This is a genomic window from Photorhabdus akhurstii, from assembly GCF_018448925.1.
Taxonomy (GTDB): Bacteria; Pseudomonadota; Gammaproteobacteria; order Enterobacterales; family Enterobacteriaceae; genus Photorhabdus; species Photorhabdus akhurstii.
Genome location: NZ_RCWE01000011.1, coordinates 1 through 115,343 on the forward strand (window position 1 = coordinate 1; position 115,343 = coordinate 115,343).

At 41.2% G+C, this 115,343-nt stretch carries 116 protein-coding genes, 2 tRNA genes, 3 pseudogenes and 1 riboswitch; of the genes and pseudogenes, 78 read left to right on the plus strand and 43 right to left on the minus strand.

Annotation, left to right across the window (positions count from 1 at the left end; translation table 11 throughout):
• Both EAE93_RS13265 and EAE93_RS13270 read left to right on the plus strand, forming a co-directional pair.
• A partial coding sequence (locus tag EAE93_RS13265) for a zinc ribbon domain-containing protein (protein ID WP_214039904.1) occupies window positions 1-157 on the plus strand: 157 nt, incomplete at its 5' end.
• A 133-nt stretch (window positions 158-290) separates the two neighbouring features.
• Window positions 291-917, plus strand: coding sequence for a hypothetical protein (locus EAE93_RS13270; protein ID WP_052105947.1), 627 nt, complete (start codon window positions 291-293; stop codon window positions 915-917).
• Window positions 918-956: 39 nt separating this feature from the next.
• Here the strand turns inward: EAE93_RS13270 and EAE93_RS13275 are convergent, their stop codons facing one another.
• The 9 genes from EAE93_RS13275 to EAE93_RS13315 all read right to left on the minus strand — a co-directional run bounded on the left by EAE93_RS13275 (window position 957) and on the right by EAE93_RS13315 (window position 7,967).
• Window positions 957-1,625, minus strand: a complete 669-nt coding sequence (locus EAE93_RS13275) for an RES family NAD+ phosphorylase (protein ID WP_036814968.1) — start codon at window positions 1,623-1,625, stop codon at window positions 957-959.
• A gap of 258 nt (window positions 1,626-1,883) precedes the next feature.
• A complete protein-coding gene (locus EAE93_RS13280) occupies window positions 1,884-2,510 on the minus strand; it encodes a LysE family translocator (RefSeq protein WP_214039854.1) in 627 nt (208 codons plus the stop codon).
• A 150-nt stretch (window positions 2,511-2,660) separates the two neighbouring features.
• Window positions 2,661-3,608 carry an ornithine cyclodeaminase family protein gene (locus tag EAE93_RS13285; protein ID WP_250151024.1) on the minus strand — a complete coding sequence of 316 codons (948 nt, stop codon included), beginning with the start codon at window positions 3,606-3,608 and terminating at the stop codon, window positions 2,661-2,663.
• A 21-nt stretch (window positions 3,609-3,629) separates the two neighbouring features.
• Complete coding sequence (locus EAE93_RS13290) at window positions 3,630-4,172, minus strand: carboxymuconolactone decarboxylase family protein (RefSeq protein ID WP_036814960.1); 543 nt, start codon at window positions 4,170-4,172, stop codon at window positions 3,630-3,632.
• A gap of 56 nt (window positions 4,173-4,228) precedes the next feature.
• The gene (locus EAE93_RS13295; RefSeq protein WP_011147260.1) at window positions 4,229-4,807 is read right to left on the minus strand and encodes a prephenate decarboxylase; all 579 of its coding nucleotides are present in this window, start codon (window positions 4,805-4,807) and stop codon (window positions 4,229-4,231) included.
• 21 nt (window positions 4,808-4,828) lie between these two features.
• On the minus strand, window positions 4,829-5,776 hold the full coding sequence (locus EAE93_RS13300; RefSeq protein ID WP_214039855.1) for a branched-chain amino acid transaminase: 948 nt from the start codon (window positions 5,774-5,776) through the stop codon (window positions 4,829-4,831).
• Window positions 5,773-7,176, minus strand: a complete 1,404-nt coding sequence (locus EAE93_RS13305; RefSeq protein ID WP_214039856.1) for a phenylacetate--CoA ligase family protein — start codon at window positions 7,174-7,176, stop codon at window positions 5,773-5,775. The genes EAE93_RS13300 and EAE93_RS13305 overlap by 4 nt, the downstream gene beginning before the upstream one ends.
• A gap of 13 nt (window positions 7,177-7,189) precedes the next feature.
• Window positions 7,190-7,612: a DUF2000 domain-containing protein gene (locus EAE93_RS13310; protein ID WP_036814954.1), complete on the minus strand. Its 423-nt coding sequence runs from the start codon at window positions 7,610-7,612 to the stop codon at window positions 7,190-7,192.
• Window positions 7,602-7,967: a Dabb family protein gene (locus tag EAE93_RS13315; RefSeq protein ID WP_036814951.1), complete on the minus strand. Its 366-nt coding sequence runs from the start codon at window positions 7,965-7,967 to the stop codon at window positions 7,602-7,604. Before EAE93_RS13315 ends, EAE93_RS13310 begins: the two co-directional genes overlap by 11 nt.
• Window positions 7,968-8,559: 592 nt before the next feature.
• Here EAE93_RS13315 and EAE93_RS13320 point away from each other — a divergent pair.
• The 18 genes from EAE93_RS13320 to EAE93_RS13405 all read left to right on the plus strand — a co-directional run bounded on the left by EAE93_RS13320 (window position 8,560) and on the right by EAE93_RS13405 (window position 23,279).
• Window positions 8,560-8,635, plus strand: a tRNA-Thr gene (locus EAE93_RS13320).
• Window positions 8,636-9,875: 1,240 nt separating this feature from the next.
• On the plus strand, window positions 9,876-10,292 hold the full coding sequence (locus EAE93_RS13325; RefSeq protein WP_214039857.1) for an antiterminator Q family protein: 417 nt from the start codon (window positions 9,876-9,878) through the stop codon (window positions 10,290-10,292).
• A 398-nt stretch (window positions 10,293-10,690) separates the two neighbouring features.
• Entirely contained in the window at window positions 10,691-11,239 is a 549-nt protein-coding gene (locus EAE93_RS13330) for a phage neck terminator protein (protein ID WP_228998153.1), read from the plus strand.
• A gap of 3 nt (window positions 11,240-11,242) precedes the next feature.
• Window positions 11,243-12,712: a DUF3383 domain-containing protein gene (locus EAE93_RS13335; RefSeq protein WP_214039858.1), complete on the plus strand. Its 1,470-nt coding sequence runs from the start codon at window positions 11,243-11,245 to the stop codon at window positions 12,710-12,712.
• Window positions 12,713-12,721: 9 nt separating this feature from the next.
• On the plus strand, window positions 12,722-13,162 hold the full coding sequence (locus EAE93_RS13340; RefSeq protein ID WP_046395662.1) for a DUF3277 family protein: 441 nt from the start codon (window positions 12,722-12,724) through the stop codon (window positions 13,160-13,162).
• 114 nt (window positions 13,163-13,276) lie between these two features.
• A complete protein-coding gene (locus EAE93_RS13345) occupies window positions 13,277-13,687 on the plus strand; it encodes a phage tail assembly chaperone (RefSeq protein WP_214039859.1) in 411 nt (136 codons plus the stop codon).
• 53 nt (window positions 13,688-13,740) lie between these two features.
• The gene (locus EAE93_RS13350) at window positions 13,741-13,890 is read left to right on the plus strand and encodes a DUF6889 family protein (protein WP_181147794.1); all 150 of its coding nucleotides are present in this window, start codon (window positions 13,741-13,743) and stop codon (window positions 13,888-13,890) included.
• Window positions 13,880-15,931, plus strand: coding sequence for a lytic transglycosylase catalytic (locus EAE93_RS13355; protein ID WP_214039860.1), 2,052 nt, complete (start codon window positions 13,880-13,882; stop codon window positions 15,929-15,931). Before EAE93_RS13350 ends, EAE93_RS13355 begins: the two co-directional genes overlap by 11 nt.
• Window positions 15,932-15,933: 2 nt before the next feature.
• Complete coding sequence (locus tag EAE93_RS13360) at window positions 15,934-16,539, plus strand: phage baseplate protein (RefSeq protein ID WP_214039861.1); 606 nt, start codon at window positions 15,934-15,936, stop codon at window positions 16,537-16,539.
• Window positions 16,524-16,829, plus strand: coding sequence for a phage baseplate plug family protein (locus tag EAE93_RS13365; RefSeq protein WP_105398063.1), 306 nt, complete (start codon window positions 16,524-16,526; stop codon window positions 16,827-16,829). Before EAE93_RS13360 ends, EAE93_RS13365 begins: the two co-directional genes overlap by 16 nt.
• Window positions 16,830-17,232: 403 nt before the next feature.
• A complete protein-coding gene (locus EAE93_RS13370; RefSeq protein ID WP_105398062.1) occupies window positions 17,233-17,769 on the plus strand; it encodes a hypothetical protein in 537 nt (178 codons plus the stop codon).
• Between the two features lie 104 nt (window positions 17,770-17,873).
• Window positions 17,874-18,050: a hypothetical protein gene (locus EAE93_RS13375; RefSeq protein WP_181147788.1), complete on the plus strand. Its 177-nt coding sequence runs from the start codon at window positions 17,874-17,876 to the stop codon at window positions 18,048-18,050.
• 204 nt (window positions 18,051-18,254) lie between these two features.
• Complete coding sequence (locus EAE93_RS13380; protein ID WP_214039862.1) at window positions 18,255-19,211, plus strand: phage protein; 957 nt, start codon at window positions 18,255-18,257, stop codon at window positions 19,209-19,211.
• Window positions 19,208-19,960 carry a phage baseplate assembly protein V gene (locus tag EAE93_RS13385; protein ID WP_214039863.1) on the plus strand — a complete coding sequence of 251 codons (753 nt, stop codon included), beginning with the start codon at window positions 19,208-19,210 and terminating at the stop codon, window positions 19,958-19,960. The genes EAE93_RS13380 and EAE93_RS13385 overlap by 4 nt, the downstream gene beginning before the upstream one ends.
• Complete coding sequence (locus EAE93_RS13390) at window positions 19,957-20,304, plus strand: hypothetical protein (protein ID WP_036780989.1); 348 nt, start codon at window positions 19,957-19,959, stop codon at window positions 20,302-20,304. The genes EAE93_RS13385 and EAE93_RS13390 overlap by 4 nt, the downstream gene beginning before the upstream one ends.
• A complete protein-coding gene (locus EAE93_RS13395; RefSeq protein WP_214039864.1) occupies window positions 20,297-21,490 on the plus strand; it encodes a baseplate J/gp47 family protein in 1,194 nt (397 codons plus the stop codon). The genes EAE93_RS13390 and EAE93_RS13395 overlap by 8 nt, the downstream gene beginning before the upstream one ends.
• Entirely contained in the window at window positions 21,487-22,059 is a 573-nt protein-coding gene (locus tag EAE93_RS13400) for a DUF2612 domain-containing protein (RefSeq protein WP_214039865.1), read from the plus strand. Before EAE93_RS13395 ends, EAE93_RS13400 begins: the two co-directional genes overlap by 4 nt.
• 2 nt (window positions 22,060-22,061) lie before the next feature.
• The gene (locus EAE93_RS13405; RefSeq protein ID WP_332008988.1) at window positions 22,062-23,279 is read left to right on the plus strand and encodes a phage tail protein; all 1,218 of its coding nucleotides are present in this window, start codon (window positions 22,062-22,064) and stop codon (window positions 23,277-23,279) included.
• Window positions 23,280-23,350: 71 nt separating this feature from the next.
• Here the strand turns inward: EAE93_RS13405 and EAE93_RS13410 are convergent, their stop codons facing one another.
• The 6 genes from EAE93_RS13410 to dmsD form a co-directional block, all read right to left on the minus strand.
• Window positions 23,351-24,307 carry a glycosyltransferase gene (locus tag EAE93_RS13410; RefSeq protein WP_105396870.1) on the minus strand — a complete coding sequence of 319 codons (957 nt, stop codon included), beginning with the start codon at window positions 24,305-24,307 and terminating at the stop codon, window positions 23,351-23,353.
• Between the two features lie 329 nt (window positions 24,308-24,636).
• Entirely contained in the window at window positions 24,637-25,056 is a 420-nt protein-coding gene (locus tag EAE93_RS13415; RefSeq protein WP_105397047.1) for a tail fiber assembly protein, read from the minus strand.
• Between the two features lie 24 nt (window positions 25,057-25,080).
• Window positions 25,081-25,605 carry a gp53-like domain-containing protein gene (locus EAE93_RS13420; protein WP_214039866.1) on the minus strand — a complete coding sequence of 175 codons (525 nt, stop codon included), beginning with the start codon at window positions 25,603-25,605 and terminating at the stop codon, window positions 25,081-25,083.
• Window positions 25,606-26,050: 445 nt separating this feature from the next.
• Window positions 26,051-26,623 carry a hypothetical protein gene (locus tag EAE93_RS13425; RefSeq protein ID WP_214039867.1) on the minus strand — a complete coding sequence of 191 codons (573 nt, stop codon included), beginning with the start codon at window positions 26,621-26,623 and terminating at the stop codon, window positions 26,051-26,053.
• Between the two features lie 436 nt (window positions 26,624-27,059).
• A complete protein-coding gene (locus tag EAE93_RS13430) occupies window positions 27,060-28,574 on the minus strand; it encodes a trypsin-like serine peptidase (RefSeq protein ID WP_214039868.1) in 1,515 nt (504 codons plus the stop codon).
• A 421-nt stretch (window positions 28,575-28,995) separates the two neighbouring features.
• On the minus strand, window positions 28,996-29,592 hold the full coding sequence (gene dmsD, locus EAE93_RS13435) for a Tat proofreading chaperone DmsD (protein ID WP_214039869.1): 597 nt from the start codon (window positions 29,590-29,592) through the stop codon (window positions 28,996-28,998).
• A gap of 471 nt (window positions 29,593-30,063) precedes the next feature.
• A riboswitch (cobalamin riboswitch) is annotated at window positions 30,064-30,250 on the plus strand.
• A 101-nt stretch (window positions 30,251-30,351) separates the two neighbouring features.
• On the opposite strand from dmsD, the gene EAE93_RS13440 reads away from it, so the two are divergent.
• The 15 genes from EAE93_RS13440 to cobS all read left to right on the plus strand — a co-directional run bounded on the left by EAE93_RS13440 (window position 30,352) and on the right by cobS (window position 43,628).
• On the plus strand, window positions 30,352-31,734 hold the full coding sequence (locus EAE93_RS13440; protein ID WP_214039870.1) for a cobyrinate a,c-diamide synthase: 1,383 nt from the start codon (window positions 30,352-30,354) through the stop codon (window positions 31,732-31,734).
• Window positions 31,731-32,690, plus strand: a complete 960-nt coding sequence (gene cbiB / locus EAE93_RS13445; protein WP_214039871.1) for an adenosylcobinamide-phosphate synthase CbiB — start codon at window positions 31,731-31,733, stop codon at window positions 32,688-32,690. The genes EAE93_RS13440 and cbiB overlap by 4 nt, the downstream gene beginning before the upstream one ends.
• A 15-nt stretch (window positions 32,691-32,705) precedes the next feature.
• Window positions 32,706-33,338 (plus strand): cobalt-precorrin-8 methylmutase, encoded by a 633-nt coding sequence (locus EAE93_RS13450; RefSeq protein ID WP_214039872.1) that lies wholly within the window; start codon window positions 32,706-32,708, stop codon window positions 33,336-33,338.
• Entirely contained in the window at window positions 33,335-34,486 is a 1,152-nt protein-coding gene (gene cbiD, locus EAE93_RS13455) for a cobalt-precorrin-5B (C(1))-methyltransferase CbiD (protein ID WP_214039873.1), read from the plus strand. Before EAE93_RS13450 ends, cbiD begins: the two co-directional genes overlap by 4 nt.
• The gene (locus tag EAE93_RS13460; protein ID WP_214039874.1) at window positions 34,483-35,085 is read left to right on the plus strand and encodes a cobalt-precorrin-7 (C(5))-methyltransferase; all 603 of its coding nucleotides are present in this window, start codon (window positions 34,483-34,485) and stop codon (window positions 35,083-35,085) included. The genes cbiD and EAE93_RS13460 overlap by 4 nt, the downstream gene beginning before the upstream one ends.
• Window positions 35,075-35,644: a decarboxylating cobalt-precorrin-6B (C(15))-methyltransferase gene (locus tag EAE93_RS13465; protein ID WP_065388736.1), complete on the plus strand. Its 570-nt coding sequence runs from the start codon at window positions 35,075-35,077 to the stop codon at window positions 35,642-35,644. The genes EAE93_RS13460 and EAE93_RS13465 overlap by 11 nt, the downstream gene beginning before the upstream one ends.
• Window positions 35,637-36,410 carry a cobalt-precorrin-4 methyltransferase gene (locus tag EAE93_RS13470; RefSeq protein ID WP_214039875.1) on the plus strand — a complete coding sequence of 258 codons (774 nt, stop codon included), beginning with the start codon at window positions 35,637-35,639 and terminating at the stop codon, window positions 36,408-36,410. Before EAE93_RS13465 ends, EAE93_RS13470 begins: the two co-directional genes overlap by 8 nt.
• Window positions 36,391-37,467, plus strand: a complete 1,077-nt coding sequence (cbiG, locus tag EAE93_RS13475; protein ID WP_214039876.1) for a cobalt-precorrin 5A hydrolase — start codon at window positions 36,391-36,393, stop codon at window positions 37,465-37,467. Before EAE93_RS13470 ends, cbiG begins: the two co-directional genes overlap by 20 nt.
• Window positions 37,461-38,186 (plus strand): precorrin-3B C(17)-methyltransferase, encoded by a 726-nt coding sequence (locus EAE93_RS13480; RefSeq protein ID WP_036777387.1) that lies wholly within the window; start codon window positions 37,461-37,463, stop codon window positions 38,184-38,186. Before cbiG ends, EAE93_RS13480 begins: the two co-directional genes overlap by 7 nt.
• Complete coding sequence (locus EAE93_RS13485) at window positions 38,183-38,968, plus strand: cobalt-precorrin-6A reductase (RefSeq protein ID WP_036814887.1); 786 nt, start codon at window positions 38,183-38,185, stop codon at window positions 38,966-38,968. Before EAE93_RS13480 ends, EAE93_RS13485 begins: the two co-directional genes overlap by 4 nt.
• 13 nt (window positions 38,969-38,981) lie before the next feature.
• On the plus strand, window positions 38,982-39,776 hold the full coding sequence (gene cbiK, locus EAE93_RS13490) for a sirohydrochlorin cobaltochelatase (protein ID WP_113026387.1): 795 nt from the start codon (window positions 38,982-38,984) through the stop codon (window positions 39,774-39,776).
• Window positions 39,776-40,489, plus strand: a complete 714-nt coding sequence (locus tag EAE93_RS13495) for a cobalt-factor II C(20)-methyltransferase (RefSeq protein ID WP_214039877.1) — start codon at window positions 39,776-39,778, stop codon at window positions 40,487-40,489. Before cbiK ends, EAE93_RS13495 begins: the two co-directional genes overlap by 1 nt.
• 315 nt (window positions 40,490-40,804) lie before the next feature.
• Window positions 40,805-42,343 (plus strand): cobyric acid synthase, encoded by a 1,539-nt coding sequence (locus tag EAE93_RS13500; protein WP_214039907.1) that lies wholly within the window; start codon window positions 40,805-40,807, stop codon window positions 42,341-42,343.
• The gene (cobU, locus tag EAE93_RS13505; protein ID WP_036814883.1) at window positions 42,340-42,885 is read left to right on the plus strand and encodes a bifunctional adenosylcobinamide kinase/adenosylcobinamide-phosphate guanylyltransferase; all 546 of its coding nucleotides are present in this window, start codon (window positions 42,340-42,342) and stop codon (window positions 42,883-42,885) included. Before EAE93_RS13500 ends, cobU begins: the two co-directional genes overlap by 4 nt.
• Window positions 42,882-43,628 carry an adenosylcobinamide-GDP ribazoletransferase gene (cobS, locus tag EAE93_RS13510; RefSeq protein WP_036814882.1) on the plus strand — a complete coding sequence of 249 codons (747 nt, stop codon included), beginning with the start codon at window positions 42,882-42,884 and terminating at the stop codon, window positions 43,626-43,628. Before cobU ends, cobS begins: the two co-directional genes overlap by 4 nt.
• A gap of 46 nt (window positions 43,629-43,674) precedes the next feature.
• Here the strand turns inward: cobS and EAE93_RS13515 are convergent, their stop codons facing one another.
• The gene (locus EAE93_RS13515; protein ID WP_036814880.1) at window positions 43,675-43,980 is read right to left on the minus strand and encodes a HigA family addiction module antitoxin; all 306 of its coding nucleotides are present in this window, start codon (window positions 43,978-43,980) and stop codon (window positions 43,675-43,677) included.
• Between the two features lie 344 nt (window positions 43,981-44,324).
• Between EAE93_RS13515 and EAE93_RS13520 the strand changes: the two genes are divergently transcribed.
• The 5 genes from EAE93_RS13520 to cobT all read left to right on the plus strand — a co-directional run bounded on the left by EAE93_RS13520 (window position 44,325) and on the right by cobT (window position 47,298).
• Complete coding sequence (locus EAE93_RS13520) at window positions 44,325-44,516, plus strand: helix-turn-helix domain-containing protein (protein ID WP_229000625.1); 192 nt, start codon at window positions 44,325-44,327, stop codon at window positions 44,514-44,516.
• Window positions 44,517-44,668: 152 nt separating this feature from the next.
• Window positions 44,669-45,019, plus strand: coding sequence for a hypothetical protein (locus EAE93_RS13525; RefSeq protein WP_036814493.1), 351 nt, complete (start codon window positions 44,669-44,671; stop codon window positions 45,017-45,019).
• Window positions 45,012-45,302: a hypothetical protein gene (locus EAE93_RS13530; protein WP_052105928.1), complete on the plus strand. Its 291-nt coding sequence runs from the start codon at window positions 45,012-45,014 to the stop codon at window positions 45,300-45,302. The genes EAE93_RS13525 and EAE93_RS13530 overlap by 8 nt, the downstream gene beginning before the upstream one ends.
• A gap of 324 nt (window positions 45,303-45,626) precedes the next feature.
• On the plus strand, window positions 45,627-46,244 hold the full coding sequence (locus EAE93_RS13535; protein ID WP_036814490.1) for an adenosylcobalamin/alpha-ribazole phosphatase: 618 nt from the start codon (window positions 45,627-45,629) through the stop codon (window positions 46,242-46,244).
• A gap of 4 nt (window positions 46,245-46,248) precedes the next feature.
• The gene (gene cobT, locus EAE93_RS13540; RefSeq protein ID WP_036814488.1) at window positions 46,249-47,298 is read left to right on the plus strand and encodes a nicotinate-nucleotide--dimethylbenzimidazole phosphoribosyltransferase; all 1,050 of its coding nucleotides are present in this window, start codon (window positions 46,249-46,251) and stop codon (window positions 47,296-47,298) included.
• 111 nt (window positions 47,299-47,409) lie between these two features.
• Here cobT and EAE93_RS13545 read toward each other — a convergent pair whose 3' ends face one another.
• Entirely contained in the window at window positions 47,410-47,712 is a 303-nt protein-coding gene (locus EAE93_RS13545; protein ID WP_036814486.1) for an addiction module antidote protein, read from the minus strand.
• Window positions 47,713-48,296: 584 nt separating this feature from the next.
• On the opposite strand from EAE93_RS13545, the gene EAE93_RS13550 reads away from it, so the two are divergent.
• Both EAE93_RS13550 and EAE93_RS13555 read left to right on the plus strand, forming a co-directional pair.
• Window positions 48,297-48,776: an Hcp family type VI secretion system effector gene (locus EAE93_RS13550; RefSeq protein WP_040149078.1), complete on the plus strand. Its 480-nt coding sequence runs from the start codon at window positions 48,297-48,299 to the stop codon at window positions 48,774-48,776.
• A gap of 7 nt (window positions 48,777-48,783) precedes the next feature.
• Entirely contained in the window at window positions 48,784-49,602 is an 819-nt protein-coding gene (locus EAE93_RS13555; protein WP_040149079.1) for a DUF4225 domain-containing protein, read from the plus strand.
• On the opposite strand, the gene EAE93_RS24600 is transcribed toward EAE93_RS13555, so the two are convergent.
• Window positions 49,590-49,994: a hypothetical protein gene (locus EAE93_RS24600; protein WP_040149080.1), complete on the minus strand. Its 405-nt coding sequence runs from the start codon at window positions 49,992-49,994 to the stop codon at window positions 49,590-49,592. The genes EAE93_RS13555 and EAE93_RS24600 overlap by 13 nt on opposite strands.
• Before the next feature lie 64 nt (window positions 49,995-50,058).
• The gene (locus tag EAE93_RS13560) at window positions 50,059-50,460 is read right to left on the minus strand and encodes a hypothetical protein (protein ID WP_214039878.1); all 402 of its coding nucleotides are present in this window, start codon (window positions 50,458-50,460) and stop codon (window positions 50,059-50,061) included.
• 767 nt (window positions 50,461-51,227) lie between these two features.
• Here EAE93_RS13560 and EAE93_RS13565 point away from each other — a divergent pair.
• Window positions 51,228-51,872 carry a hypothetical protein gene (locus tag EAE93_RS13565; protein ID WP_036814481.1) on the plus strand — a complete coding sequence of 215 codons (645 nt, stop codon included), beginning with the start codon at window positions 51,228-51,230 and terminating at the stop codon, window positions 51,870-51,872.
• Window positions 51,854-52,081, plus strand: coding sequence for a hypothetical protein (locus EAE93_RS13570; RefSeq protein WP_036814479.1), 228 nt, complete (start codon window positions 51,854-51,856; stop codon window positions 52,079-52,081). Before EAE93_RS13565 ends, EAE93_RS13570 begins: the two co-directional genes overlap by 19 nt.
• Window positions 52,082-52,108: 27 nt before the next feature.
• On the opposite strand, the gene eutC is transcribed toward EAE93_RS13570, so the two are convergent.
• Genes eutC through eutA form a run of 3 tightly spaced genes read right to left on the minus strand, consistent with a single transcriptional unit; the run spans window position 52,109 to window position 55,772 of the window.
• Window positions 52,109-52,963: an ethanolamine ammonia-lyase subunit EutC gene (eutC, locus tag EAE93_RS13575; protein WP_036814477.1), complete on the minus strand. Its 855-nt coding sequence runs from the start codon at window positions 52,961-52,963 to the stop codon at window positions 52,109-52,111.
• A gap of 22 nt (window positions 52,964-52,985) precedes the next feature.
• Window positions 52,986-54,347 (minus strand): ethanolamine ammonia-lyase subunit EutB, encoded by a 1,362-nt coding sequence (locus tag EAE93_RS13580; protein ID WP_036814474.1) that lies wholly within the window; start codon window positions 54,345-54,347, stop codon window positions 52,986-52,988.
• A gap of 12 nt (window positions 54,348-54,359) precedes the next feature.
• Complete coding sequence (gene eutA, locus EAE93_RS13585; RefSeq protein ID WP_040149087.1) at window positions 54,360-55,772, minus strand: ethanolamine ammonia-lyase reactivating factor EutA; 1,413 nt, start codon at window positions 55,770-55,772, stop codon at window positions 54,360-54,362.
• 314 nt (window positions 55,773-56,086) lie between these two features.
• On the opposite strand from eutA, the gene cobA reads away from it, so the two are divergent.
• The 5 genes and pseudogenes from cobA (at window position 56,087) to cobO (ending at window position 60,087) form a co-directional block, all read left to right on the plus strand.
• Window positions 56,087-56,869: a uroporphyrinogen-III C-methyltransferase gene (gene cobA, locus EAE93_RS13590; protein ID WP_214039908.1), complete on the plus strand. Its 783-nt coding sequence runs from the start codon at window positions 56,087-56,089 to the stop codon at window positions 56,867-56,869.
• A 29-nt stretch (window positions 56,870-56,898) separates the two neighbouring features.
• Complete coding sequence (gene cobD / locus EAE93_RS13595) at window positions 56,899-57,972, plus strand: threonine-phosphate decarboxylase CobD (RefSeq protein WP_214039879.1); 1,074 nt, start codon at window positions 56,899-56,901, stop codon at window positions 57,970-57,972.
• Window positions 57,965-58,825 (plus strand): GHMP family kinase ATP-binding protein, encoded by an 861-nt coding sequence (locus EAE93_RS13600; protein WP_214039880.1) that lies wholly within the window; start codon window positions 57,965-57,967, stop codon window positions 58,823-58,825. The genes cobD and EAE93_RS13600 overlap by 8 nt, the downstream gene beginning before the upstream one ends.
• 19 nt (window positions 58,826-58,844) lie before the next feature.
• A pseudogene (locus EAE93_RS13605) lies at window positions 58,845-59,474 on the plus strand (NAD(P)-dependent oxidoreductase); the annotation flags it as partial.
• 55 nt (window positions 59,475-59,529) lie between these two features.
• Window positions 59,530-60,087, plus strand: a complete 558-nt coding sequence (gene cobO / locus EAE93_RS13610) for a cob(I)yrinic acid a,c-diamide adenosyltransferase (RefSeq protein WP_214039881.1) — start codon at window positions 59,530-59,532, stop codon at window positions 60,085-60,087.
• Here the strand turns inward: cobO and EAE93_RS13615 are convergent.
• Complete coding sequence (locus EAE93_RS13615) at window positions 60,080-60,247, minus strand: hypothetical protein (RefSeq protein WP_036777413.1); 168 nt, start codon at window positions 60,245-60,247, stop codon at window positions 60,080-60,082. The genes cobO and EAE93_RS13615 overlap by 8 nt on opposite strands.
• A 622-nt stretch (window positions 60,248-60,869) precedes the next feature.
• Here EAE93_RS13615 and EAE93_RS13620 point away from each other — a divergent pair.
• The 5 genes from EAE93_RS13620 to EAE93_RS13640 all read left to right on the plus strand — a co-directional run bounded on the left by EAE93_RS13620 (window position 60,870) and on the right by EAE93_RS13640 (window position 67,457).
• Window positions 60,870-61,508, plus strand: coding sequence for a hypothetical protein (locus EAE93_RS13620; RefSeq protein ID WP_040149092.1), 639 nt, complete (start codon window positions 60,870-60,872; stop codon window positions 61,506-61,508).
• A 550-nt stretch (window positions 61,509-62,058) separates the two neighbouring features.
• Window positions 62,059-63,081: a hypothetical protein gene (locus EAE93_RS24605; protein ID WP_250151025.1), complete on the plus strand. Its 1,023-nt coding sequence runs from the start codon at window positions 62,059-62,061 to the stop codon at window positions 63,079-63,081.
• Between the two features lie 655 nt (window positions 63,082-63,736).
• Entirely contained in the window at window positions 63,737-64,264 is a 528-nt protein-coding gene (locus EAE93_RS13630; protein WP_214039882.1) for a GNAT family N-acetyltransferase, read from the plus strand.
• 273 nt (window positions 64,265-64,537) lie between these two features.
• Window positions 64,538-65,371 carry a gp53-like domain-containing protein gene (locus EAE93_RS24610; RefSeq protein WP_250151026.1) on the plus strand — a complete coding sequence of 278 codons (834 nt, stop codon included), beginning with the start codon at window positions 64,538-64,540 and terminating at the stop codon, window positions 65,369-65,371.
• A gap of 601 nt (window positions 65,372-65,972) precedes the next feature.
• Window positions 65,973-67,457, plus strand: a complete 1,485-nt coding sequence (locus EAE93_RS13640) for a pyocin knob domain-containing protein (RefSeq protein ID WP_214039883.1) — start codon at window positions 65,973-65,975, stop codon at window positions 67,455-67,457.
• 70 nt (window positions 67,458-67,527) lie between these two features.
• Here the strand turns inward: EAE93_RS13640 and EAE93_RS25575 are convergent, their stop codons facing one another.
• Complete coding sequence (locus EAE93_RS25575) at window positions 67,528-67,650, minus strand: IS3 family transposase (RefSeq protein ID WP_082301058.1); 123 nt, start codon at window positions 67,648-67,650, stop codon at window positions 67,528-67,530.
• 405 nt (window positions 67,651-68,055) lie between these two features.
• Between EAE93_RS25575 and EAE93_RS13650 the strand changes: the two genes are divergently transcribed.
• The 8 genes and pseudogenes from EAE93_RS13650 (at window position 68,056) to EAE93_RS13685 (ending at window position 75,734) form a co-directional block, all read left to right on the plus strand.
• The gene (locus tag EAE93_RS13650) at window positions 68,056-69,471 is read left to right on the plus strand and encodes a tail fiber assembly protein (protein ID WP_214039884.1); all 1,416 of its coding nucleotides are present in this window, start codon (window positions 68,056-68,058) and stop codon (window positions 69,469-69,471) included.
• A gap of 189 nt (window positions 69,472-69,660) precedes the next feature.
• The gene (locus EAE93_RS13655) at window positions 69,661-70,647 is read left to right on the plus strand and encodes a phage tail protein (RefSeq protein WP_214039885.1); all 987 of its coding nucleotides are present in this window, start codon (window positions 69,661-69,663) and stop codon (window positions 70,645-70,647) included.
• 497 nt (window positions 70,648-71,144) lie between these two features.
• Complete coding sequence (locus EAE93_RS13660) at window positions 71,145-71,732, plus strand: gp53-like domain-containing protein (RefSeq protein WP_036814462.1); 588 nt, start codon at window positions 71,145-71,147, stop codon at window positions 71,730-71,732.
• A 2-nt stretch (window positions 71,733-71,734) separates the two neighbouring features.
• Complete coding sequence (locus EAE93_RS13665; RefSeq protein ID WP_110087150.1) at window positions 71,735-72,157, plus strand: tail fiber assembly protein; 423 nt, start codon at window positions 71,735-71,737, stop codon at window positions 72,155-72,157.
• Between the two features lie 401 nt (window positions 72,158-72,558).
• Complete coding sequence (locus tag EAE93_RS13670; RefSeq protein WP_110087151.1) at window positions 72,559-73,218, plus strand: DUF4431 domain-containing protein; 660 nt, start codon at window positions 72,559-72,561, stop codon at window positions 73,216-73,218.
• A 206-nt stretch (window positions 73,219-73,424) separates the two neighbouring features.
• A complete protein-coding gene (locus EAE93_RS13675) occupies window positions 73,425-73,721 on the plus strand; it encodes a type II toxin-antitoxin system HicB family antitoxin (RefSeq protein WP_040149098.1) in 297 nt (98 codons plus the stop codon).
• A gap of 504 nt (window positions 73,722-74,225) precedes the next feature.
• Window positions 74,226-74,882 (plus strand): annotated as a pseudogene (locus EAE93_RS13680) (tail fiber protein); the annotation flags it as partial.
• A gap of 228 nt (window positions 74,883-75,110) precedes the next feature.
• Complete coding sequence (locus EAE93_RS13685) at window positions 75,111-75,734, plus strand: tail fiber assembly protein (RefSeq protein ID WP_082301060.1); 624 nt, start codon at window positions 75,111-75,113, stop codon at window positions 75,732-75,734.
• Window positions 75,735-75,773: 39 nt separating this feature from the next.
• Here the strand turns inward: EAE93_RS13685 and EAE93_RS25580 are convergent.
• The 4 genes and pseudogenes from EAE93_RS25580 to EAE93_RS13700 form a co-directional block, all read right to left on the minus strand.
• Window positions 75,774-75,867 (minus strand): annotated as a pseudogene (locus tag EAE93_RS25580) (hypothetical protein); the annotation flags it as partial.
• Window positions 75,823-75,899 (minus strand) — tRNA-Pro (locus EAE93_RS13690). The gene EAE93_RS13690 and the pseudogene EAE93_RS25580, both read right to left, overlap by 45 nt.
• 75 nt (window positions 75,900-75,974) lie before the next feature.
• Window positions 75,975-77,714 carry an LPS biosynthesis-modulating metalloenzyme YejM gene (gene yejM, locus EAE93_RS13695; RefSeq protein WP_040153161.1) on the minus strand — a complete coding sequence of 580 codons (1,740 nt, stop codon included), beginning with the start codon at window positions 77,712-77,714 and terminating at the stop codon, window positions 75,975-75,977.
• 31 nt (window positions 77,715-77,745) lie between these two features.
• The gene (locus tag EAE93_RS13700) at window positions 77,746-77,973 is read right to left on the minus strand and encodes a YejL family protein (RefSeq protein ID WP_011147091.1); all 228 of its coding nucleotides are present in this window, start codon (window positions 77,971-77,973) and stop codon (window positions 77,746-77,748) included.
• A 271-nt stretch (window positions 77,974-78,244) separates the two neighbouring features.
• Here EAE93_RS13700 and yejK point away from each other — a divergent pair, with 271 nt between their 5' ends.
• Window positions 78,245-79,249 (plus strand): nucleoid-associated protein YejK, encoded by a 1,005-nt coding sequence (yejK, locus tag EAE93_RS13705; protein WP_214039886.1) that lies wholly within the window; start codon window positions 78,245-78,247, stop codon window positions 79,247-79,249.
• A gap of 88 nt (window positions 79,250-79,337) precedes the next feature.
• Here the strand turns inward: yejK and rplY are convergent, their stop codons facing one another.
• Both rplY and EAE93_RS13715 read right to left on the minus strand, forming a co-directional pair.
• The gene (rplY, locus tag EAE93_RS13710; RefSeq protein WP_105398219.1) at window positions 79,338-79,622 is read right to left on the minus strand and encodes a 50S ribosomal protein L25; all 285 of its coding nucleotides are present in this window, start codon (window positions 79,620-79,622) and stop codon (window positions 79,338-79,340) included.
• A 161-nt stretch (window positions 79,623-79,783) separates the two neighbouring features.
• Window positions 79,784-81,541 (minus strand): DEAD/DEAH box helicase, encoded by a 1,758-nt coding sequence (locus tag EAE93_RS13715; protein WP_040153155.1) that lies wholly within the window; start codon window positions 81,539-81,541, stop codon window positions 79,784-79,786.
• A gap of 315 nt (window positions 81,542-81,856) precedes the next feature.
• Between EAE93_RS13715 and rsuA the strand changes: the two genes are divergently transcribed.
• The 3 genes from rsuA to EAE93_RS13730 all read left to right on the plus strand — a co-directional run bounded on the left by rsuA (window position 81,857) and on the right by EAE93_RS13730 (window position 85,139).
• Complete coding sequence (gene rsuA / locus EAE93_RS13720; RefSeq protein ID WP_214039887.1) at window positions 81,857-82,558, plus strand: 16S rRNA pseudouridine(516) synthase RsuA; 702 nt, start codon at window positions 81,857-81,859, stop codon at window positions 82,556-82,558.
• Window positions 82,559-82,601: 43 nt separating this feature from the next.
• Window positions 82,602-83,786, plus strand: coding sequence for a Bcr/CflA family multidrug efflux MFS transporter (locus EAE93_RS13725; protein ID WP_046394933.1), 1,185 nt, complete (start codon window positions 82,602-82,604; stop codon window positions 83,784-83,786).
• A 1,008-nt stretch (window positions 83,787-84,794) separates the two neighbouring features.
• Window positions 84,795-85,139 carry a YejG family protein gene (locus EAE93_RS13730; RefSeq protein ID WP_036777304.1) on the plus strand — a complete coding sequence of 115 codons (345 nt, stop codon included), beginning with the start codon at window positions 84,795-84,797 and terminating at the stop codon, window positions 85,137-85,139.
• Between the two features lie 96 nt (window positions 85,140-85,235).
• On the opposite strand, the gene mepS is transcribed toward EAE93_RS13730, so the two are convergent.
• Window positions 85,236-85,826, minus strand: a complete 591-nt coding sequence (gene mepS / locus EAE93_RS13735) for a bifunctional murein DD-endopeptidase/murein LD-carboxypeptidase (RefSeq protein ID WP_214039888.1) — start codon at window positions 85,824-85,826, stop codon at window positions 85,236-85,238.
• A 357-nt stretch (window positions 85,827-86,183) separates the two neighbouring features.
• Window positions 86,184-86,888, minus strand: coding sequence for a phosphatase PAP2 family protein (locus EAE93_RS13740; protein ID WP_036777299.1), 705 nt, complete (start codon window positions 86,886-86,888; stop codon window positions 86,184-86,186).
• 403 nt (window positions 86,889-87,291) lie between these two features.
• Between EAE93_RS13740 and EAE93_RS13745 the strand changes: the two genes are divergently transcribed.
• Window positions 87,292-87,636: a hypothetical protein gene (locus tag EAE93_RS13745; RefSeq protein ID WP_250151027.1), complete on the plus strand. Its 345-nt coding sequence runs from the start codon at window positions 87,292-87,294 to the stop codon at window positions 87,634-87,636.
• A 204-nt stretch (window positions 87,637-87,840) separates the two neighbouring features.
• Here the strand turns inward: EAE93_RS13745 and yeiP are convergent, their stop codons facing one another.
• From yeiP to EAE93_RS13760, 3 genes are all read right to left on the minus strand, one after another.
• A complete protein-coding gene (yeiP, locus tag EAE93_RS13750) occupies window positions 87,841-88,413 on the minus strand; it encodes an elongation factor P-like protein YeiP (protein WP_036777297.1) in 573 nt (190 codons plus the stop codon).
• A gap of 130 nt (window positions 88,414-88,543) precedes the next feature.
• A complete protein-coding gene (gene mtr, locus EAE93_RS13755) occupies window positions 88,544-89,803 on the minus strand; it encodes a tryptophan permease (RefSeq protein ID WP_214039889.1) in 1,260 nt (419 codons plus the stop codon).
• Between the two features lie 116 nt (window positions 89,804-89,919).
• On the minus strand, window positions 89,920-90,339 hold the full coding sequence (locus EAE93_RS13760) for a nucleotide triphosphate diphosphatase NUDT15 (protein WP_036814444.1): 420 nt from the start codon (window positions 90,337-90,339) through the stop codon (window positions 89,920-89,922).
• 211 nt (window positions 90,340-90,550) lie between these two features.
• On the opposite strand from EAE93_RS13760, the gene fruK reads away from it, so the two are divergent.
• Window positions 90,551-91,489 carry a 1-phosphofructokinase gene (gene fruK / locus EAE93_RS13765; protein WP_036814442.1) on the plus strand — a complete coding sequence of 313 codons (939 nt, stop codon included), beginning with the start codon at window positions 90,551-90,553 and terminating at the stop codon, window positions 91,487-91,489.
• Between the two features lie 19 nt (window positions 91,490-91,508).
• Here fruK and nfo read toward each other — a convergent pair whose 3' ends face one another.
• A complete protein-coding gene (gene nfo, locus EAE93_RS13770) occupies window positions 91,509-92,351 on the minus strand; it encodes a deoxyribonuclease IV (protein ID WP_214039890.1) in 843 nt (280 codons plus the stop codon).
• Between the two features lie 107 nt (window positions 92,352-92,458).
• Window positions 92,459-93,541 carry a YeiH family protein gene (locus tag EAE93_RS13775; protein ID WP_214039891.1) on the minus strand — a complete coding sequence of 361 codons (1,083 nt, stop codon included), beginning with the start codon at window positions 93,539-93,541 and terminating at the stop codon, window positions 92,459-92,461.
• A 189-nt stretch (window positions 93,542-93,730) separates the two neighbouring features.
• Between EAE93_RS13775 and yieE the strand changes: the two genes are divergently transcribed.
• The 8 genes from yieE (at window position 93,731) to dld (ending at window position 106,317) form a co-directional block, all read left to right on the plus strand.
• Window positions 93,731-94,594: a DNA-binding transcriptional regulator YeiE gene (gene yieE, locus EAE93_RS13780; protein WP_036814436.1), complete on the plus strand. Its 864-nt coding sequence runs from the start codon at window positions 93,731-93,733 to the stop codon at window positions 94,592-94,594.
• A 154-nt stretch (window positions 94,595-94,748) separates the two neighbouring features.
• Complete coding sequence (locus EAE93_RS13785) at window positions 94,749-96,230, plus strand: amino acid permease (protein WP_214039892.1); 1,482 nt, start codon at window positions 94,749-94,751, stop codon at window positions 96,228-96,230.
• Window positions 96,231-96,557: 327 nt separating this feature from the next.
• The gene (locus EAE93_RS13790; protein ID WP_046394922.1) at window positions 96,558-97,691 is read left to right on the plus strand and encodes an ABC transporter substrate-binding protein; all 1,134 of its coding nucleotides are present in this window, start codon (window positions 96,558-96,560) and stop codon (window positions 97,689-97,691) included.
• Between the two features lie 24 nt (window positions 97,692-97,715).
• The gene (locus tag EAE93_RS13795; protein WP_214039893.1) at window positions 97,716-98,795 is read left to right on the plus strand and encodes a FecCD family ABC transporter permease; all 1,080 of its coding nucleotides are present in this window, start codon (window positions 97,716-97,718) and stop codon (window positions 98,793-98,795) included.
• Window positions 98,792-99,592 carry an ABC transporter ATP-binding protein gene (locus EAE93_RS13800; RefSeq protein ID WP_040153146.1) on the plus strand — a complete coding sequence of 267 codons (801 nt, stop codon included), beginning with the start codon at window positions 98,792-98,794 and terminating at the stop codon, window positions 99,590-99,592. Before EAE93_RS13795 ends, EAE93_RS13800 begins: the two co-directional genes overlap by 4 nt.
• A gap of 874 nt (window positions 99,593-100,466) precedes the next feature.
• Window positions 100,467-102,431 (plus strand): ligand-gated channel protein, encoded by a 1,965-nt coding sequence (locus EAE93_RS13805; RefSeq protein ID WP_214039894.1) that lies wholly within the window; start codon window positions 100,467-100,469, stop codon window positions 102,429-102,431.
• Between the two features lie 594 nt (window positions 102,432-103,025).
• The gene (locus tag EAE93_RS13810) at window positions 103,026-104,408 is read left to right on the plus strand and encodes an APC family permease (protein ID WP_036777273.1); all 1,383 of its coding nucleotides are present in this window, start codon (window positions 103,026-103,028) and stop codon (window positions 104,406-104,408) included.
• Window positions 104,409-104,601: 193 nt separating this feature from the next.
• Window positions 104,602-106,317, plus strand: a complete 1,716-nt coding sequence (gene dld / locus EAE93_RS13815) for a D-lactate dehydrogenase (RefSeq protein WP_214039895.1) — start codon at window positions 104,602-104,604, stop codon at window positions 106,315-106,317.
• 140 nt (window positions 106,318-106,457) lie between these two features.
• On the opposite strand, the gene sbcB is transcribed toward dld, so the two are convergent.
• The 4 genes from sbcB to EAE93_RS13835 form a co-directional block, all read right to left on the minus strand.
• A complete protein-coding gene (gene sbcB, locus EAE93_RS13820) occupies window positions 106,458-107,888 on the minus strand; it encodes an exodeoxyribonuclease I (RefSeq protein ID WP_110087393.1) in 1,431 nt (476 codons plus the stop codon).
• 160 nt (window positions 107,889-108,048) lie between these two features.
• Window positions 108,049-108,357: a helix-turn-helix domain-containing protein gene (locus EAE93_RS13825; protein WP_036815231.1), complete on the minus strand. Its 309-nt coding sequence runs from the start codon at window positions 108,355-108,357 to the stop codon at window positions 108,049-108,051.
• Window positions 108,347-108,520 (minus strand): type II toxin-antitoxin system RelE/ParE family toxin, encoded by a 174-nt coding sequence (locus EAE93_RS24615; RefSeq protein ID WP_236545730.1) that lies wholly within the window; start codon window positions 108,518-108,520, stop codon window positions 108,347-108,349. The genes EAE93_RS13825 and EAE93_RS24615 overlap by 11 nt, the downstream gene beginning before the upstream one ends.
• Before the next feature lie 1,035 nt (window positions 108,521-109,555).
• The gene (locus EAE93_RS13835) at window positions 109,556-109,786 is read right to left on the minus strand and encodes a hypothetical protein (RefSeq protein ID WP_040153134.1); all 231 of its coding nucleotides are present in this window, start codon (window positions 109,784-109,786) and stop codon (window positions 109,556-109,558) included.
• A 653-nt stretch (window positions 109,787-110,439) separates the two neighbouring features.
• On the opposite strand from EAE93_RS13835, the gene EAE93_RS25105 reads away from it, so the two are divergent.
• Window positions 110,440-110,562 (plus strand): hypothetical protein, encoded by a 123-nt coding sequence (locus EAE93_RS25105; protein WP_269468843.1) that lies wholly within the window; start codon window positions 110,440-110,442, stop codon window positions 110,560-110,562.
• A gap of 123 nt (window positions 110,563-110,685) precedes the next feature.
• Window positions 110,686-111,003: a PTS system regulator TmaR gene (tmaR, locus tag EAE93_RS13840; protein ID WP_036782152.1), complete on the plus strand. Its 318-nt coding sequence runs from the start codon at window positions 110,686-110,688 to the stop codon at window positions 111,001-111,003.
• 44 nt (window positions 111,004-111,047) lie between these two features.
• Here tmaR and EAE93_RS13845 read toward each other — a convergent pair whose 3' ends face one another.
• Window positions 111,048-111,680, minus strand: a complete 633-nt coding sequence (locus EAE93_RS13845) for an NAD(P)-binding oxidoreductase (RefSeq protein ID WP_036782153.1) — start codon at window positions 111,678-111,680, stop codon at window positions 111,048-111,050.
• A 184-nt stretch (window positions 111,681-111,864) separates the two neighbouring features.
• A complete protein-coding gene (gene rne, locus EAE93_RS13850) occupies window positions 111,865-114,927 on the minus strand; it encodes a ribonuclease E (RefSeq protein ID WP_214039896.1) in 3,063 nt (1,020 codons plus the stop codon).
• Between the last annotated feature and the right edge of the window lie 416 nt (window positions 114,928-115,343).

Genomic DNA, 115,343 nt, shown 5'->3' on the forward strand with positions numbered 1-115,343 from the left:
CTGGCAATGCCCTTTCTGTCGAGTCGAACATGACCGCGATATCAATGCGGCGCTCAACATCGAGCGCAAGGGCATAACAGAATTACAGGCGGCGGGACTCGTCGTCTCTGCCCACGGAGGCCAGCGTAAATCCGTCATAAAGACGGTGGCGGCCTGAGAAGTGGGAAGCCTCGCCGTTTTTACGGCGGGGAGTAGTCACAGCCTTTCCTTTACCCATCTGCCTCCAAGCATCAATTTGACGATTCCATAATGTGAGAATACAATAATCGTCAAGCAAGTAAGGAGGGGCTATGAACGCGATACTGACAAACCACAGCAAAAATGCTGATACCCTTAATGAGTACCAATCCCTTTTGCAACGGCGATTTGACAAATTGCTCACGTCATTGATGCCTGAGTTTAAAGAGAAAGCGCAGGCCGCAAATGCTCTTGTGCTAAGTGATAGCGAACTACTTGAACTATTATATACGACTCAACTTGAACACAAAGTCCGAACTCCAGCGCGTGAACTTCGTAAGCTTAAACGCCGTGCTGAAAACCTAGCTCTGTTCTATCAGGAACTTGATAAAATGGGCGGAACTATCAAAGCTGGAGACGTTGCAGAGATACTCTGCATAAGTCGTCAGGCTGTTAACATAAGAGTGAAAAGTGGAAAGTTGCTTGCTTTTAGAAAAAACAGTGATTACATTTTCCCTACATTCCAGTTCATTACCGGCGGAGTCTTGCCTTATTTTGAAGATGTTATGAAAGCGATGGGCGTGGACATTAACCCAGTATCTAAAATGTCTTTTTTAACAACACCATTGTCCTGCAATAGAACACCTCTTGACATTATGATGAAAAACAATGCTTCAGAAAACGAACTGGCTTTGATGCTGAGGGCCGCGTCACAAGTGGGTCATCAGATCGCAAGCTAAAATAAAAAAGAACCCCTGTTTCGAGGGGGCAACTTTATATCATTCAAGTCGGATAATTTTGAAGTTAAGCACTTCTTCCAATAATTCATCTGCTGATATGTCGGGTTCATTCCATGTACTCGGCATATATTCTGAATCCCTGTAATTAACCAGGCTTTGCATCCCTGCGTCTACAAACCGATCTTCCCGCTTTTCCCACACTGCATAACAGAAGTCTGTAGGCCAGTGGCGAGATATATAGCAAATACCATCCATTTCGTTATTTAAGAGTTCATAGAGGCAAGCCATAGCTCTTTTTGTCACTGAGTAATCTTCATCAACCATAACACTTAACGGGATATGTAACATCCCAATAAGTTTAGCAATATCGATAAAAATTAATTTCCTTAATGAACGAATGTTGCATATTCTCGCAGTACGGATCTCAGATTCATCAATAAATCGTAACCCTTCCTTATGCCATAGCCTTCCATAGCTTTCTGCCAGGGCTGTAACGGCTCGGTCGGCCATATAACATACTCGGAAAGAATTATCTGGGGAATTATATCGCCCATCGCCAAAATTGAAGTTTAGAGCAGACGGCCACTCTTTCCTTTGCCAACGTTTTAAATTCCAGTCGCCGGGAGTATAAGTCGGAATGGTATGGGTTTTATAGATTTCCCGAATTTGTTTTTCTAGATCGGGATACAGAATCTCCTTGGGTAGCATTTTATACCTACATCGAAAGCTTTTACCTATCCGGTGAAAAAAAGCAGAGCGCTTGCTCGTTGGCGCTGTAAATGTCATTGATAACAAAACAATTATACAACTTTTAACTGCATTTCCAATAATAAATATGTGCTGTGGTTTCTGGGGACGAGCTATGTCTGTAGTTTATTGTGTGTCCACGATTTATTGGTAAGAATGGTTTTCCAGGACGGATTCTTATTCAATAAAACCGTGGAAATAGTAAGAGATTAAACTTTTTTAATCGGCTTTGAACAGCATAGTTACAGCGGTTACGAACATGATGACAGCCGCACCTTTAAATAAAATCCGTTGTGCCCGTTGGCTTGATAACAAATGTCGAATACTGAGAGCGCCGAGAATAAATACCGCTCCTACGCTGAATAAGACAAGAACCGTCAGTGGTACTAACATGAACCCCCAGTTTTGCAACGAGATAGATTCCATGTTAATGACCAAAGGTAATAGTGCGAGATAGAAGGCAATGGTTTTAGGATTGCTTAACGTTAGAGTGAGACCAGATAACCAGGCCGCAGCCAACTCCTTTTTCTTAATAGGTTGGTCTTCGCCAATGGATTGATGATCGGCAAACCAGAACTGCCACGCCAAATAACTCAAATATAAGGCGGCACCCCATCTCACCACAGCAAATAAGGTGTCAAAACTGTGCGCGATAATAGACAAGCCAAAAACAGCAAAAGATAAATAAGTTAGATCGCCAATAATCAGGCCAAACAACACACAAAATCCCGCTAACGCGCCACTACTCACACTTCTGGCAACCAATGCTGCCATTCCTGGGCCGGGTATCGCCGCAGCAACAGTCAGTGCCGCTGTATAGGTTACTATTTGTGACACTTCTAGCATATCTTTCCTCTCAAAATAACACTTTGAAGTAACAGAACATAAAAATGTCACTTGCGAATGCAAGTGACAAATGGATTCTTTAATATAGACAATAACGACATTTTTCTAATGCTGAACGTCTTAAGTTTGGCATATTTTTATCCAAAATAGTTAAGACATTTTTATTAGTTGTCGAATGACTTCCCGAGAAAATACCATATCTTGAACGGCCAAACCAACGGATTGAAAGATAGTCACACCCTGATCGCACAAATTGGAATGAGATTGAGAAATGGCGCCAATTTCTATTCCAATGTCTGACCCGCTAAGAATACCTTTCTCTCTTGCTTTAATAACCGATTGAGAGGCGGCAAGTACTGATTCATTGGAATCAGTAAACAGGGTTGTATGGCTATACATATCTTCGCTAAGTTCCTGAAATCCCAGGGCCGAAGCGCCAATGGCATTGACATGACATTTAACCGGCAACTCTTTTCTACTGAGTATAGGGTCACGCGATGCTGTGGTTGTGCAAATGATGTCACTATTGAGTACCGCCTCGGCAGGTGAGGTTTTGATCGAAATGGGAAGATTGAGCGTTTTATCACACCATGTGACAAACTCACGGCATCTTTCTGCATTACGACCCCATAAAGTGACTTCTTTAATCGGGCGTACATATAACATGGCTTGCAAATGTGCTTTTGCTTGTAAGCCAGTGCCAAGTATCGCCAACCGGCTAGCATCCTTTGCGGCAAGAAGATGGGTTGCATAGGCAGAGGCGGCGGCGGTGCGAATTTCTGTGATAGCGCCGGCATCTACCGCTGCAATCCCTGAAACTCCCGGTTCGTCGTAAACCAACACACTACCGATGTGTGAAGGTTTATCGCTGTTGCTTTGAAACCTCACTACCACCGATTTTAGCCCAAACCCTTTGTATGGCCCTTCCTTAATATAAATCGGCATGGTGCCCATTAAGCCGTCTTCGCCTTTAACGATATTACGTAAAGGTTGCTCTACTTTTCTCTCCGATTGCAATTTAAATGCTATTTCACTTAGCTTAAGACTAAGTTCCATCGTCAAATAACGTGCAACGGTTTCTTTATCGACATAAAGCATATTGATGCCTTTCAATATCAGTTAAAGGTCGTCCAGCTTGAATTTATCATCAATTTCAGTTCCGGCAATACTATTGAGAATTGTCGACATATTCTTTTGAGAAACGCCTAACACAACGTCCAACATACTCTGTTTGCTGAAACCACGGCTTAAAAATAGATCAATAGCATCTCTTTTCAATTGTCCCCGGCAGTAAATAACCTCTGTGGTAAATTCACGCAGTGCCAATAATCGTGGGGAGAGATCGTCGGTTTTTTCAATCAATGCCTTAACCGTTTTTTTGTCTACACCATTATGAATTGCAATAAAAGCGTGGGCTTGAATTGTATAATTACAACCATTTTCTATGCCGGTTGTAATCCACACTACAGCTTTTTCCTCTTCATTCAATGAACTATCAATAAATAGGTCGTGTGCTCGTTGGTAAGCGGCTAATAATGAAGGAGATTCTGACATATAACCACTTTGGTTAGGTACCCAGCCGAAGTCATTAATAGAGCTTTGAAGTAATTTTTTACTTTTTTCAGGTGTGGTAGCAATAGTGTGTAGAGTAAGTAAAGACATAATAACCTCTGTATATTAGATCTATATATTGGCCTATTTTAAAGCAACGTTAGCTTTTATGCGGCTGTAAATACTGACCAAAGCATTTGAATTGGTCGAATATGAGAAATAAATTTTAAATTGTGTAATTTTGCTGCCACTTCTGTCGTGAGTGCGGCATCTACCTCTGAATTAGCGACTGCTTTTGCCGCTGAACTGGTTGAGTCTTTAAAAATGATATCCGCAATTCTTAGATTATCAGGCAACAATTCTGGGATTAAAGCCTTTGGTGCCGGATGGGTTGCAATGACGATATTATCTGTAGTTAATTCATCACGAATAGCGATACCATAATTAGGCGTGTAATTTAAAAATGCGGATGACAAGTTAAACCTGTTATCCATGTAAAACTCACTGATATTGTAATAAGCATTGGCTACCACCAATGCCTGACAGTTATTTAAAATAATTTGATTGCTTGCTTCTTCGTAAGTATTACATAAAACAACTTGGTAACTCTTGGCGACGTTATTTTTAATGGCAAATTCACCAAAACGAATAGCGGATTGTTCGCTACTTGTACCTGATGGACCTAAGGTAGCAATATTTAGAACATCAAATGTATCTTTGTAGAAACTAAAAAAAACACATTCCATGATGTCTCTCCTGGAATTACACTAATAAACTGGATTTAACCAATGTGAGAATTTATCTATTCTGCCTCTAATTATTTCTTGATAATCTTTGGTAATAACATTGGCTATAGAATCTTCTTTTTGTATATATGACACATCGTCTATTTGCGAAACAATTGATATTTCAAGGCCAGTACCTGTTAAAAAGCAGGCATCTGCTTCATAGAGATCCTTTTGCTGAATTTCTGACTCAATACAGGGAATATTGTGGAATTTACAAATATCGAAAACAGATTGTCTGGTTATTCCATTGAGTATGCCGGCGCTAAGCGATGGTGTAATAACACAATTATCCTTAACAATAAAAACATTTGATGTACTTGCTTCTGCACACATGCCTTGTTCATTCAGCATGATAGCGTCATCAAATCCATTCTCTTTGGCATCTTCATGAGCAAGTGCGGAATTAACATAAGTGCCGGTAATTTTGGCAGATGATGGAATTGCCGCATTTGATACACGTCGCCATTTTGAAATAAGGCATTTAAAATCTGTTTTTTTAGTGTAAGCGCCCATAGGTAAAGCGTTAATACAGAGGGTTGAATTGACACCGCTTAGCTTAACGCCAAATTTTTCACCCGGCATTAACGACTTTTTAAGTGCTAATGGCCTGATATAAATATCTTGTTTGAAACCGTTTTTAATGATGATATTTTTAGTAATGTCGGTTAGCTCCTGACTGGTATAGGGCAATTCGATTTTTAATGTTTTAGCTGATTGGATTAACCGTTCATAGTGCTCATACACTCTAAATAGATTCAGTTGGTTATTGTCTTGATCCCAATAAGCTCGAATCCCTTCAAATATACCGGTGCCATAATTTAAAGCTTGGGTATTGGCAAGAAAGGTCGCATTGCTAAAATTGAGATATTCCCCGTCTAGAAATACGATCCAATCTTTATTAACCGGGCTAACGATATTGTTTGTCATTTAGTTGCCCTCTTTTTCATGATTTCTAAAGCTGAATTTCGTTCAATATTGTTGGTATCATCTCTCAAATCATGGATACGTGCTGCTTTCCAGCTTACCATTGCCGCGGTTCCAATAAGTCCACCGACATCTCCTACATGGATGTCGACATTCATATTGAATTTGGATTCCATTTTTTGTTTTATCTTACTAATGAGTGACGCATCATGTAATTCGTCACACGGCTCTAAAGTGATCTTAAGCTCATCGGTACCGGCTGTATTGTTGATTTCAATAAAATATTCAAAACAATATTCGAGCTCTTCAAAGATGGCATTTTCAATATCAAAAGCATATACATTAGCATTGTTTAATACTAATACATCTTTTACTCTGCCGATGGGTTCTATTTCCCATTGATTTAAGCCTATTGCTTTACACCGAACCATATCCCCTGTTTTGTATCGAATCAGAGGCTTATTCCCTTTATATAAATGGGTAATCACTAACTCACCAGCAATGTGATTATCACCAACATTGAGTTTCTGCTGAGTAAAAGGGCAAATGAGTTCGTAATAATTATTGTACGGAATAGTAATAAGCTTATTGGTATCGTTACAAGCCGCCAGAATTGACGTTTCTTGTGAGGCATACATACAGTTGTAAATTTTAGCGCCCCAGTTCCGAGATAAATTCCTTAATCTATTTGGCGTAATAAGTTCGCCAAGGACTAAAATGATTTCGATACCTAATTCTTTTGCATCACATGCGTTGTCCCGGCAATATTTTAGCAACTCAGCGGCGACCGCAGGTGTGCAAACTAAAGCGGTTATTTTGAGGTCTTGTATCAACCTGAGTACTCTATGCATGCCAACAACAGGCGAACGAGGCCACATTTTAATAACGGTATGTCCTAAACTGCGAAATACATCTTCAAAGGTATCTCCAGTGGAGTGCAATTCCGTTGGACCCATCACGCCAATAATGTGTTGTTTGCCTTCCTGATTAAAAATAGACTCATATTGCAGAGTCAGGAAGCTATTATTGACTAAAGAATCTATTTCATTGCGAGGACAAGGCGTTGATGGCCCAGTTGTCCCTGTGGTTTCATAATATATCCAAGCGTGATTCAAGCTATCTGAAGATATCGTATTTCCTGCCTTACTTAAGTCTAATTTTGTGGTGAAGGGCAGTTTTTCAACAAATGAGGATAAATTGTCATCATCATTTGGGTTTATTGCGTTTAGACGATCTTGATAGAAAGTTGAACCATTCTTCGTATAGTTTATGATTTCTTTCAGTTTTTCATATTGTATTTTTTCCAATACGGGGATATCTATCTCGCCAGATAGATATCTTTTTAATTCGGTAAGGTACTTCAGCCCTAACTCATGAAGATCGGTTCTAAAAATGGAATACATATATGCTACCTGGTTATTTATAAAGTGGTAAGTTGCCAGTGAGTTTATTGATATCTTTCTTTGGTCCAACTATGCCAATACCGGATAACTTCAATTCATCCGAATGCTCAGCAGATAATTTTCCTTCGTATTCCTCATATGTTCTGCATGATTGCGCTAAACAGGAAAAAGGGCTTAATTTAAAATTATCGTTAGATTTTAATTCATTATGAATAGCATCCAGTACATCATGGCTTGCTTTCAAAATAGGCAAAGGCGTTTTAATGACACCGGGATAACAAATGCTATCTTTACTAAAGACATCATGCCCTACAATGCCGTTAATGTTTCTGCCAATTGAAACGCTAATGACGCTCAGTGCATTCATGGCTAACCCAAGTGGCAGACTATCAGCGATAACGACGACACTTTTATGTAGGTTTTCGTCAAACTCCATACGACTTTCCTATTAACTGAGTGAAATTCATCAACTTATTTACATCGATAATAATATCAGAAACTGTCCATGTACTTATTTCTTTCCATAGCACTACGCCTTTTATATGATCGGGATGATGCATATATATGTTTAGGTCTTCGTAACTTTCAAAGTAACCAATTAAACTAAAGTCAACTGATTGCTTTCTGTCTACTGTACTGCGGCCACAAAACCATCCTTTTATTTCACTTATCTCATTTATATGATTTAAAGTCACCTTCTCTGCTAATATGGCTTTTTCACTATCCCAGCTTATTCCATCCTTGAAGGTAAATAAGACTTGATGTGCAATCAAGTTATTTTTGCCCAGCATGATTTACCTCATAACTAATGATTTTGAGTTATAATAACCTATAGAAATAATTTAATTTACACTTAATATTAGCGCATACCTGATTTAGTTTTTTTGATTTGCGTCTAATTTAAATATCATATTGCATTTATAGCAGTCAACTATTTCCCTGTGGTAATAATTTAAAGGAAAGTGGAAAAATTGTGATTCTGACAATGATAAGAAAGCTGTTATTGCTTGCCTCTTAAATGTCTTAATCTTCCACTGCTACCGAACGATAAGGTTGCTTTATGACCGGTGGTTATTTTCTGATAGGCAGTAATGGTCATAAAACATTTTGTTGTTATTTCTGATTTGTCAGTAAATGAGCTGTTTTTTTGATGTTGAAAATAGCCAGATCGTCGGTCGCATCATAATAAGGAGTTAAAACAATTCTGAGGATTTGTGGCAGTAGCCTTGTGTTAGTGGGCTTGCAAGTCATGGTATGCCGTTGAATATGTCACTAATGATAGGTGTTTTGGTAATATTTTTAAATAATCTATTATTTATGCTTGATTGTTTGCATTGGGTTGTAATATACTGCGCTCGCTTTCAGGGGCTACCCCTGAAATACGCCGGCTTAGCTCAGTTGGTAGAGCAACTGACTTGTAATCAGTAGGTCACCAGTTCGACTCCGGTAGCCGGCACCAAATCAAATAAGAAGCCGTTACCTTTTCAGAAGGTAACGGCTTTTTTCTTGCTTCATTTTAGATGGTTCTGTTCATATATCCAGTGAATTTTACTATTTCCTGTTATAATTTCCCGCTTAAATGGGGTACCTGAATTTATCGTATAGTTAAACTCACTGTCAGGTCGCTCGGAATAAAACAGAGTGACTAAAAATAAAGGATAGCAGACGTTCAGATAATGCGGATTTATTTTCGCGGGTAAAAACTAACAGAGAAAAATATTGGCATTTGAGGTATCAGTTTTCCAGCATGAAAAAATGTTTGCTATCGACGTGTATCCATCTATTTGTCTGGTGAAAGCCGAAAATAAGATGGGATAGGATAGAAAATAGCGGAAGATATTGATGCTGCAAAAGAGTATCAGATAAAAGCAATTTCAGATCAGAAGAATATTTTTGCTAACTACTTGCTGGATAGCATGGGGTTAAAAATCTTATTGTTCAGAAGAGGATATATCTGACAGTGTTAAAACTTTTCACGTAGATATTTACCTGATAATCGGTAATTTATCGTTAGTAACATTAATCCTGTTGATGTCTTAAATGTCTGGTTTAATCTGGTGGAGATATTTAGAATAGGGTTGTTGAGATCTCACATTTACACTGGCTGGTTGTCTATCACCATGTAAACAAGCTGATTTCTGTACCTGCGGCATAGGTGTGGCAATCACTCTTAATCGCCACTTTATGACGGATTTCAAAGTCGATTCAAAATATTTTTTACACTTAAATATCCATGAGATAAAAAATCTGTGCTATTTTTTATTTAATGCATTTTTCATCTCATAATAAAAAGGGGGTGTTATGTTGCTTGAAAATTCTTGATCAATAATAAAGAACATGCGTGTTGCTTTAGGTGCTAAGCGTTTTAAAGGAAGGTACATTAGAGGATTAAATGAAGATTATAAATTTGTATAATAAATACGTAGATGAGGAAGAGAAACACTTTATGGCCATCCGTATTAATAACGATATTTATGTGTTTTCCTCTGAAACTGAGCTTGGTCCAGAATCGGGATTGTTTACGATTTTTATTTAATAGACTAAGTAAACAGATATATTTAAACGACATAGTTACGTAGCAGAGAAACACAAAAATAGAGAATGAGAAATTTGTTATAATGCCGAATGCATGGATGCATGAGACCATCATGAAAATAATTTTTACTACTATTTGTTACTAAAAGTTAAGGTCAAAATGTATGCGCAATATTCAACAAGTTTTAGAGTGTTGGGGCGGTTGGGTTGATGATGCCACAGGTGTTAATTGGCCGCCGATCGCTGCTGGATTTAAAGGTCTGATTGCGTCAACTCGTTCATTACGTCCTTCCTGCTGTGATAACGATGGCTTGATCATCGATGCTTGTATCGCAAAGTTGCAGACGGTAGGTAAATCTGAAGAAATTGAAATGTTATTTATGTACTACGCTTTAGGACTTTCCAAACGGTCCATCGCACGCTTAATTAAAGTGCCTGATATTGAAGTACGTTCCCGGTTGCAAAAGGGGGAAAGTTTTGTTCAGGGATGTTTGGCCATGCTTGATATTAAGTTAGAAATGGATGATGAAGTACAAAAACACAAAAAGCTTGTGCGTACGCAAAAAACTATGGTAGTGTAATAATTAGTTAAAGTTGCGAATAAGCCCTGATAGAAATATCAGGGCTTTTTTCATTTGGATATTGCAGGTAATGGGGAAAATAGGATTTAAGCCATTAAATTCGGTTTAAAAAATTCCTGTTATGCAATCAACTCTGTTTGGTATGAGTGAACCTTAAGTATCTTCTTATTGTACTCTGATAAATAAGTGAAAATTTAAATCATAATTGTCAAGGCCGCACTGTGTTGCGGCCTTTTTCGTATTTGCCGTCGCGAATTGCTTACGCATATTTTTTTACTTTTTTGCGGTCGGTATCCCTATTGAATCAATCATCACTTGGTGTTGGGAACTAAGCCCTCAATGCAGAGCTTGGTTTACCCAGGCACAGGGTGAGTTATTGCTGTTTGATGGAGGTATTTTTGATGAGCAACGGTAGTGATAAAGCGGGTTGGTTAACACCTGTCACGTCAGGGCCTGAGTACGATGATGAGTTGGAGCACATACTGAGTCGTTGGCTGGGAGGTGTTTCTGGTTTGTCTGACGATAAAGTGCGTTCTCGATGGACATCAGCACAACTGCCTCAGTTACCGGCAGATGATGACTGGTGTGATTTTGTTATCACGGATTTTATTTCGGATGCCTCGCCTGCTTTTGAAAACCAGACTGATGAAGGAACCAAGTTATGGCGTCATGAAGAAATTGTGTGCTTGATTTCCTTTTATGGCCCGAACAGCCAGCGGTACGGCGCTCGTTTTCGTGATGGGCTGGCAGTCAGCCAGAACAATGACGAGTTGGAGCGTTCCGGTCTTTCAGTAGACAAGCTCAGCCGGCTGACTTCTTTACCGGAACTTATCAATAACCAGAGGGTGCGTCGTTATGACATGACGATCACCTTGCGGCGAAAAGTGGTGCGTGAATACGGTGTTAAATCACTGGTGGAAGCGCCTGTCAAATTCTTTGGAGATTAAATTATGCAGGGTTTACCTGTTTCAAACATTATCAATGTCACGTTGAATATGGCTCCTCATGCGGCTCAGTCCAGGAACTTTGGTGCGTTACTGATTATCGGCGCAAGCAACGTGATCAATCCTCATGAGCGTTTACGCCGGTACTCGGATATCGAGGGTGTCGGTGCTGATTTTGGACTGACTTCACCAGAGTATCAGGCCGCGGCGCTTTATTATTCCCAGTCGCCACGCCCGGTTGATTTATATATTGGTCGATGGGCTAAGGACAATGTGGTTTCCTCTTTACAAGGGGCCGTGCTGACTAAACCGCAGCAAATTATTAGCAAATTTACTGCCGTCACCGAGGGTTCTTTTAAGTTGACGATTAACGGTAAAGAAGCGGTGTACAGTGGCATTGATTTGAGTAAAGAGAGCAATCTTAACGGCGTGGCTCAACGGATAGCGGATAAGTTAAAAGATTGTTTAGTTACATATGATAGTACCTCTTCACGTTTCGCTATTATGCCGAATTCTGTCGGTGCGGTTGGCTATGTTTCACCGGCGACAACGGGAACTTATATTGGTGATTTATTAAAGCTGGACGAAATATCGGGTGCTGCCGCTATCGAATCTACCAAAGCAGAAACTATTGCTGAGGCAGTAGCGGCGTTGGGTTCGGTATCCAGCGGCTGGTACGGGCTAGTCATTGCCGATGATACGTTGACGGATGGGGACATTCTCTCTGTTGCTGACTACATTGAATCCGCATCTGTTTCCCGTATCTATGGACATACAGTGCAAAAAGCAGATGTCTTGGATGCTAATGTTAAAACTGATATCGGCTCAAAATTAAAAGAGAGAAACTATCAACGCACACTTTGGCAATATTCAACTGGTAAATCCTACACTGTAGCTTCGCTGTTGGGCCGCATGTTTACCGTCAATTTCAACGGTAATAACACCACGATAACTTTGAAATTTAAACAGGAACCCGCAGTAACCGCAGAAAACCTCACTGCAACGCAATCCAATGTTTTGAAAGAGATAAACGGCAACGTTTTTGTTAAATACAACAACGATACGGCCATCATTCAGGAAGGCGTCATGGCGAATGGGGATTTCATCGATGAGCGCCACGGCTTGGATTGGTTGCAGAACTACGTTCAAAACAATCTTTATAACCTGCTTTACACCAGCACCAGCAAGATCCCACAGACTGATGAAGGTGTCACCCGGCTAATTACCAATGTTGAGCAGTCACTGGCTCAAGCGGCGACAAATGGATTAATCGCTCATGGTGTATGGGGCGGCGATCCGATTGGTGCGTTGGATACGGGGGCAACATTAACCAAAGGTTACTACGTTTACGCACCGCCAATTGCGACACAGGCACAGGCTGATCGGGAAGCACGAAAAGCACCGGTTATTCAGTGCGCTATCAAATTAGCAGGCGCTGTCCACTACGCTGATGTCATTATTAATGTAAACAGATAAGGGTTGAAAATGGCTACATATTCTTTTCTTGATGTTTCTGCTTCTATTACCGGAGTTGGCGGCTCTTTTGATCTTGGCAACGGCGCCGCGCTCTCTGATGAGGGAATTACAGTCACCATGTCGGAGAGTAAAAACACCATGACCACCGGAGCAGATGGGGAAGTCATGCATTCATTGCATGCAACCAAGTCAGGAACCATCACGGTTAATTTACTTAAGACCAGTTCAGTAAACGCCAAATTGAACGCGATGCTCAGTGCGCAATCACTTTCGTCGGCGGCATGGGGTAATAATGTGATTGTTATTCGCAATAAGCAAAGTAACGACATTGCTGTTGCCCGCTCTGTTGCCTTTCAGAAACAACCGGATTTGCAGAATGCTAAAGCAGGTAATACCGTTGCCTGGGTATTTGATTGCGGAAAAATCGACATCATGTTAGGCACATTCTAACCCGCTTCCTTTACAAACAGTTAAATCACCTTCAAATCTGCCGCAGCATTTGTCTCTATTTTTAACATAGGACTTATGCTGCGGCAGTTTGAGCGAGCTTGAGGATAAGTGATCATGGAATTTGAAATTGATGGTAAAAAATATCGCAGTGGTAAACTAAACGCTTTTCAACAACAGGATTTAGCAGTGGCTTTGGCGCCGGCTATTCCGGCACTTGGGCCGCTGATGAAAAAGATCGTGACAGCTAAAAGTGATGATGGGATAGCGGGTTTTGAAGAAGTGCTCCCTTATTTGGTGGAATCCATCAATGCGTTAGGAAAATCCAACCGACATGAAATTAATGATATTTGCTTATCAGTGGTTTCTCGTGAACAGAATGGAATATGGAGCAAGATTTATGAGCCTGATGGTCAGGTATTGATGTTCGATGACATTAACGGCTTCGAACTGCTGAAAATTGTCGGTTTTATTATTCGAGACTCATTGGGAAATTTTTTTCTCGCCCCATTAGAGAGCGCAGTGTAATCCCAGGACAACCCAATTTAAATTTTGAAACCCTCCCGAAAGGGCGTGATTATTTGTTACGCCCGGTCATTGCGGGCATGTGCCGTTATGAATCGTTGAAAAACAGCATTCTTGATCTGGCTGATATTGCATTGATGAATGATGCCCTTGATGTTAAATCGGAAAATGAGGCCATGATAGAGAGGTGGCGAAATGAGCAATGACGTTGAAACAACTAAAGATTTCTTGGGATCGCTTAAGTTTGATGTTGATGAAGCCGGACAGCGTAAATTTATGGCTGTTATTACCGAAGTCACGGCTAATGTTCTCAAAATGGGGGAGGAAATTAAAAACGCAGCACTAGAGGTTATTAATTTCACCACTCAAGTTGCTAACGGATTGGATAAACTTTACTGGCAGTCACAAAAAACAGGCGCAACGGCTGAAAAAATTAAAGCCATTGGTTATGCGGTCAGTCAAGCAGGCGGAAGTGTTGAAGGGTTTAATCAATCTCTTGAGGGCGTTGCCAATTTCCTACATAAAAATCCAGGTGGTGAAGGATTATTGCGGAACATTGGTGTTCAAACCCGAGATGTAAATGGCAACCTTCGGGATACAGCATCTTTGGTGGCGCAGGTGGGTGAACAGTTATCGAAAATGCCGATGGATCGTGCTAATCGATACGCCCGTAAACTGGGTATTGATGAAAGTACCTTGATGGCTATGCGTCGTGGGATTGGTCAATATGTCGCTGAATATCAGGATATGACGAAAACCATAGGTTATAACCCGACTAAAGCAACGCAGCAATCTCACCAATTTATAGCGCGCATGAATGCTTTAGATAATTTGTTTGGGATAATAAAAGAAAAAATAGGTGCGGATTTGGCGGGGGGATTGACTGGACGAGTCGAATCATTTCAACAAATTATCCTGCGTAATTTCCCTAGAATAGAAAAGGTTATTACTCGTGTATTGAATGTTATATTGAATCTGGCTGATGACATAACATTAGTGGTCAGTCGCGTCGGTGAAGCTATTAGTGATTTAATTGGCTGGTGGGACAAACTGGATGGCGGTACAAAAACGCTTATTAAAGCACTAGGCGGCTTACTATTTGCGTGGAAAATCTTAAATACAGCCTTTATGACTTCGCCGATAGGGATGATTACTGCACTGTCAGCGGCGTTGCTCTTGCTTTATGAAGACTATAAGGTTTGGAAAGAGGGCGGTAAGCATTTTATTGATTGGGATAAATGGAAACCCTCTATTAATGAATTTCTTAAAGCCATTGAAAAAATCTCTGGTTGGATAAACCAAGGGGCTAAGGCCGTTGGCGGTTGGAGAAATGTATTAAAGGGATTTGCGACCTTCATTGCAGTTGCATGGGCTGCGAAGATGATCAAAGGAATATCCAGTGTGACAAGTGCGATTCTTAATTTGGCTAAAGTGTCAAAATTTGTTTCCAGAGGTGGAATATTAGGTAAAGCGGGAGTTGCAGGGGCAGTTGCTGTTGCATCAGAGCCATATATCGATAAAGCACTTAATCGGACTTTTGGTGGATATGACTACTTTCAGCGAATTAGGACCGCGAAAACTTGGCATGATTTTTGTGCTGCTCTGATTGGGGAAGGTAATGCCTATTGGGATGAAAAAGGGAATTGGGTAGATAAACGTGAAGAAAACACCCTTCCGAAAGGACATTCTCAATTTGCAGCAGATACTCCTGGTAATGCTCCTATAGTCATGCAAAAGTCAGATAAAGCGGTAACAGATGGACAAAATAATCAGCCAGTTAATAAAGATAATCCTAAAGTCAGCATGATGAAATTGGCTAATTCTGATGTGATACAAAGATTGATTGATAACATGATGGTGGGGGCAAGTAGTAATAATCCTTATTTATCAGAGCATACCAAAACAGCGATTATCGGAGTGCCATCGTCAGCGAATAAACCAACAAAACTGGTTGGACATTTAAATCATGTCGCTCACTCTTTGCAGAATATTTCCATTGATCACCGAATGATCAACGGTGCGGTGACAAATATCAACAGTATGATGAATCATCAGAAACTTACACCCGCTTTATTACATTGTGCGCCAATATCTGCCAGCAATAATATGAAGGGAATAGGAGAAGTCAATTACTATATTGAAGTCAACGGTGTTGAATCCCCTAGAGAAGCAGCGAGACTAACCGGAGAAACGGTAGAACGTACTTACAGTATGCTGCTTAGAAATATGCAAACACAGGTGAAATAACAATGGATATATTATCAGTTATGTTTTCTCAGCAAAAGAGAAAGATAGGTGTTATTGTACCGAGTGTCGTTATTTCAGAAACCCATACCGATGTATCGAATATCACTGATCATCCGGTTCAGCAGGGGGTGACATTCAGTGATCATGCTTATGACAGTCCATCGGAAGTGAGAATGGATTTAGGTTTTGCGGGAGGTGGTTCGCTGCTTGATATTGTTGATACAACAAAGGTATTTGATATATCTACCGGACTGAGCCTTGGAAGCAGTCCGCGTGATATATATCAACAGCTACTTGACTTGAGAGCATCACATAAACCGTTTGATGTCGTAACGGGAAAGCGATTATATAAAAACATGTTGATTAAAGATATCAGTGTCACAACGGATAAAACCAGTGAAAATGTTTTATCGGTGGTTTTAAACCTGCGTGAAATTGTTATTGTTGAAACATCACCGAATAAGGCCGCGCCGGCGGAAAATATGAAAAATCCTGAAGATACAGCACCTGTCATTAATATGGGAGCTAAAGTCACGGTGAAGCCATCAATGCCAAAAATTATTCTTGATTTTATTATAGAGAGAGGTAAGAAATGGCTAGGGTTGTAGAAATTCCTTTATCACCCCAAAATCAGCAATTCGATATTCAGCTAAATGGCATTAACTATAAAATGAGATTAATGTGGCGTGATATCGCGGGTTGGATTTTGGATATTATGACGCCGGACAGTGAATTTATTGTCACAGGTTTGCCGTTGGTTTTTGGCGCTGACTTACTGGAACAATATCGGCATCTTGGTTTTAACGGCTCATTAATTTTTTATGGTGATATAAATCAGGAGAAACCTTTCAGGAATAATCTTGGTAAAGAGGACAGGTTATACTTTGTAATAAGTTAACTTGATGAGAGTAACACATAATTTCAAACTGGTTATGACAAAAATTGTGCCCAATAACGAGAATGGCTATATATTTTGGCGGTAATAAAATATATATTGAATGTCTTGAATGTTTTATTTTAGGAGTGATATGAATTGTAGATAATAAAACAGGTGTGATTTACGATATTATTTTACTTGTTAGGAAATGAGATTGATTTTGTAGGTTCTAGTAAATATTAAGGTTACAGAAATGTTAATATTGTAGATAAGACGGAATCTTACAAGAAATATTATCTCTTATCACCTGATGGGAAAGAATCTATACCTTTAAGTGAACGTTGGGATAATGTATAAATTTTCCTGAGAAAGGATAGATAATCATTGTATGTAACTATTAGATTATTATCTAAAGGATCTTGATATGCTTTCTCTGGAAGAGATTGGTCAATTAGTGAGGAACAATCTGCAATTAATCCTTGATTCTCAAGGGGTGCCATTAGTTGTAAGTTCTATCACTGATCAGGACTTTAAAATTCTCGCTGGTGGTTTTGGTGCATTGGAATGGGAGTTTGGTTTAACAGAATATGGAAATGATCCTGATAGGTTTGAATTTTGTGTGAAATTAGTGAATACAGCAATAGAAGTAGTGCCTTCTGGGGCGGCTCTTTGCTTGTATGGTGTCAATGATAAAATTTTCAGAATTCACATGATTGAAAGTTTTTCTAGAAATGATAAAAACCATCCTTTAACAGGGCGCATGGTTCTCCTTACCTTAATGTCTGCATATTTGTTTAGTGTGGCGGTAGAAGCTGAAGGTGTTTATATTATGGAACCTGTTTCAGAGTTGTGTGATTACTATGCGAGCTTTGGTTTTACAATGCATGAATGCGGATATATTATGGTTTCAGATGTTAATGGGCTACAGGCAACCTTTGATAAATTTGCAATGACGATATAAGATTTTGTTATAAAAATAATAGATGAGCCTGTTAGTGTGATATGACGATTATCCTTAAATTATCCTTAATAAAGAGTGCTAGAGCGACTCCCTGAGAGGTACATATGAAAGAGCAAAGCGTATCCAAGAAAGAAGTCAGGTTCGATACACGAGGTGTATTTACAAGAATGGGGGCGGCTGTTGATATTTTGAAGAAAGCAGCTCCAGAGGCTTTTGAATGCAAGGTTGCATGTTGTGAACAGCAGGGAAAGTTGCGCGGTAGTAAAAAAGCGGTAGCATAATTTTTTATAATATGTCTCTTTGGGGAGATAAGATTTTTGGCAGCAGGAAGTCAAGTACAGTAAAGAGGTGATGACAATCCTTATTAACGGGCATTAGTAATAGTGCCCTTTGTCGTTTATAAGCCAGAAATTTTTAGTTTCACATGATTTATTACATACGCCGCTTAATTGCGGTTTTTCTATTTCTATATAATTAGGTGAATTATGTCAAAACAATGGATAAGAGAATGCCACCTTATCGTTGTAGACAAAGATGGCGAAAAAGTAAATTTATCAGACCTGAAAATCACATTTAATATTAGCAGAACGGAATCTTCCAATCCTGCTACCGGTATTTTTACTATATATAACCTCAATAACGAAACTAGTAATAAATTACGTAAAAATGAATTTAAAAAGATTAAATTTGTGGCGGGTTACAAGGAGAACTCAGGACAAATATTCTCAGGCCAAATTCAGTACACGTATGTAAAAAGAGACAACGCAACGGATACTTGTGTTGTGATTCATGCAGCGGACGGGGATGAAGCACATAATTACGCGACCGTGAATACCACCATTGCGGCTGGGTATTCGCAAGCAGATTTAGATCATTTGCTAATGCGTGATATTGCCAAATATGGCATTACGGCAGGTCTACGTCCTGAATTCAGTAAATCAGCATCACCCAGGGGAAAAGTGCTTTTTGGCATGCACCGCAATGAAGTTTCTAATCTGGCAAAACAATGTGACGCTAATTGGCGCTATGAAGATAACCAATTACATATTGTACCCAAAAATAAATACTTAACTGAAGCCATTGTCCTTACATCAAAAACAGGTCTTATTGGTATGCCTGAACAAACTATTGGCTCAGGTATTAACGTTAAATGCTTAATTAATCCGAATATCCGCCCGGGTGCATTAATCCGACTGGATAATCGCTCAATCAAACCGGTTGATCCGGCGACTAAACAAGCTGCTCAGTCTGGCGATCATAAGGATGCAAAAACACAACCGGCAATGTTGGACGCTGACGGTGATTACATTGCCTTCAATGTGGAGTACTCCGGCGATACCCGCGAAACAGAGTGGTACATGACAATAATGTGTATCGCCAAGAGTGATCATACTTTGCTGAATCAATCAACTCACAAGAAGGATAAGGCAGAGAGCGAATGATAAACACTGACGAACGACTCAATAGACCCGAAGCGGTCTTTTTTGCTATGCAAGAAATGATTAGCGCCGGATTGTATGTCTCTTTGCCTTGCATTATTCAATCATTTGATGCTGATACGGTAACAGTTACCGCGCAACCGGCCATCAGATGGAAAATCAGGCAAAAAGATGGGGAGCTGGAATCGGTATCCTTGCCGCTATTAGTGGATGTGCCGGTTATATTCCCAAGGGGAGGTGGCGTAACGTTAACCTTCCCGATAAGAGCTGGTGATGAATGCTTAGTCGTATTTGCTGATCGTTGCATCGATTATTGGTGGCAATCTGGCGGAGTACAAGAGCCGGTGGACCCCAGGCAACATAACCTATCCGATGGATTTGCGATTGTTGGTCCACAATCTCAGCAACAAAAAATATCGAATATCAGCACTAATACTGCACAGCTAAGAAGTGATGATGGTGCTGCGTATATCGAACTCGATCCCAATAGTCATAACATCACGGTTATCACACCGGCAAAACTTATCGCTACAGCCGGCGGTACTGAAATCACTTCACCTGAAATCATCCTAAATGGCAACGTCACCATTAACGGCAACTTATCACAGGGCATGGGCGCTGGTGGTGGCTCCGCAACCATGCAAGGCCCAGTCACGGTGAGTAATGATGTGACAGCGGCAGGGATTAGCCTTAAAAACCATGTACATAGTGGTGTGCAATCAGGTGGCGGCAAGACGGGGAAACCTCAATGAGATATCGAAGAGAAATTGACAACGACTATGTATTTGGTCGTGGAGAGGCGGGTTTTCTTATCAATTCACCGGAAGCGGTCGCACAAGCGGTGAAAACTCGCCTGATGTTGCGTAGTGGAGAATGGTTTCTTGATAACCGAGAGGGGACAGATTACGACAGCGTATTGGGTAAAGGCACATCGGGTTTTTATGACCTGATTATTAGACAGCGAATACTGCAAACGCCGGGTGTAGAGCGCATTACCCAATACCGCAGTGCAAGAAACCCTGAAACAAGAAAAATCACCATTACAGTCACGATTGACACGATTTATGGCCAGACAGGAGTAACTGCTGATGTATGAAAGTATTATCAACACCATGTTACCTGCTATTGATAAAAATGGGATCAATGCTCCTGATTATCAAACCATCTTGAATAGCTGGAAGACGATATTCAGGGATATTTATGGGGACGATATTTACATTGAATCTGACAGTAAAGACGGTGTTTTTTTATCGTTGATAGCATACGTTATTCACGGTTGTAATAACGCAACCATTGCCTCCTATAACTCATTTAGCCCGACAACCGCGGTGGGAGAAGGGCTTTCCCGTAATGTCAAAATCAACGGCATCACCAGAAAAAGCTCTAGTAACTCAACGGTAGATGTTTTGGTTACAGGTCGAGCGGGTACGGTTATCCGCAACGCTTCCGTCCGGGATGATGCGGGAAACACTTGGTCGCTACCGGATGAAGTGATTATAGACACACACGGGCAGGCAATTGTGACGGCGGTTTGTCAAAAATCGGGCGCGATTGGCGCATTGCCTCACACGGTTAACCAAATTGCTACGCCGACATTGGGCTGGCAAACCGTGACGAACCCGGTTGCTGCTACACTTGGTCGGGGAATTGAAACCGATATAGAGCTGAGAATACGGCAAGCGGTTTCCGTTGCGCTGCCTTCGAGAACCATTATGGATGGACTGGTGGGGGCAATTGCCAATCTGCATGGGGTTTCACGTTACCGGGGATATGACAACGACTCGGACAAAACGGATGAGAACGGCATACCTGCTCATAGCATTGCACTTGTCATTGATGGTGGAGACTCGAAAGAGATTGCCCGGACCATCCTGATAAAGAAAACGCCGGGTATACCGACATTTGGCACCACCTCTGAAACGATTACCGATGATTATGGCAATAAAAAAACGATTAACTTCTATCGTCCTACACTGGTGCCAATTTACGTTGAAATACACATTAAACCCTTTATCGGATATACATCAGATATTGGCAATAATATTCGTAACGAAATATCTAACTATATAAAATCCCTTTATATCGGTGATGGAATATATGTTACTCGTTTATTTGTACCGGCAAACTTATGCAATAAAAACGGTGGACAGACATATGAAGTATTATCTGTGACAGTGGGAAAATCAGCATCGACAACCGGAACGGCGAACATTGACATCGCATTTAATCAAGCGCCGACGTGTTCACCTGAAAATATTAAAATAGTAACGGTGCTCGAATGAACAAATATATGAAATTGATTCCTGCATATCACATGGAAGGTAAAAAATATGTCAGGACGCTTGAAGCTGTGACTGATATTTTCAACCAGAATGCGCTGACCACAGATTTACTAATTAGCAGTTTTGACCTTGATAAAGCGGTGGGCAAACAGCTTGATATTATTGGAGAATGGGTAGGAAGAAATCGCATGATCCAAACCCCAATTGAATCCTATTACTTCTCCTTTGACATTGCTGACTTGGGGTTTGATAGTGGTCAATGGAAAGGGCGGTTTGACAGTGATAAAAGTTATATCAAACTGGATGATGATAATTATCGGATCGTCATCAAAGCCAAAATAGGCGCAAATAACTGGGATGGAACGGCTGGGTCACTTAATAACATCCTGAGTTTTATTCATTCAAATAATGGCCTATCGGTATCTTTCGAAGATAACTTGGATATGTCATTTACTGTGACTATTAAAGGTAAATCAATCAGTACGATAACGAAAGAAATCATCCATCAGGGTTATCTCTCGCTTAAACCTATGGGGATAACGGTTAATTACCATATAGTGGAGGGTTAGAAGTGGCTAAAAATGATTTTAAAGCGTTTGCCATTGGTGAAAACGCGAATACTTTGTCACAAGAAGAATATGAAAGCTCAGATTTTATTGAGGAGGGTTTTAAATCAGGAATAGCAAGGAGTGAGCGCTTAAATAAAGTTTGGCGCCAATCATCGGTTATTGCCGCGGTAATTGGGAAATATATTGCGGAAAAAACTGGTGAAGACGTTATGGATGATGGTGACTTGGAGAAACTCGTAACGCAGTTAGATTTAGCATTAAAACATAAAATTACCACGGAAATTCCTGATGCTTCACTGACGCAGAAAGGTATATCGCAACTCAACAGCGCGACAAATTCTGACAGAGAAGATCAAGCGGCGACTCCAAAAGCGGTTCATGACGTTAGAAAAATCGCTGAAAGCAAATTAAGTGGCGTTTCTGATGCCTCATTGACTCAGAAGGGGATTGTACAGCTAAGTAGTGCGACAAATAGCGCAAGCGAAACCCTAGCTGCGACGCCAAAGGCAATTAAGGAGGCATACGATTTTGCAAATACGGCAAATGTGGCAGCTAAAAATGCTCATGATGAAGCGAACAAGGCTACAGATAATGCCAACAGCAGATTGGCAAAAAACCAAAATGGCGCAGATATCCCTAATAAAAGTGAGTTTATAAAAAACCTTGGTTTGATGGAAACGGTGAGTTTGGCGAAAAGTGCAGCTAATATCAACACCATTTATCCTGTTGGAATTGTGGTTTGGTTTGCACAAAATAAAAACCCAAATGCGCTATTTCCTGGCACTACGTGGAAATATATTGGTGAAAATAAAACAATTCGTCTAGCCAGTATGAGTGGCTCAAACGTACTGAGTTCTGGAGGCTCTGATAGTATTACTCTCTCAGCAGCACAGTTACCTGTGCATAACCATTCATTTAGTGCAACAACTAGCTCATTTGATTATGGGACAAAAACAACAAACACAACAGGAAACCATTACCATACTGTAAATGGTATGGGAAGGCCCGGAGATATACGTCCAAAAGTATCTACAACCTCAGGAGGAAGTTATACTTTCGAAAATCCAGATACTAACTCAGCAGGCAATCATAACCACATTGTAGCGATTGGTGCCCATAACCATTTAGTAAGTGGGGCAACAGGAAACACTGGTAATAGTTCAGCGATAAATGTAGCTAACGCCTATGTGATGTTAATGGGTTGGTATCGTTCTGCGTGAGTTAATTGATGGTTTAATTTCCTCTTTGTCATTTTAAAACAAGGAGGAAACTAATACGAAACTGATAAGATTTAGTGAACCTTTGCTTTATAAAGAACAAACGCAATGAAACGGGAAAGTGTTTTTACTCTTCGAGTGTCATTTGTATTGTGGATTTTTTCTATTAAAGAAAACCACTTTTTTGCTGTGGATTCGCGATCATATTGTTCAAATCTTTTTTTCCCATTAAATACCATTGACGTATATAAATCTGGTTGTTTTCGTAATTGATCCACTGCTTCTATGAATTGCCCTGGCGTTTTAGCAATTAAATAATCTAATTCACTTATCCGTATAGCTCTCATAGAAGGTTCATCATCACAAATTAAAGGACAACCAGCATTCCATGCATTGATAAGTTTGCTAGCCGGTTTTCTCATAAGATCAGAATCATGCTCTTTCCTAAAACTTATAGCTATATCGATATCACTATAATTAGTCCAATCATTTGTTGATATTCTAAGTGTTATACCTCTTTTACTTAAATCGCTTATAAGATTTTTTCCTGCAAAAAAATCAGGTAAAGCATCAACGTGTCCAAAAAAACCAATGGTTTTTATTTCATTACTATCTTTGGATCTGCATTTTAAGTTTGGTTGTGGCCAGTGTGGTAAAAATATCTTTCCGGGTTCTGTTTGTAGTGGATTTTGTACAACGACATAATCAGCCCCATAAACAGGTGGGCGATCAGCTTGACAGACAACAGTGCATCCTGCCCACGGCTTAACTCTAAAGCTAAAATCATCGTAGTGTAATAGATTAACTGCATCAGCCCGGACTTGATTGGTTAGTGTAATATCAAGATAATCGCCGTAGTAATATTTGAGATTAATTAAAGTCTGAAAAACCCAGCAAGCTTTACCTTTACGATATAATCTATCTGGGATGGAATTAGGATTGATTCTTTGATTAACCATCTGTTCAAAATCATAAGCATAGTCGTTTATGAATTTTTGGTTAGAAACACCGTTAACGATAATCTTTTCCATTACTAACCTATTTCCTAATTTTTAAACAGTATCATTTTTAGTATTTAGGTTAACATAATTATAATATGTTATAAATTGTTTTTATAGGTTATTTGGAGCTGCACTATCCAATTATCCGGAACTCAATAGTCATATCTAACTAACTGAATCATCAATCAGTTTTCGTTTGGTACTAAGAAAAATTTTTACCTATTTACTGAGCGATTAAAGGAGACGTAGTTTTAGAAGCCCGATTAAATAATTCCCCTCAGAATGAATGACTTAAAGGATTATCCCAGAATGACAACAATAAGGGCTGCTTATGCAGCCCGATATCAAAATACATATAACTATGGCTTTTTAGGCCAGTTAATGTCTGGTGCTGATGTAACATCAATACGGCTCAGTGATATTTGGTATTTTTTCCAAGCTACTAACTGTGCTTTTTCCTCATCGTTTGCCATATTTAGATCCATAGCATCTTGTAATGGTGCGATTTGGTTTGTTGCTTCGGCTATTAATTGCTGCTTTTGAAGTTTAGCCTGTTGCTGCAATTCTTCTTTTGTGGGTGGAGGGATATCCGCCCATTCCGGTAAACCATTTTTGCCTGCTATACGGTATTTTCCTTCTGGCGCATTATTAGCAGCATATTCTTGATAAATATCATTACTGACTTCTATAACATCATCAGGAAAACTCCCGGCATCAATATAATCTTGCTTAAACTCTGCTGGATAAAAATTATCCCGCTTTGGACTGTAATAATACATATCTTATTTAATCCTTTTTGTAGATTATTCCCCAACAGCAAACCACGTAAAGAACCAGCCAGCTGATTTATACTGTGTTTGGAAGCTATCAGTAAATAGATTGAAAACGGGCCATTGATTATCACCACCCTTAACTGGACGGTCATAATAAATATTCGTCATAACAGAAAAACACTTATTTTTAAATGGAATAGGAAATTTAACTACACCACCCGTTACCGATATTCCCCACTGATAGATTAACCCTGTATTCCCGCATTTCCACCAGCCATTTGCAGATAGATTTGCAGTATTTTTTACACCATATCTGCCGTCTGATTCCCCTTTCGTGTAACTTTCTCCCCTGACTGTATAATTTCCAGCTGGCTGATAGTTTCCGAGGGGTTGGTATCTGTCATCTGATTCTGATTTGGTATAGATTTCCCCATGAACGGCATAATTGCCCACAGGTTGAGCCCCCACATCCCCGGCATTCAAACTGACATCCCCAGTCAACGCCTTGCCGTTAATTTTCCGACTACTCGGCACGGCACTTTTTGCCAACTCCACTGTTTCCATCAAACCAAGGTTTTACAGAAACCATAAGTTGACAACAAATCGTGTCGAAGCCGTATGCTAGGGCATTAAATGGGGATAGAAAGGGTAAAAACTGGCTATATCCATGTATTAATAAATGACCAGAATGACGATTATGGGGAACAATACTGTGATTGGTTTAATTACAATCTGCCTTTGTTTATAAAACAACCTAAAAATGGTCAAAATAGATCACACATATTGGCAAAACACATGTCTTCCCCAGTCATGATGGAAACGGATTAATTATGAACTGTATCAGTCACCGTCTTTTGCTGCTTTGCATATTCTAATTCTGGAGATTTGTTATAGCTAAATGAATTGGAGAGTTACCTGAAATTTTGTATAGGATTTGGTAACTACATCAAAACAGGCAACTCTCAATTTTTAGATTAAATTTCAACTAACACATCCAAATTTATTTAACGGAGAACTCTATATTCACACTTCGGTTTCTTACCCAAAAAGCTTGACTATTATAACAAATCTGTCCTCCGCAGATGGCATTTTCAACTATATCAGGACACCCTTTAATCAATGTATACCATTCTGGGCCAGATCCATCTGAATTTGCATGACCACGACCATGCCGAAATGTTAGTGTACAATTTTCTGTGTCTGTATTGGCAACATTAATATAACTGACACTCCAATCTACAGTTTTAGTTTCATTTGTACATCCATCTACCCAATTATTATTATCCTTTAGATTTCCCAGATAGGTTTGGCCTGCTTCTAAACGTATTTTTTCGTCCCCACTATCGTACATGCAATTGGATGATTGCGTAACAAGGGTAATACTCTTTGTCGCGGATGAGTTTTTAATTTGTAGTGCATATGTAGCTGATAGATTGGAAATTTTACCTTCTGAAACTGCTAATGTTGCCTCCTTATCGGTAATGTTCTCTTTTGTCTCAGCAGCTAAAGCTAATTGTGTTGACGAAGTTAGAATCACAATAGCTGTACCAATTAAAGTTTTCAAAGTGATCATATTAATAAACTCCTTATGATGAAATTATTCAACATTCCATCACATTAAACGTTATTTTATTTGCACTTAAGCAAGTGTTGTTAGACGTTATTGATATCGTAACGATAATTATAAGTATAATTCATATTTTTATATATTGAATTGTTTTTTTAAATTAAAATCCTGATGTATATAAGGATATAACCTAATGAAATATTTGTGAATATATCTTTTACGAATGTGGTTTATTATGTAAATAATAACAAACAGGTTTTGTCTAACTTTAAAATAATTTCATAAATTATAAAAAAAGTATCACCTATATGTTTGTTTTTTTAATATGATTAGAGGTGATGTTTATCACATTGGACTTGAGAGAAATCGAGAAGTTTTAATTGATTTTATATTTATAAGTGAGAATAAAAAAGGCCAGCAAATGCTGGCCAGTTTTAAAGATTTATTTTTTAACTTTGAAATCATTAAAAAATATTGGGCTTCTGTTACCCGCTTGATCTAAGCCATATACACAAAAGCGTACTGGGGAATCTTTCTTTTTAAGAGAAATAGGGATTCTTCTATAAATAGAGTAACCTGTGTCATCGTCGCATTTTGTGGATTTTAATGGTCCTGACTTTATACGTAAGTCAACAATTTCATAGGGGTTGAAAATAGGATCAACAATCCAACTATCCTCTGTTTCAAAAACTAATCTTGTTGTTGGTTTTATTGCCGGAGGCGTGTTATCAATTTCACGTAATTTTATTGATGCGTTAGACGTACTCTGCCAGTTTTTATTTGCAGAATGTTGTCCAATGACACACATTGCGTAAACTCCTTCTTTGGAAGGAACGGTAAGTTTATCCAGCGGTTGTGTCGTGACTGGAATAGGTTTGCTGTATCCTTTAGGATCTGAACAATCAGTATTACTCGCAAGTCCTCCTTTATAGCGAATATTATCAAAACCCTGTTCCTCAAGATGTAAATTCCAGGTGGCAGGTTTGTTATTAACTGTGCTCTTGGTAATCAGCGGGCCGCCGGCGTTAATAGTGATCCCTTTTCCATCATCAAATTTACTTAAATCCAGTTTTCCATCAGGGGTAAATGCACGTGCAATTTTATCAACAGGAATGTAATAACTGTCACCTTCACGTGAAAAACCTTTATCCTTAACCAACTCACAAGGTCGATTAACACCGCAACCCGTGTAATTTTGATCGACGGTGGTATTTAATACGCCAATTATCTGGGGTTTATCTTTCAATATAACCGGTGAACCAGAAGTTCCTCCCGAAACACCGGCGCAATCAACAGAAACGGCTGGAGACCAAGCCCATATACCTTCATACACAAGAGGGGTTTTTCCAGTAATGGAGCAAGCCGAATAGCGTAGATAGCGTTTATCACCCGCTATGCCATTGGCTGGAATGTGGGCAAGTTCAATCGGCTGATTTACCGATGGTTCATAATCTTTTTGTAAAGTCACCGGCAGTATTCCGCGATTTGCTAACTCACCATAAGTTGCTTTAAGTCTGAAAACTGCAAGGTCGCCGCCTTTCATTGTTGCGTATAAAACTCTGTCAACACTAACAGGTTGGTGTTTATTGATTAAGTCAATAAAGTAATTTGGTGTGTATGTCCAACCAGGGCCTACAGGTTGATCAATTATTACTTCATTGGTATCTAATGAAGAGTCAAAACAATGGCCTGCGGAGAGAATAAGGGCTTGTTGATTGGCATCAGGGGTTTCTGAACCGGCAATAAGCGTCGCGGTACACAGTCCACGACCGCTCAGTTTTCCCACATGCTTAAATCTCTCAGCGCCCGGATCGGTAGATTTTAATAATGGAGCTTCATTGCGGGTATTGTCTTGTAGATTAGCAATATTCTCGCTGTTATTTTCAGGAAGTGCTTGTACGTAACAGCTTGTTGACATAATCCCTGTAATAAGTGTAGCTAAAAAGGTTTTTCTCATGTTTTTACCTCATGTTGTTTACATTTTTAATCTTTCCATGTAATGGAAACAGACATTCAATGAAGAAAGAATTATCGCTAAGTGTTTTTAGAACTTTAATAAATCCTCTATATGAGTATTTAATGTTTATTAATTTATGAATTAATAGACAGTTTTTTTAGCGCATAAAATCATTCTATTGGATGCCAGTTATCCATAGCCAATAATAAATAACATAAAAATCAGCCAAATAGTTTTATATACTGCGATAGAGCTATAACGTTCAATGGAACGAGAACTGACGATAAAGATTTTTCTGGTATAAATTCGTTGTTATAAAGGATGAATTGATTCAATGAGAGTTAAACTCCGGGAGAATTTCTATTTATTCGTTGTTACTAAATTTATCACCCGGAGCGTTTGTTGTGGAATAATAAAAGTGTTAGAAAAATAATTTTGGTCTTGCTGGAATAAGTTTCAATTCAGTTTGCAATGTTTTTAAATAGTCAATAGTAATAGTTGCTAAGATGGAATAAAAATCATTTTCCAGTGTAGTTGTCTGAACTAATTCCAGATAACGGTAGGCCCACGGCAGTAAATGTTGTTCCAGTAGTGTGCGTACGGCAGGTTTATGTCCTTGTTCTAAGATATAAACTAAGGCCAGCAGCATCAGACCGAATTGATCTTCGGGTTCCCGTTGTTCACTGGACAGGACGATATTCTGTTTTGCCAGAAATTCCCGGTAAGCTAGAGTGCTTTCACCTGATAACGCGTTTTCTCTGTCCAGATAAACCGATCCCCAAGGTGGGGCCGGCATAACACCTTGTCCTTCGAACAGGATAGAGTAGTCATATTGTAGAGATTCGGCTGAGAAGGTCGCGATCTTTTTCGTCAGGTTTTCTATTTTACAGTTATTTAACCAGGGAAATAATTTATTAATATCGGCAAGTAATGGAATTAGCGGGCGCACTTGTTCTGATTTCGGTGAGTAATAAAAACAGGCGCCAAGAATGCGAGGTATGGAGGTATCTAATAACATAGGTAGTTCTCATTGTGATTTGTGGTTATATATATGATGTAAGCAGTGATTTTACGATAAGAAACATCATAAGCTTATGTGATATGAATAGATAGTTGATTATGATCAATGATTAATCTATTGCGGTGTTGTTACCATCTTTATCACCAGATTGATGGTGGTTTTTATTATAAAGCGCATAAGTTTATCGCCGAAAATAATAAAATCACCGGCTTTATTGGTATGGAAAAATATATTTAATCTACATTTTAATTCAACGAATTTAATAAGGTTATTATGGTAAAAGTGAATATATATCATTAGTTATCTAATGATTTAATAACTTGAAAAGTAGACCACGTTAAAAATAAACAAACCCTATGGATTTCAAGATGCGTCGCGGCGGCAAGGGAGCGAATCCCCGGGAGCATAGAGAACTATGTGACCGGGGTAAGTGAGTGCAGCCAACAAAGAGGTAACTTGAAAGATGACGGGTATAGACCGCCGTTGGGTTAATACCACACCTTAATGGTGTGGTTGGGAAGGAGGTGGAAATCCTCCGCAGCCCCCGCTGCTGTGATGCTGACAACTCCGCTGATGCCACTGGTCGGAAAGACTGGGAAGGTTGCGGGGAAGGGTGACGCTAAGCCAGAAGACCGACCTGACAGGCATGAGACATTAACTCCTTCGGTGGGAAGCGGGTTGTCATCCGAGTGGTGTGCGCAGTGTTGGCACGTCTTATTGGCGCTCATTCTCCGATCGATATATCGGGAATTTTCTATGCAATGGTCAGGCAGGAAGGCATTTGTTATCGCCGGTACCGGTAGTGGCTGTGGTAAGACTACGGTTACCCTTGGCATTTTGCGGGCATTGATGTTGAGAGGGTTGGCTGTCCAGCCGTTTAAAGTGGGGCCGGATTATCTGGACAGCGGCTGGCACAGCTCTGTATGTGGCGTAGCATCTCGTAATCTTGATGCATTTATGCTGCCGCCCGCGACCCTTAATGGTCTTTATAATGAGCATATGCGTCATGCTGATGTCGCGGTCATTGAGGGTGTGATGGGGTTGTATGATGGTTATGGTACTAACCCAAACTATTGTAGTAGCGCTGCAATGGCTAAACAGTTGGGATGTCCGGTGATTTTGTTGGTAGACGGTAAGGCTGTATCTACTTCTGTTGCCGCGACTGTACTGGGTTTTTGTCGTTTTGATCCCTCTTTAACGATTGCGGGCGTCATTGTTAACCGCGTCAATTCTGAAAATCATTTCGAACTTATTCGTCACGCGATTGAACATTATTGTGGTGTTCCGGTGTTAGGGCGTTTACCCGTGATGAAGGATGTGTCGTTACCGTCTCGTCATCTTGGCCTGATTCCTGCCCAAGAGCAGATTGACAATGATGCTCGCTGGCAGCGGTTGGCTCAACAGGTGGAGATGTATATCAATCTTGATCGTCTGTTGGCGCTTTGTGACTGTCCTGCTTTACCGGCAGGTGAGACGCCATTATTGCCTGATCCCGCATTGGCTGATGGCTTGACGTTAGCGTTGGCAGATGATGAAGCCTTTAATTTTTATTACCCAGATAATCTGGAGATGTTGGAGCGGGTGGGGGTACGTATTCAGCGTTTTAGTCCACTGCATGATCGCCGTTTACCCGATTGTCAGATGATTTATCTCGGTGGTGGTTATCCTGAAATCTATGCCGCTAAGTTGGCCGCCAATAGAGCCATGCGGGAAGCTTTACAGGATGCTCATTATCGTCAAGTTCCCATTTATGCTGAATGTGGTGGCCTGATGTACCTTGGCAAATCATTGACCGACGGGGAGGGGGCGAGCCACCAGATGGCCGGTATTCTGCCGGGGGAAAGCCATATGGGGACGCGATTGATGCGCTTTGGTTACTGTCAGGCTCAGGCCCGTTTTGACACTTTGCTGGCTGCGGAAGGTGAGATTTTACGGGGCCACGAGTTTCATTATTCTGATTTTATTAGCTCAGTGCCTTCCGTCTTTGACTGTACTAAATGGCGTGACGGGATGGCAATACAGCAATGGGCCGGAGGCTATCAGGTACAACAAACACTGGCCAGTTATCTTCATATCCATTTTGCTCAGCGTCCTAGTTTGCTTGATCGCTGGTTGAGGTCTGCAAGGAGGCTGTTGTGACACTTGCTGCCTGGTTTGCTGCTTTCTTGCTCGATAGCTGGTTAGGTGATCCGCCACATTGGCCTCATCCGGTGCGTTGGATTGGTAAGCTGATTTCACTGGTACAACGGGCGGTTCGGCGTTGCTGTCACAGTGAACGTGCATTGAAGGTTGGTGGAGCAGGGCTATGGATAGTGGTTGTTGGGCTGACCTTGTTGGTGAGTTGGGGATGCTTGTGGCTGATGTACTCCATTCATCCTTGGATCGGCTGGCTGGTCGAAGTGTGGGTGATTTATACCCTGTTGGCTGGCCGTTGTCTGAGTGACACCGCGCTAGAGGTGCATAGCGTATTGAGGCATGGCTCTTTGGATGAGAGTCGCCAGCAATTGTCACGGATTGTCGGGCGGGATACTTCTCAACTGGATGCACCGCAAATCACGCGCGCAGTAGTGGAAACGGTGGCGGAAAACAGCGTTGATGGGGTTATTGCTCCGCTGTTTTTTTTGATGATTGGTGGTGCGCCGTTGGCAATGGCTTATAAAGCGGTTAACACCCTTGATTCAATGGTGGGGTATAAAACCCAGGAATACCGCGCTATTGGGTATGTTTCTGCTCGCATGGATGATCTGGCGAATTGGTTACCGGCGCGGTTGAGTTGGCTGTTATTGAGTGCGGCAGCCTGGTTCATCCGGCTTGATTTTCGCCAGGCACTGCGTATTGGCTGGCGTGATCGTTATCAGCATGCCAGTCCTAACTGTGGCTGGCCGGAAGCGACGGTTGCGGGAGCGTTGGGTATCCGCCTTGGTGGTCCGAATTGTTATTTTGGTGAACGAGTAGATAAACCCTGGATTGGTGATGAGCGCCGTGAAATCTCGCTGATGGATATCCCGCGCAGTATCTATTTGATGATGATAGCTTCGCAACTGGCCTTACTATTGTTTGCGCTGTTGCGTTTACTGTTGGTCGGAATGGCTTAGAAAAGGGCAAACAATATGAACTACCTCCAGAAACCTCAGCAAATTGAACAGAATAGCTTTGCAATCATTGGCGATATTATTGCCAGCGAACGCCCCGATTATCGTTTTGTTGATGAGATGCAAGAAGCGGTAATTAAACGGGTGATCCATACCACCGCAGATTTTGACTGGTTGGATATTTTATGGTTCTCGCCGGGTGTGCTGGCCCGCATGACTGAGGCATTGCGTCGGGGATGCATCTTATATACCGATACTACGATGGCTCAGTCCGGTATTAATAAAGCACTGTTACATCAGATGGGGTGTGAATGCCGCTGCTATATCAGTGATCCGCGTGTAGTTGCGATGGCGAAAGCGCAGGGTATTACGCGTTCTATGGCCGCGATAGATGTCGCACTGGATGAAAAAGGCGACAAAATCTTCGTGTTCGGTAATGCTCCAACCGCGCTGTTCCGTTTGCTGGAAAGGCAGGCTTCGCCATTGGCGGTGGTTGGAGTGCCTGTCGGTTTTGTCGGTGCGGCGGAATCGAAAGCCGCGTTGATGCAAAGTGAACTGCCTTGTATCGCCGCCTCAGGCCGTAAAGGGGGAAGTAATATCGCGGCGGCGATTATCAACGCCATTCTGTACCGATTGCGGGAGGCGCCATGAGTGACACTGTTCAATTAAACACTATGCAACTAGACACTATCTGGCATAACGGTAAGCAGTATCGCAAAGGTTATACCACCGGTTCCTGTGCTACCGCTGCCGCCAAGGTTGCCGCATTAATGGTGCTGCGTCAGCAAGTTATTGATCATGTTTCTATTGTGACACCTTCTGGTGTGACACTACGTCTTAACGTTGAACAGCCGCTGATTGAAGGCCAACAGGCGACTGCCGCTATTCGTAAAGATGGTGGCGACGATGTAGATGCGACGCATGGCATGCTGATTTTTGCCCGTGTCACTCTATGCGATCACGGTGAGATCCATCTGCGTGGTGGGGAAGGTGTGGGTACGGTTACTCGCAAAGGCGTCGGATTACCGGTAGGCAGCTCTGCGATTAATCGTACACCACGTCAAACCATTGAGGCAGCAGTACGGGAGGCCATCGGCCCTTTACGGGGCGCGGAGGTGGAAATTTTCGCACCGGAAGGTGAAGAGCGGGCAAAGAAAACTTACAACGGGCGATTGGGAATACTGGGCGGCATTTCCATCATTGGCACCACCGGTATCGTCACGCCAATGTCGGAAGAGAGTTGGAAGCGTTCTTTGGCGATAGAACTGGAAATGAAGCGTTCGGCGGGGGCTGAAAAGGTCATTCTGGTGCCGGGCAATCACGGTGAGCGTTTTGTGCGTGAACAATTGGGGCTTGATGGTCAGCTAGTGGTGACTATGAGTAACTTCGTTGGTTACATGTTGCAGGAGGCGGTACGGCTTGGGTTCCGCCATATTATGTTGGTAGGGCATCCCGGCAAACTGGTGAAAGTGGCCGCAGGTATTTTCCATACTCACAGCCATATTGCTGATGGCCGCATGGAAACGTTGATTGCTTATCTGGCACTGATGGGAGCGTCGCAGGAATTGCTGTTAGAGGTGAGTCACTGCGATACCACGGAAGCTGCAATGGAACTGATCGCAGAACACGGCTTGCAAGCGGTTTATGACCGTATTGCCGAACGTATTTGTGAGCGAATGCGTGAGATGTTGCGTTTTGCGGTTAACCCACCGTGCTGTGATGCCATTATGTTCTCTTTTGATAATCAGATACTTGGCACTAGTCGTCCATTGAATGACATTTTGGAGGCAATGCGATGATCACCGTAGTGGGAATTGGTCCTGGCGATACTGCGTATCTGATACCGCAGGCACAGCGCTATATCACTGAGGCGGAGGTATTGGTTGGTGGAAGGCGTCACCTGGAGATATTTAGCGGTGTCACTCACGAAACACGTGTACTGGATGCTGATCTTGCCAGTTTGTTGGTTTGGCTCCAGAACAACAGTACACGCCAGATTGTGGTGTTAGCGTCTGGTGATCCGCTGTTATATGGCATTGGCAAATTATTGTCTGAATATTTTACCGCAGATGATCTGCGCATCATTCCGGGTATCAGTTCAATTCAGTATCTGTGTGCCAAAGCTGCGCTGGATATGAACGATATCTATCTAACCAGCAGTCACGGGCGAGCCCCGGATTTTGGTTGGCTTCTGCAACACGACAAAGTAGGCATGGTAACTGATGGGCGCGTCGGCCCGCGGGCAATTGCGGAGGCCATTATTGAGCGTGGCCTGAGCCGTACATTGATTATTGGTGAAAACCTCTCTTTGCCTAATGAGCGTATTCACCGTCTGCGGCCGGAAGCGGTGGCGACTGACTATGACATGAATGTGGTGGTGATCCTAAATGAGAGATGATGAATTTTTACGCGGACAGAAAGTGCCAATGACTAAAGAACCTGTACGTGCATTGGCGCTGGAGCGGCTGGAACTCAGCGATACCAGCCAATTGATTGATGTGGGAGCGGGTACAGGCAGTGTGGCATTGGAGGCGGCGTTACGCTTCCCGGCGCTGACTGTTACTGCTATTGAACGCAACCCGGCGGCACTAGCCTTGATTGGGGAGAATCGTCAGCGGCTAGGTTGTCATAATGTGGAGATCATTGCTGGAGAAGCCCCATTAGCATTGGATGTTATGGCCGATGCGGTGTTTATTGGCGGAAGTGGCGGGCAATTGACCGCTTTGATCGACTGGGCGCTGGATCACATGCACCCCGGTGGCCGTCTGGTACTGACTTTCATTTTGCTGAATAACCTGAATGATGCACTGGAACATTTGCGGACCTGTCAGATCAGTCAATTGGAGTGCATACAGCTACAAGCATCTACTCTAGCGACCTTGGGTACGGGTCACTATTTCAAACCGAATAATCCGACTTATCTAATTTCCTGTTACAAGGAGAAGATCGATGTCTGAATATTTTGATCCCAGAAAAGTGTGGTTTGTCGGGGCTGGGCCGGGTGATAAGGAGTTGATCACCTTAAAAGGCTACCGTTTGCTGCAACAGGCACAGGTGGTGATTTATGCCGGTTCATTGATTAATACCGAACTGTTGGATTATTGCCCGCCAGAGGCTGAGTGTCATGATAGCGCCGGTCTGACGCTGGAACAGATTGTTGCGCTGATGGTTGAGGGTGTACGTGCGGGTAAGCTGGTGGTGCGGCTGCAAACCGGCGATCTCTCGTTGTACGGTTCTATACGCGAACAAGGGGAAGCGTTGACCGATGCGGGCATTAGTTTTGTCTCGATACCGGGTGTCAGTGCTTTCCTTGGGGCGGCAGCGCAATTAGGGGTGGAGTACACCGTACCGGAAGTGGCGCAAAGCTTGATCATTACCCGGATTGAAGGGCGTACACCGGTGCCGCCGCTCGAACAACTGGAATCCTTCGCCGCTCATCAAACGTCAATGGCGATTTATCTTTCTGTACAGAAAATGAGACATGTGGCTGCGCGTCTTCAAGCTGGTGGCTATCCGGCAACGACGCCGGTCGCGGTGATATACAAAGCGACCTGGGCTGACACGCTTACTGTACGTGGTACGCTGGCTGATATTGCTGAAAAAGTACAGGCAGCGGGTATTCGTAAAACCGCTTTGATTCTGGTCGGTGCTTTTTTGGGAGAAGAGTACCACTATTCCAAGCTTTACGATGCGGGGTTTAGCCATGAATATCGCCGGGCATGAGTCGATTGCGGTGTTCTGTCTGACGCCGGGAGGGGTCAGACTGGTACATCGGTTGCAAGCTCATCTTCCTCTGACCTGTTTTACCAGCGAAAAGTTGTTGGAGCCGGGGTTTACGCCTTTTAATGGCAGCTTTGGCGACACGTTGCGCGAAGCATTTAAATGTTATTCGGCGCTGGTGGTGGTGGCTGCGCTTGGCATCACGGTACGCATGCTTGCGCCAATCATAAACGACAAAATGCATGATCCCGCTGTGGTGGTGATTGATGAAGGTGGTCAGCATGTTATCAGTCTGTTATCCGGTCATGTGGGTGGGGCTAACGCGTTGACTCACCATTTGGCGGCGTTATTGGGGGCTGATCCGGTGATTACAACTGCCACGGATGTTAATGGGATGGCGGCGTTAGACACCCTTGCCACTCAATTAGATGCCGATATGCAGGATTTTCGCCACGTGGTGAAGGTGATAAATCAAATGTTGGTCAGTGGTCAAAAAGTGGGGTTGTGGTGGGATGAGCCACTACTTAACGAACGTGAGCAGTGTGATACCCGGGGTTTTGTCCCGGTAGCGAGTCTGGAGGAATTGCCAGAACTGGATGCGCTGGTGTGTATCACATTGCGAGATTCGTTGCCGGAATTGTCTCTGCCGGGATTGTCTCTGCCGGTTTACAAACTGGTGCCGAAACGAGTGGTGGCCGGGATTGGTTGTCGCCGGGATACGCCATTGCAAACAGTGATTGAGCTATTGCAGCAACAGATGGCGGAAAACCATTTCGATCTGATGGCGTTGCGGGCCATCGGCAGTGTTGTCATTAAAAAGGATGAACCGGCGCTGAATCAACTTGCACAGCGTTGGCGCGTACCGTTTGAGTTGTTCAGTGTTAATGAATTAAGTCTTCATGAGCAACGCTTTCCTGCTTCCGATTTTGTCCGCCAGACGATAGGAATTGGCAGTGTTTCACAACCTGTCGCCTGGTTGATGAGCGAAGGAAAATTGGTTGGTCGGACCTTGCGTCAGCAGGGCGTCACTATCACTTTGGGGGTATCACAATCATGTTAACGGTAATCGGTATTGGACCAGGCAATGAATCCATGATGACGCAGGAGGCCATTGAGGCGATCCGCGAAGCTGAAATTATTGTCGGCTATAAAACCTACACCCATTTGGTTAAACATCTAACGATGGATAAAGAAGTGATTAAGACCGGGATGTGCAAGGAGATTGAACGCTGCCAGAGAGCGATCGATCTGGCGTTGTCCGGCCGTAAAGTCGCTTTGATCAGCAGTGGTGATGCAGGAATTTATGGCATGGCGGGTTTAGTGCTGGAATTGGTTTGCCAGCAACAATGTGATCTTGAAGTTAGGTTGGTCGCCGGGATCACCGCCAGTATTGCCGCGGCGTCGTTGTTGGGCGCGCCATTGATGCATGATTTTTGTCATATCAGTTTAAGTGATTTGCTAACGCCGTGGCCGATGATTGAGAAACGTGTTATTGCCGCCGCGCAAGCGGATTTTGTTATTTGCTTCTATAACCCACGTAGCCGTGGCCGGGAAGGGCATCTTGCCAAAGCATTTGAACTTATGCGGCCGTGGAAAGCAGCACAGACGCCGGTTGGCGTAGTAAAAGCGGCGGGACGTAAAAAACAGGATAAATGGATTACCACGTTTGGCGAGATGGATTTCTCCCCGGTGGATATGACCAGTTTGGTGATCGTTGGCAATCAAACGACCTATTGCCGTGACGGATTGATGATCACGCCGCGGGGGTATGAATTATGAGCCATCCGGCTATCCATGTTTTTGGCGGAACCAGTGATGCCCGGTTGCTCTGTCAGGCGCTAGACGCAGCAGGGGCACGTTATCGGCTCTCTGTCGCGACTGATGCAGGGAGACAACTGGCGGGTGATATTCGGGGAGATGTGGTGGTGGGGCGAATGGATGCCGAGGCGATGGTGGATTACTTTGATCGGCATAAGGTACGTTGGGTGATTGATGCTTCCCATCCTTACGCAGATGCACTAAGCCGAAACGTGATTACAGCTTGTCGTCGTTTGTCACTGCGGCTTACTCGTTATCAGCGGCCCAGTGAGATTGACTTACTGAGCCATCCACTGTTGCACAAAGTGAATAGTATAGAGGCGGCTTGCGACGTTGCCCGGACACTAGGGCAACGGATCTTGCTGACCACCGGCAGTAAGCAACTGGAGCTATATCAGCGTTTACTACCGGGAAAAACGTTGTTGGTACGGGTATTGCCGACCGCCGAGGTGTTGATTCAGTGTGAAGCGTTAGGATTGGGGGTTGATCATATTATCGCGTTGCGCGGGCCATTTACGGCTGAATTCAATCATGCAGTGTATGAATTTTGTCACCCTGATGTGGTGATCACAAAAGAGTCTGGGGCCGAGGGGGGATATCAACAGAAAGTCGCTCCCTGCTTGGCACTTAATATTCCCTGTATTGTGGTGTGCCGACCTACACCGACTTTACCGGGAGATGACGGAGAGCAGATTAGTTCGCTGGATGAGTTTGTCCAACACCTAGCCAATTGGCAGGAATAATGAGGGCAATAAAATGAAAAAAGCACTATTAATCATCAGTTTTGGTACCAGCTATCATCAAACCCGACAAAAGAATATTGATGTCTGTGAACAACAACTGGCAGCGGCTTACCGTGATCGTGATCTGTATCGTGCATTCACCTCAGAGATGATCATCCGTAAATTAAAAAGACGTGATGGCCTACAGGTGGATAATCCACGTCAGGCGTTGGAGCGTTTGGTCAATGAGGGGTATCAGGATGTCGCTATTCAATCCCTGCATGTCATCAATGGTGACGAATATGAAAAGATCGTCAATGAAATGCGTTCCTTTAGCGATCATTTCCAACGATTAGTAGTAGGTACACCGCTGCTTAACAGCTTTGCCGATTATCAACAACTGCTTGTTGCCCTGAAAAGTCAGATGCCGCCGTTAGCTGAGGATGAACGCGTGGTGTTTATGGGGCATGGCGCAACCCATCATGCCTTTTCTGCCTATGCGTGCCTTGATCATCTTATGAGCGCACATAATTTCCCGGCGTTGGTTGGCGCGGTGGAGAGCTACCCGGAAATCGACCAGATCATTATTCGCTTGCGGCATCAGGCGGTGCGTAAAGTACATTTGATGCCATTAATGATAGTGGCCGGCGATCATGCGATTAACGACATGGCATCAGACGAGCCGGATTCGTGGCGTTCTCAACTGGAAGCTGTTGGGATCAAAACCCAATCTTGGTTACAGGGATTAGGTGAAAATCCGTTGATTCGCCAGATGTTCGTTCAACACCTGGCGGACGCATTACAGGCAGAACAACAGGAGGTGGTGTGATGAATGGAAGACTTTATGCTATAGGCGTTGGTCCGGGCGCCAGTGATTTAGTTACCGTACGTGCAGCTCGAATACTCGCTCGCCTTGATGTGCTTTATGCCCCCGCAGGGCGTAAAGGGGGAGATAGTCTGGCGCTCTCCATTGTGCGTGAATACCTGTTGCCCCACACGGAAATTCGTACCTGCCATTTTCCGATGAACAGTAATGGCGAAGAGAAACAGGCAGTATGGGATGAAGTGGCGCAACAACTACAAGATGAAGTCGCAAAAGGGCAGCAAGTCGGTTTTATTACCCTTGGTGATGCCATGTTATTCAGTACTTGGGTCTTTTTACTGGCGCGAATTGGTCGGCAGGAGTGGCTGGAAATTGTCCCAGGTATCACCTCTTTTGCCGCGATTGCCGCGCGTACCGTACTGCCACTGGCGATGGAACAGCAATCAATGGCGATAATGTCTTGTACTGCGCCGGAAGCCGAGCTGGAGCAGGCGCTGCAAACACATGATTGCGTGGTGCTGATGAAAGTTTATAACCGTTTTGCCACTGTGAGTGCGTTGTTGGCACGCCTGAATTTGTTTGAACATGCCCTATTAATGGCGGATGCGACATTGCCAAGTGAGCAATGCTGGCGCCGTTTGGATCAGGTGGACGCCGATCAGAAATTACCTTATTTCTCCACCATTTTAGTGAATAAACAGTGGCATACTGAGAAATAAGTGCTGGTTATGGCAGCAAAAAATATTCATTGGGTTGGCAATGGCGGCGAATATTGACGAATTGGAGACAGTTGATCGCCGGGTCAACCCTTTCCATCAGATAAAGGGTGATTGCGAATTAAGAGCGCTGCGGTATATACCCTATAAATTTCAAGATGGATCGCGGCGGCAAGGGAGTGAATCCCCGGGAGCATAGATAACTATGTGACCGTGGTGAGCGAGCGCAACCAACAAAGAGGCAACTTGAAAGATGACGGGTATAAAACTGAGGAGCCGCTTTTTGCTCTACTACACCAATATAAAGGAGATAGCATGATGGGCTTGTCTTTAATGTTGCAGGGTACGGCATCTGATGTTGGGAAAAGTGTATTGGTTGCGGGATTGTGCCGTATCTTTGTTCAAGATGGTTATCGCTGCGCACCGTTTAAATCACAGAATATGGCGCTGAATTCTGGTATCACTATTAACGGTGAAGAGATGGGAAGGGCGCAGATTTTTCAGGCAGAGGCGGCAGGTATTGAGCCTGACGTACGGATGAACCCAGTATTGCTAAAACCCACCAGCGAGCGTAAAGCTCAAGTTGTGTTGATGGGAAAAGTGGCCTGTAGCATGAATGCGGTGGAGTATCACCAATACAAGCCCAGTTTACAGCAGCAAATTTGTGAGGTTTTTCACAGTCTGGCCCGTGAATATGACGTCATTGTGCTAGAAGGTGCTGGCAGCCCGGCTGAAATCAATCTGCGAGATCGAGATATAGTCAATATGGGGATGGCGGAGATGGTGGATGCTCCTGTGCTGTTGGTAGCGGATATCGATCGCGGCGGTGTATTTGCGGCCATCTATGGCACGTTGGCGCTACTACGCCCGGAGGAGAAAGCGCGGGTAAAAGGGGTGATCATCAATAAATTCCGAGGTGATATCAGTTTGCTCCAGCCGGGTATTGAACAGATTGAAGCCTTGACCGGAGTGCCGGTATTGGGAGTCATGCCTTGGTTGAATATTGATCTGGAAGATGAAGACGGCGTAGCGCTACAAACCGGCAAATATGATGGCGCGACAGAAAAGGCGCTAGATATTGCTGTGATTCGTTTGCCCCATATTGCTAATTTTACTGACTTTAACGCGCTGGCGGTGCAACCGGATGTTCGTTTGCGTTATGTAACTCAACCATCAGCGTTGCAGCCGTCAGATCTGATTATCTTGCCCGGTAGCAAAAACACGTTGGGAGATTTGCAATGGTTGAGGCAGAACGGGTTAGCGGATGCCTTGTTAACGGCACATCAGGCGGGTATTCCGGTTATCGGTATCTGCGGTGGTTATCAAATGTTGGGGAAACGGATCATTGATGGCGTGGAATCGGGTATTGAACAGATGGAGGGCCTTGGATTGCTGGATATGGAAACCCGCTTTGCCCACGAAAAAGTAACGACTAGGGTAAACGGTAAGAGCTTGTCAGCATTGCCGGGCTTGCTGTCAGACTGCATTGATCAGCCTATTCGCGGTTATGAAATTCATATGGGCAACTCGATACTGGGAGCAGATGCAACCCCGTTTGCTTGTATTACCGAGCGTAACGGCCAGTCCGGTGGTTGGTGTGATGGGGCGGTTAATCGACAGGGCAGTGTGATGGGCAGTTATATTCATGGTTTATTTGATAGCGCTAATTTTACCCGCGCTCTGCTTAACGCTTTGCGTCAGCGCAAAGGATTGGCGGCTTACCAAGGGGAAATACTGGATTATACCCACTACAAACAGACTCAGTTTGACCTTCTGGCGAAAGCCATGCGCGAACATCTGGATATAGAACGGATTTATCAGTGTATGAAAACCCATCGACAAGGTTCAGCTCCGTGATTTTGATCACTGGCGGGGCGCGTAGTGGTAAAAGTGTGCTGGCGGAGAGGCTGGCGGCACAAGCGAGTGAACAGGTGTTGTATATTGCGACTGCCGTAGTGACAGACAGTGAAATGGCTGAACGTATACGACTGCACCGCGAAAGTCGTCCGGCTCATTGGCGTATATGGGAGGGCTATCGCGATCTCGGTGCGGTTATCTCGACGCAAACCCGACCGGGAGAAGCAGTTATCTTAGAATGTATCACCACCTTAATTACCAACCTATTATTTGAGCAAGCCGGAGAGACGCCACCTGAACAAATGGATTTTGCGGTATTGGAGGTGGGAATTCAGCAGCAAATTAGCGATCTGCTAGTAGCTTGTACTTGCATGACTTCCCCGATATATCTGGTCACTAACGAACTGGGAATGGGCATTGTGCCGGAGAACCGTCTGGCTCGCCATTTCCGCGATATTGCCGGAAGGGTTAACCAGCGGCTGGCGGCGGCTGCCAGTGAAGTATTTTTGATGGTATCGGGAATTGAGGTAAAAATTAAATGAATCTGCGCTTGTTTCTTGCCACCTTACAATTTATGACTCGCATTCCGGTACCATCGCGCTGGACACAGGGATTAGAAATCGATCACTACGTGCGTGGCATAGCGAGTTTTCCATTGGTTGGATTGATTGTCGGTATGCTTGCAGCGGCGGTTTTTACCTTGCTGGCTCCCTGGAGTGGTGCGCCTTTGGCGGCACTGGGTTACGTATTAGCGCTGGCGTTGTTAACCGGGGCGCTTCATCTTGATGGTTTAGCGGATACCTGTGATGGCGTATTTTCTGCCCGTAAACGGGAAAGGATGCTAGAGATTATGCGTGATAGCCGTTTGGGAACCAATGGTGGGTTGGCATTGATCTTTCTCATTTTGGCGAAAGTGCTGGTGGTGAGCGAATTATCTCTGCGTGGCGCTTCTATGCTGATGGCTTTAACTGCTGCGTCAGTGGCGGGCAGGAGTGCGATTATCTTGTTAATGTACCGCCAGCGTTGTGCTCGTGAAGGCGTTGGGTTAGGGAACCTTTATATCGGGCGGGTTAACGGTTGTCAGACAGTGTTGACATTGTTCGGTGGGACAATATTGATTGCTCTACTGATGCGATGGTCTGGTGTGTTGGCATTGGCGATCACGCTGTTGATTATTGGGTTGCTGGCGGTGTATCTGCGCCGCCGTTTAGGCGGTCAGACCGGTGATACCCTTGGTGCATCAGTGGAAGTCGGGGAGTTGGTGTTTTTACTGGCGCTACTGTGAGTAACCTCCTAACAGAATGTCCAACTCCCTAATCTTACGCTAATCATTAGCTGGCTGAGAGAATAACAGTAATAGGTGCATAATGCTTACGGGCGGAAATCTGGCGACTTTCCCAGCGATCATGAGCTGCTTGAAGGTTAATCCAAAAATCCTCATCCGTTTCAAATAAACCGGCTAATTGCGTGGCTTCTGCAACGGATAGGCGCCGGGAATTATTCACAATTTGGCCGATAACCTTGCGAGAAACACCCATCGCATTCGCCAACTGTTGTTGAGTTATTTTCAAGGGTTTCAAAAACTCTTCAGCCAACATTTCACCTACAGTGGTAGGTTCTGCTGTTCTGGTATCCATAAAGTTTCCTGTGAAATCCAAGAGGAATAATAAAACCATATTTACTTCACGTTCTCTGCCTTTCTTCTTTTTTGTCAGTATCAATCTTTGCTCATTGGCTTGTTGTTGGAGGTTCTGACCGTTTGATCTGTAAACTCCGCATATGCTGAAAGCGTTAGCGTTGGGTGGTATGGCAGGCAGAAAACAACAGGGCAATCGGGCATTTTTATAACAATAGGTTTAGGTCTTTTAGCTGGCATAGTTTATTCTTCCCAAGTCCTTATCCGGATTTCGTCCAGATTTAACTGGATTTCGTCGTACTTTAAGGTCTCCAGGTGGAGGTTTCAACATGAGGATGATCTCCTGTGGGAGTCTTGTCAAACGGTTATGCGGAAAAACTTAAACTCATTAGAAAAGCAGAGGGGCTAACGAAAGTTGCATTTGCAAAAGAATTAGGATTGGGTTTGCGTACTGTAAAAAATTATGAAACGGGGCATATACCCTATGGATTTCAAGATGCATCGCGACGGCAAGGGAGCGAATCCCCGGGAGCATAGCAAACTATGTGACCGGGGTGAGTGAGCGCAGCCAACAAAGAGGCAACTTGAAAGACGACGGGTATAAAGATATACATACGTTGGGAGCGTGGTTCCCCTTTGTTTATAAGTTAAGAAACTCATTAAACGAAAACATTTATAGTAGTGATTAAATGAAAGACAAAAACAAACTTATTAAGAAGTTGGAAACAATAAATGCTGATACTTTCTTCAAGTTCTTGGACGCGAAGAAAGTAACTCGAATATGCCCGATGTGCCACAGTGTTGGTGAGCAAGTTATTGCTGAGACAAGCAAAGCTGCGGTTGCTGACTTGCTTCATGGGCAATCGGTTAGCAAAACATTTGTTACTTTTTTCAGACACGCACCAGAACAACCTACCGACAGTGATGCTAATTATTATTATAAACTCAGCTGTGATAATTGTGGCTATATTACCACTCATGAGGTCAGATCTGTGCTTCATTGGTTGAGTCAGCAAGAGAAGGGATCTCATGATGAGTAATATATCTTATATGAATAGTACTAAACGTAAAGGGGGTGATGATATGGATACTACCCGTAATGATGGCGGTGATGGCGGCAGTTTAGAGCCAAGAGTGGCGCGTCTTGAATCAGATGTCATGCAAATAAAGATAGAGTTAACCAAGCTAACAACTCGATCTGAAGAGTTTGCGACAAAAGGCGATCTACATAAAGAAATCAGTGCACAGACGAAGTGGTTAGCTGCAACCATAATTGGTACCGCTGGGTTGGCATTAGCTGTGGCTCGTTATTTGTTTGGGTGAAATTTCTGGTAGACATTTTGTGAGTGTATCCAAACTGGATAGCGGGCAGTACCTTGCTGATGTTCGCCCGCAAGGGCAAGCATATTCGTAAGTGCTTCGGCACAAAGTCCGAAGCGCAACAGTATGAACGTTGGGTAATCGCTACCCAAAACGGTATTAAATCAATGATTCCCAATCTAGCAAAAAGGCTGGCGAGACATGTACTACGACACACATTCGCAAGTCATTTTATGATGAATGGGGGTAACATGCTAAAAAACGAGTCTGAATCTACGTGTTTCTGAATTAACTGCTCTAAAAAACATCTGAGGTAGAGTAACAACAATGCGACTATTTTTGGTTCGGCACGGTCAGACGGAAGCGAATCTGAGTGGTGTTTTCTGTGGTATGACGGATGTGGCGTTGACTGAAACGGGGATAAATCAGGCTCGGCAAGTTGCCCGCTATCTATCGTCAGTGGCATTTTCGCAAGCGATAAGCAGCACATTACGGCGGGCGCGTCATACTGCGGAGATTATTCTGGCCGGTCATTCGCTGTCAGCTACCATTGATACGCAACTCAATGAGATGCATTTTGGCGTATGGGAAATGCGCCATCACCGCGATTTGCAACATGAAGACGCCGAAGCTTGGGCTGCTTGGTTAGCGGATTGGCAACAGGCAGCACCGACCGGAGGGGAAACCTTTCCGGCATTTGCGGCCCGGATAGAAAATGTGGTTCAGCATCTGCTGATACAAGAAAGTCAGCATAATCTGTTATTAGTCGCTCATCAGGGGGTATTGGGCTTGTTGCTGGCGCGTCTGCTGGCTATGCCGCCTGCTGCTATGTGGCACTTTCATTTTGAACAGGGAACGTACAGTGTAGTGGAAATTCAACATGGATTGACTACCTTGCGCACATTTAATAACCGGAGTGACTGGCAGCTTGAGACACGGAAATAACACCATGCAAACATTTTCATCGATCATTAATGCTATTGTGCCGTTGGATAATGTTGCGATGGCGAGTACTGAAACTCGATTGAATGGGTTGGTTAAACCAACAGGCAGCTTCGGACGTCTGGAACATCTGGCGATTCAGCTTGCCGGAATGCGGGGATTATCGGGCCATCATATTGATCGTAAGCAGATTATCGTGATGGTTGCTGATCATGGGGTTTATGACGAAGGCGTGACTATATCGCCTAAGTCAGCGACGGCTATTCATGCGCAGAATATGATGAAAGGGATCACCGGTGTTTGCGTATTGGCGGTGAATGCGGGCGCAGATGTGAAAGTTGTGGATGTGGGCATTGACAGTGATCCTGTGCCGGGATTAGTGAACATGAAGATGGGACGTGGCAGTGGCAACATTGCTCAAGGACCGGCAATGAGCCGCCAGCAAGCAGAAGATCTATTGCTGGCAAGCGCACACCTGACGCTGGAACAGGCTGCAAATGGCGTGAAATTGTTTGGTGTGGGGGAATTGGGTATGGCGAATACCACACCAGCGGCGGCTGTGGTCAGCGTCTTTACAGACAACGATCCACAACAGATTGTAGGAGTTGGGGCTAACTTCCCCAGAGAACGCTTGCATCATAAAGTGGCGGTTGTGCAACAGGCGATTGAAATCAATCGGCCTGATGCCAGAGATGGCATTGATGTATTGGCCAAGGTTGGTGGTTATGACTTGGTGGGTATGACGGGCGTAATGCTTGGCGCGGCCTCTGCCGGGTTGCCGGTGATCCTGGATGGATTCCCTTCTTACGCGGCGGCGCTGGCCGCTTGTCGAATTGCTCCCGATGTACGTCATTACCTGATCCCTTCGCATTTATCGGCAGAGAAAGGCTCAATTATCGCGTTGCAACATTTACAACTGGAACCTTATCTACATTTGGACATGCGCTTGGGGGAGGGGAGCGGCGCTGCGTTGGCGATGCATTTGGTGGATGCGGCTTGCGCTATGTATAACAATATGGGACTACTCGCTGAAAGTAATATTGTGTTGCCGTGTTAATTATCAGGGTAATTTGATAACCCGCATCCGTAAGGGGGTGAGAGAAAAAGCGTTATCATCTTAGGAAAGGATAACGCCGAGAAAACGAGATGGGATTTGAGCTATTGCCTATTATGCAATAGCTGCGAAAGTCAGACCGGTCGCATGAATAACCTTCTTCATGGTTTTCAGTGTGGGATTGCCTTTAGGTGATAATGCTCGGTATAAAGTTTCGCGTGAAAGTCCAGTTCGTTCGGAAACCAGTGACATACCGCCACGTGCTTCAACAACATGGCGAAGTGCTAGTAAAAAGCTAGCTTCTCCGCCCTCTTCATCAAGTTCTTCAAAAGCAGTGTGAAGGTATATTTCAGCGAACTCAGGGTCTTTACGGAGCATTTCAATGACTGCTTCATCGTGACTGCGTGATCTACTCATGGTTTCCTCTGTTGGTAATCTCTCCAATACTCAATTGCTTTGCTTATGTCGGCTTGCTGTTTTCGTTTGTCTCCACCCAGTAACAGCAGAACGACTTTCTTTCCTGCCAGAGCATAATAAAGCTTAAAAGCTACTCGTTAACAAGTTGAAAAAATTATCAGTAATAAATCTAGCTTATAGTAAGAAGGCATTGATAGTCTCATTTATATTGATGTTGCAACATCTAAATATCAAAGAAGAATTATTTATCCCAATAATACTTTATTGTTAAATAGCCATTTTTATATGAGTTCATTGTTCTTGGATGATAATTTTAAAGATTTCAGTAAATATATCTCGTAATATTTGATTGCCAATGACTTTCATTATACTTAATCGTATTGGATTAAAAATTTATTCAAGTTTAATTTAAGTGGAATATTGGCGGCAATTAAATGTTATTTATAACACCAAAGGATTAGCTAAATTTCCCTTATCATGAGGTTTATCACATTCTTTGGCAATGAACCCAATATCTATATTATATTTCTTATCAAGATAATATATATTCATGTTTTTGAATATTGACTAACTGATGGTTTTCTATGGCGAATATAATCTATTTAGAAATTAAGGGTGATAAGCAAGGTTTGATATCACAAGGATGTTCAACGATTGATTCTATTGGTAACACATGTCAGCTTGGTCATGAAGACCATATATTTGTTTATGAATTGACGTCTAATATAACCAGAGGTCAACATGTTAACCATCAGCCGGTTGAGATAAGAAAGCCAATAGATAAATCTTCTCCTCTTTTGGGGTTGGCTATAACGAATAAAGAATCGCTGCAATGTATTTTTTATTTTTACAGAACATCAACTAAAGGTGGTTTAGAACTATATTATAAGATAAAACTTACCGGTGCATATATCTGTGCATTGAATGGGTTTTATCCAAATTCATCTACACATAATGAATGCCAGCCACAGGAGAGTTTATCTTTGATGTATAAATCAATAACGTGGGAACATATTATGTCCGGCACCAGTGCATATAGCATATGGGAAGACAACGTTTACTGAGGCTTTTATGAAAGGGATATCTCATCTTTCTTATGATTTAAATAATTACGCTTCGTCATTGAAGCGTAAAGCACACTTGGCTGCCAGCTTTTTTATAGAAGATAGCCAACTGAGAATGTCATATTTAAAAGAAGTTGATGACTTTGTTAATATAAAAACCCGTGAATTTAAAAATACATTTGATGTCAGTGAAAAAAAGAGATTGGTTTATGAAGTAAAAGATGAGTATGAAGTAACGGAAAAAGAATATCAGGTTTTAAGGCGTAAGGATTATACCAAATATATTGTAACCGATATATTTGAAGATCATGGTGTGGTTAAATACGCAAAAATAGGTGCCGGGGTTGTTGCTGGTAGTGTTCAAACAATTGCTGGTTTTTCTGTAATTAATTCAGGGAGAATTGTAAGATCTAAAAGGGTTCAATTAATGGGGGTTGTTTTGTTGGCGCATGGGCTTAATAATGCCTATGAGTCTATTACTCCGGTTCTTTATGAAAATCAAGATATAGGCTGGGTCAGGGAAGGCTATCAATATATTTCTCATGCTTTAGGTTATGATAATGGTGTGGGTGATATTGCTTATAGTTCGGTTGATTTATTGGCAAGTACATATGGAACGTATGGCATTCTCAAGTTTAAACCGAAGAATAAAGCGGGTAGTTTGCCTGTTAAACCGGGATCTGGAAAATTGTTCAGGTATATTAATGAGGATTTTACAAGAAAATGGAAATTAACATCAAAGCCTATGTTAACCATCCAGATATCTGGTAGTTTCTATAAAGTCAAACTTTTGATAGATGACATAAATAAACTTCATGATGATTGAAATTTAGTTTTTATTTTAAAACGAATATAGAGAGTTAACAATTTTGAACCTGTGATTAAATTACAGCTAACAGAGAGGCTATAGTAAATAAAAGCAGAAATGGCAAAGAATAAGTAAATAAATGACATCAATGAAATGCTATATGTTTTTTCGCTGAAAAACATGCCTGTTATTATAAATAAATAAACTGGGGTTAAATATAGTAATGGTATAGCGATTTCTTCAGCTATAAATAACAGATAATGACAAAAACAATCTGTTTTACTTTGGTATTTATTATAAATGTGTGGGTCATCTTTATGCAGAGCAAGAAAGCTTTTCTTTATCTTAAGTAATTCTTTTAAGGTGAATCCACTATTTAATATTAGCTTTCTTAAGTCAATTAGGTTCATTTATTCATGCTCGATTTTATTTTGTTTTATAATTAGTTGTTTTTATCATGTTTTATTGATTAACTCAAGGGTTAAATTTAGTTTTTATTTTAAAACGAATATGGAATATTGCTAATTTTAATCCTGTGATAGGATTACAGCTAACGGAAAGGCTATAATAAATTGAAAAAGAGGTAAAAAAGAGTAAGTAAATAAATGACATTAATGAAATGCTATATTCCTTTTCACTGAAAAGAATACCTGATATTATAAATAAACAAACTGAGGTCAACATTATTAATGGTGCAGCGACTTCTTCAGCTATAAATAGTAGATAATAACAAAAACAATCTGTTTTGCTTTGATATTTATTATAAATGTATGGGTCATCTTTATGCAGGACAAGAAAGTTTCTCTTTATCTTAAGTAATTCTTTTAAGGTGAATCCACTATTTAATATTGATTTTCTTAAGTCAATTAAATTCATTTTTTAACTCTATAAATGGCTTACCATGACACACTTAATTCTTTATAACTGCTTGAACTTTTCTTTTATTTTGAGACGAGTATAGAAAATGGTTAATTTTATGCATAGGGGGAAAGGATAATTCTGACAAAAACGTTTATAACATAAACATGTCATCGTCACAATGACATAAATAAGTGATGTAAATGGAACCATAAACCATGCATTATCATACAGCTCTATTAATATGAACACTATATACCAAGCAGTTATATATAACACAGGGAAACCTACTTCTCCAGCAAATAATAGTATAACATTGTAAATATTATCGCTTTTTGTATAATTTTCTATAAGATACCTTCTTTCATCATCATCAAGATTCTTAAAGGTCCTTTGCATCATAAGAAGCTCTTTAAATGTGAATCCACTACTGAGGGTTAATTTCCTTAATTTTCCCAAATCCATCTATTCAATCTCATAATATTTTGTTGATCTAATGACTTATCATAACATAATTACGGTTTTATTATACCTAATAAATGCATTATTTAGATCTGTTTTTCTAAAGTTTGCTGTATTTAGTAGTATGGTGCTGCTGCCGTAATAGAAATGAGAGAAAAAAGTGTTATTAGAATAGATAACGCGAAAAAACAGTATCTGATTTTTTCACTGTGCTGACAAATTTCAATATTTAACTGTTTTTGGAAAGTGTTAAGTTAAATTTTACAGATAAAACTACCTGTCATATATGTTACTAAATGACAGAAACAATGAGGAGAAGAATAATGTCATTGAAAAAAACTGTATCTATAGGTCCTCTTCAAACCGTTGAGATTTATAGTAATAAAAATATTGCAGTGCCCAATACAGTCCCAGCGGCAATTATAAAAAACAAGAGTATGGCGCCAATTAGGGCTATAAATTACTGGGCTCGTCTGATTGGAGATTATCATCAATATAGTCATGTTGATGTTTATCCTAGCGAAGTTAAAATATTCGGCGGACCTGGTGACCTTATTTACCGCTATAAAATTGTAGTCACCAATCTTAGCAATACTGAAATTGCAGAAATTGAATTTGTAATGGACCCTGCGTGGAAAAAAGCTGGAATTCCATCAAGAATGGTACATATGAATTCTAACGATGCATATGTAATTTATAATTCTGGTAATGCAGTATTACCCACTGATTTCAGTGACGCAATTATAAAAAACAATAGCCTGGCAAATATTAGGGCTGTAAATTATTGGGCTGGTCCGTTTGGACATTATAATCAGTATAGCTATATTGATATTTACTCCGGTAAGACGGAAATACTTGCATCACCTCCTAATGTTGTTAATTACTATAAAATTGAATTCTACAACATTAGCAGTATTCTAAATGCAGAACTGGAAGTTATATCTCATTTATGGTTAGGCAATCAATAAAGCAGGAGGCAGGTTCTGGCCTGCCATCCTATTTTTATATTGATGATTTTCTTAATGAAGTAAAAGGGAGTTTCCACTTAAATGAAAGATTATTGTTTATACCCGTCATCTTTCAAGTCGCCTCTTTATTGGCTGCGCTCGCTCACTCCGGTCATATAGTTATCTATGCTTCCGGGGATTTGCTCCCTTGCCGTCGCGAAGCATCTTGAAATCCATAGAGTATAGCCACCATGCTATCAACGACTAAGAGCAATGCCAGAAGCTTGCTGTTCTAGCATATTTTTAGCTAGATCGACAATAATTGCTGCGGCTTCGATTGGTGGCGTGCCGCCACGATGAATATTAGAGATACAAGTACGGTCAGCTTCAACAGTTTTTTCTACTGTCGGTTTATAAACTGCATAGCAGGAGAGACTTTCCGATTGCCCCAATCCTGGGCGTTCTCCAATCAGTAAGACAACCACTTTAGCTTTTAGTAGTTCGCCAATCTGATCTTCGATTTTGACGCGACCATAACGCACAAAAAATGGTGTGCCGATGCACATTCCTGCCTGTTCCAACCCTTTTAACAGTGGCGGCACAAGATCTTCGTAGTTGGTGGTAATGGCATCAGTAGAAAGACCATCGGAGATCACAACTTGTACATCGGGGCCAGTTTTGCACTGTGTTAGCAAGGTTTCTACCGCATTCGCACTGAGTTTTCTTCCCAGGTCCGGGCGAGTCAGATAGAGATTTTTGTCGCTAACTTGAGATTGCACTTCCAGCAATCCGCGCTTTTCTATCCATTCAACCGGGACTTCTTTTAACACTGTATCTTTAGAACGGGAGTGATCAGCCTGAAAACGCAGTAATGCCTGAGTACGGGGGCGTGGCCCGCTGCGGCCGGTACCGACTCTCGCCACCGTGCTACGGCGTAATTCCTGTAAGACTTCCATACGGTTCGGGCTTTGGACACCGATCCACTGCTTGGCTTCTAAGGAGCCTAAATCCGGCGTACAGCTTTCAGTTTCGTCAATGATTTCAGGGGATGCATGGGGGTTCAGGTCAGATACCAGCTCGCTTACATTCTCTTCAATTGTTTTTTGGATCATGGTGATTTATCTCAGCAAAGAATCAGAAAAAGAACGATGCATCGCCCGCACGTGGTGTTAAGCGGCCATTTGCCATCAGTCCCATATGTTCCAGCCAGCGTTCGAACTCGGGCGACGGACGCAGGTTAAGCAAATGACGAATAGTGGCGGTGTCGTGGAAAGCGGATGTCTGGTAATTGAGCATAATGTCATCACCGAGCGGCATTCCCATGATGAAATTACACCCTGCGGTTGCCAGCAAGATCATCAGGTTTTCATTCTGGTTTTGATCGGAATCTGCGTGGTTGGTATAGCAACAGTCGCATCCCATTGAGACGCCACTGAGTTTTCCCATAAAGTGATCTTCTAATCCGGCGCGGATAATTTGGCGATCATTGTAGAGGTATTCCGGCCCGATGAAGCCGACAACGGTATTCACCAGAAATGGGTCATAGTGGCGCGCCAAACCGTAGTTTCGTGCTTCCATTGTCACTTGATCAGCGCCAAAGTGAGCGCCGGCGGAGAGAGCGGAGCCTTGTCCAGTTTCAAGATAGAGGCAGTTATCGCCGGCAAGACGGCAATATTCCGCGCCAACGGCACGCGCTTCATCTAACATAGACAATTCTACGCCAAACTCTTTTAGCCCTTTTTCACTGCCGCAGATACTTTGGAAAATTAAACCACCCGGCGCACCACGCTTAATAGCTTCTATCTGGGTTGTGACGTGGGCTAAAACGCAGCCTTGGGTTGGGATAGCGAATTTGTCGATCACTTCATAGATGGTATCCAGCACGCGAGTCAGGTTTTCCACATCGTCAGTTACCGGATTAACGCCGATGACTGCATCGCCAACGCCAAACGATAGTCCTTCGTAAATCTGAGCCAGAATGCTTTGTACATCATCGCGGGTATCGTTAGGTTGCAGCCGGGCGCTGAACGTTCCCGGTGTCCCGATGGTGGTATTGGCTTTTTTGACCACCGGCATTTTTTTCGCGCCATAGATCAGGTCCGCATTGGAACTGATTTTTGCCACGGCGGCAACGACTTCAGAACTGATCCCTTTACGCAGAAAGGCGATATCATCCACGCTGGTATCATCGCTTAGTATGTATTCACGCAGTTCGCCGATACTCCAGTTTTTTATGCGGGTGTAGGCAATTTCATTAATGTCATCCTGAATAATGCGAGTCACGCAATCCTCTTCATAAGGAATGATCGGATTCATGCGAATATCCGCAATCGTCATTCCCGAGAGGACATGTTTAGCCGCGACGCGTTGCTGAGAACTTTCGGCAGCCACCCCGGCTAGCATATCCCCGGAACGCAATTCGTTAGCCATTGCCAGCACCTGTTTGACATCTTTAAACTGATAGGTCTTACCAAAAAGCTGAGTTTTCAATTTCATGTTTACGCTCTCTCAGGAAGGAAAAGCCAGTGATTTGATAGTGACGGGAACCACAGTGCCATTAAATAGCGGCGTGCCAATGTCGATATAATCCCCGGTGCGGGTGATCACTTCATCGATAACCGCCAGCGGCCGTTCTCCCATCAGAGGATGTAACAGCATGCCCAATGCCTTACCAAAATCTTGACCGGCGACGATGAGCAGCGGGTGAGAAGAGGGATAGCGGGCGGCGAAATTCTGTAAAGCGGTAATGCATGTCTGTACGGCGGCATAATTCACCGGCAGGGCGTCGGGTAGGGCCAATGCATATAGATCCTGTTCGGCATTCAGATCCATTTGTGTGAGTGCATGTTGCCAGGCTTCTGCCAGCGATTCAGCGGCTTCTGTGTCAGGGTGGACGACGGGAATGTTGCGTAGTGGTAGTGATAGTGTATCGAGCCAAATGGTGCTACCGGATAATGATAATGTATGAGCGCCGGCGCCAATGACGGTAGCACGCACGGTTTGTTTTGGCACTTGCAGTGGTAGTTTGGTGAAATCATTATCACGATGGATAGCTTGCGCCAGCAATGGTCCTAAATCGTGAAAACGGAATAGATCATGATCCGATGCTTCACGATAACACTCTCCTACCCCGCCGGAGAGGGTGACGGCATAGAGTTCATCACAGTTTGGCAGCGGTTCGGTCATCAGTAATTGTTGCGTCAGTGGTGTGAGTTGCCCGGTGACGACTTCCCATAGCAATTGCGACATTCGCGTAGCAATTTGCTGTAATTGCGTGGCTGTCAGATGTTGAATATCTGTGTTTTCGCCAAACAGTGAATCAACGATGAGCGCTCCGGGCGGATGTGCCCGTAAGACTTTCCCTTGAGAATCGGTTTCTAATAAGCGGCCGCCGACATTTAAGCAAGCGGAGGCGATAAGTCGCCCGGCATCAAATAGCGCATAGTTGGCGGTGCCGCCGCCGATGTCAATGTTGAGCACTCTGGCCATTTTCTGCTGTGACAGCGCTTGAGCGCCGGAACCTAAACCGGCAATCATTGATTCCAGATGTGGTCCCGCTGTTGCGACAACAAAATCCCCTAATTTTTGCGCCAGTGTCATGATCGCAGGGCGTGCATTGCATGTTTTCGCGGTTTCACCCGTAATGATAACCGCGCCGGAATCAATGCTATCTGGATCGATGTTTGCTGCCTGATATTGTGCCAGGATCAAGTTGAACAGCTCGTCTTCACGCAATTGCCCGGCGAAGTCTACGGGGGTAAATAACACCGGGCTTTGCCAGATAATCTCGCGGCTAACAAACTCGTAGCGTGGCACTTGTGATACTGCGGCACGGTTCACCAGTGACAGACGCGAGAAGATCACTTGTGTGGTGGTAGTGCCGATGTCAATTCCGACACTGAATAATTCCTTGGATTCCATCGCTACGCCTCTTGTTTGTAATAAGGCGTATGTTGGCATTTTTTTTTATCAATCAGTATTAAATATCGTCAATTTGGTTGAAAAGTCAACGGTAGTCACAAAAACATTAGGGGTTATAATAAAAATGGCGTAGATACAAGGTACAGGGCGAAGTTGCTAAGGGAAACAAGCAGATAAAGCTGCAATGTGTCAGGACATATAGTTATCATCAATACATTAATAAAAATGAAGAATTATTGATCTTACACCAGATCGTGTTGCTGCCTATCGGTTATATATCTTCAAACAGACTTTCGTTAAGGGTGAGAAAAATGATGAATAGCGGAAAAGTTTGGTTGGTAGGCGCCGGTCCAGGCGATGCGGCGCTGATTACTGTCAGAGGATTGCATTGTATCCGTCAGGCTGAGGCGCTGGTGTATGATCGATTAGTCAGCCCGGACCTGTTATCCGAAGCGCCTGATAACTGCAAAATGATTAATGTCGGCAAAACGCCGAACTATCACCCCGTGCCGCAACGGCAAATTAATCAGATCTTGGTAGAGTGTGCGCAACAAGGGTTAAATGTCGTCCGGCTGAAAGGGGGAGATCCCTATGTGTTTGGCCGTGGTGGTGAAGAAGCGGAAGCTTTGGCGCTGGCGAAAATCCCTTTTGAAGTGGTACCGGGCATCAGCTCATCAATTGGTGGTCTGGCTTGTGCCGGGATACCGGTCACTCATCGTGATTATGCATCAGGTTTTCATGTTATTACCGGCCATTTGCGTCAGGGAAATGAATCACAGGATTGGGCGACGCTGGCAAAACTGGAAGGCACGCTGGTGATCTTAATGGGCATGACCCAACTGGCGAGTATCTGTGAGCAATTGATCTCTGGCGGTAAAGCGCCGACAACGCCGGCGGCGGTTGTGATGTATGCCAGCCATCAGCAGCAACAAGTCGCTAGTGCAACTTTGTTAACTCTGGCTCAACGGGTGGCGGCTCAGGGATTGACTGCGCCAGCATTGATTGTGATTGGTGATGTGGTGCGTCTGCGGGAAACATTGGCTTTTAGTCGGGATCGTTTGTTGCTCTCTTCCGTTCCATCATTGATGGCACTCTGATTTTTTGTTTAACATTCGGGATCAATTTAATGAGCGAACATGGCGGGAATGTGCTGGAAATGGCGCTGAAAATGGGTGTTGCGGTAGAAGAGATGGTTGATTTTAGCGCGAATATTAACCCATTAGGGATGCCGGAATCCTTGAAAGCGGCCATTATCAACCAATTGCAGTGCGCAGAGTGCTACCCCGATACAGAATATCGCCGATTGCATGCAGCGTTAGCGCAGATTCATCATTGTACTGCGGAAAACCTGATGGCGGGTAATGGTGCTACCGAATTGATTTATGCTGTGGTGAATTATCTTAAACCGCGTCGTGCCATGCTCTTGATACCGGGATTTGCTGAATATCGGAAAGCCTTACAACGGGTTGATTGCCAAATTGATGAGTATGTGATGCGTGAAACTGATGATTATCAGCCTGATCAACGTTTATTGGCGGCATTGGATCGATGTCGCCCTGATTGCCTGTTTCTTGCTACACCCAATAATCCAACCGGTTTAATGCCAGATGCTGCGTTATTGCAGGCGGTATTTGAACGTTGCCGTCAGCATAATATTGCACTGATTGTCGATGAAGCGTTTATCGATTTTCTCCCGGATACTACCGGATTTATTCCTCAGATAGCGCATTTTCCTCGTCTTTATATTCTGCGTTCACTCACGAAATTTTTTGCTATTCCGGGGCTGCGCCTTGGTTATCTGGTCAGTAGTGATGTAACGGGGGTTCGGGCAATGAAGCGCTGGCGGGAACCGTGGACGATTAATGCTTTTGCGGCATTGGCCGGTGAAATTGTTCTTAATGATAAGGCTTACATTCAAGCAACACACCGCTGGTTAGCTGAACAACAACGTTGGCTTTATCAGGCGTTGACCGCATTACCGGCATTGCGTGTTTGGCCTCCCGCGGCAAATTATATCTTCCTGCGTTGTCTGCGCCCGGAAATCAATCTTCAACAAGCATTGTTGAAACAGAGAATACTGATTCGCCATTGTGCTAACTATCCCAGCTTGGACGCGGCTTATTATCGGGTCGCCATCAAGGGTGAGCATGATAATCGTCGTCTGGTATCGGCGTTACATCAGGTATTCAATTATGGCTGAGGCACGTTGTCCCGCATCGTGTGGTGAACTTATCCAAGGATGGATACTTGGTGGTGAGAAATTGATCTCTTGTCCGGTGAATTGGTTCAGCGAGGTGTCTGTTACCGATGGCGTGCCGGGAAAAGATGAACGTCCTCGCATGCGTCAAATGATGAAAACTGTACTGGCGTATTTTGGTTTATCGGTGGAGATGGCGCGAGGTTTACGGATCTCCTTTACCTCTACGATCCCGGTAGCGAAAGGGCTGGCAAGTAGTACCGCTGATATTGCCGCCACTGCGTTGGCGACGGCACGCTATCTGGGGGAAACACTTGATGAAACGACATTGGCTGGCTTTTGCGTACAGCTTGAGCCTACTGATAGCACGTTATTCAGCCAACTTACCTTGTTTGATCATCAAACGGCTGCTACTCAGATTACCTGTGACTGGCAGCCATCAATCGATATTTTGTTACTGGAAAGCCCGGAAATCTTGATCACGGCTGATTATCACCGTTTAGATCGCCATCCGGCATTACTGGAGAATGCCGCAGTGCTAGAGCATGCCTGGAGACTATTTTGTCAGGCTGTTACCACCCAGAATTGCCGGCGGTTGGGAGAAGCCACAACGCTCAGTGCACAGGCCAGTCAAAAATTGTTGGTAAAACCGGCGTTTGACAGTTTGTTGGAACTGGTGGAGCGGAGTGGGATCTACGGGCTGAATGTTGCTCATAGTGGCAGTATTGTCGGGTTATTGTGCGATCGCCGCCATCATGATGTTGAGTATCTATGCTGGTGGCTGAAACACCGAGGCATAACGCGTTTTTATCCTCGTCAGCACTTACTGACCATGATACCGGGTGGTGTGCGTTAACTGTAGGAGGGGACTTATGTTGGATTATTTACCGATGTTTTGTCAGATCCGGGATAAAACCTGTCTGTTAGTTGGGGGAGGTCGGGTAGCGGAGCGTAAAGCACGTCTGTTATTAGATGCCGGTGCGCATCTATTAGTTAACGCACGGGAATTCACCCCTCAATTTAAGCTATGGGGGGAGACTGACCAAGTGACACTTATTCATGGAGAGTTTGAGCCTTACTGGCTTGAGCATTGTTGGCTGGTTATTGCCGCTACTAATGATGCGGTGGTGAATGGCTATGTGAGTGATTGTGCGACGGTGCGCCGCATTTTTTGCAATGTGGTGGATGAGCCACAGCAAGCCAGTTTTATCACACCGTCAGTGATTGATCGTTCACCACTGGTGATTGCTATCTCCTCCGGTGGCAATGCGCCGGTATTGGTCAGGTTATGGCGTGAAAAACTCGAACGGTTATTACCGATGCATCTTGGTCGTCTGGCCGCTTACGGTGGAACACTTCGTCAGCGGGTAAAACGACACTTTCATCATTTGGCGGCACGTCGTCGCTTTTGGGAACGGTTTTTCACTAATGAACGATTAATGCAATCGTTGGTGAGTCGAGATCGTCAACAAGTCGATCGGGTAGTAGAAACATTATTCTCTGAGTCAACTCAAGTAAATACAGACAAAACGAACTGATTAAGATATTGGAGCCAGACAAATGAGTGAAGAGCGATATAAACAGAGAAAACAGCGGCAAAAAGAGAGATTTATGGCACAAGTTGCAGCCGCTCAGGAAAGCCGGGGGATTGTCATTATCTATACCGGTAACGGCAGAGGGAGAACCACCGCAGCAATGGGAACGGTTACACGAGCGTTGGGTCATGGATTAAAGGCCGGCGTTATCCAATTTATTAGGGATGAATGGTCAGTCGGTGAACGTGTTTTGTTGCAGCGTCATGGAGTAGAATTTCAATTAATATCAATGAACTTGACCGGAGAAATGCACAATCGTATTAAGAATATTGCCGCTTGTACCGAGATTTGGCAGCATGCGTTGCGCATGTTGCGTGATCCTGAATTATCATTGGTAGTGCTTAACGAATTGGCTTGCGTGATAAACAACAGTTATCTATTACTCAATGAAATTATCGAGGCATTAAACGGACGGCCAATTAATCAGACGGTGATAATTACCGGACAAGATTACCCTGCTGAATTAATTGAACTGGCAGATACGGTCACTGAAATGCGTCCTGTAAAATATGTTTTCACTTAATTATGCGTTTTCCAGTCATCACATCAGATAAAGAGTGATTCACATTTTTATCTTGTTTAACCAGTGCATTAATTTTTCTCATGGTGATATTTGATACTGTGCCAGATTTATGAAAACGCTCAGCCATTTTCTGCATTTTGATGAGTCGATTATTATTCATTACATGTTACCTCGATTAGTAGACCAGATGAATAAGTTGCCTTCAAGATTCTTCTCATTGATATTAAGAAAGTTTTTGGCTAATAGACTATAAACTTTCAACAGCTTATTGGCAATTTCTTTAGTTAGTGAGTTGTCGTCTATGAAAGCTGCTAAATCATCGGTGGTAAAAATTTTCATTAAGAGTATTTATTATTAAAATTATAATTAGTCAAATGTGATTATATTCTTGTAGTATTAAAAATATACCGGATAATTATTTTTTAAATAATTTAAGATTAATAATGAAATTTCCCCCTATGTTTACTTAGATTAAGTATATAAAAGCAAATTAATATTGAGGTGATTAATTGACTGGTTGTGATGAACTTCATTGAATATATATTCTATAAAGCTTGATAATACATTAAATAAATTCCATGCAATGTATCTCACTATCTAATAATTTTAATTTATTTACAAACTGGTATTTATATCTAATATTGTCGGCGGAATAAATATAACGTTAATTTAAGTTTTGATATGTGGAGCGAGTTCACGTAATCGATATCATATTCTGTTGAATATTTTATTAAGTTTCAAACAACGCATGGTTATTTAATTTATAAATTAAGAGGTTTAATATGTCTATTGAAAATACCAACGCAGCTGAACACACAACTGGTAAGGATGCAGTTGTACTTGGACGTGCAGAAGCGCCGGCAGTGCATTCTATCGCGATTGGTGCTTCCCCCCGAAATTCTAAAACAATCAGTGAAGCGGCTATTGCCATTGGGCAAAATCAAATTGCGGGTAAACAAGGTGATGCGAAAGTCGTTTGGCCTATTGCGATTGGTGCTGATTCTGTATCCAACGGCCTGGCTTCTATCGCTTTGGGACAAAAGGTGACTGCTAGTGCGGCTCAGGCTGTGGCGATTGGTCAACACTCTTCTGCAACAGAAAAAGGGAGTATTGCATTAGGTGCAGATTCTATTGCTAATAAACCGAATGTTGTTTCTGTAGGAAAAACCGGCCATGAGCGTAAGATTATACATGTCGCGGCGGGAGATATTTCAAATCACAGTACTGAGGCGGTTAATGGTCAGCAGTTACATGCTGAATCGGCAAGGATTGATGCATTATTGGATGCGAAGAATAAGGAATTGGAAGAGAAGGTTCAATCTCTGGAAAGTGATATAGCTAATCTTACTTTGCTACTTCAGAATAGTGTGGATGATGTTGCATCATTGAAGAAACGACTTCTCGATGCATTGAATTATTAATATCCATTGGTAGTTATTTCATATATTCTTGGCTATTGGGCTGAGAATATATGATAAATGATTTAGTGGTAGAATTATTATTTGGTAATGATTTATGGGGTATGTCGCAGTGAATAACAGAATAATTGTCCTGCTCGATTTTGCATACTAACTACATTTACTCGGGTAAATTATATAAGTGGTTGTGTTGAGGGGAATGAAAATATATACAAGTAACATAGTATCGGTTTTTATTTTACGGGTTCGATAAGTCATTATATTTAATGGAGTCATATGATACATTAAATAAATCCATGAAATATGTTTCATAACTACATGGTTTTAATTTATTTACAAATTTAATTTTTCGTATAATATTTTATTTTATCGATTGGGCGTTAATTTAGGTTTGCGTAAAAATAGGGGATATAGTGATCGTTTAAAATTACATTAAGTTTATTTAATATCTCATAGTGACAAATTTGAAAAGAAATTATTATGTGTTATTTGGTTGTTTTTGATGAAAAATACTAAGTTGTAATAATTTAATTTCTGAATTAGGGGGATATATATGTCTACAGAAGATATGAATATAACTGCTCAAACAATTGGTAAAGATTCAGTTGTTGTTGGGAATGCAGAAGCACCAGCAATATATGCTATAGCAATTGGTGCTTCACCATTAGTTTCTAAATCAATTAGTGAGGCCGCTATTGCTATTGGGCAAAATCAACGGGCGGGTAGAGAAGAGAAAGATAATCAGGGTGATAAAATCATATGGCCAATTGCGATTGGCGCTGATTCTGTATCCAGTGGCACAGCTTCTATTGCCCTAGGGCAAAAGGTTGTTGCTAGTGGGGTTCAGGCAGTAGCAATTAGTCAAAACTCCACTTCAACAGGAAGTTCGAGTGTTGCAGTGGGATCAGATGCTGTATCCAGCGGTTCATCTGCTATTGCTCTGGGGAAAAAAGCGATTGCCAGGGGGAATCAGGCAGTAGCAATTAGTCAAAATTCCTCTGCCACAGGAAGTATGAGCGTTGCATTAGGAGACAGTTCTGCATCCAGCGGCTCGTCTGCTATTGCTCTGGGGCAAAAGGTTTCTGCCAGTGGTTCTCAGGCAATTGTGATTGGTCAAAACTCCTCTGTAACAGGAAGTAAGAGCATTGTATTGGGATCAGACTCTAAATCTAACTCTTCGTCTGCTATTGCCGTGGGGCAAAAGGTTAGTATTAGTGCGCCTCAGGGAATTGCGATTGGTCAAAACGCCTCTGTAACAGCAAGTGGGGGCATTGCATTAGGTGCAAATTCTGTTGCCAGTAAATCGAATGTTGTTTCTGTAGGAAAACCAGGTAATCAACGTAAGATTGTGAATGTTGCTGCCGGGGATATTTCTAAGAATAGTACGGAAGCGGTGAATGGCCAGCAATTATATACTGAATTGGCAAAAATGAGTGCATTGGATATGAAAAACAAACAACTGGAAATGGATATTAAAAAGCTGGAGAGTACTATAGATAATCTTACTCGTTCTATTACTAATCTTACTCTGCTGTGCCAGAAAAATATGGATGAAGTTGCTTTGTTAAAGAAATGAACGCTTAACGCATAGGATTATTAATAACAAATGGATTCGACTGCACTAATAAGTGCATTTTCAGGCGGGGAGGTTGGTTGCTATTACCTTAGCATCTTTCCTTTTCCAAAGGAAAATGCACTGAAGTCCATCAACCATTAGCAGAAAGTTGAAACGAAATCAGGAAATAAAAAAATGGATTAACCGGTTAATTTGACCGGGCTAAGCCCTGAATATAAAAGCCAGCTTGGAAACTGGCCTTTCACGCATCGGTTAAAAAGCAAATTTACAGAAAGCAAGGTGTTGACAAGTAGACAACAACGCTATGAACACTTGATATGAAAGATGTAACAGATTTCATGATGAACTCTCTTTATGGGTAAAGTGTGATTTGTTTCACGAAAATCTAAATTGTGGCTGTGATTTTAATCAGAAAAACTTCAGAGTCAAGCAGTTTTTAAAAATTATTTTAAAGATTAAAATAATTTTGTATCGGTGTTTTAGGTGATGAAGTGAGCGAATCTTGTGGAGGAAGATACTGTGCGCTATAGACAATCTTGTATTTTGGATTTCCTCCAAAGATTAACTTCAAACCAAATATCGATATTTTCTCTATGCTTTTAGCAAAACATCCATGTTAATCTAAATATTCAAGCTAAAGATTAGGAGTTTTTAAGTGAAGAATATAGTGATTCGTCATGTTGAAGAAGGTGATTGTGAACAAGTTCGCCAGTTATACGCTAACCCACAAGTTTACTGTAGTACTTTACAGTTACCATATCCTTCTCTGGAGACGTGGATAAAGCGCATTACAAATCTTTCTGCCGGATGTTTCTCTTTAGTTGCTTGTATTAATGGGAAAATTGTAGGTCAGATTGGTATTGAAGTATGCCAAAACCTGCGGCGTCGCCATGTTGCTACTTTTGGTATGGGAGTACATGTTGATTATCAGGGACAGGGTATTGGTAGCGAATTAATGAAGGTTATGATCGACATGTGTGATAATTGGTTAAATATCGAACGCATAGAGTTGGAAGTATATACAGATAATGATGCTGCTATCGCATTATATAAAAAATTTGGATTTGAGATTGAGGGAATGGCTAAACATTATGCTTTTCGTAATGGTCGATATGCTGACATCTATTACATGAGTAGGATTTCAGATATTAATGGGAAATTCCAATCTACATTAGAGAGTTAGTTTACCTTAGACATAATTTGATCTAATGGAAGTAAATTGGTTTGTCAAAATGAATAGAGAACAGAAAATAAAAAACAGAGAAGAGTATTTTTTAGATATTGAGTTATTTATTACTGCCAATCATACAAAAATAGTTAATGTTTTAATTGAGAATAAAATCCTATTATTGTTTTTTTGATCTAGAATTTGATTGATGTGAATTTTGATAGATTATATTTATAATGATTTAATATGTTAATTATAAAATAACGTTATTTAACTCAAGGAGGACATATGAGTCCCAAGAATGATTTTAAAGCTTTTTCTACTAATAGTAATGCTAATGTTATAAGTCAGCAAGGATATGAAGGGAGTACGGAATTACAAACTGGGTTTCCACCCTATTCTATGACGCCTCACATATTAAATAAGGTATTACGCCAATCGTCAACCATATCATCTGTTGTGGCTAATTTCATTGCGACACAATCTGGCGGTGATGTTCTAGATGATGGAAATGTAGCTAAACTTACCGAGCAATTAAATAAGGCATTAAAACAAAAGATCACAACAGAAATTCCCAGTGCTTCATTAACCCAATCAGGCGTTGTTCAGCTTACTGATGTCATTGGCAATAGTGATATATTGGCAGTGACACAAAAGCTTGCTCAGGAAATAGTAAATTCATTACGTGGAGATATTAATACTAGAGTACCTAATAGCCGCAAGGTGAATGGGAAAGTGCTGTCGAATGATATTAACCTAAGTGCGGGGGATGTGGGGAGTTATGCCAAATCTGAATCTGACGCTCGATATGGTAATAAAAATACAGCCTTAAAATCTGCGAATGGCTGGTGGAGATGTGGTGATACAGGAATAATTTATCAGTGGGGTGTTGTAACAGGGAGCGATAATTATTTGATTAACTTTCCTATTGGTTTTCCTAAAGCATGTACAACTGTGGTTGCGACAACTGATGGCGGAAGAAAACCTTCGCCTCCTATAGAGTATCGTTGTTTTGTTGAAGTTGGTGATATTACAGCAGTATCTTTTACAGCAACAACTGTTGGCGCGCTAAACACTGATTTCCGGCCACGAGCAGTCCATTGGATGGCTATTGGATATTAAAAGTATATTATTCCTCTGAAATGTAAATACTATACCCTATGGATTTCAAGATGCATCGCGGCGGCAAGGGAGCGAATCCCCGGGAGCATAGAGAACTATGTGACCGGGGTGAGTGAGCGCAGCCAACAAAGAGCAACTTGAAAGATGACGGGTATATACAGGGAATAAAAATGGTTTATTAGAGTGAGTGAATATTTTCACTACTAGCAACAGTACTTCACTCATTTCTGATGTTAATTGCTTTAAGTCACTAAAGTAGAAATAAAGTCATATGGTATTGACATATTATTAATAAAGTGCCGTCTAAATAGTCAGCGCTGTTAGAATATTAAAAAATTCAGTCTGTAATTTGAAATATAAAAATAAGTAATGACAAAGTGAAATATTTTAGATGTTGAATATGAGTGGATTGAATATATTTCTAGTTGAAATTTGTTGGTTTTTTCTTGCTGTCAATTATATAAAAATAATTATTCTCCTAAGTTAGAAGAACATTTTATTATTATTTTTATGAATTAAACTATGGCTGCCGTAAATTTTTGGGGGTTGCTTTAATAATAATTCAATATATAGGTAATGATATTTAATCTAAGGGGTATATATGAGTGCTAAGAATGATTTTAAGGCTTTTTCTATTAGTAATGATGCTAATATAGTGAGTCAAGATAAATATGAAGAAGATCAAAGTTTGCAGGCTGGATTTCCACCGGATAATATTACTAGTAATCTGTTAAACAAAGTATTACGTCAATCGTCAACCATAGCATCTGTGGTGGCTAACTTTATTGCGACACAATCTGGTAGTGATATTCTGGATGATGGCGATGTAGTTAAACTTGCTGAGCAATTAAATAAGGCATTAAAACAAAAAATCACAACAGAAGTTCCTAATGCCTCATTAACACAAAAAGGTGTTGTTCAGCTTACTAATGTGTTGGGCGATAGTGACACATTGGCTATTACACAAAAGCTTGCTCAGGAAATAGTAAATTCATTACGTGAAAGTATTAATACCAAGGTACCCAATACTCGAAAAATTAACGGGAAAGTACTGTCTGAGGATATCACTATTACTTCTCAGGATATTTTGGGCGGGCAGGCTATTAGTTTAGGTGATAAGGCGGATTTGAATAGCTACAAAACACCGGGAGTTTATCATCAAGAGTATGATGCTCATGCCAAAAATGGCCTTAATTACCCTGAATTTCTCGCCGGTGCTCTTGTTGTATTGAAATCGGCTGGGACGGTTCAACGTTATTTTGTCTATAATAGTAGTCGAGTATATACACGTAGCCAGTTTCATGATAATCCGTGGACGCCTTGGACTAGAGAATATAATACGCTGAATAAACCTACGGCTGATGAGATTGGCGCATATACAAAAATAGAATCTGATTCTCGATATATTGCGGGAATTCGCAGGGTGAATGGAAAATCTTTAGCTACGGATGTCACTATTACTTCTCAGGATATTTTGAATGGGCAGGCAATTAGTTTAGGTGATAATGTAAATTTGGATCACTGTAAAACACCAGGTATTTATTATCAGGATTATAATGCTCATGCTAAAAATGGCGTCAATTACCCAGAACCGCTTTCTGGTTCACTTATTGTGTTGAAAGCGGCTGGAATCATTCAACGCTATTTTGTCTATAACAGCAGCCGGGTATATACACGTAGCCAATTTCATGATAATCCGTGGACTTCTTGGGCGCAGGAATATAATACATTGAATAAACCTGCTGACAGGGTTATTAGCGGGTATACAAAAGCAGAAGTAGATAACTTGGTTAATGCTAAAGGAAATAAAAGTACAGCTTTGAAATCAGTGAATGGTTGGTGGAAATGTGGAGATACAGGAGTGATTTATCAGTGGGGAATTGTAAACTGGACAGCATACGATACACCGGTTAATTTTCCTATCCAGTTCCCTAATGCTTGTGTAAATGTTTCATTGACATTGGGTGATAAGTCTGATTTATCATCATCACATAATGTTGTTGCCAGACAATTGTCTGTGACAGGGTTTAGTTATTGGGCATATGAGACTGAGAACTCTGCGTTTTGGTTTGCAGTAGGATATTGATATTAACCTATAATGCAAAAATAAATGTTTTTTACTTTTGCATTGCCTCTCAAAACTTAAACAGTTTAAATTAATTGGCTATTAAAGTCTGAGCTCTGTAGTTAACGGGAGTCAGACTTTTTAATTTTTCTTTAATCTGATAGTTATTATCATCGTCAATGTATTCTTTCCGTTCTGCTGTTAGATTCTCAATATATTAAAAATCTCTCTAGGTAAAATAATGCTGACTTTAAGTGATCAGATATTTTAATCAGGATTTTAGATTTTAATCATAAAATTAGTTTGTTTTTGAAATAATTTAATATGTAAAATGTAGAGTTAAAATCAGAGCTTTTTATATAATGTGCTGAAAAATTCAGTTTATAACTTAAAACAAGAAAGTTAGATAGAAAAATGTAGAATAAAGATGAGAATAAATTTGTGAAATTTAATTTTCGTTTTTTAAATTGTATAAAAATAGTTAATATTCTGATTTATAAGAATGTTTTGTTATTGTTTTTATGAACTAGACTATTGCTGGCGTAAATTAAGAGAGGTTGTTTTTGCAATAATTAAAGGTGTTTATTGTAAATAATATTATTCAATTTGAGGATTGTATATGAGTGCCAAAAATGATTTTAAGGCTTTTTCTGTTAGTGATAATGCTAATGTAGTGAGTCAAGCAAAGTATGAAGAAAACCAGAGCTTGCAGACTGGATTTTCAGCAGATAATATTCCTGTTAATCTGTTAAATAAGGTATTACGCCAATCGTCAACAATATCATCTGTGATAGCTAATTTTATCGCGACACAATCCGGAAATGATATTTTGGATGATGGTAATATAACTAAACTTACCGATCAGCTAAATAGGTCCTTAGAACAAAAAATTGCAACAGAAGTTCCAAATGCCTCATTAACACGAAAAGGTATTGTTCAGCTTACCGATGTAGTGGGTAATAGTGATACATTGGCGGTTACGCAAAAATTAGTTCAGGAAATAATAAATTCATTGCGTGAAAATATTAATACCAGAATACCAAACACCCGAAAAATTAACGGGAAAGTATTAACTGAGGATATTAATATTACTTCTCAGGATATCCTTGCTGGGCAGGCACATAGTTTAGGCGACAATGCGAATTTAGATAATTACAAAACACCGGGGATTTATTATCAAGAGTATAATGCTCATGCCAAAAATGGTAATAATTACCCTGAGCAGTTCGCGGGATCGCTGGTTGTATTGAAAGCGGCCGGGGTTATTCAACGTTATTTTGTCTATAACAGCAGTCGGGTATATACACGTAGTCAGTTTCATGAAAGCCCGTGGACGCCTTGGACGAGAGAATATAATACATTGAATAGACCTACTGCCGGAGAGGTTGGAGCATATGCAAAATCAGAGTCTGATTCTCGATATATTACAGGGCTACGTAAAATTAATGGAAAAGCTTTAGCTGCGGATATCAATATTACTTCTCAAGACATCTTCTCTGGGCAGTCGATTAATTTAGGTGATAACGCAGATTTAAATATTTATAAAACACCGGGGATTTATTATCAAGAATATAATGCTCATGCCAAAAATGGTGCGAATTACCCTGAGCCGTTCGCGGGGTCGCTTATTGTGTTGAAAGCGGCTGGGGTTATTCAACGTTATTTTGTTTATAACAGCAGTCGGGTATATACGCGGAGCCAATTCCACGATAGTCCGTGGACACCTTGGGCGCAAGAATATAATTCGTTGAATAAACCTTCTGACAAGGCGGTTGGGGAGAATACGGCAGTAGAATCTGATAATACTTATGTTGCTACTAAAGAAGAATTAATACAGCAAGCAGAACATGAGAAGTCTCAGTTATTGACTAAAATTAATAATCTTGTCGCTCCACTACAAGACTCTGTTGATTTAGGCATTGCCACCGAAGCAGAAAAAGCAGTTCTATTGGAATGGAAGAAATATAGGGTAGTGTTGAGCAAAGTTGATATTTCATTGGCCCCTGATGTTGAGTGGCCGGAGCAGCCGAAATAATGGTCTGAATAAATAGGTCATTCATACAATGGTTTTGTTGATGTTGAGGGTACGATACTGAAAGATTCAGTTTGGAATTTGGAATGGAAAAATTGTAATAGGAAATTGGAATCTAATAGGCGTGAATTTAGGTAAATCGTCTACGTAATGAATTAATATACTAATTGTAAAATAATATAATGGGGAGATATGAGTATGAAAAATGATTTTAAAGCTTTTGCTATTGGTAGTGGCGCTAATGTGGTTAGTCAACAACTCTATGAAACAGATCCGAATTTGCCGCGTGGGTTTCCAGACCGGCAGTATATTGATAATCACATGTTAAATAAGATATTTCGCCAAACATCAGCAATAACATCGGTTGTAGCTGATTTTATTGCGACACAATCTGGTGAGGATGTTTTAGATGATGGTAATGTAACTAAACTCACCGCACAGTTAAATAAAGCTTTAGAACAGAAAGCGATAACAGGAATTCCTAATGCTTCATTAACACAGAAAGGTATTGTGCAACTTACCGATGTGATTGGTGATAGTGATACATTGGCAGTGACGCAAAAGCTGGTTAAGGTAATAGTTAATTCATTACTTGAAAATATTAATGGCAGAGTACCTAATAATCGGAGAATCAACGGGAAGGAGTTGACTGAGGATATTACACTTTCCGCGATTGATGTTGGCGCTAAACGACCGGGTGATATCTATTTATCTGCACATCCAGCATCAGATTTAGCTAAAGGAGAATATATTGCGAATGGTGCTGTTTACCCAATTGATTCTGCTATTGGTAGAGCATTAAATAATTTATCTGATGCATATAAGGCGGCATGGGGAATTAAACTGAATGGTGATAAAATCAATCTTCCTAATCTGTTTGTTAATGGACGAGGGGTATTCGTGCGTGCTGGGTTGACACCTGGTGTGATACAAGGAGATGCAATTAGAAATATTATAGGTGATGTAGGATTGCAGAGTTGGGGGCTTTTTGCTCGTGCCAGCGGAGCATTTTCTGGTGTAAATTTGAACTCTGAAGGAAGTGTTGCGAAAAAGAACACTCCTGATTCAGCTTCAATATTCGCATATGCCACTTTTGATGCATCGAAGGTAGTACCAACGGCAGACGAAAATCGTCCATTAAATATCAGTATGATACCAGTAATTTATTTGGGCGTATGAGGTTATAGGCTGGCACTTATTTCTTGGATTGTCTGATGCAGTAATCTTTTGGTGAGTATCTTAAGAATATAGCTAGAATTTAAATATGGATTTTGGCTATATATGAATAATATGGAAAGTTATAAGGAAAAATCTCTGTTAACGGGCCTGAATAAATGGAGTTTTTATTCAGGCCATTTTTTGTTGCTATAATTAAAATATTGTAAAATTATATTTTTTATTTAAAGATAAAATAATTGCAGGAAAAAATAAAGATATGAAAAATAATAATTTAGAATGTTGAATATAATGATTTTAGGGATGTTTTTGATTGCAATATATCGGATTATTTATTGTTGGCAATTATATAAAAATAGTTACTCCTTTTAGTTATAAAAATATTTCATTATTGTTTTTCTAAACTAGACTATTATCGATATGAATTGTGAGAAATCATCTTTAGTGATAGTTCAATATGTTTATTATGAAATAATGTCATTTAATTTAAGGATATGTATATGAGTGCCAAAAATGATTTTAAAGCTTTTGCTATTAGTAATAATGCTAATGTGTTGAGTCAACAAGGCTATGAAGTATATCCGGAGTTGTTAATTGGGTTTCCAGACAATCAGTATATTCCTAATCACGTATTAAATAAGATATTGCGTCAAACATCAACTATATCATCTGCTATAGCTGATTTTATTGCGACAGAATCTGGCACTGATGTTTTGGATGATGGCAATGTACCCAAAATCACCTCACGCTTCAAAAGCGTATTAGAACAAAAAATTGCAAAGTGTTGTAATCTTAATGTGAATACGGCTAACAAGGTTGTGAATGGTTGGTGGAAATGTGGTGATACTGGAATAATTATTCAGTGGGGCCAGGCAAACGGCTCTATGAATATAAATGATTATAGAAATTTCCCGATTCCATTCCCTAATGCTTGTTTCCAGATCGTTGCAACATATTCTGAGTTTGAAAATGCTGGCGCTGGAGTTGCTGCTTTACCTATTTCTGCAAGTCAATTTATTATAACATGCAGAAATGGTGCATCCCAGTTAGCAGGTAATTTTGTAAGATATTTGGCGATAGGATATTAATCATGTATTTTTATAGTGCAAAAACAAATTCATTCTATCCTATAGAATTGGAGCAGAATTATATTGCTTCTGGTTCATTGCCCGATGATATTATTGAGGTTAGTATTGATATTTATCAAGAATATGCCGCGAATAATGCACCAGAAGGAAAGTATCGTATAGCAAGTCAGAATGGTTTACCAGAATGGGCAGATATTCCTCCACCAACGAAGGAAGAATTGCAGCAATATGTTGAAAGCAAAAAGCAACAATTTATTTTGGAAGCTAGCCAGAAAATAGCACCATTACAAGATGCTGTTGATTTAGAGATTGCGACTAAAGAAGAGGACGCGGCTTTATTGGTATGGAAGAAATATAGAGTAATGCTGAACAGGATTGATATTTCACAGGCTCCTGATATTGAATGGCCGGAACAACCAAAATAACGAAAGTAGCTTGAATAAACAGGCCATTCTTATAATGGTTTTGTTAACATTGGTTAACAAATCTAACCTGAGATCAGCATACACTGGATGTTTTAAATCAAGCTGCTATTAAAGTCTGAGTTCTGTATTTAACAGAGCTCAGATTTTTTAATCTCAATATCAAATTAGCGATGCTTGAAGAACTTATCCAATTCCGTATGAGGGAATAAATAGATGTGCCCAGATTATTCACAGTCGTGTAGCATCGGGCAGATTTTTTCCAGATGAATTTGAGGAAATCAAGAGTTGAAAATACAATTAGCCTCCAGAGGAAAGAATTGTAAGTTAGAAAAAATTTAGGTTGTGATTTTATCTTTAATGTATTTAAAATAATGCTGAAAAATCACCAATAGGAGTAGTGTATGAGAACACTAATAGGTTTTTTGGCATTAATACTGTGTGGTGTGTCATTCCTATCATTCGGTGCGAGCTTTGATTGCGCAAAAGCCACCAGTAAGGCTGAAAAGTTAATTTGCTCGACCCCAGCATTATCCCAAGCTGATGACAACCTATATATTAATTACCTTCAGGCCAAACTGGCCACTAACAACGATGCGGACTTTAAAGCTTTGGTAAAACAGAATTGGGAACTTCGCGAAAAATGCGTGGCAGTTGAATGTCTTCAAGACTGGTATCACCGGTCATCGGAAATGTACAGAAAGATTGCCGCAGATAAAGCAACAGAGAACTGTTATAAAGAAAGGCAAAAAATTACTCTTGATGGCACATTATTAAGGATCACCTATCCCGGTCCACCAAATTACGAAAGTGTGGAAAACGGGGATAGCCCTGAAACTTATTGGGTGTTGCAACCGGATAAGGCGATAAAATGCGCTACAGGGGCCCCAGAATGGGGGGATCGTAGTCTAATGCAACTGGTGGTTGAGGATGAGTTTTATACCGTGTATCGAAGCCTTATTGGGCACCGCGTGAAAGTAACCGGAACCATTATGTACGCGGTTACTGGACATCACCATACACCGATAATGCTCGAAACCCAACGAATTGAAGCTGCTAAATAATTTGGAAGTAATTAACGCAGGTATTTTGCTGAGCAATACCTAAGATCTAAGGAATGGATCTTAGTCGATTTGGATGAAAAGAATTGGATTGGTTATTAAGATAAACTTCAACAAGGTTTGCTTGGTCAATACTAAACGTATTGCACTCATCTCTATACGGTCTGTATAGATCTAGCTACCCTGATGCATAGAAGAGGAGAAGAAAAATGAGATTACGTTGCATGGCTTATCGTCAAGATGGGGTGTATGTAGCTGCCTGTTTGGATCTTTCTTTGGCCGCTCAGGGTGACAATATAGATGAAGCAGTAAATAAACTCGAAGTCCAGATTGAAGATTATCTCAATGAGGTGAAATCAGAACCTCGGTACGCCAAACAAATGTTAAACCGAAAAGTGCCACTATCTATGTGGTTTAAATATTGGCGAATTGCCTTTCGAATTTTTATGAACAGAAAAGACTGTGGCATGGCTAAAGTTTTTAATGAGCGGTGCGAACCCGCTTGATGTAGGGCAGCGCTATATTTTTTAAGAAATTAACGCCATTGAAATACGCCGAAGTCATTAAAGGACTTACTGCATGCAAGGGCGTGATTAGTGCTGAACAAGTGCAGGCTGAAAACTCATCAGATTATGAGAATAACGAGTGTGTCTCTTATGAAGACGGAGTGTCATACGATATTCTTGAACACGGTAGATTAGGTATTAGGGTAAAGATTCAGTGTGAAGCGTTCGTTAAACAGAGAGAGTTGCAGGGAAAGATATAAGGAATAAAAGAAAAATAGTTTCCAGATATTGAATATAGATTTTTGGATATATTTTGAATATCAAAATGTTGAGCTATGTATTGCTGCCAATTATAAAAAATAGTTAACCTTATAAATTAATAAAAAAGCTGCATTATTTTTTTTCTGAACTAGACTTTTATTAGCGTGAGTTGTAGGGGGATTGTTTTTACAATAATTCAATATGTTGATTATTAAATAATATTATTTAATTTAAGGAAGGTTTATGAATCATAAGAATGATTTTAAAGCTTTTTCTATTAGTGATAATGCAAATATAGTCAGTCAAGAAAAATATGAGGCAAATCAGAGTTTGCAGACTGGGTTTTCACCAGATAATGTTCCCACACACTTGTTAAATAAGGTATTACGTCAAGCGTCAACGGTATCATCTGCCGTGGCTGATTTTATCGCGGCACGATCTGACAATGATGTTCTGGATGATGGAAACATAGTCAAACTCACCGCTCAATTAAATAAAGCATTAGAACAAAAAATTACAACAGATATTCCTGGCGCCTCATTAACACAAAAAGGTGTTGTTCAGCTTACAAATGTAATTGGCAATAGCGATACATTAGCGGTTACACAAAAGCTTGTTCAGGAAGTAATAAATTCATTACGCGAGTATACCCGCGAAGAGATAGATAATCGGATTAAAACAGCTAATGAAATTCCTGTCGGTTCTCCTATTCCGTGGCCGTTGCCCTATCCACCTATCGGCTATCTCACTTGTAATGGTGCATTCTTTAATAAATTACAGTATCCGAAGTTGGCGGAAGTTTATCCTGACGGTAGATTACCCGATTTAAGGGGAGAATTTATCCGGGGCTGGGATGATGGAAGAGGGGTAGATCCATCTCGTTCATTATTATCATGGCAAGAAGGGTCTTATTTGGTACAGGAAATTTATGAGCCTGGTGATAATATTCTTACCTTCTCACTCAATGATCGTGGAAAATTGAAGTGGGATGTTCCCGAAAGTAGCAATATTTCGACAAGAATTAAATGGATTGAAAAGACTCATCTCGGGGAAGCGAGTAAGGATTATATAGGAGTGTCAAGACCTCGTAATATTGCATTTAACTACGTCGTCAAGGCGGGAATAATAGTGACACAAGAATCTATCTTAGATTCAGAAATTGCCATATTAGGTGAAGACGGATTAGCGACTCAAGCCGGCTGGATAAAGGTTTATCATGTTAATCCTTATTCGAGAGAATTTGCTGGAACTAATTTTGAATATGTCGCAAAAGGTGTGGGTTTATCAGCGCGTTCTTACCCTGATGCGCCAGAGCTTCCTGATTCTGATAATATGGCTATTTGTCGCAGTGAAGACGGTAAGCGTTGGGAAATTGTCCCTGACCACCGAGGGAAAATCGTTTACAACAAACAAACCCATGCACAGCAAGAAGTTACTGAACTGGGTGAGCTGCCAGAAATTCTGACATTCAAGAAACCTGATACCGATTACGATCGATGGGATGGTAAAGAGTGGGTGGTTGATAAAGACCTTCTCAGATCCCATCAGATTACGGAAGCAAAGCAACAGCAAGCAGAACTGTTACAACAGGCAAATGAAACACTCTCATTGTTGCAAGACTCGGTTGATTTAGAAATTGCTACCGAAGCAGAAAAAGCCGCTTTGCAGGAGTGGAAAAGATACAGAGTATTACTCGCTCGTGTAGATATTTTACAAACGCCTGATATTGAGTGGCCGGAGATGCCCAAATGAATGAAGTTGGGTAAGAGGAGTTTTACACCAACTAAGCCACAGCCATAAAAAAAACCAACCCTAACAGGTTGGTTTTTCTAGGGAAATTTGGTCGGCATGAGAGGATTTGAACCTCCGACCCCCGACACCCCATGACGGTGCGCTACCAAGCTGCGCTACATGCCGATAATTCCTATTATAGTACTGATTTTTTATCTAAAAGCAAGTGCTGAATTTTGTGACCGATTGATTTTTAAGCATTTAATTAGCTATAAAATGTTTAACCTCGGTTAATATCTGTAACAGTTGCGCCAGATTAGGTTTAGCATCTTTTATTTCGTTGCCTTCCAGGTCATATAGGTAATAGTCACCATTTTTATCCAGGAACAAGGTGTTTTCGCTGGTTGTAATGATTAGGGAACCATCATCACCGGTAATCACCCACGGATTGTCACGCTGTGCTGCAAATAGATCTTGGCCTTGAGAATAATCAGCAGGAGTATTGCTGACATGCAACAAACGCTGCATTAATGTTGTCATGATATCCTGATGACTTGTCAGTTTATTAATTGTCTGTGATGGTGTTCCAGGCCAATGAATCAGCAGTGGAACATGCATCTGAGCACGATTAAATTTGCCATTGTTTATCCATCTAGGTGGATGTGTAGCGGCGATTTCACTGTGTTCAGCGGTAATAACAATGACAGTATTGTTCAGTGCATTTTTATTTTTTAGTGTCTCTAGTACAGCATTAATTTGAACATCAAGCGCAGCAGCATTACCTACTGCATTCACTTTATCCAAGCCATTTAGCCTCAAGAAGGAGAACCACGGAGCATTATTATTGGGTAAATTTAGCCATTGCTGCCATTGTTCCACCGTGAGTTGGTTACTTTGGTTGACCTCAGTAGGCAATGAATAGTCGGAAAGTAATGCATGACGATAAAGCGGAGTATTAAACCCTACAGAAGAGAATAGGCCAAATTGATATCCCCGATGAGTCAGGGCATTAATCAGGGCTGATGATTTACGTCCAGCCAATATTCCATCCAGATAACCTGAAGAAATGCCATAAAACAACCCGAATAGGGCAGTATCATTTTGAATCCCAGTACTGAAATGTTGATTGAACTGAATGTTGGTTTCTCTGAAATGAGAGAGCACAGGCATATTCTCTGTAATATCTCTGTTATCCAGTTTATCGACTACCAGTATTAACAGGTTGTATCCGCTTCCTTGATTCTGATAAGTCAGGTCATTAAGTGGATATTCCACTGTCAGCGCGGCAGGATCACCCTGTTGCATAAGACGGCGCTGATATTCTTGTTGATCGAGCAAACCATGTTTTTCAAGAAATTTACGCGCTGTCATTGGATAGGAGAGCGGCAGGTTAGAACGTTGCATGGTAATCGGACGATAAAAATTAGCATCAGCCCAGATATATATCAAATGGGAAGCTAAAAAAGCCGAAATAAGGACGGCAGCCAGCGGTTTACCAAACCGTTGCCGATTCAGGCTGCGTAGTTTCTGCCAACTCCAGGTGCCAAATAACATCTGTATCAGAAAAATGACTGGAATACAGATGAACAGTAGCTGCCATTCTCGCGCAAGTTCCCCTTGATCAGGATTGATTACTAAATCCCATACTAAAGGTGTGAGGTGAAGATGGAAACGGTTGTATATGGCAATGTCGAATATTAACAGTGTCAGCCCGGCCGTGGCGAAAATGGCTGAAAGAAACCTTAGCAGGCGCTGTGACATGACAATAAATGTCAGTGGAAACAGGATCAGCAAATAAGCGGCAAAAACAATAAAACTAAAGTGCCCAAGCCAACTCGCCAGAGCATAGACTCGGCCGAACAGTGAGCTCGGCCAGTCAGAAACAAACAGGTAACGACTACCTAATCCAAGACTGAACAGAATATTAAATAGGGCAAACCAATGCCCCCAGCTAATCATTTGGGAAACTTTTTCACGATAACGCTGACGGCTAGTTACCATATTTTGTTTACATTGTCGTCTTAGTTAAAAATTAATGGGCTTTATCTTCGTTTACCGAAGATTTAAGCGCGTGTGCAAACGAGTCAGCAATATGTCTGCGCTGTGCAGGAGATATACTCGTATTGATTAAGTTTGTTACCATATTGCCCAGTACCATTAGAGAAAGGTCTGTTGGCGTACGGTTTCTTTCCAGAACACTAACGAGTTCTGTTAATAAGCGTTCAACGTGTTCGTCACTGTAACGAGATGACTGTGGCATAGATTTAAACTTCCTGAACTAACAAAGCGTATTATCTTACCGTATAGATGCGTGATTTTCCGCTCTTTTGTGGCAAATTAATTCACGGATAAGATTATGTTGCAGTAATAACCTATTTTTAGCAATTTTTTGATATCTGCCAGTAAATTATAGTTGATGGCAGATGACGAAACGTTGTTTTCTTTCGGGGTTTTTTATTGCAGTCGTTTGTTATCGGTGTTTGAATGCGTGTTTAAAACGCATGACATCAGCCGCGAAAGGAGTAGAAAGAATGAGTCTGCAAATAGACCAGATTGCCTTGCATCAATTAATCAAGCGTGATGAACAGACATTAGATGTCGTGTTGCGTGATTCTTTACTCGCCACCGATCAAGTGGTGGAAGATATGATGGCTGAATTACACCGGGTATATAGCGCAAAAAGTAAAGCTTACGGCTTATTTAATGCAGAGAGTGAATTGGCAGAAGCGCTCAGGCATCAGCGTAAAGGTGATGAAGATTTTCTTGGGTTTAGTCGTGCGGCAACAGCACGTCTGAGGGATGAACTGGCGAAATATCCGTTTGCCGAGGGAGGAACGGTCCTGTTTTGTCAGTATCGCTATCTGGCGGTAGAGTATTTATTGATTGCTGTACTTAATAGCTGTAACAGTATGTCTGTTAACGATAATCTGGATTTAAATACTACGCATTATCTGGATATTCCTCACGCAGATATTGTTGCTCGTATAGATTTGACGGAGTGGGAAACTAATCCTGAATCAAGCCGTTATTTAACATTCCTGAAAGGCCGGGTAGGGCGTAAAGTTTCAGATTTTTTTATGGATTTTCTTGCCGCCAGTGAAGGTATGAATGCTAAGGTTCAGAATAAAGGTCTGTTACAAGCAGTTGATGATTATTGTGAATCTGGTGAGCTTAATAAGAATGAGCGTCAAGCCTATCGCCAGCAAGTATACAGTTATTGTAATGAACAATTGCAGGCGGGAGAGGAAATAGAAATTAAGGAGTTGTCGCAGGCATTACCTACATTTGGAGAACAGAATTTCCAGCAGTTTTCTCAGGAGAAGGGATATGAATTGGAAGAGAGTTTTCCGGCAGATCGCAGTACGTTGCGTCAGCTAACTAAATTTGCCGGCAGTGGTGGCGGGTTAACAATCAATTTTGATGCGATGTTATTTGGTGAAAGAATTTTCTGGGACCCGGCAACGGATACTTTAACCATTAAAGGTACGCCACCAAATTTACGTGACCAGTTACAGCGCCGTAGTGGTGGTCATTAAGAGTGGTGGTCATTGAGGCCAAAAAATAAATAACGCCGCATTTGCGGCGTTATTTACTCGGCGTCCCGAAAAGCTCGGCTGTGGCTAATTAAGCACGCAGGAAGTCAATGTGTGCCAGTTTTGGTTTAAACGGATGGCGCTGTACAGCCTGCACTTTAACTTTAGTCTCTTTACCGTCGATAACCAGGGTCAGAACTTCGCTATAAAATTCAGCTTTGTGTTCCATATTGATAACTTGATCGTGATCCAGTTCAATAGAAATTGGCTCTTGGTTGCCACCGTATACGATAGCTGGAAACTTGTTAGCTCTACGCAGGCGGCGGCTCGCACCTTTGCCCTGCTCTTTACGTACTTCTGCATTAATAGTAAACATTATTTTTTCTCTATTAAGAAGAAAATAAATCCTGCTACAGGCGACCCAGCAGCAGGTTCGAGATTTGGCTTAACATTTAACATAGTAGCATCGTGTCAAGCGGGCGGCATTCTAGCGAAAAATGGCGGTTACAGCAAATAGAATAGGTCAATCGGAACCTATTAATATAATTCGTCTGCCCGTCGAAAACGCCCTTGGTAATCAAAGATTTTTTCACGAATCTGCCAGAATCGACCTTTTTTACGAGCGACAACAAAATCTGGATGACGCAATAGAGGTTGCTGGTGAACGATATCTGAGGCTGTTTTCCAGTTAAAAGGTATAGCCGGAGCACGCTGATGTTGACGAAGAAATTGGTACTCAAAGAGCCGTCGTTGGGCAGGGGTTGTCAACCGAAAACGTTCTGAAACGTCAGCGCCATCTTCATCGTAATAGATGATTTTCAGCCATTCTCCTTTACTGTCAATTTCAGGAATGAGCTGCATACCACCACAACGCAGTACCAGTGCGTCTTTGAGTTTCAATGCGGCTTTCAGCATATCGTCGGGATCGACCAGCACCTCTTGGCAACTGTGGCAATGCCGTGCGGCGATATCATTTTCTGCACCGCAATGAGGGCAAAGCTTAAAACGAAAACGGAACTCACATTGGCGGCGTTTGCCGCATTGATCCTTTTCCCAACCCTGACAGCGGCGGCCGAAGTGTTCAATAATTTCACCGTCGGAGGTGCATTTTCCCCAAAATATATTGGCGAAGTTACAGATAGGGCAGAATACTTGAACCGGTTGGCTCTGTTTATCCGGTTTATTGCCGCCAACTTCTGGTGTGTAGAGATCGTGAGGATTTCCTGCATAATCGAGAATCAGGCAATCTTTTTTGCCGGGAAATAATCGTAAACCACGACCGATAATTTGCTGATATAGACTGACGGATTCAGTAGGACGCAGAATGGCTATCAGATCAACATGGGGAGCATCAAATCCAGTTGTTAATACGGCGACGTTAACCATATAGCGCAATTGCTGAGTTTTAAAGGCTTCGATGAACAGATCGCGATCAGCGGTTGATGTATCGGCGCTGACTAATGCGGCTTGGCCAGAAGGGAGTAATTGAAAAATTTCTTTGGCATGTTCGACAGTTGCCGCAAAAAGCATAACGCCTTTGCGATCAGCGGAATATTCAATGACTTGTTTTATAATATGAGGTGTGATGCGTTTTTGTCGTTTGATTTCGTGATTTAAATCAGTTTCATTGAAAATACCTTGCTGACTGGAGCGAACTTGGCTGAAATCATATTGCATAACCGGCATATCTAGCCGCTTTGGGGGGACCAGGAAACCGTGTTTAATCATATAACGCAGGGGCAATTCATATATGCAATCGTGGAAAAAACAGTTTTCATCACCACGGATCATTCCGTGATAGTGATATTGATATATCCAGCCGATAGCTAGTCTGTAAGGTGTTGCTGTTAAGCCAAGAATACGTAGTTGAGGGTTATTTTGCCGAAGGTGAAGAATAATTTGTTGATACTGGCTGTTTTCATCATCGCTAATGCGGTGACATTCATCAATTATCAGCAACGAGAATTGATTATCAAAATGCTCAAGATTACGGGCGACAGATTGAACACTACCAAACACCACTTTTCCTGCGCTTTGTTTTTGCTGCAATCCGGCGGAAAAAATATCTGCGGGTAAACCGTATGCGCAATATTTGCTGTAGTTCTGTGCAACTAATTCTTTTACATGAGCTAATACTAATACTTTCCCACGAGCTAATTTTGCCAGTTCAGCAATAACCAGGCTTTTACCTGCTCCCGTTGGTAATACAATGATCGCAGGCTCATGATGGCGCCGGAAGTGATTAACAGTGGCATCCACGGCTTCTTGCTGATAGGGACGTAAAGTAAAAGTCATGATCGTTCCGTAACAGAAAAATATTCGTAAAAGAGTAACATTTTTCTTATTAATTTGCTGTGGGTGGAAGTCAAGGTAAGATAATTATCTGATTGAGAGAAACTATAACTGGTTATAACAAATAGATAATTGTTGTTTATAGTAAACATAGTTATGATTAGCTTTCAAATCTTTTGGGTTAATTTCACATCTTCTTTTTTGGTGGCACTGTTTGGTGGCATTGTTTGGTGACATTGTGTTGTAGTGCCGAGGTAGTGCCAAAATAGTAGTGGATTACGTTCATGTTTAAATTAATTAATACAGGTGTCTTCATCCATGCGATTGGATAAATTTTTGTCACAACAGCTTGGTATCAGTCGGAATGACGTAGGACGCGAGCTGCGTGCGGGGCGTATCACTGTTGATGATGAGATTATAAAAACCGGAGCTTATAAATTAACTCTAGAGCAACAGGTCATGTTTGATGGTTCGTTATTGGAACAGCAGCAAGGGCCTCGTTATTTTATGCTAAATAAACCACAAGGGTATGTCTGTTCCACTGATGATCCGATAAATCCGACCGTTCTCTATTTTATTGATGAATCGGCAGCGCATAAATTACATACGGCTGGTAGGTTGGATATGGATACCACCGGTCTGGTTTTGCTAACCGATGATGGTCAATGGTCTCATCGCATTACTTCCCCAAAACATCATTGTAAAAAAACATATCTAGTTACACTTGAATGCCCGGTTGCAGCAGAGACGGCAGATAAATTTCTTGCAGGTGTTCAACTTAATGGTGAAAAGACACTGACAAAACCCGCCCAACTGGAAATTCTGGAACCTCAAGTTGTCCGTCTGACAATTAGTGAAGGGCGTTATCATCAGGTAAAACGTATGTTTGCCGCGGTAGGGAATCGGGTAACAGAGCTTCATCGTGAGCGAATCGGCGAAATCATCTTAGATCCTGAATTGGAGCCAGGAGAGTATCGGCCATTGACTAAGCAAGAAATTGCCAGTGTCAATGTTCCTTAGTGCTAGTTTTAGTTAATTATTTTAAATTATTGGAGCAATATACGTGCAACAACAACGATCATCCTATTTAGGACTGATTTTAATTCTTGGTCTGCTTTCTATGTTAATGCCTCTTGCCATTGATATGTATTTACCGAGTTTACCGACTGTTGCCGAAGATTTCGGTGTAGATAGCGGGCAGGTTCAGATGACGCTGAGCAGTTATATTCTTGGTTTTGCTATCGGTCAGATGATATATGGTCCAATGGCTGACAGTTTGGGGCGTAAGCCGGTTATTCTGGGTGGGGTTGCTGTATTTGCTCTAGCTTCGGCTGCATGTGCAATGGTTCAGAATATCGATGATTTTATTTATATGCGCTTTTTGCATGGTTTCTCCGCAGCCGCCGCAGGGGTTGTCATTAATGCGCTAATGCGAGATTTGTTCACCAAAGATGAATTCTCGCGCAGCATGTCTTTTGTAATATTGGTAATGACTGTTGCTCCATTAATTGCTCCAATTCTTGGTGGCATGATAATGATTTGGTTCACATGGCATGCTATTTTCTGGAGTATTGCGGTAACTGCTGTTATTACCGTATTCCTCGTTGCTTTCTTTATCAGAGAGACTTTGCCAAGAGAGAAAAGACAAAAATTTCATCTTCGTACAACTGTAAATCAGTTTATTATGTTATTTCGCCAGCGCCGTGTATTTTGCTATATTCTTGCCAGCAGTTTTTCATTTGCGGGAATGTTTTCTTTTCTCAGTGCAGGGCCGTTTGTTTATATTGAGTTAAATGGTGTTTCTCCTCAGCACTTTGGTTATTACTTTGCGCTTAATATTGCATTTATGTTTGTAATGACGACAATAAATAGTCGCTATGTCCGACGTTTTGGTGCGTTGAAGATGATGTATTTTGGTTTGAGTGTGCAGTTTGTGATGGGGATCTGGTTGTTACTGTCTACCACACTCGATTTTGGCTTTATTGCTTTGGTCATCGGTGTTGCAGCTTATATATGTGGTATTTCTATGATTACATCTAATGTCATGGCGGTGGTTTTAGATGATTACCCACATATGGCCGGAACGGTGTCTTCATTTGCGGGTACAATTCGTTATGGTATTAGTGCCTTGGTTGGTGCATTACTTGCCATGTTACCAGCACAAAATGCCTGGCCAATGGTTGGCTCTATGGTTTTATCTGTTATTTTAGCTGTGCTGTTTATTATGTATACAAAAAAGAGTCGGTAAATAAAAACAGAAGGCTGTTTTCATGTGCAGCCTTTTCTTTAAAAAGAAAATTATTGTAAGCGAAAAATATTTTTGATGATATTTTACGGTTATAATTTAATGAGAGATTATTGAGGAACCATTTTATTCTAAAATGTATATCTTCTTTCATTGATATATTCTTGATTGATAGTGGTAAGATTTAATATGATTTATTAAATCATATTCTTATGGTGTTTTTTTTATTTTAATATTTACCATTAAATAATGAGGCTGTAATGAGTTTGTGGTATCAGTAGCATTTTCTGTATCACTGGAATTATCATTAAAAACGATAATTTTATTAAAGAGAGTATTTTTCCTGAATATTTCGGGGAATTGAAAATTGGTTGTGCTTAATAGCTATAAATAGTGGTACTGATCTATTTATAGCGAGGTGAAACTATTGTTGTTTCATTGTTGTTTCATTGTTGTTTTATTATTGCTGTTGTGTTTTGTTGATTTTTGTATTCCCGTTGGGCTAACAGGCTAACTTTTGACTGTAAGGAAATTCCGAAATGTTCTGCTATGAGAATAAGTTGTTGTTGATGTATTGATAGTAATTATAAGTCTTTGTTGTATTTTTGTTAAATTAACAAATATTAAATGGCGTTATTATTAGGTTGTCTTTAATTATACCTTATAAAACACATTGTTATCTATTTGTTTTTACAGTTCTTATTTGATTTTTATGTTAAAGTGTTGAGTTGAAAAAATAAAATATGTAAACAATCATTAAACATAAAGTTGGGTTTTTGCATAAAAATTAGTTGAGTTTTCTTTAAAAAAAGTATAAATATATGAGAAATGAGAGATTGATCTCACTTTTTCTAAGGTGAAATTTGGAATTAATGTAATACTATAAACACAAATTTAACTTTTCGTTTACCTTTTTTGGGGGTTAGTTATTCGGTTTTGGCGAGTAGAACACCTGAAGATAGCCGCTAACTTTAACTTTTGTATCTATGTTCTTTCAGGTAGGAATGATTCGTGAATAATATTCAGCTTTCGGTAGTACATCGGCTGCCGCAAAGTTACAGGTGGTCACCCGGTTTTGTGGGTATCAAAGTTGAGCCACTTCCGGTTGATGAAGTGAATGCAGAGAGCAGCCTGATGGGGTTGAAGTTACTCAGCCACGAGGACGGGGCTGCGTGGAATGTTATGCAAAAATTGCAGCAATCACTTGCTGATATGCAAATCGGAAGCACTGTGATTGAGTTGGAAGGTCAACCGTGCTTATTTATTAATAGTGAAGATGAAAGTGCGGTTATGTGTCGTTTGAAGACACTTGGCGCTGCCATTGCTGAAAAGATAACTGCGCTTTATCCATTCTGATATAAACGCGAAAAGCGCTTCCTTTGATGGAGGCGCTTTTTTGTGGGCAAGGGAAAAATTTTTAGCCGTTAGGTACTTTTTAGCCGTTAGGTACAATCAGCCGTTAGGTACCATGCTATTGCTGATGACTCGGCGACTGCCGTAATAACGTTTGCTCCAGTATGTGCTGCTTAACCTGGAAACGACGACACCATTGCTGGTAGAAGCATGGACGAATTGGTCATTGCCAACATAGATGCCAATATGCCTGGTTCGTGCACCTGTCTTAAATAAGACTAAATCGCCAGGGCGCAATTTTGAGCGGTCGATTTTTTTGCCAATATTTTGTTGTTCAAATGTTGAACGTGGCAGTTCCATACCAAACTGATCACGGAAAGTACGTTGAACAAAGCCAGAACAATCTATACCGCGTTTAGTATCGCCACCGAGTCGATACGCAACGCCCTTCCAGCCATTGTATTGGCTAAGAATTTTAGATTTTATATCCAGATTACGAACAAGCGCTTCGAATTCATCCTGAGACGCTTGAAGTAAGAAGCCGTTCTTACCGTTTACTGCATGCGTATCAGTTTGTGTGTTACGAAACCTTGATGAATCTGGCGAGCTGCACGCGGATAAAGTGATCGCTACGAACAGCGCGGGTATCAGCCGCGTAATGTATCTCAGAGCCGGTTGAGACTTGACCATTATTTTTGTTTTCCCTTGCTATCCTTACCTTAGTTGGTCGCTATTATTGAAAAATATCAAACGCTTCGAAGCCTGGTGTTAGAAAAAACAATGAGTAAACAACGCGCTTGGTGAAAAAACGCGCCTGATGCCACGTTTTATAACGATATTTACAATAAATGTCATTCAGACCGAGAGTACAGAAACAATCAGGAAAAGGCGAGTATTTAATGACATAATTTACAAAAAATTAGATTTCTAAGTAGGAGAGATCAGGAGTGTTGCTAATTTATGTTATTTATGTGGGTTTTATGAGCTATTGGGAAGGTTAAATATCTTCCCAATATTATTCGGTAAAAAGAGTTTAAGGGAAAGATCTTAAATTGTGCGACCAATTTGTGGCAGATTCTTATCCAGCCAGTTAATCATGATGTCACTTAATGGTGTTAATAGTAGCCAACTTGTTCCGATTAGCACCAGTGATAAAGAGCCGACGGCAATATCAGTAAACCAATGCGCTCCTGCCATGATACGAGGTAATGCAAAGATTACCATGATCAATAATGCGATACAGAATGCTCTACCTGAGATATAGCGAAGGATAAAGCAGCTAAAAATCAGGAGCATTAATCCGTGATCGCCTGGAAAGCTATCGCCTGATGCATCTTTTGTTGCCAGATTGGTCATTTCGCTAATACGATTGATATGATCAAAGGTTAATGTTGGACTTGGGCGGATAACCGGGAGTAGATGACCGATTTGGTTAAGTATAACTGCGCTTATTATCATGACCAGACCAATCATGAATAATCTGCGTTTGCCATCGTAATTCTGTTTACGAAAAGCGTTGTAATATAGTAATCCCATACATAAAAGCGAAATGGCATCGAAAGCCCTGATATTCACAAATGCTACAAATTCTGTGAATACTGAACCTGGGATTAATTTCTCATTAAAGAAGTGGAAGATTGCAGAGTCGATTTTGAACCAAAAACCGTGCTGTTCTGGTAAATACCAAGAGAGAAACAGAGTAATCCCCAACAGGTTCAATATAAATATGGTAAATGAGTGACTGCGTGTCATGGGAGACCTATTTGTTAAAAATAAAATAAGTGGTAACTAAACTTACAATTATGTTGGTTAATATAACAAATATTGAGTAATAATGTCACAATTCTTAATCATAAGTTAATTTGTTGTTTTTTTATCTACCTTGTGCTTTTTCCTTCATTTTTTATTTACTTTGGTAACTATATCTGTTCAATTCTGCGGGTTTTTATTGAGTGATGTTGTGGTGTTTAAGGTTGTAAATTCTTAATTTATTGATAATTATCTCTGATAATTCTAATGTTGGAAGATATAAATATCTTAATCAGCTTTAATCGCTAAAAATCATAAATAAACAACGAAAATAGCCGTTACCAATACATAGACTCATAAATTTTTCCGATTTCTAGGTTGATTTCATTTTTGGAAATCGCAGCGAATGATGCTGTTTTATAGTGAGGGCTTTATGTCTATGTTCCGGGTTATGATGGGTTGCTTTTTTCTGATGATTCCTGGTTTTGTCAATAGCGGATCAGAAACAACATCAAATACAGGGGTTATTCGCTTTTCAGGTGCGATCGTTGAATCACCGTGTCGTTTTGATTGGCGTGATAACTGGGCTGACACCACTTGTTGGCGAAAGGGACATAAAATTACCCAACGACGAAAGCTCGATTTGCAAAATGATATTTATTTTTATTTACCACACCAAATGGGGGTAACAGAGATTAAATGGATAAAAGGAAAAGATAAAATCGGTGTTGTTACAATTTTCTATAATTGATGTTAAGAAAAATTTTAGAAGAGGAGTAAGGATTTTATTTGTCATTGCTAAAATGAATGAGTGACAAATTTATGTTGTATTTTATTTGAGAATTTAAATTATCTCTAAATGCTAAAGGGAAAGTAGGTGACTGATTTAATTAATGGAATAGCTAAAGTGAGTTACCCTGTTTTATACCGGGCAACTCAGAATTAGATAATATTGTTAATCGCAACGTCCCATATAGCGACGTTCTGCAATATGAATACGGATTTTTTCCCCGCTACTGATATATTCAGGTACTTGCACGGTGAGTCCGGTGCTCATTTTGGCAGGTTTTGTCCGTGCACTGGCTGAAGCGCCTTTAATTCCTGGGGCTGTTTCTTCGATAACCATATCGACTGTCTGTGGCAGTTCAAGGGCAATGACTTGTCCTTCGATTGTCAGAACTTGCATGCCCGGCAGGCCACCTTCGGGAATAAATAATAACTCTTCTTCGATTTGTTCCTTTTTAAAGTGATAAGGTGTGAAATCTTCATCATCCATGAAAACATATTCATCACCATCAATATAAGAAAAGTTAACGCTACGACGAGTCAGGCTGATCGTATCAAGGATATCATCGCCTTTGAAACGTTCTTCCACTTTCTGGCCGGTGCGGATATCAGTAAAGCGCATTTTATATAATGTGCTAGCCCCTCGGGCGCTTGGTGCTTGAATATCAATGTCTTTGACTAGCAGTAATTTACCATTATAACTGACGGCACTACCGCGTTTAATTTCGTTGGCTTTAGCCATATGTAACCTTCCATAAAACTGCAAGAGAATAATCGGCGACAAAATTACTCGCAGTCAGGGCATTAGGCAAGTAGGGATTAAAAAACCCCGCTGTTTTTTTACATTGGGGTTGTAGTAAGAATGTTTTATATCAACGATACACAGGTAATAAATCAAGGGAGGACAAAATATGAGCTATGGCATTTATCAGACCAAACAGGATGACAAACCCAATAAGGAATTTTCCTCCTGGCGCTCGGTAGCTGGCTTCTGGAAAGCGCTGACGACTTGCCCGAGCCATAAGTGCTGGAATAATGACAGCCCAGATAGTTGCAGCAAATCCAGCGAAACCAATAGCATATAGAAAACCATTGGGGAACAGTAAAGCTAGTGCTGTTGGTGGAATAAATGTCACTAATGCAGATTTTAACCGGCCGGTGTTATTATCTTTAAAACCAAAGAAGTCAGCTATGTAATCAAATAGCCCTAAAGAGACACCAAGAAATGAACTTGCTAATGCCATATAAGAAAAGGCATTTAGAAGCTGGTGAACGGTTTCGCTGTTTGTTGTATTATCCATATGCTTTAATAAAGCATCGATATTCCCGCCATCAGCAATAATCTGTTTGAATACTTCGCGGGGAATATTTCCTTGAATGACATATTGCCACAAGATGTAAATAGTTAATGCGATTAACGTACCGAATAACAGGCTGCGAATAACAGCTTTGCTATCTTTATGATAATATTTTACTAAACTTGGAATGTTACCGTGATATCCGAATGAGACGAGTAAATAGGGCAGAGCGGCTAAAGCATAAGGCATATAACTTGTTGATGTGTCGTTTGATATAGCATCCGTCTGATTAAACAGGATGACATATTTAACTTCGGTAAACATACCGCCAGCGGACATAAAAAAAGTAATCACCATACCGCCGATCAAAATTGTGCTCAGACGATCCACAGCTTGAGTCGATAACCAGACAATAAGTGCAACGATAAAGGCGAAAATAAGGCCAGCATTTGCCTGTGATATCGGAATAATATTTTTAAAATTGTGGACAATAATTGAGCCGCCCGCTGAAATATAGGCATAGGTCAATATATAAAGCACGAATGCAATAGAGATACCATTGATGGCATTCCATCCTTTACCGAGTAAATCTTTAGTCATGGTATGGAAGCTGGCGCCTGATGGATAGTTCAGGTTGGTTTCTAGTATCATCAAGCCGGAAAAATACATACACGCCCATGTGTAAACCAGCAAAATAATTGAGCCAGTAAACCAGACTCCAGAAGTTACCACAGGAGTAGAGAACATTCCTGCACCGACAGCAGTTCCGGCAATGATCATTGCACCTCCCAGTATGGGAGGGCGCTTTAAACTCTGGGTTGTCTCAATGGACATATTTAACTCCTGCTGGTATATTGTTTCTTTGTACTAGCTTAAAGATACATTTTTGTCTATAGAGTGTAAATAGATGTCATAAAGGATTATTTGAAATTGAACTAACATAAGTTAGTTCATTCGGTCAGATAAAATTTATTTTCTTGCCACATTTTTATTGCATTCCGACTGGCTTCAAAATGAGGTTCAGGAAGATTATCAGGATTGCACCACATAAGTTGTTCACATTTTTCTGGTTCCATCAATTTCGGCTCATCTCCTGCATGTTTTGCCAGTAAACACACCGAAATAGTATGTTTTCCTTCCTGTTGATAAGTTTGAAGGTTATTGCAAATCCCGTAGACTTTTGGTGACTGAATTGTCAGACCTGTTTCTTCTGCAATTTCACGGATTGCACATTGCTCAAAAGTTTCTCCTGCATCAACATGACCACCAAAGATTGACCAGTATGGTGCATGTTTACTGTTGCGTTTTCCTAGTAATACTTGTCCATGTTCATTTACAATAACAACGCCAACACCCACAATGACAGACATTTGGTTTATTCCTTCATCTAAATTTCAGCAAATTTGCATCTCATTTTGAGAAAAACTCAATGCTATTCTTATCCGTAAATCAATTTAAGGCAACGATCAATAAAGTACGGAATTTAACTGAAACGATTCAATTTTAGTGATATAAAGTGATATAAATAGAACTGAAAATTCGTAGTAATGATGATTATCTACTTAGGAGACATTGGGCAAAATGAGTCGTAGAGTTGCCACTATCACCCTAAACCCTGCTTATGATTTAGTGGGGTTGTGCCCGGAAATCGTCAAGGGGGCGATCAATCGAGTGCAAACCGCCGGACTACATGCTGCGGGAAAAGGCAATAATGTTGCTAAAGTTTTGCGCGACTTAGGTATTGATGTCACGGTGAGTGGTTTTTTGGGTAAGGAAAATCAGGAAGGATTTCAACAATTCTTCAATGAAAATGGTATGGTCAATCGTTTTCATTTAGTACCGGGCAGAACACGGATTAATGTCAAATTGACAGAAGAAAGCGGCGAAGTGACAGATTTTAACTTCTCTGGTTTTTATGTCGGTGAAGCTGAATGGTCAGGATTTGTTAATGATTCGCTTTCATGGCTTGGGCAGTTTGATATGGTGGTTGTGAGTGGAAGCTTACCTGCTGGTGTCTCTGCTGAATCGTTTACCGACTGGATGACCTGCCTGCGTCAGCTTTGCCCTTGTATTATTTTCGATAGCAGCCGTGAAGCATTGGTCGCAGGATTAAAAGCATCCCCTTGGCTAGTGAAGCCGAATCGCCATGAGCTTGAAGTATGGGCAGGGCGCCTGTTACCTGAGTTATCCGATATCATCATGGCTGCGCATCAACTCAGGGATCAAGGAATCGCTCATGTTGTCATATCCTTGGGTGAGCAGGGGGCATTATGGGTTAATGCTTCTGGAGCATGGTTGGCAAAACCACCACATTGTAAAGTCGTCAGCACTGTTGGGGCTGGTGATTCAATGGTTGGTGGTTTGGTTTATGGTTTGCTGATGCGAGAATCCAGTGAACATACTTTGCGATTGGCGACGGCTGTATCTGCGCTTGCCGTTAGCCAGCCTAATGTAGGTATCAGTAATCGCCCCGAATTAGCGGCCATGATGGCTAACGTTGAACTGATACCCGTTGAATGATGCTTTAATTAAAGAATAATTAATGTTGTTGTAACTTCAGCCAGGCAATTTCTTGCGGCCAAATATCTGGGTTTATCGTTTCAAGGATGAGAGGAATACCATCAAAACGAGCATCTTTCATAATATAACTGAAAGGTGTTTTGCCAATATTTCCTTCTCCAAGGCTATGATGTCGGTCAACACGGCTGGCGAATTCACTTTTGGCATCATTTAAATGCATTCCGCATAAATATTGAAAACCAACAACTTTTTCAAACTGTTGAAAAGTTTGTTTACAAACATCATCCGTACGTAAATCATAGCCAGCAGCAAAGGCGTGACAGGTATCAATACAGACACCCACTCGGCTTTTATCTTCAACTCCGTCAATAATTGCCGCCAGATGTTCAAATTTGAAACCCAGATTAGTGCCTTGACCTGCCGTATTTTCGATAACAGCAGTGACTCCCTGGGTTTTATTGAGAGCAATATTGATAGATTCTGCAATACGTGCCAGGCATTTATCCACATCTATTTTATTGAGATGGCTGCCAGGATGAAAATTTAATAGATCGATCTCTAATTGTTCGCAACGTTGCATCTCATCAATAAAAGCTAGCCGGGATTTTTCCAGAGCTTCACTTTCTGGATGGCCGAGATTAATCAGATAACTGTCGTGAGGGAGAATTTGCCGACGACCATATCCATAACGTTCACAATTTTCTTTAAATTTATCGATAACATCAGCGGATAAAGGTGGAGCATTCCACTGGCGCTGATTTTTTGTAAATAGGGCAAAGGCGGTAGCTTTTAATTCGTGCGCCCGGATAACCGCTTGATCAACTCCGCCGGCAGCGCTGACATGTGCTCCAACAAATTTCATATTTTTCTCCTTCCTACTTTACGTCATTATGACATTGTTCAATCACTCAATGAACCTTAAGAATGGAAAGGTTATATGCTGCTGAAATTTTTCCGTGCGGATTTTGATTAACCAAACAAATGTTGAATGCCCAGATTTATCAAAAAACCACCCACCATCAGCCAGACAAATAAAATTAGAGCTAATAAAATGGGTTTAAATCCGGCCTGACGGATGGCGCTCACATGAGTCGTTAAACCCAATGCCCCCATTGCCATAGTAAGCATAATAGTATCGATATTAATCAGAAAATGAACTATTGCGGCAGGTAGTAAATTGAAAGAATTAAAACCCGCTATTGCAATAAACATCACCGCAAACCAAGGGATAGTCATTGGTGTTTTTTCCTGACGGTTTTTTCCATTTTTAGTGCTGGCTCGGCTAATGTAACGGGATAATAACAACAGGAATGGCGCCAACATCATAACCCTGAGCATTTTACTGATAACGGCTGCGTTTTCCGTTTGATCGCTAATCGCATGTCCAACAGCAACAACTTGAGCAACTTCATGAATGGTAGAGCCAGTAAAGATACCGAAAGTTTCCTGAGTAAGTGGTAACCACTGATAATACTCATTGAGTTGATAAAACCACGGATAAGTGAAAATAGCGATAGTGCCAAAGATGACAACTGTCGATACCGCAACAGCAACTTTACTGGCAGGGGCGTTTACTACCGGCTCTGTTGCCATAATAGCTGCTGCGCCGCAGATACTGCTACCGGCGCCAATTAGTATTACCGTTTGTTGATCTAATCCAAAGAGTGATTTGCCTAGCCAGATTGTAATAAAGAAAGTGGAAGATAATATCACTGCATCAATCAGAAGGCCGCTAATGCCAACATCGGCAATTTGTTGAAATGTCAAACGAAAACCGTAAAGAATAATACCGGCTCGCAAGAGATAATGTTTTGAGAAATGGATACCCTTATCGCAATAAGGTTTGAGTAAAGGGTAGACAGTATTACCGGCAATAATCCCCGTAAGGATCGCCAGTGTTAATGTGCCCAGTCCCATATTAATAAACCACGGGATATTTCCGGCATATATTGAAATTGCAGTAAGTATTGCCGCCAATATTAACCCTGGTATTAATTTGATACCGGGGATAGATGATTGTTTGTTGAATCTTTCAGCACGAATATCAGACATAGATGTTTCTCACTTTGCTTATATGTTTTAAGCATAAGCATATAGCGGATTAAGTTATCATTAAAATTGATAATATTTTTATATGTAATCTGAAAAAGTGGTAAAAAAGAGGATTTTTGTTAAGTTGTTTATTACTGTATAAAATTAAAACAAGCTAACTTTGACTGACACCATATTTTGCGGGGCAATATGCACATCACATTGAGGCAGTTGGAAGTTTTTACTGAGGTATTGAAAAGCGGTTCAACGACGCAAGCTTCTCAGCAATTGGCGTTATCTCAGTCCGCAGTGAGCGCCTCATTAACGGATCTGGAAAACCAGCTTGGCGTACAGCTTTTTGATCGGGTAGGAAAGCGGTTGGTGACTAATGAACATGGCCGCCTCCTTTATCCCAAGGCTTTGGCGTTGCTAGAGCAGGCAGGGGAAATTCAGCAGTTATTCAAACAGGAGTTGGGAGCGTTACGTATCGCTGCCAGTAGTACCATTGGTAATTATATGTTGCCGGAAATGCTGGCAAATTATCGTCACGATTTTCCTGATACGCCGTTAGAGTTAAATATCAGTAATACGCAGGATGTGATCAATTCTGTGCTGGAATTCCGTGTTGATCTTGGTTTGATTGAAGGTCCCTGTCATAGTCCTGAGTTGATAACTCAGCTGTGGATGGAGGATGAGTTGGTTGTTTTTTCTTCTCCCGAAAATCCGCTAGCTAAGCAGGATTTAAAATTGGATGATTTAGTTAAGGCATCATGGATATTAAGGGAGAGCGGATCGGGTACACGAGAAGTGCTGGATCATCTGTTGTTTGCCCGTTTACCTGGGTTCAAGATTTTGATGGAATTGGGAAACTCTGAAGCGATAAAGCATGCGGTCAAATTTGGTATGGGTATCAGTTGTTTATCCAGACGAGTCGTTGCGGAACAATTGCAAAATCGCACTTTACTGGAGTTAAAAGTGCCAGGATTAAGACTTTTCAGAGTATTGTACCTAATTCATCATCGGCAAAAGCACATGTCTAACGCATTGCAAAAATTGCTCAGTTATTGCCGGTAAGGTTTACGTTCTGTCTAAAATCCAAAATTAGCTGTGTTACTTATAATTTTCTCTAAATTATGAAGGTATCTTATAACAGCGCTTCCTCGCTATTTTGATAGTGAGGATTTGTTACAATCCGCCATCAGATTTATTCGCAGCTAACAGGAACAGAATGTCTCAACAACAAAAAAGTGTTTCCGGGAAACCAGTAGCGCAACATTTGCGACGTGAATTGAAAGCTCGGCATCTGGCGATGATTGCCGTTGGCGGATCAATAGGCACCGGGTTATTCGTGGCTTCAGGTGCGACAGTTTCACAGGCAGGGCCTGGCGGAGCATTACTTTCCTATGCATTAATTGGCTTGATGGTTTATTTCCTGATGACCAGTTTGGGTGAACTGGCCGCTTATATGCCGGTTTCCGGCTCTTTCTCAACGTATGGTTCCAAATATGTTGAAGAAGGGTTTGGTTTTGCCTTGGGTTGGAACTATTGGTACAACTGGGCGGTGACTATCGCGGTGGATTTGGTTGCTGCTCAATTGGTTATGGGGTACTGGTTGCCGGATATGCCGGGTTGGATCTGGAGTGCGCTATTTCTCGCGCTGATTTTCCTATTGAATTTTATTTCAGTGAAAGGATTTGGTGAAGCTGAGTACTGGTTCTCTTTAATTAAAGTCAGTACGGTTATTGTCTTTATTGTGGTCGGATTACTGATGATAGCCGGTATCATGAAAGGAGCTGAGGGGGCTGGATGGCATAACTGGACTGTTGGTGATGCGCCTTTTGCTGGTGGCTTCGCAGCCATGATTGGCGTGGCGATGATAGTTGGGTTTTCTTTCCAGGGAACCGAGCTGATTGGCATTGCGGCGGGTGAATCAAAAGATCCGGCGAAAAATGTTCCTAGTGCTGTACGTAAGGTATTCTGGCGTATTCTGCTGTTCTATATTTTTGCAATCCTGATCATCAGTCTGATTATTCCTTATACTGATCCAAGCCTACTGCGTAATGAGGTCGGTGATATCAGTGTTAGTCCGTTTACGTTGGTATTTGAAAACGCCGGTTTATTATCCGCCGCGGCTATGATGAATGCGGTTATTTTGACGGCTGTGTTGTCTGCGGGTAATTCAGGTATGTATGCATCGACTCGTATGTTATTCACATTGGCAAAAGAGGGTAAAGCACCGAAGATTTTTGGCAAATTATCCAAAGGTGGTGTACCGCGTAATGCCTTGTATGCAACAACAGTCGTTGCCGCGTTGTGTTTCCTCAGTTCAATGTACGGTAATCAGACCGTCTATCTGTGGTTGTTGAATACCTCTGGGATGACTGGTTTTATTGCATGGTTGGGGATTGCTATCAGCCATTATCGTTTCCGCCGTGGCTATATAGCTCAGGGATTGGATTTAAGTAGGTTACCTTATCGTTCGGGATTTTTCCCGGTTGGCCCAATCTTTGCGTTTGTTTTATGTCTGACGATCACACTAGGACAGAATTATCAAGCATTTCTACAAGATAAAATTGACTGGTATGGTGTCACTGCAACTTATATTGGTATTCCACTATTCCTGTTGATTTGGTTTGGTTACAAGTTAGTGAAGAAAACTCACTTTATTAAATATAGCGAGATGAAATTTCCTGATATCACAAACCAGTGAATGTGAATATGTTAAATCGTGATTAGCAGACGGGCAGGGATCTTTGAAAAAATTCCTGCCCGTCTGGTTTTTATGGTTTTTTAATTCGATTCGCGGTTAATTTATTATTATCTTAATGTTTTATTTATCTGAGTAGATCAACCGTTATTGATAGGAAATTAAAAGAAAACACCCATTTTGTGATCAGATGGGTGTTTTTTATTTTTCATAGAGTTAATCATACAATTAATCACGTAATTTACCAAAATTTGTGTAGATCATATTGATAAGTATTCTCATTTGGCCTATTGTTAATGCCATAATTATTAATATCAAAGGGCTAGCAAAATGAAATTTATATCTCGATCTGTAGCAAAGAGTATCAGTGTCGGCCTGTTAGCGGGTTCGGCAGTCATGGCAAGCTTCGCATCATGGGCTGAAACGGTCACCGACATAGTTGGTCGCACCGTTGAAGTTCCTGAGAATGTAAATCGTGTTTTGTTGGGCGAGGGCCGTTTGTTCCACGCTATCGCTTTACTTGAAGGCGATAAACCACTGGCCCGTATCGCAGGTTGGCAAGGTGATTTCCGCAAATTGGACCCACAGTCTTATGCTGTCTATAAAGCTAAATTCCCTGAAATTGACAAGGTTCCTTTGATTGGTAATACCAGTGCTGATAGTGTCAGTTCTGAAAAAGTATTAACTCTCAACCCGGATATCGCTATTTTTGGTTTGTCTGGTCATGGTCCTGGTAAAGACAGCGAATTGGTCGCTCAACTTGAAAAGGCAGGTGTTCCGGTTGTATTTGTCGATTTTCGTACTGAGCCGTTAAAGAATACGCTGCCGAGCATTCGTATGCTAGGTAAAGTACTAAATCGTGAGAAACAGGCGGCGGAATATGCCGATTTTTACGAAAAAAATGTAAAACTGGTGACTGACATCACTAATAAAATCCCGGAAGAGAAAAAACCAACAGTATTTATCGATTTGAGAGCGGGTGCTTTTGAAGACTGCTGTGCAACTGCCGGTGACGGTAATATGGGTAACTTTATCGATTTGGCTGGTGGTAAAAACATTGCTAAAGGTGTTCTGCCAGGCGTACTTGGTAACATGAACCTCGAAAAAATTATTGCAGTTGACCCTTATATTTACATTGCTAGTGGTGCAAAAGCGCCAGACAGTAATGAACCTGGTGTAAAACTGGGAGCGCAATCTACGCCTGAATTAGCAAAAGCCAGTCTGAAACAAATGACTGAACGTAAAGGTATTAGCTCGTTGACTGCGGTCAAAGAGGGCAGAGATTATGCGATTTGGCATAACTACTACAACTCTCCATATAATGTGGTAGCAACTCAAGTATTTGCTAAATGGTTTTATCCTAAGCAATTTGCAGATTTAGATCCGCAAAAGACGCTGAATGAATTACACAGTAAATTCCTGGCGGTTGATCCATCAGGGGTCTACTGGATCAGTGAGAAGTAATCGGTAAGTCAGGTAACGGGAATAATGAGCGCCACTACTGAGCCAATGGTGAAACAACAATTAGATGACAGCAGTGTAAAAGTCCATTACCAATATATTTTACGCCGCCGTATTGTGATGATGGTATTCATCGTGCTGATTATTGGTGTGTCATTGGTGTTAGATTTTACGATAGGACCATCAGGTTTATCTTTGTCATCTCTCTGGCAGACTTTAGTATCGCCAGAGAGTGTGGATGCGGGTATACGGGTAATTGTTTGGGATATCCGTTTACCATACGCCCTGATGGCGGTAGTGATTGGCCTGTCTCTTGGGCTGGCTGGCGCGGAAATGCAGACGATCTTAAATAACCCATTAGCCAGTCCCTCTACTTTAGGGGTTGCTCAGGCGGCTGCATTTGGTGCTGCGTTGGCGATTGTATCCGATATTGGTATTCCAGGCGTGCCTGATCAATGGTTCATCTCTGCGAATGCTTTCATTTTCGCTTTGTTGGCGGCATTGGTGCTGGATACGATTACTCGTTGGACACGCGTTGCTACGTCTGGGGTAGTATTGTTTGGTATCGCGCTGGTCTTTACCTTTGAAGCATTGGTTTCCATGATGCAATTTATCGCAACGGAAGATACCCTTCAGGGGTTAGTACTCTGGACAATGGGTAGTCTTGCCAGAGCAACCTGGATAAAACTGGGTGTTATGTTGTTGGTGTTTACCGCTGTTTTTCCTATTTCAATGATGAATTCCTGGAGACTGACAGCGCTGCGCTTGGGTGAAGATCGTGCAATCAGTTTTGGTATCAATGTTCATCGTCTGCGCTTGGGGACATTATTGCGTATCAGTATTCTTGCCGCTTTAGCCGTTGCATTCGTTGGGCCAATTGCCTTTGTCGGTTTAATTGCGCCACATATTGCCCGTATGATGTTTGGTGAAGATCATCGTTTCTATTTGCCAGCCAGTGCCCTAATTGGTGCATTGGTGCTCTCTATGGCGTCCATTGCCTCGAAGAATCTTATCCCGGGTGTTGTTATTCCGGTTGGGATCGTTACTGCGTTAGTGGGGGTTCCATTCTTCCTTAGCATAATTTTACGTCATAGGGGGAATATATGAGCTCGGGATTAACCATTAGCAATTTTTTTGCGGGTTATCCGAAACATTCGGTTATTGAAAATCTGAATGTTGCTCCGTTGCCGCGTGGGAAAATTACGGTACTGTTGGGGCCAAATGGTAGCGGTAAATCAACACTTCTGCGTTCTTTGGCTGGTTTAAATCGTGCCAGAGGTGAGCTCTGGCTTGATGGTCAAGATTTGATGCAGATGAGTTTTGCCCAGCGATCGGACAATGTGGTTTATTTACCACAGAGTTTACCTGCTGGTGTTCATTTGCACGTACTAGAATCGATTATTGTTGCTCAACGAGCGTCCGGATGGCGTCATTCTGAAACCAGTGAAGAAGAGGTGATGTCGTTATTACGTCAGTTGGGGATTGAACACCTGGCATTATGTTATTTAGATCAATTATCTGGCGGCCAAAAACAGTTGGTCGGATTGGCGCAATCGTTAATCCGTAAGCCAACGTTATTATTGTTAGATGAACCGCTTAGTGCGCTGGATTTAAATTATCAATATCACGTAATGGCGCTGGTGGCGCAAGAAACGTATCGGCGGAATATTATTACTGTGGTCGTTGTACATGACATTAATATCGCATTGCGTCATGGTGAGCATGTATTAATGTTGCAAAAAGGTCATTTAATTGCAGAAGGAACTCCAGAGCAAGTTATTACGTCAGAGAGTCTGGCACAGGTTTATGGCGTCAAAGGCAGAATTGAACGTTGTTCTCAGGGTATTCCCCAAGTATTAGTTGATGGATTGGTTTCAAAGCTAGCGAGTGAGAGTTTATTTTAACTTGTTATTTAAATTATATTTTTTACAAAATATGGCATAAACTGCGCACAAAAACGGAATATACATAGTTATACGTGGGGGAACGATCTATTTTTCTTATACTACGGTGTGCTAAAAGCGACATTTTTTGTCTGACTGATGCCAAGCTCCACTCTTTACTGCAAAGGATGGTAAATCGAATGATTTAATAAGATAGATTATTATAGCCAATAAAAATAAAATTTTATACTTTATGGTAATAAGATGTCAGTAAACTAATAGAACTACACAGGGATAAATATTTTATTCACGTTATCTTAGCATATGCTGATTATTCATTTTTATTAAATGAACTACTTAGTGAGCTGAATTTCAGTGATCAATATCACGTAATAGTGCTGGTATCACGAGAAACATATTATCGTAATATTATTACCTTGGGTAGTTTGTGATATTAATACGGTTTTGTGACATGGTAAGGAATTAAACACAGTTATCAGAGGGGTATTTTACAGGTATTGATTTCAAAGATAAAGATTGAGGGTTAAATTTAACTTGTTGTTTAAATTATGTTTTTAATAAAGCATAGGCGTGGAATACGCACAAAGATCAGAATGTGCATCATCGTACATGGGGAGTGGTTTATTTACCTTATATTACTGTGTGTTTAAAAGCTAACTGTATTTGAAAGCTACAGTTTTTGTCTGGCTAATGCTGGGATTTAATCTTTAACCGCAAAGGATAGTAAATGGAATAAGTTAATAAGATATAAGTAAACTAATAAAATAATAAAACTACACAGGGGTAAATATTTTATCCTCGTTATTTGAGCACATGTTGATTATCCATTTTTATAGATGAATAAAGTGAAATTATATCTTTTGGAGAATCGGGAATGGGTGTTTTTAATAAAAGAAAAGTCGCGTTAGGCGTTATTGCTGCAATCTCATCTAGCTCAGTCTTTGCGGTTGGTAGCAATAATGACACTATTATTGTGACTACAGCAGCAGGCTTTCAACAGAAAATTGAAGATGCGCCAGCGTCTATTTCTGTGGTGAGCCGTGAGCAATTGGAAACGAAGGCTTATCGTGATGTGACTGATGCATTGAAAGATGTACCGGGGGTTGTTGTTACAGGGGGTGCTAGCAACAGTGATATCAGTATTCGTGGTATGTCGCCTCAATATACTATGATTTTGATCGATGGGAAGCGTGTTGACACCCGTGGTACTCGTCCAAACAGTGATAATTCGGGTATTGAGCAGGGTTGGTTGCCGCCATTGGCCGCGATAGAACGCATCGAAGTGGTACGCGGTCCTATGTCTTCCCTTTATGGTTCTGATGCGATGGGAGGGGTGATTAACGTGATCACCCGTAAAGTTCAGAAGGAGTGGAGAACCAATTTCCGTACCGATACGACATTAACTGAAAGTAAAGATTCAGGTAACAGTTATCAGAGCAGTGTTTATGCAGCAGGGCCAGTGGTTGATGGCTTGTTAGGCTTGAAAGTCAATGGCCTATATTCTCACCGCAACGAAGATAAATTTATTAATGGCTTTAATGAGCAAGAAATGCGTAACGGTTCAGCAACTCTTTCTCTAACACCTGATGATAAGAATACTTTTGATTTTGAAGCGGGTCGTTATGAGCAGAAGCGTAATGCTATTAAAGGAAAATCGTCTCGTTATAGTGACTCGAAAAATGATTATGATCGTAATAACTATTCTATTACGCATAATGGCATTTATGATTTCGGTACCATGACTTCATATATTCAACATGATGATTCACGTAATCCTGGGCGTGATATGAGGTATAAAGATACTGTATTTAATAACCAAACAGTCTTTCAGTTAGATGATCATACTGTGAGTATCGGGGGGCAATATCGTTATGAGAACTTACATGGTGGTGATAATAGACTAGCTTCTACTAATGGCTTGGATAAATTGACTCGCTGGAGTTGGGCGTTGTTTGCTGAGGATGAGTGGCAGATGACCAATGACTTTTCCTTGACTGGTGGTATCCGTATGGATAAAGACGAGAATTTTGGCAGTCATTGGACTCCACGCTTATATGGTGTGTGGCATGTAGATGAACAATGGACAATTAAAGGTGGTGTATCTACAGGTTACCGTTCTCCGGATTTGCGTTATATTTCGGCGGATTGGGGGCAGCAAACAGGTGGTTATGTTGGAAATGGTATTATTCTGGGTAACCCGAATTTGAAACCAGAGAAAAGTGTCAATGAAGAAATTAGTGTTATGTGGAACAATCGGGATAATTTTAATGCTGGATTGACCATATTTAATACTGATTTTAAAGATAAAATCACAGAAATCACAGCTTGTAGTAGGAAGAGTTCAAAACCTTGCACTATCGGAACGGATCCACATGTATATACATTTATCAGTGAACGTATAAACGTACAAAAAGCTAATATTCGTGGTATAGAAGCGACAATGAACTGGGATATCGTTGAAAACTGGTCATTGGCTGCAAACTACACTTACACTGATTCAGAACAGAAGAGTGGGAAAAACAAAGGAAAACCTTTGAACAAAATGCCTAAACATATGGTGAATGCGACTCTGAACTGGCAAGCTTTGCCAGAAATGCAAACTTGGACCCGAGTTAACTTCCGTGGCAAAACTTCAGATTATTTAGATCGTGGTGAAAGAATGAGTGAAGGAACGCCGTCTTATGCCTTTGTGGATATAGGCGCTGTTTATAATCTGACCAAAGATTTACGCGTGTTGGGCGGTGTATATAACGTATTTGATAAACGTGTTACCAGTGAGAATTATGGGGCACAACTGGATGGCCGTCGCTATAACATTGGTATCAATTACGACTTTTAATAACGCGTTCTAACTAACAGTGTCATAATCCTCTTTGTTTGTTGCTGACAGAGGGGATTTTTGTTTTTTACTTATACCGGTAAAAACTGAATAGCAATCCGTTTTGTGTTGTGTTAAAACTTAGCTCACGTCAAAGAAATGTATATGACACCGTTAAATTCCATAGCGTCATTGATGAGTGTGGTAAAAAATAATGAACTTTTAGTGCGGCGAGTATTGCTATTTCAGGTCTTCGAGTGCAGAATTCGCCCACTAGAGAATAACTGATGCGTTTATATGTGTCGGTTATTTTTTTTGCTTTGACTTATTTTTTACTATACCAGAGGCCGGACTCTGAGCCGGATAGATAATTGGCCCACGAGCAACCGCAACGAGGATCGGTTGCCGTAATGAGGAACGCTAATATGGAGCAATTATTCTCTTTCGCACTTGTACCAATCGGTACATGCTGCTGCATCGATGACTACGGAGCATTGCGCTCTGCATATAATCCAGCCTCTAACTCTCCTGCCTATAGGCAGAAGCGAAGTCTTCCCAGTAACTGTCGATTAAGTAGTGTCATAACACGAATCGGAGTTATGGGAGGTTTCGCTCATGTCGCGTAATACTGTAATCCCACTAGGCACCAACCAGACTGGTGCGAACAATCGAGTTCAACTCAGAAAAACACTGACTTTAGTTCAGGTGGTGATGATGGGTCTTGCTTATCTGCAACCTATGACCATCTTTGATACTTTCGGCATTGTTTCTGGTTTGACTGACGGTCACGTACCGACATCCTACGCTATTGCTTTGATTGCAATTCTGTTTACCGCCTTGAGCTACGGGAAATTGGTAAAACGTTTCCCATCTGCCGGATCTGCATATACTTATGCACAAAAATCCATTAGTCCGCATGTTGGCTTCATGGTGGGTTGGTCATCGCTATTGGACTATATGTTCATGCCGATGATTAATGTCTTGTTAGCGAAAATTTATCTTCAGGCCATTTTTCCTAGCGTAGATCCGTGGATCTTCGTCGTGGGTTTTGCATTACTGATGACAGCTTTTAACCTGCGTGGCATTAACGTTGTTGCTAATCTCAACACGGGTATTGTTATTGTTCAGGTTGCCATTATGGTTGTATTTGTGGGTTTATTGATCCACGGTGTGTACAACGGGGAAGGAGTTGGGACTTTATGGAGTGCGAAACCATTCGTTTCTGAGGATGCTAATTTAATCCCAATGATTACTGGGGCCACGATTTTGTGCTTTTCATTCCTAGGGTTTGATGGCATTAGCTCGTTGTCCGAAGAGACGCCGAATGCTGGTAAGGTGATCCCAAAAGCGATTTTCCTGACAGTATTGATCGGTGGTGTTATCTTCATTGCGGTTTCTTATTTCTTACAGCTCTATTTTCCGGATATCTCTCGGTTCAAGAACCCGGATGAATCTCAGCCAGAAATTATGCTGTATGTAGCGGGTACTCTGTTCCAAGCCATTATCTTGGTGTTCTCTTGTGTCACCGTTTTGGCTTCTGGTATGGCGGCTCACGCAGGGGTTTCTCGTCTGCTCTATGTTATGGGGCGTGATGGTGTATTTCCTGAGAAAGTATTTGGCTATGTTCATCCAAAATGGCGGACTCCGGTAATCAACGTGTCGCTGGTAGGCATTATAGGATTATCTGCGATTACCTTTGATCTGGTGACTGCAACAGCTCTGATTAACTTTGGTGCGTTGATAGCGTTTACCTTTGTGAACCTGTCAGTCATTTCTCAATTCTATATCCGTGAACGTCGTAACCGTACATTAAAAGATACAATTAATTTCTTGGTATTACCTGTGATAGGTGCTTGTACTGTTAGTGTACTGTGGATGAATCTGGAACAAAGTTCTATGGAATTGGGGCTAACTTGGGGAGCAATTGGTTTGATTTACATGGTATTCCTGACTCGTCGCTTCCGTCAGCCGATGCCACAATGCTCTGAAATGGTTTAATATCGAGTAAAAGAATAATGGCGCCGAATTTGGCGCCATTATTTTTCCTATGTTGTCAATTTATCGTAATAGTGAAGAAAAGGGAGCTTAGGAAAAAAAACAGCGAGGTAGCTTACAGATAAGAAAAATTTCAACGGTAAACGGAGAAAAACAATCTATGCTCTGAGAGGTGATTATTATTAAGGAAGAGACTATGAATGGTACAAAAACCTCTCAAAATCAACAATTCATTACTACCCTGACCAATATTGTCGGTAAATCTCATATCCTGACTGCCCCCCATAAAACTGAACGTTATCGTAAAGGCTTTCGCTCCGGCCAGGGAGACGCTTTAGCTGTCGTATTTCCCGGTTCACTGGTGGAACAGTGGCGTGTGTTTAAAGTCTGTGTTGAAGCAGATAAAATCATCTTAATGCAAGCGGCCAACACGGGGGTAACCGAAGGTTCTACTCCGAATGGCAAGGATTACGATCGTGACATCGTGATCATTAGCACACTACGCATGAATAAGATTCAGATTTTAAAATCGTGTAATCAGGTAGTTGCGCTACCGGGCAGTACATTATGGCAACTTGAACGTGCGCTCAAGCCACTGGGGCGTGAACCTCATTCAGTTATTGGTTCTTCCTGCATCGGCGCTTCTGTGGTTGGGGGCATCTGCAATAACTCAGGGGGTTCTTTAATTCATCGTGGGCCGGCTTATACCGAAATGGCATTGTATGGACGAGTTAATGAGCGCGGTAAGCCGGAATTGATTAATCATCTGGGGATCTATTTGGGAGAAACGCCGGAAGAGATCCTCTCTTGTCTGGAAGAGCAACGTTATAGTAATCAGGATGTAGAACAGGGGCAGCGTAAAGCATCTGATCATGAATATGCCCAAAGAGTGCGTGACGTAGATGCTGATACTCCATCTCGTTTCAATTCTGACGAACGCCGTTTATTCGAAGCTTCAGGTTGTGCGGGTAAGCTGGTTGTGTTTGCCGTCCGGCTCGATACTTTTCCGGCAGAACCTTTGTCTCAAGTATTTTATATCGGTACCAACCAAACTGGCGTATTGACGGAATTACGTCGCCATATATTAGCAAATTTTCATAATTTACCGGTGGCAGGTGAATATATGCACCGGGATATTTTCGATATTGCGGAAACTTATGGTAAAGATACTTTTATCATGATTGATAAGCTTGGTACTGATAAAATGCCAGCTTATTTTACTTTAAAAGGGAGAATGGACGCTATCTTCAATCGTATCCCATTTTTGCCTGCCAATCTTGTCGATCGCATTATGCAGGGGTTAAGTCGCTTACTTCCTTCCCATTTGCCTAAGCGTTTAAAAGAATATCGTAATCGTTTTGAGCACCATTTAATATTAAAGATGTCCGGTGATGGGGTTGAAGAGGCCAGAAGCTGGTTGGAAAAATATTTTAGCCAGGTAGAAGGGGATTTCTTTGCTTGTACACCGAAGGAAGGCGCTAAAGCGTTCCTGCATCGTTTTTCCGCTGGTGGTTCTGCGATCCGTTATCAAGCGGTGCATAGCAACACAGTAGAGAATATCCTTTCACTGGATATTGCTCTGCGCCGTAATGATCGTGAGTGGTTTGAACAATTACCCCCAGAGTTTGATGATGTGTTGGTACACAGACTTTATTGTGGGCATTTTATGTGCTACGTGTTCCATCAGGATTACATTGTGAAAAAGGGGGTAGATGTACAGGCATTGAAAGAAAGAATGATAGAACTGCTTGATAAACGAGGTGCGGAATACCCGGCAGAGCATAATGTGGGGCATGTATATCAAGCTAAACCCCAACTTAAGGCTTTTTATCGGATGACTGATCCCACTAACACTCTCAACCCAGGAATTGGAAAAACATCCAAGCTGAAAAATTGGGGTAAAAGATCTTAATGTCAATATTCTCAGTAGTTACAACGTCATGCTGGTATTAAGAAAGTTCAAATCTGTAAAAGTTGATGACAATCATTCTGTTAGAAAGAAAGGCGAGTATATATGACTCGCCGTTTTATATTTGTTCTCGACCCGTTTAATTATCCAGCCAGTTGCACTGCATATTCCATGAGTGCTTTGAGCTGACGGCATTTTTCTTCATTGCTTTGGTGTTCAATGAAGAGTTGTTCAATTATAAAGAAATATTCATTCAGTTTATCCTGAGTTAAGACATCTTGACGATGACGTAACCAACGCTGTTGTTCATCGTAAGTTAGAGTAGCGGGATAGTTTCTGGCACGGTAGCGGAATAACAGCGTTTTAATACGTGGGTCCTGAAAAGTCAGATCGAGTGCCGGTAAATTCTGAGGCAGCGTCTCCCGAATAATATTCATTGCTGCTTTATCGGCACTACTAAAGAAGCCGTCATACAGTTTAGCGTCAACATTATCGGATTCAGGGAAAGGTTCGGCCTCTGCAAACAGTTCTACAACTTTTTCTCTGATTTGTGGATTATTCCGTAGAATAGCCAGATTTTTTTCGCAGTGATTACGATCTAATCCAATACGTTCAGCGTCTTCTGCTCGCAAAGTATTATCGGGGGAGATTATCGGGCACTTATTAATATGAACCAATTTTATAGGGACTGGCAATTGATCTGGCTGTAATTCATCATGGCGGGTATATAGACGTTCACGTAACGTATCTGCATCCAATTCCAGTAATGGTGAAATATCTCCAGCTAAATCGCACATAATAACCGCATTTTGGTTTACTGGATGCCAGGCAAGAGGCGCAACCAAGCTGAGGTTGCTGCGAGCAGCGCCAAACATCCCGGAAACATGAACCAGTGGTTTCATTTGAGGGATATCGATGAGGGAGCTAATTTTCTGCTTATTTCTTAACTGAAAGAAATAATTGAACATCTTTGGCTGTACTTCTTTGAGTAATTTTGCCATTGCTATCGTAGCGTAGACATCGGACATAGCATCGTGAGCATGTGAATGTTCAACGCCATTTGCCTTAGTCAGATGTTCTAACTTAAAGCTAGGTAGACCATCTTCATTCTCTGGCCAGACAATACCTTCGGGGCGCAAGGCATAACAGGCACGCAATACATCAAGCAAATCCCAACGGGAATTGCCTTTTTGCCAACTATAAGCGTATGGATCATAAAAATTACGGTAAAAGATATTCCGGCTGACTTCATCATCAAACCGAATATTGTTATAACCGAGGATACAACTGTTCGGTACGCTGAATACATTATGAATCTGGCGGGCAAATTCCGCTTCATTGATCCCTTTTTCTAAGGCAATTTGCGGAGTAATGCCTGTAATCATGACAGCTTCTGGTTGTGGCAGATAATCATCAGCAGGTGAACAGTAAATAACTAATGGCTCTTCAATAATATTGAAATCCATATCAGTACGAACACCAGCAAACTGAGCCGGTCTGTCTAAGGCCGGATGTTGACCAAAAGTTTCGTAGTCGTGGATGTAGAAAGTGGGTTGTTCGCTGCTATTTTTCACTGTTGTTCAATGTCCAAGGTTGTTGACTAATTATTCTTTTACCGCGTAGTTTGGTTTTAATCAGCTTTAATGTCCAAATAAAATGGTAATTTATTATTTAGTGTTAATTCAGGTCTGATAGTGGTTGGTTATTTACACAGGTGTCTATCAGATTACAAAGTCATACTAGGCGTATCTGTAATTTTTTACCGACAGCTGCTGCATATTTTTTCAATGTATTATACGAAGGCCCTTGTGTACCAGAAGCTAGCCCACTTTCAAGCCGTGTGATGGCCGTTGCTTTGGTTCCCATGCGTTCAGCTACTTGCGCTTGTGTTAGCCCAGCTTTTTTGCGTGCAGCTAGCAGTTCATCAAGCAATGCAAATTCTTGTTCCAGTTTCTCGTATTCAGCTTTTACAGCCGGATTTGACAGCATTTTTGCAACCATTTCATCGTGTGTCATAGTTGGAGGGGTATGTTTACCAGTCATTTTTTACCTCTTTCATTCTGATTTTGGCTTTCCTGCATGCTTTAAGTGGGGTCTTTTGCGTTTTCTTCACGAAGCTGTGCAGTATCACTATACGGTGCCCAATCATTGTGCAATAGAACACGCGAGTAATCCCTTCAGTCCCTTTGAGTCTGAGTTCAAACAACCTATTACCAAACGCTTCTGTGTGTGGTTCTCCGAGGTTGGCACCATGTTCTCGCTGATGTAACGGGCTTGAAGTGTGTCAGGGAGAGCAAGGACCTCGTTCTCCACCTCGGTGCTATAGTAATCAATAGTATATTTCATGAGCCAAAAATAATAAATTTGTTATGTTTTTGCAATGCTTTGCTAATGTGAAGCAGGTATATGTGACTGTTCCTTGTCCTATTGAGTTGTATCCTAAAAGTTGGACGCCAGATTACTGACTTAAGGGGGCTGTTCTATGAAGAAAAATATCCCGTTGCCTCTAGGATTCAGATTGCTGAGTATTTCCTGTCAGGTACTCTTGGCGTTAAACTGACTGCAAAACATTTTGGTATTTATCATAGTACTATTGTGTACATATTTTCTTACTTTTTGCTCCATGATCGGAAGTTGGTTATTAACATTTTGAGTACTTGGAATAAGAAATTGTGTGTTTTAAGACCATTTACCCTTGACAATATTGACCTGCCAACCGCAGCATGCATCGAAGTATTGAAAAAATAAACGAGGTGAATATGTCAAATTTAATTTATTTAATGAAATATTTGAAGAGTTCTCTGTAGGGCTAGATCAATGAAGATAGTAAGTATATTGATGAAAATCGTGATGCACATAACTCAAGGGATAATTGGTGGGGTGAGTGTATTTTCAGTTATTGGATTAGTTTATTTTACCTTAATGTCAACATTAGAAAACCGATATCAGTATGCGATAGTTTCAGGTATATGCTTGGCGCTTTCTGCATTTTTTTACTATATAACGGAAAAAATAAAAGAAAAATGTATATTACTCCAATAGGTTACAATTAGTAAGCGTGAAAATTATTCTTTACCAGGGTGGATTCGACTAATAAATACATTTTTCAGCAGGGATTTTTTATTATCAATGGTATTATCACAGGAAGTCTATAAATATCTTTTACTAGTTTGCTGATGAATTGTTTAGGCAATTTTACCAGCAAACAGGGTATATAATAATTAGAATATATTTATCTTTATTAAGGATAATTAATTTCTTGAAAATGCTCATTAATAGATTCAATATACTGATCACTTAAACCAGTTTCATATTGGATTCTTTCAAGTAAATTTATTCTATTGACACTATAAAATGGTTTAATAGAAACCCCATTTTTAGGATGAGTTATTTTTATAATTGGAATTCTTGTTCTACGTGCATGGCCAAAAGAGATTTCGTAACCATTCAAATCAAAAGGAATTTTTTTCATCACCTAACCTAATTATCGTTATATTTTTCGTCAATTTTAATTATGTTTCAGCAATAAGGAAATTTTTATTTTATTATTAAGATGGGTATCACAAATATAGTCAGTTTGAGCATGTATTTAAATAATAAACTAATAAACTAATAAACTAATAAACTAATAAACTAATAAACTAATAAACTAATAAACTAATAAACTAATAAACTAATAAACTAATAAACTAATAAACTAATAAACTAATAAACTAATAAACTAATAAACTAAATGCTTTTCCATTGGATATAAATTTTATTAAAAATAATTACCTGAAAATCTTATCTTACAAAGAGTTGTAAAATAAAAGAATGAATACAGTTTAAGATGTATATAATATTAGATAATGTTAACGTTTTATTCAATATTTTATCGTGCTCTATATAATTAATTGTCTTTATTTGGTTTGTTTATTAATATCTTGTTTAATTTCTGAATGGAATTAAATTTATAGTTTTTTATTCATTTTTCATGAGAAAATAATTGAATTTTTATCATATGAAAATATATAAATTTTGTCTCTGACAAATATGTAATTACGTTTGTTAGATAATCATGGAGATAATAGTGATTAATGATCATACACTTGGAATCTGAAAAAATTGTAGAGTAAGAAATGGAAGATGAGCGATAGGGAAGGGAAAAACAGTGCTTCTGTCAGTGGAGGGTTGGCGATTTATTATTCATTCGCAATGGACGATTGTTTTCGATTGAGTCAATATGTTGAACCTTTAGCAAGAAGTTAACAGGTTTATGTAATTAATGAGAATCAATAAATAACGGAAACTGACTTGTCTATTAATGGTTTTGGTCTTATTGTGTAGTTAAATTGGATAATCTGTACGTTTGAGTAAAAGAAAGGTATGAAAATGGACAACGCAAATAAACCATCATTCCACAATGTGCTGGAGTTTGTACGTATGTTTCGTCGTAAGAATAAGTTGCAGCGTGAAATCGCAGACAATGAGAAGAAAATACGTGATAACCAGAAACGAGTTTTATTGCTTGATAACTTGAGTGAATACATCAAGCCCGGTATGTCAATTGAGGATATTCAGAGCATCATTATGAATATGAGAAGTGATTATGAAGACCGCATAGATGATCACATAATTAAAAATGCGGATCTTTCTAAAGAGCGTCGTGAGTTGTCTAAAAAGCTTAAAACAATAGGTGAACTCAAATAGCATCATTAGATAACCACGCGTGAATGCGTGGTTATTTTTACCGACTACGCAGTAACCCAATCAGGTTTAAGCTCTGGATCAACTAAGGTATAAATCTGCTGATATGAAGATTCTTCTTCTGCCATAGTTGCCAGTTGATGTGCGACATCTTGGCGACTAATTGCACCATGAATTTCATGTTGATATCTTTGGCAATGGCCTGTTCCCGGTTTATCTGTTAATCCACCTGGGCGAATAATTGTGTAATTTAAAGAACTTGTCTGAAGGTAGCTTTCTGCCATTGATTTACGCCTGACGGATTGGCCAAACAGTGATTTAGCTCTGGGTGATAAGGTTTTCCAGCCTTCGCCGCAACCTATTGAGGTAACGAGTAGCATACGTGTTATTCCAGTTCTCTCAATAGTATCAATGATGTTCATATTGCCAGGGAGATCTGAATCAATTCCACCAATAGTAGAGAAGACGATTGCTTCTGAACTTACATGTTGTACCGCTTTTTCAACATCTTCGGGATTACAGGCATCGCCTTGTATCACTTTGACGCCTAAAGCACTTAGCTCAGTAGCCTGCTGAGCATTGCGGATAAGAGCAATTACGGGACGTTTTTGTTGCAGTGCGACAGTCACGAGATGGCGTCCAACGCCACTACCTGCACCAAAAATAAGCCACGGTTTCATAGACTATTCTCCTGGTTAAATAATAAATCGAATGATAATTAATTGAACAGAGTAACAGTGATAGCCGTTTAAACTACCCCTTATATAGATAGAATAAAATTAACGATAACTATTTTTGTGGGGTTAGTAGCAAAAAAAATGGCTCCCCAAAAAGAGCCATTCTGCTAATATTAAACGATGTTATCTATTCAAAAGACTGTGGTTTAGCCATTGGTGAAGTAGCCGCATTAGTGGCTGAATGGCCCCCAGCTCCCCCTTTCCCGTCAAAATGAGAAAAAGGCCGTTGCCATTCACTAATAACAATGGATTTTTCAATCATCTCAGGGGCTGGCGCTTTGGTCATTGGCGCATAAGCATGATGAACTTTTGCTATAACGGCAACAGGCTGTTTAACCATTTCATCCTCACTCTCTTCGACAGTCATCACTGCTGCAATTTCTTTAGAAACAACAATGTCTTCTTCTGTTTCAGGGTGCTGCTCAAATTCAAGGGCAATCGGCGTTATTGCAGAAAGTTCAATAACTGACGGCACTTCCCGCACTGATTCAGTTTGCTGTAGAACAATGTCATTTTGTTCTGTAATGTCTGTTTCAGGTTTGCACCCGCCCTGGCGAGCTTCCAGCGTCTCCGCTACCTTAGGCGATTCAGTGATGGTTTGCTCAGATTCTGCAACAAGGGTGATTGCAGGTACTGTTTCTGCTGCTATTGCTGGCAATACCTCATTTTGCTGTTCTTGCTGTTCGATCATGGCAATTTCCTCAGGAATCTCTATGGAAATCGGAACTACCGGATAGCGAACCCAAACTTTACCGGAAGCCATTTCTGGTGATGCAACAGCCATAGATAATGGCGCCGGTGATTGAAGTAGATTTCTTTCATCACGGTAACGGCGGCGGCGCTGACCACTAACGCGCAAATGGCGAGGTGAGCGACGAGAGCGGCGTGGCATAACATTATCTTGTTGCTCTTTATTTTCAGCCAGTTGTTGTGGTTGAACTGTTTCTACAGGTATTTCAACCGGTGCTGGTAATTGCTCTTCTGTAACAACAGGAACCGGCAGTGAAGCGACAGTTGTAACTTCTTTCACTTCATCTATGATGCGAACTTTTTGTTCAAGCTGACGACGTTGGCGACGCGGTGCAACTGGAAGACGCTCTTCAACCTCATTTTCAACGACTTCTGGCTTCTGGGTTTCAAGTTGCTGCTGGCGTTTTTCTTCCTGACGACGGCGTTGACGTTCGGCACGTTGCTCGCGACGTTGCTGCTGTTGAGCTTCACGAGCAACCGTATCTATCGTCACGTTGTTATCTTGAGTGCCATTTTTTTGTTGAGTGTTGCGATTTTTTCGTTGCTCGTCACGATCACGGTTATTACGTTGCTCATCACGCAGATTATTATCATCACGATCTTTACGTGAATTTTGACGACGTTGGTTACGTCGCTCGGAAGAGCGACGGCTATCATGACCGGATAATTTATTCTCTTTTTTCTGGGCCGGTTTTTCTTCTTCTGTGCTGAATATTTTTTTCAAAGCAGTCAAGAAGCGGCTAAAGAGACCAGGTTGTTCCGTGATAGTCTGAGCAGGGCGATTAGGCTTTTTCTCTTTTGCTTTATGTGATGGTTGCTGTGCTGGCGTATCGGCTGGTAAAGCAAAGGCAGAAATAGCGGGCTGTTCAGGACGCTTACGTTCAGGTTGGACATCTTCTTGGAGATTTGTCGTTCCAGTTTCATGAAATTGAGGAAGCAGATAACTCAGTGTAGAAATTTCCTCACCTTTACGCACGCGTAAGACAGAGAAGTGGGGAGTCTGCATTTGATCGTTAGGCACGATCACCACGCCAACGTCTCCTTGACGGCGCTCAATTGCACTGACTGCCTGGCGTTTTTCATTTAGTAGATATGAGGCGATTTGTACTGGAACAATAGCATGTACTTGATGCGTGTTCTCTTTCAGTGCCTCTTCTTCAATCAGACGTAAAATGGATAGCGACAGGGATTCGTTATCACGAATAGTCCCTGTGCCGCTACAGCGCGGGCAAACGTGGTGGCTGGATTCACCTAGCGATGGACTTAGGCGCTGACGGGACATTTCCAGTAGGCCAAAGCGGGAAATACGACCAATTTGAATACGAGCACGATCCTGACGAACGGCGTCACGTAGGCGGTTTTCCACTTCACGCTGATGGCGTACAGGTGTCATATCGATAAAATCGATAACAATCAAACCACCAAGGTCACGCAGGCGTAACTGACGGGCAATTTCATCCGCTGCTTCAAGGTTGGTATTAAAAGCTGTCTCTTCGATATCCCCTCCGCGTGTTGCGCGAGAAGAGTTAATATCGATCGCGGTTAACGCTTCTGTGGTATCGATAACCACAGCACCGCCTGATGGCAGGCGAACTTCACGCTGAAATGCAGATTCAATCTGCGATTCAATCTGATAATGACTGAACAGGGGAACTTCACCACTATATAGCTTGATTTTACTGGTGAAATCTGGGCGGCCAAGTGCAGTGATATGTTGCCGTGCCAGATCGAGAACCTTGGGATTGTCGATTAAAATCTCACCGATATCTGGGCGTAAATAGTCGCGGAAAGCACGGACGATAACATTGCTTTCTTGGTGGATTAAGAATGGCGCAGAGCGGTTCTCCGCGGCTTTTTTGATCGCCTCCCAGTGTTTAAGGCGGAATGACAAATCCCATTGTAGTGCTTCTGCGGATTTACCGACGCCCGCAGTGCGGACGATCAGCCCCATTCCTTCCGGCACTTCTAGCGATGCCAAAGCTTCTTTCAGTTCTGTGCGGTCATCTCCTTCGATACGGCGGGAAATACCGCCGGCACGAGGATTATTAGGCATTAATACCAGATAACTGCCCGCCAGGCTGATAAAAGTGGTTAAGGCAGCCCCTTTATTACCACGTTCTTCTTTATCGACTTGAACGATAACTTCCTGGCCTTCCCTGAGAACATCTTTGATATTAGGGCGACCATGAGGATGGTAGTTATTGGGGAAGTATTCGCGGGCTATTTCTTTAATAGGAAGGAAACCATGCCGTTCAGCACCATAGTCAACAAAAGCGGCTTCCAAACTAGGTTCAATTCGGGTGATTTTACCTTTGTAGATATTTGCTTTTTTTTGCTCGTGTCCTGGGCTTTCGATATCCAAATCATAAAGACGTTGCCCGTCAACCAGAGCAACACGCAACTCTTCTTGCTGAGTTGCGTTGATTAGCATTCTTTTCATTGTAACTTACTCATTATTTTTTACATTAGTTATAGAGCCACGGGCAAATATAGATGAGCGACTGGTAACCGATGGTCTCGTGTCTTTTACAAATCCGCCAACCTCCCGGTTGTCGTTTGTATAGAGACGCATATTTTCGGTAGGTCTGAATTTTCACTTAGAAAACAGTACCCTTTTCTAGGAATAATCTGCAAATATAAATGAAGCGGATTTGATCCAATTCCAGTAATCTGCTACCCGTAGCCCGCTAATTATTTGATTTCCCAGTACGTCTTACGCCATTGCTGCGTTTTTGTGCAATCAAATAAAGAACAAACGTTTAACTTCGCCATTCAGGATTAAAAAACTGATGGTGGCTACGTATTATTCCATTGCTGTTGGGGTGATAGCAAGGTGACTTTATGTCTTTAAGCGGT

Bases quoted from the DNA above. Each gene is read 5' to 3' on its own strand.
- EAE93_RS13515 (WP_036814880.1), bottom strand. From the start codon at position 43,980: ATGGATACCAGAACAGCAGAACCTACCACTGTAGGTGAAATGTTGGCT.
- EAE93_RS13670 (WP_110087151.1), top strand. From the start codon at position 72,559: ATGAGAACACTAATAGGTTTTTTGGCATTAATACTGTGTGGTGTGTCA.
- EAE93_RS13415 (WP_105397047.1), bottom strand. From the start codon at position 25,056: ATGTATTATTACAGTCCAAAGCGGGATAATTTTTATCCAGCAGAGTTT.
- EAE93_RS13665 (WP_110087150.1), top strand. From the start codon at position 71,735: ATGTATTTTTATAGTGCAAAAACAAATTCATTCTATCCTATAGAATTG.
- EAE93_RS13470 (WP_214039875.1), top strand. From the start codon at position 35,637: ATGTCTGAATATTTTGATCCCAGAAAAGTGTGGTTTGTCGGGGCTGGG.
- EAE93_RS13785 (WP_214039892.1), top strand. From the start codon at position 94,749: ATGTCTCAACAACAAAAAAGTGTTTCCGGGAAACCAGTAGCGCAACAT.
- EAE93_RS24610 (WP_250151026.1), top strand. From the start codon at position 64,538: ATGAGTCCCAAGAATGATTTTAAAGCTTTTTCTACTAATAGTAATGCT.
- EAE93_RS13375 (WP_181147788.1), top strand. From the start codon at position 17,874: ATGAAAGAGCAAAGCGTATCCAAGAAAGAAGTCAGGTTCGATACACGA.
- EAE93_RS13620 (WP_040149092.1), top strand. From the start codon at position 60,870: ATGTCTATTGAAAATACCAACGCAGCTGAACACACAACTGGTAAGGAT.
- EAE93_RS13485 (WP_036814887.1), top strand. From the start codon at position 38,183: ATGAGCCATCCGGCTATCCATGTTTTTGGCGGAACCAGTGATGCCCGG.
- EAE93_RS13335 (WP_214039858.1), top strand. From the start codon at position 11,243: ATGCAGGGTTTACCTGTTTCAAACATTATCAATGTCACGTTGAATATG.
- EAE93_RS13290 (WP_036814960.1), bottom strand. From the start codon at position 4,172: ATGTCTTTACTTACTCTACACACTATTGCTACCACACCTGAAAAAAGT.
- EAE93_RS13300 (WP_214039855.1), bottom strand. From the start codon at position 5,776: ATGACAAACAATATCGTTAGCCCGGTTAATAAAGATTGGATCGTATTT.
- EAE93_RS13465 (WP_065388736.1), top strand. From the start codon at position 35,075: ATGAGAGATGATGAATTTTTACGCGGACAGAAAGTGCCAATGACTAAA.
- EAE93_RS13560 (WP_214039878.1), bottom strand. From the start codon at position 50,460: ATGAATTTAATTGACTTAAGAAAATCAATATTAAATAGTGGATTCACC.
- EAE93_RS13495 (WP_214039877.1), top strand. From the start codon at position 39,776: ATGAATGGAAGACTTTATGCTATAGGCGTTGGTCCGGGCGCCAGTGAT.
- EAE93_RS13325 (WP_214039857.1), top strand. From the start codon at position 9,876: ATGCGCAATATTCAACAAGTTTTAGAGTGTTGGGGCGGTTGGGTTGAT.
- EAE93_RS13545 (WP_036814486.1), bottom strand. From the start codon at position 47,712: ATGAGTAGATCACGCAGTCACGATGAAGCAGTCATTGAAATGCTCCGT.
- EAE93_RS13845 (WP_036782153.1), bottom strand. From the start codon at position 111,680: ATGAAACCGTGGCTTATTTTTGGTGCAGGTAGTGGCGTTGGACGCCAT.
- EAE93_RS13310 (WP_036814954.1), bottom strand. From the start codon at position 7,612: ATGGAGTTTGACGAAAACCTACATAAAAGTGTCGTCGTTATCGCTGAT.
- EAE93_RS13570 (WP_036814479.1), top strand. From the start codon at position 51,854: ATGGTTAGGCAATCAATAAAGCAGGAGGCAGGTTCTGGCCTGCCATCC.
- EAE93_RS13385 (WP_214039863.1), top strand. From the start codon at position 19,208: ATGATAAACACTGACGAACGACTCAATAGACCCGAAGCGGTCTTTTTT.
- EAE93_RS13715 (WP_040153155.1), bottom strand. From the start codon at position 81,541: ATGACTTTTACTTTACGTCCCTATCAGCAAGAAGCCGTGGATGCCACT.
- yejK (WP_214039886.1), top strand. From the start codon at position 78,245: ATGAGTCTGCAAATAGACCAGATTGCCTTGCATCAATTAATCAAGCGT.
- mtr (WP_214039889.1), bottom strand. From the start codon at position 89,803: ATGTCCATTGAGACAACCCAGAGTTTAAAGCGCCCTCCCATACTGGGA.
- yieE (WP_036814436.1), top strand. From the start codon at position 93,731: ATGCACATCACATTGAGGCAGTTGGAAGTTTTTACTGAGGTATTGAAA.
- EAE93_RS13835 (WP_040153134.1), bottom strand. From the start codon at position 109,786: ATGAAAAAAATTCCTTTTGATTTGAATGGTTACGAAATCTCTTTTGGC.
- EAE93_RS13740 (WP_036777299.1), bottom strand. From the start codon at position 86,888: ATGACACGCAGTCACTCATTTACCATATTTATATTGAACCTGTTGGGG.
- EAE93_RS13810 (WP_036777273.1), top strand. From the start codon at position 103,026: ATGTCGCGTAATACTGTAATCCCACTAGGCACCAACCAGACTGGTGCG.
- EAE93_RS13360 (WP_214039861.1), top strand. From the start codon at position 15,934: ATGGATATATTATCAGTTATGTTTTCTCAGCAAAAGAGAAAGATAGGT.
- EAE93_RS13315 (WP_036814951.1), bottom strand. From the start codon at position 7,967: ATGCTGGGCAAAAATAACTTGATTGCACATCAAGTCTTATTTACCTTC.
- EAE93_RS13580 (WP_036814474.1), bottom strand. From the start codon at position 54,347: ATGAAATTGAAAACTCAGCTTTTTGGTAAGACCTATCAGTTTAAAGAT.
- cbiD (WP_214039873.1), top strand. From the start codon at position 33,335: ATGAGTGACACTGTTCAATTAAACACTATGCAACTAGACACTATCTGG.
- EAE93_RS13535 (WP_036814490.1), top strand. From the start codon at position 45,627: ATGCGACTATTTTTGGTTCGGCACGGTCAGACGGAAGCGAATCTGAGT.
- yejM (WP_040153161.1), bottom strand. From the start codon at position 77,714: ATGGTAACTAGCCGTCAGCGTTATCGTGAAAAAGTTTCCCAAATGATT.
- eutC (WP_036814477.1), bottom strand. From the start codon at position 52,963: ATGATCCAAAAAACAATTGAAGAGAATGTAAGCGAGCTGGTATCTGAC.
- EAE93_RS24605 (WP_250151025.1), top strand. From the start codon at position 62,059: ATGTCTACAGAAGATATGAATATAACTGCTCAAACAATTGGTAAAGAT.
- EAE93_RS13340 (WP_046395662.1), top strand. From the start codon at position 12,722: ATGGCTACATATTCTTTTCTTGATGTTTCTGCTTCTATTACCGGAGTT.
- EAE93_RS13370 (WP_105398062.1), top strand. From the start codon at position 17,233: ATGCTTTCTCTGGAAGAGATTGGTCAATTAGTGAGGAACAATCTGCAA.
- rsuA (WP_214039887.1), top strand. From the start codon at position 81,857: ATGCGATTGGATAAATTTTTGTCACAACAGCTTGGTATCAGTCGGAAT.
- cobO (WP_214039881.1), top strand. From the start codon at position 59,530: ATGAGTGAAGAGCGATATAAACAGAGAAAACAGCGGCAAAAAGAGAGA.
- EAE93_RS13550 (WP_040149078.1), top strand. From the start codon at position 48,297: ATGGCGAATATAATCTATTTAGAAATTAAGGGTGATAAGCAAGGTTTG.
- EAE93_RS13675 (WP_040149098.1), top strand. From the start codon at position 73,425: ATGAGATTACGTTGCATGGCTTATCGTCAAGATGGGGTGTATGTAGCT.
- EAE93_RS13390 (WP_036780989.1), top strand. From the start codon at position 19,957: ATGAGATATCGAAGAGAAATTGACAACGACTATGTATTTGGTCGTGGA.
- EAE93_RS13555 (WP_040149079.1), top strand. From the start codon at position 48,784: ATGAAAGGGATATCTCATCTTTCTTATGATTTAAATAATTACGCTTCG.
- EAE93_RS13805 (WP_214039894.1), top strand. From the start codon at position 100,467: ATGGGTGTTTTTAATAAAAGAAAAGTCGCGTTAGGCGTTATTGCTGCA.
- EAE93_RS13280 (WP_214039854.1), bottom strand. From the start codon at position 2,510: ATGCTAGAAGTGTCACAAATAGTAACCTATACAGCGGCACTGACTGTT.
- EAE93_RS13365 (WP_105398063.1), top strand. From the start codon at position 16,524: ATGGCTAGGGTTGTAGAAATTCCTTTATCACCCCAAAATCAGCAATTC.
- cbiK (WP_113026387.1), top strand. From the start codon at position 38,982: ATGAAAAAAGCACTATTAATCATCAGTTTTGGTACCAGCTATCATCAA.
- EAE93_RS13775 (WP_214039891.1), bottom strand. From the start codon at position 93,541: ATGTCTGATATTCGTGCTGAAAGATTCAACAAACAATCATCTATCCCC.
- EAE93_RS13305 (WP_214039856.1), bottom strand. From the start codon at position 7,176: ATGTATTCCATTTTTAGAACCGATCTTCATGAGTTAGGGCTGAAGTAC.
- EAE93_RS13745 (WP_250151027.1), top strand. From the start codon at position 87,292: ATGATGCTGTTTTATAGTGAGGGCTTTATGTCTATGTTCCGGGTTATG.
- EAE93_RS13440 (WP_214039870.1), top strand. From the start codon at position 30,352: ATGCAATGGTCAGGCAGGAAGGCATTTGTTATCGCCGGTACCGGTAGT.
- EAE93_RS13525 (WP_036814493.1), top strand. From the start codon at position 44,669: ATGAAAGACAAAAACAAACTTATTAAGAAGTTGGAAACAATAAATGCT.
- EAE93_RS13270 (WP_052105947.1), top strand. From the start codon at position 291: ATGAACGCGATACTGACAAACCACAGCAAAAATGCTGATACCCTTAAT.
- EAE93_RS13640 (WP_214039883.1), top strand. From the start codon at position 65,973: ATGAGTGCTAAGAATGATTTTAAGGCTTTTTCTATTAGTAATGATGCT.
- EAE93_RS13285 (WP_250151024.1), bottom strand. From the start codon at position 3,608: ATGCTTTATGTCGATAAAGAAACCGTTGCACGTTATTTGACGATGGAA.
- EAE93_RS13410 (WP_105396870.1), bottom strand. From the start codon at position 24,307: ATGGAAAAGATTATCGTTAACGGTGTTTCTAACCAAAAATTCATAAAC.
- EAE93_RS13800 (WP_040153146.1), top strand. From the start codon at position 98,792: ATGAGCTCGGGATTAACCATTAGCAATTTTTTTGCGGGTTATCCGAAA.
- EAE93_RS13650 (WP_214039884.1), top strand. From the start codon at position 68,056: ATGAGTGCCAAAAATGATTTTAAGGCTTTTTCTGTTAGTGATAATGCT.
- EAE93_RS13790 (WP_046394922.1), top strand. From the start codon at position 96,558: ATGAAATTTATATCTCGATCTGTAGCAAAGAGTATCAGTGTCGGCCTG.
- EAE93_RS13275 (WP_036814968.1), bottom strand. From the start codon at position 1,625: ATGCTACCCAAGGAGATTCTGTATCCCGATCTAGAAAAACAAATTCGG.
- cobT (WP_036814488.1), top strand. From the start codon at position 46,249: ATGCAAACATTTTCATCGATCATTAATGCTATTGTGCCGTTGGATAAT.
- EAE93_RS13450 (WP_214039872.1), top strand. From the start codon at position 32,706: ATGAACTACCTCCAGAAACCTCAGCAAATTGAACAGAATAGCTTTGCA.
- EAE93_RS25105 (WP_269468843.1), top strand. From the start codon at position 110,440: ATGAGCGATAGGGAAGGGAAAAACAGTGCTTCTGTCAGTGGAGGGTTG.
- fruK (WP_036814442.1), top strand. From the start codon at position 90,551: ATGAGTCGTAGAGTTGCCACTATCACCCTAAACCCTGCTTATGATTTA.
- EAE93_RS13660 (WP_036814462.1), top strand. From the start codon at position 71,145: ATGAGTGCCAAAAATGATTTTAAAGCTTTTGCTATTAGTAATAATGCT.
- EAE93_RS13460 (WP_214039874.1), top strand. From the start codon at position 34,483: ATGATCACCGTAGTGGGAATTGGTCCTGGCGATACTGCGTATCTGATA.
- mepS (WP_214039888.1), bottom strand. From the start codon at position 85,826: ATGGTCAAGTCTCAACCGGCTCTGAGATACATTACGCGGCTGATACCC.
- cbiG (WP_214039876.1), top strand. From the start codon at position 36,391: ATGAATATCGCCGGGCATGAGTCGATTGCGGTGTTCTGTCTGACGCCG.
- EAE93_RS13795 (WP_214039893.1), top strand. From the start codon at position 97,716: ATGAGCGCCACTACTGAGCCAATGGTGAAACAACAATTAGATGACAGC.
- cobA (WP_214039908.1), top strand. From the start codon at position 56,087: ATGAATAGCGGAAAAGTTTGGTTGGTAGGCGCCGGTCCAGGCGATGCG.
- rplY (WP_105398219.1), bottom strand. From the start codon at position 79,622: ATGTTTACTATTAATGCAGAAGTACGTAAAGAGCAGGGCAAAGGTGCG.
- EAE93_RS24600 (WP_040149080.1), bottom strand. From the start codon at position 49,994: ATGAACCTAATTGACTTAAGAAAGCTAATATTAAATAGTGGATTCACC.
- cobS (WP_036814882.1), top strand. From the start codon at position 42,882: ATGAATCTGCGCTTGTTTCTTGCCACCTTACAATTTATGACTCGCATT.
- EAE93_RS13295 (WP_011147260.1), bottom strand. From the start codon at position 4,807: ATGGAATGTGTTTTTTTTAGTTTCTACAAAGATACATTTGATGTTCTA.
- EAE93_RS13500 (WP_214039907.1), top strand. From the start codon at position 40,805: ATGGGCTTGTCTTTAATGTTGCAGGGTACGGCATCTGATGTTGGGAAA.
- EAE93_RS13530 (WP_052105928.1), top strand. From the start codon at position 45,012: ATGAGTAATATATCTTATATGAATAGTACTAAACGTAAAGGGGGTGAT.
- EAE93_RS13380 (WP_214039862.1), top strand. From the start codon at position 18,255: ATGTCAAAACAATGGATAAGAGAATGCCACCTTATCGTTGTAGACAAA.
- EAE93_RS13615 (WP_036777413.1), bottom strand. From the start codon at position 60,247: ATGAATAATAATCGACTCATCAAAATGCAGAAAATGGCTGAGCGTTTT.
- EAE93_RS13565 (WP_036814481.1), top strand. From the start codon at position 51,228: ATGTCATTGAAAAAAACTGTATCTATAGGTCCTCTTCAAACCGTTGAG.
- EAE93_RS13825 (WP_036815231.1), bottom strand. From the start codon at position 108,357: ATGACTGGTAAACATACCCCTCCAACTATGACACACGATGAAATGGTT.
- dld (WP_214039895.1), top strand. From the start codon at position 104,602: ATGAATGGTACAAAAACCTCTCAAAATCAACAATTCATTACTACCCTG.
- rne (WP_214039896.1), bottom strand. From the start codon at position 114,927: ATGAAAAGAATGCTAATCAACGCAACTCAGCAAGAAGAGTTGCGTGTT.
- dmsD (WP_214039869.1), bottom strand. From the start codon at position 29,592: ATGTTATTAGATACCTCCATACCTCGCATTCTTGGCGCCTGTTTTTAT.
- EAE93_RS13430 (WP_214039868.1), bottom strand. From the start codon at position 28,574: ATGAGAAAAACCTTTTTAGCTACACTTATTACAGGGATTATGTCAACA.
- nfo (WP_214039890.1), bottom strand. From the start codon at position 92,351: ATGAAATTTGTTGGAGCACATGTCAGCGCTGCCGGCGGAGTTGATCAA.
- EAE93_RS13395 (WP_214039864.1), top strand. From the start codon at position 20,297: ATGTATGAAAGTATTATCAACACCATGTTACCTGCTATTGATAAAAAT.
- tmaR (WP_036782152.1), top strand. From the start codon at position 110,686: ATGGACAACGCAAATAAACCATCATTCCACAATGTGCTGGAGTTTGTA.
- EAE93_RS13655 (WP_214039885.1), top strand. From the start codon at position 69,661: ATGAGTATGAAAAATGATTTTAAAGCTTTTGCTATTGGTAGTGGCGCT.
- eutA (WP_040149087.1), bottom strand. From the start codon at position 55,772: ATGGAATCCAAGGAATTATTCAGTGTCGGAATTGACATCGGCACTACC.
- EAE93_RS13600 (WP_214039880.1), top strand. From the start codon at position 57,965: ATGGCTGAGGCACGTTGTCCCGCATCGTGTGGTGAACTTATCCAAGGA.
- EAE93_RS13480 (WP_036777387.1), top strand. From the start codon at position 37,461: ATGTTAACGGTAATCGGTATTGGACCAGGCAATGAATCCATGATGACG.
- EAE93_RS13700 (WP_011147091.1), bottom strand. From the start codon at position 77,973: ATGCCACAGTCATCTCGTTACAGTGACGAACACGTTGAACGCTTATTA.
- EAE93_RS13425 (WP_214039867.1), bottom strand. From the start codon at position 26,623: ATGATCACTTTGAAAACTTTAATTGGTACAGCTATTGTGATTCTAACT.
- EAE93_RS13355 (WP_214039860.1), top strand. From the start codon at position 13,880: ATGAGCAATGACGTTGAAACAACTAAAGATTTCTTGGGATCGCTTAAG.
- EAE93_RS13400 (WP_214039865.1), top strand. From the start codon at position 21,487: ATGAACAAATATATGAAATTGATTCCTGCATATCACATGGAAGGTAAA.
- yeiP (WP_036777297.1), bottom strand. From the start codon at position 88,413: ATGGCTAAAGCCAACGAAATTAAACGCGGTAGTGCCGTCAGTTATAAT.
- EAE93_RS13760 (WP_036814444.1), bottom strand. From the start codon at position 90,339: ATGTCTGTCATTGTGGGTGTTGGCGTTGTTATTGTAAATGAACATGGA.
- cobD (WP_214039879.1), top strand. From the start codon at position 56,899: ATGAGCGAACATGGCGGGAATGTGCTGGAAATGGCGCTGAAAATGGGT.
- EAE93_RS13345 (WP_214039859.1), top strand. From the start codon at position 13,277: ATGGAATTTGAAATTGATGGTAAAAAATATCGCAGTGGTAAACTAAAC.